Source organism: Nocardia sp. JCM 38205 (genome assembly GCF_058222935.1).
The window spans coordinates 1,325,592-1,440,934 of sequence record NZ_JBYHFL010000001.1 but is presented as its reverse complement, the minus strand read 5'-3'; the positions used below and the strand labels follow the sequence as shown (position 1 = coordinate 1,440,934).

Annotated in this window: 93 protein-coding genes and 1 pseudogene (2 of these 94 cut by a window edge); 55 read left to right on the top strand and 39 right to left on the bottom strand. The window is 69.1% G+C overall.

All coding sequences use genetic code 11. The features are described from left to right. The 5 genes from AC4HOU_RS06660 to AC4HOU_RS06640 all read right to left on the bottom strand — a co-directional run. Positions 1-937, bottom strand: partial view of an ATP-binding cassette domain-containing protein gene (locus tag AC4HOU_RS06660; RefSeq protein WP_163816189.1) — the 5' portion only. The gene continues 65 nt to the left of window position 1, outside the view; 937 of the gene's 1,002 nt are visible here — the first part of the coding sequence; it begins with the start codon at positions 935-937; its stop codon lies beyond the left edge, outside the window. Further along, positions 934-14,085, bottom strand: a complete 13,152-nt coding sequence (locus AC4HOU_RS06655) for an amino acid adenylation domain-containing protein (RefSeq protein ID WP_490724234.1) — start codon at positions 14,083-14,085, stop codon at positions 934-936. Before AC4HOU_RS06655 ends, AC4HOU_RS06660 begins: the two co-directional genes overlap by 4 nt. A 204-nt stretch (positions 14,086-14,289) precedes the next feature. Then, a complete protein-coding gene (locus AC4HOU_RS06650; protein WP_195019785.1) occupies positions 14,290-14,748 on the bottom strand; it encodes an AMP-binding protein in 459 nt (152 codons plus the stop codon). A 144-nt stretch (positions 14,749-14,892) separates the two neighbouring features. Then, positions 14,893-15,954, bottom strand: coding sequence for an ABC transporter substrate-binding protein (locus AC4HOU_RS06645; protein WP_228815127.1), 1,062 nt, complete (start codon positions 15,952-15,954; stop codon positions 14,893-14,895). Between the two features lie 54 nt (positions 15,955-16,008). Further along, a complete protein-coding gene (locus AC4HOU_RS06640) occupies positions 16,009-16,812 on the bottom strand; it encodes a VOC family protein (RefSeq protein WP_490724233.1) in 804 nt (267 codons plus the stop codon). Between the two features lie 298 nt (positions 16,813-17,110). Here AC4HOU_RS06640 and ctaD point away from each other — a divergent pair, with 298 nt between their 5' ends. From ctaD to AC4HOU_RS06600, 8 genes are all read left to right on the top strand, one after another. Then, the gene (ctaD, locus tag AC4HOU_RS06635) at positions 17,111-18,850 is read left to right on the top strand and encodes an aa3-type cytochrome oxidase subunit I (protein WP_138447082.1); all 1,740 of its coding nucleotides are present in this window, start codon (positions 17,111-17,113) and stop codon (positions 18,848-18,850) included. Between the two features lie 149 nt (positions 18,851-18,999). Next, positions 19,000-20,217: a phosphoserine phosphatase SerB gene (gene serB / locus AC4HOU_RS06630; RefSeq protein ID WP_163816181.1), complete on the top strand. Its 1,218-nt coding sequence runs from the start codon at positions 19,000-19,002 to the stop codon at positions 20,215-20,217. 4 nt (positions 20,218-20,221) lie between these two features. Beyond that, positions 20,222-21,031: a peptidyl-tRNA hydrolase gene (locus AC4HOU_RS06625; RefSeq protein ID WP_490724232.1), complete on the top strand. Its 810-nt coding sequence runs from the start codon at positions 20,222-20,224 to the stop codon at positions 21,029-21,031. 66 nt (positions 21,032-21,097) lie between these two features. Next, positions 21,098-21,931, top strand: coding sequence for an ABC transporter ATP-binding protein (locus tag AC4HOU_RS06620; protein ID WP_490724231.1), 834 nt, complete (start codon positions 21,098-21,100; stop codon positions 21,929-21,931). Positions 21,932-21,990: 59 nt separating this feature from the next. Beyond that, positions 21,991-22,800 (top strand): NUDIX hydrolase, encoded by an 810-nt coding sequence (locus AC4HOU_RS06615; protein WP_490724230.1) that lies wholly within the window; start codon positions 21,991-21,993, stop codon positions 22,798-22,800. A 33-nt stretch (positions 22,801-22,833) separates the two neighbouring features. Further along, positions 22,834-23,610 (top strand): enoyl-CoA hydratase-related protein, encoded by a 777-nt coding sequence (locus AC4HOU_RS06610; RefSeq protein WP_163816175.1) that lies wholly within the window; start codon positions 22,834-22,836, stop codon positions 23,608-23,610. Positions 23,611-23,681: 71 nt separating this feature from the next. Next, positions 23,682-24,659 (top strand): class I SAM-dependent methyltransferase, encoded by a 978-nt coding sequence (locus tag AC4HOU_RS06605; protein WP_014352264.1) that lies wholly within the window; start codon positions 23,682-23,684, stop codon positions 24,657-24,659. After that, positions 24,659-26,029 carry a class I SAM-dependent methyltransferase gene (locus tag AC4HOU_RS06600; protein WP_194989305.1) on the top strand — a complete coding sequence of 457 codons (1,371 nt, stop codon included), beginning with the start codon at positions 24,659-24,661 and terminating at the stop codon, positions 26,027-26,029. The genes AC4HOU_RS06605 and AC4HOU_RS06600 overlap by 1 nt, the downstream gene beginning before the upstream one ends. Before the next feature lie 107 nt (positions 26,030-26,136). On the opposite strand, the gene AC4HOU_RS06595 is transcribed toward AC4HOU_RS06600, so the two are convergent. Continuing rightward, the gene (locus tag AC4HOU_RS06595) at positions 26,137-26,685 is read right to left on the bottom strand and encodes a DUF1697 domain-containing protein (protein ID WP_163816171.1); all 549 of its coding nucleotides are present in this window, start codon (positions 26,683-26,685) and stop codon (positions 26,137-26,139) included. Between the two features lie 82 nt (positions 26,686-26,767). Beyond that, the gene (locus tag AC4HOU_RS06590) at positions 26,768-27,517 is read right to left on the bottom strand and encodes an acyltransferase (protein WP_163816169.1); all 750 of its coding nucleotides are present in this window, start codon (positions 27,515-27,517) and stop codon (positions 26,768-26,770) included. Between the two features lie 152 nt (positions 27,518-27,669). Here AC4HOU_RS06590 and AC4HOU_RS06585 point away from each other — a divergent pair, with 152 nt between their 5' ends. After that, positions 27,670-29,004 carry an outer membrane protein assembly factor BamB family protein gene (locus AC4HOU_RS06585; RefSeq protein WP_490724229.1) on the top strand — a complete coding sequence of 445 codons (1,335 nt, stop codon included), beginning with the start codon at positions 27,670-27,672 and terminating at the stop codon, positions 29,002-29,004. A gap of 9 nt (positions 29,005-29,013) precedes the next feature. Here AC4HOU_RS06585 and AC4HOU_RS06580 read toward each other — a convergent pair whose 3' ends face one another. From AC4HOU_RS06580 to AC4HOU_RS06570, 3 genes are read right to left on the bottom strand one after another with little or no spacing between them, the layout of a single operon-like run. Further along, positions 29,014-30,276, bottom strand: a complete 1,263-nt coding sequence (locus AC4HOU_RS06580; protein WP_163816167.1) for a glycosyltransferase family 4 protein — start codon at positions 30,274-30,276, stop codon at positions 29,014-29,016. Further along, entirely contained in the window at positions 30,273-31,811 is a 1,539-nt protein-coding gene (locus tag AC4HOU_RS06575; protein WP_490724228.1) for a 1,4-alpha-glucan branching protein domain-containing protein, read from the bottom strand. Before AC4HOU_RS06575 ends, AC4HOU_RS06580 begins: the two co-directional genes overlap by 4 nt. Continuing rightward, positions 31,808-32,572, bottom strand: coding sequence for a class I SAM-dependent methyltransferase (locus tag AC4HOU_RS06570; protein WP_163816202.1), 765 nt, complete (start codon positions 32,570-32,572; stop codon positions 31,808-31,810). Before AC4HOU_RS06570 ends, AC4HOU_RS06575 begins: the two co-directional genes overlap by 4 nt. Positions 32,573-32,817: 245 nt before the next feature. Here AC4HOU_RS06570 and AC4HOU_RS06565 point away from each other — a divergent pair, with 245 nt between their 5' ends. From AC4HOU_RS06565 to AC4HOU_RS06545, 5 genes are all read left to right on the top strand, one after another. Next, the gene (locus AC4HOU_RS06565) at positions 32,818-33,603 is read left to right on the top strand and encodes an electron transfer flavoprotein subunit beta/FixA family protein (RefSeq protein WP_163816163.1); all 786 of its coding nucleotides are present in this window, start codon (positions 32,818-32,820) and stop codon (positions 33,601-33,603) included. A 99-nt stretch (positions 33,604-33,702) separates the two neighbouring features. Next, complete coding sequence (locus tag AC4HOU_RS06560; RefSeq protein ID WP_163816161.1) at positions 33,703-34,659, top strand: electron transfer flavoprotein subunit alpha/FixB family protein; 957 nt, start codon at positions 33,703-33,705, stop codon at positions 34,657-34,659. A gap of 95 nt (positions 34,660-34,754) precedes the next feature. Beyond that, entirely contained in the window at positions 34,755-35,414 is a 660-nt protein-coding gene (locus tag AC4HOU_RS06555) for a Uma2 family endonuclease (protein ID WP_228815125.1), read from the top strand. Between the two features lie 77 nt (positions 35,415-35,491). Next, positions 35,492-36,958 (top strand): serine/threonine protein kinase, encoded by a 1,467-nt coding sequence (locus tag AC4HOU_RS06550; RefSeq protein WP_195019778.1) that lies wholly within the window; start codon positions 35,492-35,494, stop codon positions 36,956-36,958. A 123-nt stretch (positions 36,959-37,081) separates the two neighbouring features. Beyond that, entirely contained in the window at positions 37,082-38,011 is a 930-nt protein-coding gene (locus AC4HOU_RS06545) for an aminoglycoside phosphotransferase family protein (protein WP_194989302.1), read from the top strand. A gap of 12 nt (positions 38,012-38,023) precedes the next feature. Here the strand turns inward: AC4HOU_RS06545 and AC4HOU_RS06540 are convergent, their stop codons facing one another. Then, positions 38,024-38,881 (bottom strand): LysR family transcriptional regulator, encoded by an 858-nt coding sequence (locus tag AC4HOU_RS06540; protein WP_280211802.1) that lies wholly within the window; start codon positions 38,879-38,881, stop codon positions 38,024-38,026. Between the two features lie 133 nt (positions 38,882-39,014). On the opposite strand from AC4HOU_RS06540, the gene AC4HOU_RS06535 reads away from it, so the two are divergent. The 3 genes from AC4HOU_RS06535 to AC4HOU_RS06525 all read left to right on the top strand — a co-directional run bounded on the left by AC4HOU_RS06535 (position 39,015) and on the right by AC4HOU_RS06525 (position 42,304). Beyond that, complete coding sequence (locus AC4HOU_RS06535) at positions 39,015-40,319, top strand: NAD(P)/FAD-dependent oxidoreductase (protein WP_195019777.1); 1,305 nt, start codon at positions 39,015-39,017, stop codon at positions 40,317-40,319. A 198-nt stretch (positions 40,320-40,517) separates the two neighbouring features. Then, the gene (locus AC4HOU_RS06530) at positions 40,518-41,345 is read left to right on the top strand and encodes a GNAT family N-acetyltransferase (RefSeq protein ID WP_194989300.1); all 828 of its coding nucleotides are present in this window, start codon (positions 40,518-40,520) and stop codon (positions 41,343-41,345) included. A gap of 5 nt (positions 41,346-41,350) precedes the next feature. Then, positions 41,351-42,304, top strand: coding sequence for a lysophospholipid acyltransferase family protein (locus AC4HOU_RS06525; protein ID WP_228815124.1), 954 nt, complete (start codon positions 41,351-41,353; stop codon positions 42,302-42,304). A 160-nt stretch (positions 42,305-42,464) separates the two neighbouring features. On the opposite strand, the gene AC4HOU_RS06520 is transcribed toward AC4HOU_RS06525, so the two are convergent. From AC4HOU_RS06520 to AC4HOU_RS06510, 3 genes are all read right to left on the bottom strand, one after another. After that, positions 42,465-43,646, bottom strand: coding sequence for an NADH:flavin oxidoreductase (locus tag AC4HOU_RS06520; RefSeq protein WP_490724227.1), 1,182 nt, complete (start codon positions 43,644-43,646; stop codon positions 42,465-42,467). Next, complete coding sequence (locus AC4HOU_RS06515; RefSeq protein WP_195019774.1) at positions 43,646-44,227, bottom strand: TetR/AcrR family transcriptional regulator; 582 nt, start codon at positions 44,225-44,227, stop codon at positions 43,646-43,648. Before AC4HOU_RS06515 ends, AC4HOU_RS06520 begins: the two co-directional genes overlap by 1 nt. A gap of 87 nt (positions 44,228-44,314) precedes the next feature. Continuing rightward, entirely contained in the window at positions 44,315-44,674 is a 360-nt protein-coding gene (locus tag AC4HOU_RS06510; protein ID WP_195019773.1) for a hypothetical protein, read from the bottom strand. A 229-nt stretch (positions 44,675-44,903) separates the two neighbouring features. Between AC4HOU_RS06510 and AC4HOU_RS06505 the strand changes: the two genes are divergently transcribed. The 5 genes from AC4HOU_RS06505 to AC4HOU_RS06485 all read left to right on the top strand — a co-directional run bounded on the left by AC4HOU_RS06505 (position 44,904) and on the right by AC4HOU_RS06485 (position 51,903). Beyond that, positions 44,904-46,130: a cysteine desulfurase family protein gene (locus AC4HOU_RS06505; RefSeq protein ID WP_195019772.1), complete on the top strand. Its 1,227-nt coding sequence runs from the start codon at positions 44,904-44,906 to the stop codon at positions 46,128-46,130. Beyond that, positions 46,130-47,230, top strand: coding sequence for a tRNA 2-thiouridine(34) synthase MnmA (mnmA, locus tag AC4HOU_RS06500; protein ID WP_163817193.1), 1,101 nt, complete (start codon positions 46,130-46,132; stop codon positions 47,228-47,230). Before AC4HOU_RS06505 ends, mnmA begins: the two co-directional genes overlap by 1 nt. A 70-nt stretch (positions 47,231-47,300) precedes the next feature. Continuing rightward, positions 47,301-48,344 (top strand): methionine synthase, encoded by a 1,044-nt coding sequence (locus AC4HOU_RS06495; protein WP_490724226.1) that lies wholly within the window; start codon positions 47,301-47,303, stop codon positions 48,342-48,344. Between the two features lie 173 nt (positions 48,345-48,517). Then, positions 48,518-50,629, top strand: a complete 2,112-nt coding sequence (gene ligA / locus AC4HOU_RS06490) for an NAD-dependent DNA ligase LigA (protein WP_490724262.1) — start codon at positions 48,518-48,520, stop codon at positions 50,627-50,629. A 38-nt stretch (positions 50,630-50,667) separates the two neighbouring features. Further along, positions 50,668-51,903 carry an MFS transporter gene (locus tag AC4HOU_RS06485; RefSeq protein WP_490724225.1) on the top strand — a complete coding sequence of 412 codons (1,236 nt, stop codon included), beginning with the start codon at positions 50,668-50,670 and terminating at the stop codon, positions 51,901-51,903. A 3-nt stretch (positions 51,904-51,906) separates the two neighbouring features. On the opposite strand, the gene AC4HOU_RS06480 is transcribed toward AC4HOU_RS06485, so the two are convergent. Continuing rightward, positions 51,907-52,467 carry a peptide deformylase gene (locus tag AC4HOU_RS06480; protein WP_195019769.1) on the bottom strand — a complete coding sequence of 187 codons (561 nt, stop codon included), beginning with the start codon at positions 52,465-52,467 and terminating at the stop codon, positions 51,907-51,909. A gap of 46 nt (positions 52,468-52,513) precedes the next feature. Between AC4HOU_RS06480 and AC4HOU_RS06475 the strand changes: the two genes are divergently transcribed. The 5 genes from AC4HOU_RS06475 (at position 52,514) to AC4HOU_RS06455 (ending at position 56,942) form a co-directional block, all read left to right on the top strand. Beyond that, complete coding sequence (locus AC4HOU_RS06475; RefSeq protein ID WP_163817201.1) at positions 52,514-53,059, top strand: PadR family transcriptional regulator; 546 nt, start codon at positions 52,514-52,516, stop codon at positions 53,057-53,059. 171 nt (positions 53,060-53,230) lie between these two features. Then, the gene (locus tag AC4HOU_RS06470; protein WP_490724224.1) at positions 53,231-54,709 is read left to right on the top strand and encodes an FAD-dependent oxidoreductase; all 1,479 of its coding nucleotides are present in this window, start codon (positions 53,231-53,233) and stop codon (positions 54,707-54,709) included. 58 nt (positions 54,710-54,767) lie between these two features. Further along, the gene (locus AC4HOU_RS06465; protein WP_195019767.1) at positions 54,768-56,012 is read left to right on the top strand and encodes an AAA family ATPase; all 1,245 of its coding nucleotides are present in this window, start codon (positions 54,768-54,770) and stop codon (positions 56,010-56,012) included. 37 nt (positions 56,013-56,049) lie between these two features. Then, entirely contained in the window at positions 56,050-56,385 is a 336-nt protein-coding gene (locus AC4HOU_RS06460) for a hypothetical protein (protein ID WP_163817207.1), read from the top strand. A gap of 50 nt (positions 56,386-56,435) precedes the next feature. Next, on the top strand, positions 56,436-56,942 hold the full coding sequence (locus AC4HOU_RS06455) for a GNAT family N-acetyltransferase (protein WP_490724223.1): 507 nt from the start codon (positions 56,436-56,438) through the stop codon (positions 56,940-56,942). Positions 56,943-56,975: 33 nt separating this feature from the next. Here AC4HOU_RS06455 and AC4HOU_RS06450 read toward each other — a convergent pair whose 3' ends face one another. Beyond that, positions 56,976-57,626 carry an ACT domain-containing protein gene (locus AC4HOU_RS06450; protein ID WP_036538548.1) on the bottom strand — a complete coding sequence of 217 codons (651 nt, stop codon included), beginning with the start codon at positions 57,624-57,626 and terminating at the stop codon, positions 56,976-56,978. 434 nt (positions 57,627-58,060) lie between these two features. Between AC4HOU_RS06450 and gatC the strand changes: the two genes are divergently transcribed. Further along, positions 58,061-58,360 (top strand): Asp-tRNA(Asn)/Glu-tRNA(Gln) amidotransferase subunit GatC, encoded by a 300-nt coding sequence (gene gatC, locus AC4HOU_RS06445; protein ID WP_163817211.1) that lies wholly within the window; start codon positions 58,061-58,063, stop codon positions 58,358-58,360. After that, on the top strand, positions 58,357-59,883 hold the full coding sequence (gene gatA / locus AC4HOU_RS06440) for an Asp-tRNA(Asn)/Glu-tRNA(Gln) amidotransferase subunit GatA (RefSeq protein WP_490724222.1): 1,527 nt from the start codon (positions 58,357-58,359) through the stop codon (positions 59,881-59,883). The genes gatC and gatA overlap by 4 nt, the downstream gene beginning before the upstream one ends. 47 nt (positions 59,884-59,930) lie before the next feature. Here gatA and AC4HOU_RS06435 read toward each other — a convergent pair whose 3' ends face one another. From AC4HOU_RS06435 to AC4HOU_RS06425, 3 genes are all read right to left on the bottom strand, one after another. After that, a complete protein-coding gene (locus AC4HOU_RS06435; RefSeq protein ID WP_324197329.1) occupies positions 59,931-60,365 on the bottom strand; it encodes an SRPBCC domain-containing protein in 435 nt (144 codons plus the stop codon). 52 nt (positions 60,366-60,417) lie between these two features. Further along, positions 60,418-62,025: an alpha/beta-hydrolase family protein gene (locus AC4HOU_RS06430; RefSeq protein WP_490724221.1), complete on the bottom strand. Its 1,608-nt coding sequence runs from the start codon at positions 62,023-62,025 to the stop codon at positions 60,418-60,420. Between the two features lie 85 nt (positions 62,026-62,110). After that, on the bottom strand, positions 62,111-62,899 hold the full coding sequence (locus AC4HOU_RS06425) for a hypothetical protein (protein ID WP_490724220.1): 789 nt from the start codon (positions 62,897-62,899) through the stop codon (positions 62,111-62,113). A gap of 167 nt (positions 62,900-63,066) precedes the next feature. Between AC4HOU_RS06425 and AC4HOU_RS06420 the strand changes: the two genes are divergently transcribed. The 3 genes from AC4HOU_RS06420 (at position 63,067) to AC4HOU_RS06410 (ending at position 67,605) form a co-directional block, all read left to right on the top strand. Then, complete coding sequence (locus AC4HOU_RS06420) at positions 63,067-64,323, top strand: sensor histidine kinase (protein WP_163817218.1); 1,257 nt, start codon at positions 63,067-63,069, stop codon at positions 64,321-64,323. 111 nt (positions 64,324-64,434) lie between these two features. Next, the gene (locus AC4HOU_RS06415; protein WP_036538541.1) at positions 64,435-65,100 is read left to right on the top strand and encodes a response regulator; all 666 of its coding nucleotides are present in this window, start codon (positions 64,435-64,437) and stop codon (positions 65,098-65,100) included. Between the two features lie 69 nt (positions 65,101-65,169). Further along, positions 65,170-67,605: a serine/threonine-protein kinase gene (locus AC4HOU_RS06410; protein WP_195007008.1), complete on the top strand. Its 2,436-nt coding sequence runs from the start codon at positions 65,170-65,172 to the stop codon at positions 67,603-67,605. Positions 67,606-67,684: 79 nt separating this feature from the next. Here the strand turns inward: AC4HOU_RS06410 and AC4HOU_RS06405 are convergent, their stop codons facing one another. From AC4HOU_RS06405 to AC4HOU_RS06395, 3 genes are all read right to left on the bottom strand, one after another. Continuing rightward, entirely contained in the window at positions 67,685-70,177 is a 2,493-nt protein-coding gene (locus AC4HOU_RS06405; RefSeq protein ID WP_490724219.1) for an FtsX-like permease family protein, read from the bottom strand. Next, positions 70,174-70,881 carry an ABC transporter ATP-binding protein gene (locus AC4HOU_RS06400; RefSeq protein ID WP_163817224.1) on the bottom strand — a complete coding sequence of 236 codons (708 nt, stop codon included), beginning with the start codon at positions 70,879-70,881 and terminating at the stop codon, positions 70,174-70,176. The genes AC4HOU_RS06405 and AC4HOU_RS06400 overlap by 4 nt, the downstream gene beginning before the upstream one ends. Positions 70,882-70,964: 83 nt before the next feature. Further along, the gene (locus AC4HOU_RS06395; RefSeq protein ID WP_163817226.1) at positions 70,965-71,285 is read right to left on the bottom strand and encodes a hypothetical protein; all 321 of its coding nucleotides are present in this window, start codon (positions 71,283-71,285) and stop codon (positions 70,965-70,967) included. A gap of 195 nt (positions 71,286-71,480) precedes the next feature. Between AC4HOU_RS06395 and AC4HOU_RS06390 the strand changes: the two genes are divergently transcribed. The 7 genes from AC4HOU_RS06390 to gatB all read left to right on the top strand — a co-directional run bounded on the left by AC4HOU_RS06390 (position 71,481) and on the right by gatB (position 81,048). Beyond that, a complete protein-coding gene (locus AC4HOU_RS06390; protein WP_490724218.1) occupies positions 71,481-72,869 on the top strand; it encodes a sensor histidine kinase in 1,389 nt (462 codons plus the stop codon). Further along, positions 72,866-73,549 carry a response regulator gene (locus tag AC4HOU_RS06385; RefSeq protein ID WP_163817230.1) on the top strand — a complete coding sequence of 228 codons (684 nt, stop codon included), beginning with the start codon at positions 72,866-72,868 and terminating at the stop codon, positions 73,547-73,549. The genes AC4HOU_RS06390 and AC4HOU_RS06385 overlap by 4 nt, the downstream gene beginning before the upstream one ends. A gap of 78 nt (positions 73,550-73,627) precedes the next feature. After that, entirely contained in the window at positions 73,628-75,778 is a 2,151-nt protein-coding gene (locus AC4HOU_RS06380; RefSeq protein ID WP_490724261.1) for a serine/threonine-protein kinase, read from the top strand. 212 nt (positions 75,779-75,990) lie between these two features. Beyond that, a complete protein-coding gene (locus AC4HOU_RS06375; RefSeq protein WP_178128404.1) occupies positions 75,991-76,893 on the top strand; it encodes a serine hydrolase in 903 nt (300 codons plus the stop codon). A 76-nt stretch (positions 76,894-76,969) separates the two neighbouring features. Next, a complete protein-coding gene (locus tag AC4HOU_RS06370) occupies positions 76,970-78,004 on the top strand; it encodes an ATP-dependent 6-phosphofructokinase (protein WP_104359124.1) in 1,035 nt (344 codons plus the stop codon). 72 nt (positions 78,005-78,076) lie between these two features. Next, positions 78,077-79,474 carry an alpha/beta hydrolase family protein gene (locus AC4HOU_RS06365; protein ID WP_490724217.1) on the top strand — a complete coding sequence of 466 codons (1,398 nt, stop codon included), beginning with the start codon at positions 78,077-78,079 and terminating at the stop codon, positions 79,472-79,474. Between the two features lie 65 nt (positions 79,475-79,539). Beyond that, a complete protein-coding gene (gene gatB / locus AC4HOU_RS06360) occupies positions 79,540-81,048 on the top strand; it encodes an Asp-tRNA(Asn)/Glu-tRNA(Gln) amidotransferase subunit GatB (protein ID WP_195011648.1) in 1,509 nt (502 codons plus the stop codon). Positions 81,049-81,171: 123 nt separating this feature from the next. Here the strand turns inward: gatB and AC4HOU_RS06355 are convergent, their stop codons facing one another. Beyond that, entirely contained in the window at positions 81,172-82,284 is a 1,113-nt protein-coding gene (locus AC4HOU_RS06355; protein WP_490724216.1) for a PQQ-dependent sugar dehydrogenase, read from the bottom strand. 133 nt (positions 82,285-82,417) lie between these two features. On the opposite strand from AC4HOU_RS06355, the gene AC4HOU_RS06350 reads away from it, so the two are divergent. Beyond that, on the top strand, positions 82,418-83,302 hold the full coding sequence (locus AC4HOU_RS06350; RefSeq protein WP_490724215.1) for a DoxX family protein: 885 nt from the start codon (positions 82,418-82,420) through the stop codon (positions 83,300-83,302). A 199-nt stretch (positions 83,303-83,501) separates the two neighbouring features. Here AC4HOU_RS06350 and ilvD read toward each other — a convergent pair whose 3' ends face one another. Together ilvD and AC4HOU_RS06340 are read right to left on the bottom strand one after the other, a co-directional pair. Next, positions 83,502-85,343, bottom strand: coding sequence for a dihydroxy-acid dehydratase (gene ilvD / locus AC4HOU_RS06345; RefSeq protein ID WP_163817393.1), 1,842 nt, complete (start codon positions 85,341-85,343; stop codon positions 83,502-83,504). 161 nt (positions 85,344-85,504) lie between these two features. Then, positions 85,505-86,119, bottom strand: a complete 615-nt coding sequence (locus tag AC4HOU_RS06340; RefSeq protein WP_194991970.1) for a PH domain-containing protein — start codon at positions 86,117-86,119, stop codon at positions 85,505-85,507. A gap of 332 nt (positions 86,120-86,451) precedes the next feature. Between AC4HOU_RS06340 and AC4HOU_RS06335 the strand changes: the two genes are divergently transcribed. The 3 genes from AC4HOU_RS06335 (at position 86,452) to ilvC (ending at position 89,985) form a co-directional block, all read left to right on the top strand. After that, entirely contained in the window at positions 86,452-88,419 is a 1,968-nt protein-coding gene (locus tag AC4HOU_RS06335) for an acetolactate synthase large subunit (protein ID WP_194991969.1), read from the top strand. Continuing rightward, a complete protein-coding gene (gene ilvN / locus AC4HOU_RS06330) occupies positions 88,416-88,919 on the top strand; it encodes an acetolactate synthase small subunit (RefSeq protein WP_014352179.1) in 504 nt (167 codons plus the stop codon). The genes AC4HOU_RS06335 and ilvN overlap by 4 nt, the downstream gene beginning before the upstream one ends. Before the next feature lie 64 nt (positions 88,920-88,983). After that, positions 88,984-89,985: a ketol-acid reductoisomerase gene (gene ilvC / locus AC4HOU_RS06325; protein ID WP_174343942.1), complete on the top strand. Its 1,002-nt coding sequence runs from the start codon at positions 88,984-88,986 to the stop codon at positions 89,983-89,985. Positions 89,986-90,048: 63 nt separating this feature from the next. On the opposite strand, the gene AC4HOU_RS06320 is transcribed toward ilvC, so the two are convergent. Beyond that, positions 90,049-90,471 carry a PPOX class F420-dependent oxidoreductase gene (locus AC4HOU_RS06320; RefSeq protein ID WP_163817397.1) on the bottom strand — a complete coding sequence of 141 codons (423 nt, stop codon included), beginning with the start codon at positions 90,469-90,471 and terminating at the stop codon, positions 90,049-90,051. Between the two features lie 95 nt (positions 90,472-90,566). Further along, positions 90,567-90,887 carry a hypothetical protein gene (locus AC4HOU_RS06315; RefSeq protein ID WP_163817399.1) on the bottom strand — a complete coding sequence of 107 codons (321 nt, stop codon included), beginning with the start codon at positions 90,885-90,887 and terminating at the stop codon, positions 90,567-90,569. A gap of 384 nt (positions 90,888-91,271) precedes the next feature. On the opposite strand from AC4HOU_RS06315, the gene AC4HOU_RS06310 reads away from it, so the two are divergent. Beyond that, the gene (locus AC4HOU_RS06310) at positions 91,272-92,633 is read left to right on the top strand and encodes a DUF2252 domain-containing protein (protein WP_194992690.1); all 1,362 of its coding nucleotides are present in this window, start codon (positions 91,272-91,274) and stop codon (positions 92,631-92,633) included. Here AC4HOU_RS06310 and AC4HOU_RS06305 read toward each other — a convergent pair. Together AC4HOU_RS06305 and AC4HOU_RS06300 are read right to left on the bottom strand one after the other, a co-directional pair. Continuing rightward, a complete protein-coding gene (locus AC4HOU_RS06305; protein WP_280211074.1) occupies positions 92,563-93,315 on the bottom strand; it encodes a hypothetical protein in 753 nt (250 codons plus the stop codon). The genes AC4HOU_RS06310 and AC4HOU_RS06305 overlap by 71 nt on opposite strands. Continuing rightward, positions 93,315-93,746 (bottom strand): VOC family protein, encoded by a 432-nt coding sequence (locus tag AC4HOU_RS06300; protein WP_163817405.1) that lies wholly within the window; start codon positions 93,744-93,746, stop codon positions 93,315-93,317. Before AC4HOU_RS06300 ends, AC4HOU_RS06305 begins: the two co-directional genes overlap by 1 nt. Positions 93,747-93,904: 158 nt before the next feature. Here AC4HOU_RS06300 and AC4HOU_RS06295 point away from each other — a divergent pair, with 158 nt between their 5' ends. From AC4HOU_RS06295 to AC4HOU_RS06275, 5 genes are all read left to right on the top strand, one after another. Further along, positions 93,905-94,879, top strand: a complete 975-nt coding sequence (locus tag AC4HOU_RS06295) for a GlxA family transcriptional regulator (RefSeq protein ID WP_163817407.1) — start codon at positions 93,905-93,907, stop codon at positions 94,877-94,879. Positions 94,880-94,918: 39 nt separating this feature from the next. Then, a complete protein-coding gene (locus tag AC4HOU_RS06290) occupies positions 94,919-95,812 on the top strand; it encodes an AAA family ATPase (protein WP_163817409.1) in 894 nt (297 codons plus the stop codon). 214 nt (positions 95,813-96,026) lie between these two features. Further along, positions 96,027-97,397 (top strand): vWA domain-containing protein, encoded by a 1,371-nt coding sequence (locus tag AC4HOU_RS06285; protein ID WP_195007012.1) that lies wholly within the window; start codon positions 96,027-96,029, stop codon positions 97,395-97,397. Positions 97,398-97,498: 101 nt separating this feature from the next. Further along, entirely contained in the window at positions 97,499-99,046 is a 1,548-nt protein-coding gene (locus AC4HOU_RS06280) for an ATP-binding protein (protein ID WP_490724214.1), read from the top strand. Beyond that, on the top strand, positions 99,043-102,003 hold the full coding sequence (locus tag AC4HOU_RS06275; RefSeq protein ID WP_490724213.1) for a Z1 domain-containing protein: 2,961 nt from the start codon (positions 99,043-99,045) through the stop codon (positions 102,001-102,003). The genes AC4HOU_RS06280 and AC4HOU_RS06275 overlap by 4 nt, the downstream gene beginning before the upstream one ends. 46 nt (positions 102,004-102,049) lie before the next feature. Here AC4HOU_RS06275 and AC4HOU_RS06270 read toward each other — a convergent pair whose 3' ends face one another. Then, positions 102,050-103,054: an HNH endonuclease gene (locus AC4HOU_RS06270; RefSeq protein ID WP_163817849.1), complete on the bottom strand. Its 1,005-nt coding sequence runs from the start codon at positions 103,052-103,054 to the stop codon at positions 102,050-102,052. Between the two features lie 117 nt (positions 103,055-103,171). Between AC4HOU_RS06270 and AC4HOU_RS06265 the strand changes: the two are divergent. The 3 genes and pseudogenes from AC4HOU_RS06265 to AC4HOU_RS06255 form a co-directional block, all read left to right on the top strand. Then, positions 103,172-103,363 (top strand): annotated as a pseudogene (locus AC4HOU_RS06265) (helix-turn-helix domain-containing protein); the annotation flags it as partial. 105 nt (positions 103,364-103,468) lie between these two features. Then, complete coding sequence (locus AC4HOU_RS06260) at positions 103,469-104,320, top strand: hypothetical protein (protein ID WP_490724265.1); 852 nt, start codon at positions 103,469-103,471, stop codon at positions 104,318-104,320. Positions 104,321-104,479: 159 nt separating this feature from the next. Then, complete coding sequence (locus AC4HOU_RS06255) at positions 104,480-104,776, top strand: hypothetical protein (RefSeq protein WP_490724212.1); 297 nt, start codon at positions 104,480-104,482, stop codon at positions 104,774-104,776. Between the two features lie 151 nt (positions 104,777-104,927). Here the strand turns inward: AC4HOU_RS06255 and AC4HOU_RS06250 are convergent, their stop codons facing one another. Both AC4HOU_RS06250 and AC4HOU_RS06245 read right to left on the bottom strand, forming a co-directional pair. Beyond that, positions 104,928-105,731: an LLM class flavin-dependent oxidoreductase gene (locus AC4HOU_RS06250; protein ID WP_490724211.1), complete on the bottom strand. Its 804-nt coding sequence runs from the start codon at positions 105,729-105,731 to the stop codon at positions 104,928-104,930. Positions 105,732-105,787: 56 nt separating this feature from the next. Next, entirely contained in the window at positions 105,788-106,465 is a 678-nt protein-coding gene (locus AC4HOU_RS06245) for an SDR family NAD(P)-dependent oxidoreductase (RefSeq protein ID WP_490724210.1), read from the bottom strand. Between the two features lie 60 nt (positions 106,466-106,525). Here AC4HOU_RS06245 and AC4HOU_RS06240 point away from each other — a divergent pair, with 60 nt between their 5' ends. Beyond that, the gene (locus tag AC4HOU_RS06240; protein WP_490724209.1) at positions 106,526-107,125 is read left to right on the top strand and encodes a TetR/AcrR family transcriptional regulator; all 600 of its coding nucleotides are present in this window, start codon (positions 106,526-106,528) and stop codon (positions 107,123-107,125) included. Positions 107,126-107,319: 194 nt separating this feature from the next. Beyond that, positions 107,320-107,523 carry a cold-shock protein gene (locus AC4HOU_RS06235; RefSeq protein ID WP_030521844.1) on the top strand — a complete coding sequence of 68 codons (204 nt, stop codon included), beginning with the start codon at positions 107,320-107,322 and terminating at the stop codon, positions 107,521-107,523. Positions 107,524-107,589: 66 nt separating this feature from the next. Here the strand turns inward: AC4HOU_RS06235 and casI are convergent, their stop codons facing one another. The 6 genes from casI to AC4HOU_RS06205 all read right to left on the bottom strand — a co-directional run bounded on the left by casI (position 107,590) and on the right by AC4HOU_RS06205 (position 113,622). Further along, the gene (casI, locus tag AC4HOU_RS06230; protein WP_195019748.1) at positions 107,590-109,245 is read right to left on the bottom strand and encodes a steroid-22-oyl-CoA synthetase; all 1,656 of its coding nucleotides are present in this window, start codon (positions 109,243-109,245) and stop codon (positions 107,590-107,592) included. A gap of 30 nt (positions 109,246-109,275) precedes the next feature. Further along, positions 109,276-109,827 (bottom strand): nuclear transport factor 2 family protein, encoded by a 552-nt coding sequence (locus tag AC4HOU_RS06225; RefSeq protein ID WP_490724208.1) that lies wholly within the window; start codon positions 109,825-109,827, stop codon positions 109,276-109,278. 30 nt (positions 109,828-109,857) lie between these two features. After that, a complete protein-coding gene (locus AC4HOU_RS06220) occupies positions 109,858-110,901 on the bottom strand; it encodes an alcohol dehydrogenase catalytic domain-containing protein (RefSeq protein ID WP_490724207.1) in 1,044 nt (347 codons plus the stop codon). 3 nt (positions 110,902-110,904) lie between these two features. After that, positions 110,905-112,086, bottom strand: coding sequence for an LLM class flavin-dependent oxidoreductase (locus AC4HOU_RS06215; protein ID WP_490724206.1), 1,182 nt, complete (start codon positions 112,084-112,086; stop codon positions 110,905-110,907). 147 nt (positions 112,087-112,233) lie between these two features. Continuing rightward, positions 112,234-112,872 (bottom strand): TetR/AcrR family transcriptional regulator, encoded by a 639-nt coding sequence (locus AC4HOU_RS06210; protein ID WP_194989344.1) that lies wholly within the window; start codon positions 112,870-112,872, stop codon positions 112,234-112,236. Between the two features lie 78 nt (positions 112,873-112,950). Next, entirely contained in the window at positions 112,951-113,622 is a 672-nt protein-coding gene (locus AC4HOU_RS06205) for a dihydrofolate reductase family protein (protein ID WP_490724205.1), read from the bottom strand. Positions 113,623-113,730: 108 nt separating this feature from the next. On the opposite strand from AC4HOU_RS06205, the gene AC4HOU_RS06200 reads away from it, so the two are divergent. Then, the gene (locus AC4HOU_RS06200; RefSeq protein WP_194989346.1) at positions 113,731-114,228 is read left to right on the top strand and encodes a winged helix-turn-helix transcriptional regulator; all 498 of its coding nucleotides are present in this window, start codon (positions 113,731-113,733) and stop codon (positions 114,226-114,228) included. Between the two features lie 163 nt (positions 114,229-114,391). Here the strand turns inward: AC4HOU_RS06200 and AC4HOU_RS06195 are convergent, their stop codons facing one another. Beyond that, on the bottom strand, positions 114,392-115,343 hold the 3' portion of the coding sequence (locus AC4HOU_RS06195) for an APC family permease (protein ID WP_490724204.1). The gene runs 323 nt beyond the window's last position; only the last 952 of its 1,275 coding nucleotides appear in the window; the start codon falls outside the window, past its right edge — the gene reads right to left on this strand; it ends in the stop codon at positions 114,392-114,394.

The window sequence follows — 115,343 nt, the reverse complement described above, 5'->3', positions numbered from 1 at the left end:
CGGTGAGCTGGAGGAAGACGTCGTCGAGCGACGGGCGGCGCAGTGCGATATCGACCAGTTCGACCCCGGCCGCGTCCAGTCGCCGCAGCGCCTCCGCCAGCGTTTTCGCGCCATCGGGGGCGGGGATCGCGATGCGGTCGGATTCGGTGGTGAACATCGCCCGATTGCCCTGCGGCAGCAGCGAACCGAGCGCGTCGGCGATGGCCGGCAGATCGCCGAGATCCAGCGGCACGACCTCGCAATAGCTGCCACCGGTGCGGGCCTTCAGTTCGTCGGCGGTGCCCGCGGCGATCACCACGCCGTGATCGATGACGATGATCCGGTCGCTGAGCGCGTCGGCCTCTTCCAGGTACTGGGTGGTGAGCAGGGTGGTGATGCCCGCCTGCTGGAAGCCGCCGACCAGATCCCAGACGCCCTGTCTGCTGCGTGGATCGAGGCCGGTGGTCGGCTCGTCCAGGAACACCACCTCCGGGCGCACGACCAGCCCGCAGGCGATATCGATGCGGCGCCGCATACCGCCGGAATAGGTGCCGACCCGCCGTCCCGCCGCGGCGACCAGGTCGAAGGCGGCGATCAGCTCGTCGGCGCGGGCGCGGGCGGCGCGTTTGCGCAAACCCATCAGCCTGCCGAACATCACCAGGTTCTCGTAGCCGCTGAGCATGTCGTCGAGGGCGGCGTACTGGCCGGTCAGCATGATGGATCGGCGCACCGCGGCCGGGTCGGCGACCACATCGTGGCCGGCCACCACCGCGCGCCCGCGATCGGGCGGGATCAGCGTGGACAGGATGTTCACCGTCGTGGTCTTGCCCGCGCCGTTGGGGCCGAGGATGCCGAGCACCTCGCCGGGGGCGGCGTGGAAGTCGACGCCGCGCAGCGCGTGGACGGCGCCGAAGGATTTCTCGATGCCTTCGACGAGGACGCCGTGATCGGGACTCATTGCGGGCCTCCCAGATGGGTATCGAGCTCCTGCGCGATGATCGAGAGCGCGTAGGGGGTGGTCATTTCGTCGTGGGTGACGTCGACGTCGTGGTCGGTGATCGTCCCGCTCACATAGGGCCGCCAGCCCTCGGGCCCGAAGATGTCGGAGCTGTCGACGGTGGCGCTGAAATACACCAGGTCGCCGTCGTAGCGCGGCCGCTGGTAGCCGGTGCGGGTGCGGGCGGAGGCGTTGTAGGAGGCCGCCATGCGTTCGATGGTGTCGGCGTCGATGATCGAGACGCCGCCGAAGCGTTCCCGGATCAGTTCGGCCGCTTCCCGCGCGGTGGCCTCGGCGGGCACGTTGTCGATGCCGAACACGGCGCCGAAACTGTTGACGAAACCGCCGGGGGTGAGCCGCTCGATGCTGTCGCCGTCGATATCGGCGGTGTCGGCGTCCAGCAGCGCCACCACGCCCACCGTCGCGCCCTGCGCGCGCAGTTTCGCCGCCATGTTGTGGGCGATGAGTCCGCCGAAGGACCAGCCGAGCAGGTGGTAGGGCCCGTCGGGCTGAAGGGCACGGATTTCGCGGATATAGCGGTCGGCGAACTCGTCGATGGAGCGGGCCGAGGGTTCGCGACCGGACAGGTCGGGCGCTTGCAGGCCGTAGATCGGGCGGCCCGGCCGCAGCCGTTCGGCCAACCCGAGGTAACTCCAGGCCATGCCCGAGGAGGGGTGGACGCAGAACAGTGCCGGTTCGCTGCCGTCGGGGCGGATCGGCAGCAGCACGTCGAGGCCGAGTCCGGTTGCCGGGGCGGGTGTCTGCGGCGCGGCTTCGGTGCGCTGGGCCTCCGGTGACGCGGCGTAGGTGGCGAGGGCGGCGAGCGCTTCGATCCACAGGTCCGCCAATTCGGTGACGTCGGCGCCGTCCAGCAGGGTGCGCGGATAGCCGAATGTCGCGTGCAGCCGGTCGCCGATGACCACCGAATCCACCGCGAGCGCGGACATCAACGGGACATCGGGATGTTCGGGGGCGGGCAGTTCGCCGAGATCGTCGGTCGGTAGCCAGCCAAGACCCTCCAGGCCCGCCGGGATGTCGGCGGTGGAGTACCGGCCGAGATAGTTGAACGCGATCTGCCCTGGCAGTGCGCGCGGAAGCCGCTGCGCGGTCTCGGGATTCAGGTAGCGCAGCAGGCCGAATCCGATGCCCTTGTCCGGCACCGCGCGCAGCGTGCGTTCGACCGCGCGCACCGCGGCGCCCATCGCGTGGCCGCCGGTGAAGGCGTCGTCGACGTCGATGTCGGTGAGCGCCAAGCGCACCGGGTAGAGGCTGGTGAACCAGCCGACCGTCCGCGACAGGTCGGCCCCTGGCACGACCTCCTCCTGCCGGCCGTGGCCTTCGAGCCGGATCAGCGCGGTGGATTCGGTGGTGCCGCGCCGGGCGCGCCAGCGCATCAGGGCCAGCGCGAGCGCGGCGAGCAGGCCGTCGTTGACGCCGCCGCCGGACAACCGTGGCAGGTTGCCGAGCAGGGCCGCGGTGACGTCGGCGGTGACCGTCACCTCGACCGTGCGCAGCGTGTCGGACAGGTCGATCGCCGGATCCAGTGCGCGAGGGCCGAGCAGCGGGTCGGGTCCGGCCACGACCGCGCGCCAGTAGTCGAGTTCGGCGATGCGGTGCTCGGTGTGGGCCTGCTCGGTCAGTGCGCGCGACCAGCGGCGCATGGAGGTGCCGGTCTCGGCGAGCACCGGCGCTGTCGCGGTGCTGACCTGCGCCCAGGCCGCGATCAGATCGGGCACCAGGATGCGCCAGGACACCGCGTCGACGGCGAGATGATGCAGCACCACGATCAACCGGCCCGATGCGGTCCTGGTGCCGGCCGCGCCGACCGGATCCAGCCACAGGAACTGCGCCAGGACCCCCTCGGCCGGGTCGAGCCGGTGCAGCGCCGAATCCAGTTCGGTGACCGCGAATTCGTGCAGCTCGACGGTATCGGCCACGACGTCGAAGGTGATCCGGTGCAGGAGAGCCCCGACGTCGACCGCGCCAGGGGCCGCGACACTCCACCGCCAGTCCGTACCGTCGTGGCGCAGCCGCGAGCGCAGCATGTCGTGCCGGTCGACCACGGCGGTGAGGGTCGCGACCAGCTGCTCGCGGTCGATGCCCAAAGGCAGCTCGAGTACCGCCGTCTGGGCGAACCGGCCGAAATCACCGCCGCGCTCGATCATGTAGCGCACGATCGGGGTGAGCGGCAGTTCGCCGACACCGCCGCCGGGCAGCTCCTCCAGCATGACGGCGGGGCCTGCCGCGTCGGCGGCCGCGGCCAGCGCCGCGACGGTGCGATGTTCGAAGACCTGTAGTGGCGTGCAGGCGATGCCGCGCAGTTTCGCCCGCGACACCAGCTGGATGGCCAGGATGCTGTCGCCGCCGAGGGCGAAGAAGGAATCGTCGGCGCCGACCCGTGGCCGGCCGAGCAGTTCGGCGAAGATCTCGGCGAGGGCCTGCTCGGTCGGGGTGCTCGGCGGCCGGTAGGCGGTCTGCTCGGTGGCGAAGACCGGGGCGGGCAGCGCCTCGCGGTCCAGTTTGCCGACGGCGGTGCGCGGTATCTCCTCCAGCACGACGAACGCCGCGGGCACCATGTACGACGGCAGGATGTCGGCGGCGAACGTCTGCACCGCGGTCAGGTCGATCTCCGCGCCAGGTGCGCGCACCAGATAGGCCGCCAGTGCCGTGGATCCGGTGGGGCCGGGGACACCGAGGGTGACGGCGAAGTCGACGCCCTCGGCGCGTCCAAGCACCGCATCGATCTCGCCGAGCTCGACGCGCTGCCCGCGCACCTTGATCTGGAAGTCGGTGCGCCCCAGATATTCCAGCTCCACCGTGCCCGTGCTCGTGCGCACCCAGCGGGCGAGGTCACCGCTGCGATACAGGCGAGTGCCTGGCGCGCCGAACGGGTCGGCGACGAAGCGCGCGGCGGTGAGGCCGGGCCGGTTGTGGTAGCCGCGCGCCAACGCGGGGCCGGTCAGATACAGCTCGCCCGCGACGCCCACCGGGACCGGGCGCAGGTGATCGTCGAGCACCAGCACCGCCGCTCCGCGAATCGGTGCGCCGATGGTGACGGGCGAGTTCGGCAGCAGCGGCCGCGATGCCGTCGCCCAAATGGTGAATTCGGCGGGACCGTACAGGTTCAGCATGCGGCGATGGGGGCCGCTGCACCAGCGCTCGACCAGCTCGGCGCCCACCGCCTCGCCCGCCACCGCCAGCATCCGCACGCTCGACACCGCGTCGGCGTCGACGGTGGCCAGCGCCGACGGCGTGATGACCAGATGGCTGATTTGCTCGGCCTCGATCAGCTCGGCCAGCGGGCTGCCACCGTAGACCTCCGGCGGTGCGACGACCGCTGCCGCACCCGATCCGAACGCCATCAGCGCCTCGAAGATCGAGGCGTCGAAGCTCGGTGACGCTACCTGAAGGACACGGGCCTGCTCGTCGAGCCCCAGCAGCTCACCTTGTGCGGCAACGAGATCGGCCAGCCCACGGTGGGTGACGGTGACCCCCTTCGGGGTGCCGGTCGAGCCGGAGGTGTAGATCAGCCAGGCGGGCTGATCCGGGTGCGGCTCGGGGACCGGACGCGGTGACGAAGCCACCGCGGGGTCGCCGTCCAGGACTACCCAGTGCGTGCTGTCGGGCAGTGCGGGCCGATGGGCGGCGACCGTGACACCGAGCCGGGCACGGGAATCGCCCAGCATGTGCTCGATCCGGTCCACCGGATGCTTCGGATCGACCGGCAGGAACGCCGCGCCGGTCTTCGCGGTGGCCCACAGCGCGATGAGCAGCTGCGCTGATCGTGGCATGCCGAGGGCGACAACGGTTTCCGGTCCGGCGCCGGCCTCGATCAGTCGCGCGGCGAGCCGGTCGGAGTCGGTATCGAGGTCGCGATAGGTCCGCGTCCGCCCGTCGGCGATGATCGCGGGACGATCCGGATACCGCTGAGCCGAGCGGGCCAGGAGCTGCGCCAGCGTCGTGGTCCCCGCGCTGCCGGGCCCGCGCACCGGAACCAGCTCGGCGCGCTCGGCGTCGTCGAGGAGATCGATCTCGGCCAGCGGCGCCCCGGGATCGGCGACGACGGCGGCGAGCAGCCGCACCCAGCGCCGGGCCAGCGTCGCGGCGGTGTCGGGTTCGAACAGGTCGGTGGCGTAGGTCAGCAGGCCCTGCACACCCTCCGGCCCGCCGGGGCCGAAGCGTTCGCGGAGGTCGAGGATGAGATCGAATTGCGCGCTGTCACGCTGGAAGTCCTGCACCTGCACCCGCAGACCGGGCAGTTCGAGCATCGGTTCGACGAAGTTCTGCAACGACAGCGAGACCTGGAAGATCGGATGATGCGCGGTCGAGCGCGGCGGGTCCAGGACCTGCACCAGCCGTTCGAACGGCACATCGGCCGCGGCGAACGCGTCCAGATCGCGTCCACGCACCGAGGCGAGGAATTCGGCGAAACTCAGCCGTTGATCTACTGGGGTGCGCAGGGCGAGCGTGTTGACGAACATGCCGACCAGCCGGTCCAGCGCTGCATCGCCGCGACCGGCCACGGGCGTGCCGATCACGATGTCGTCGGTGCTGCCGAGCCGGGCGAGCACGGCCGCCAGCGTCGCGTGCAACACCATGAACACGCTGGTCTCGGTGGTCGCGGCCAGTTCGGTGAGCCGGCGATGCAGCGCGGGATCGATGGTGAGCGGCACATCCGCACTGCGCATCGACTGCACCGCCGGACGCGGCCGGTCGGCGGGCAGATCGAGCACGTCGGGCGCGCCTGCCAGGGTTTCGGTCCAATACCGGATCTGCTGCGCGGCCAGGGATTCCGGATCGGATTCGTCGCCGAGTAGCTCACGGTGCCACAGCGCGAAGTCCGCGTACTGGACGGGCAGCGGCGCCTGCTCGGATTCGGTGACGGTCGTCGACGGCCCATCCACCGCCACGGAACGATGCCTGGCGTAGGCGGCCATCAGGTCGGTGGCCAGCGGCGCCATGGAGAACCCGTCGGCGCTGATGTGATGGACCACCAGGACCAGCACATGCTCCGGTTCGGCCGTGCCGATGAGGCGGAAGAGGCCGAGCCGCAACGGGGGCTGCTCGGTGATGTCGAAACCGGCACCGGTCAGCTCCGCGATGCGGACCCGGAGTGCGGCACCGTCATCGGTATTGGTGATCTCGAGTGCCGGCGTGGCGACCTCGGCGCCGATCACCACCTGACGCGGCCCCTCGGCATCGGCGGGGTAGATCGTGCGCAGGCTCTCGTGGCGGCCCACCACATCGCCGAGTGCCCGGCGCAGCGCGGCGAGATCGAGGTCGCCGGTCAGGCGCAGCGCGACGGCGATGTTGTAGGCCGCCGACGCCGGGTCCATCCGGTTCAGCACCCACATGCGCTGCTGGGCGGGCGAGAGCGGCACCCGGTCCGGGCGCACCCGGGGCGCGAGCACGAACCGGCCCCGCGCGCCGTCGGTGGCGGGCACGATCCGGGCCGAGAGCTGGGCGACGGTCGGTGCGTCGAACAGGTCGCGCAGCGCGATGGTCGAGCCCAATGCCGCGTTGACCCGCGCCACCACCCTGGTCGCGCTGAGGGAATTGCCGCCCAGTTCGAAGAACGACTCGTCCGCACCGACCCGTTCGCTGCCGAGCACGTCGGCGAAGACCTCGGCGACGGCCTGCTCCACCGGTCCGCGCGGCGCGAGGTAGGGCCGCCGAGCCGCGGCGAAGTCCGGCACCGGCAGCGCGGCCCGATCCAGCTTGCCGACCGGCGTCAACGGGATCTCGTCCAGCACCACCAGATAGGCGGGCACCATGTATCCGGGAAGTTCAGCGGCGACGCGGGCGCGTAGCTGTTCCGGGTCGAGCGTCGCACCGGCGACGGGCAGCACATACGACACCAGCACCGTCGCCCCCGCCGGCCCGGCCCGGCCGATGGTGACGGCGTATTCGACGTCATCGACCGCCGACAGCACCGCGTCGATCTCACCGAGTTCGATGCGCAGACCACGGATCTTCACCTGGAAATCGCTGCGCCCCAGATACTCCAGCGCCAACGCGGAGTCGCCGTCGCGCACCCACCGCACCATGTCCCCGGTGCGGTACATCCGCTCGCCCGCGTTACCCGAGGGGTAGGCGACGAATCGCCCCGCCGTCAAGGCGGGCCGGTTGAAGTAGCCGCGGGCCAGCGCCGGGCCCGCCAGATACAGCTCGCCCGCGACACCGACCGGCACCGGACGCAACCAGGTATCGAGCACCAGCGCCGACGCGCCACGAATCGGGCCGCCGATGGTGATCGGCGCACCCGCGGTGAGTTCGGCCGGACCGGTGGCCCACACACTGAACTCGGTGGGGCCGTACACGTTCACCATGCGCCTGCCCGGTGCCCAGCGCGCGATCAGCTCGGGGGTCGCGGCCTCACCGGCGACGGCGAGTACCCGCAGTTCCGACAGGTCCGTCGGTTCCATGGTGGCCAGCGCCGAGGGCGTGATCACGGCATGGGTGACCCGCCGAGTGCGCAGCAAACGCTGGAGTTCGCTGCCGCCGTACACCTCCGGCGGCGCGACCACCAGCCGCGCGCCCGCGCTGTGCGCCATCACCAACTCCGACACCGACGCGTCGAAACTCGGTGAGGCCACCTGCAATACCGCGGCGGAGGCATCGATGCCAAGGGTTTCGCGTTTGCCCGCGGCGAGATTGGCGATGCCGCGATGGCTCACCAGCACGGCCTTGGGTTTGCCGGTGGAGCCGGAGGTGTAGATCAGATACGCGGTCTGGTCCAGATCGATCGGGCCGCCGCGCTCGGCGTCGGTGATCGGGTCCGCCGAGACGGTCATGGCGCGGCGCATGGTGGGCAGGTCGTCGAGCAGCAGCCAGTCGATGGTGCCGGGCAAGCTCTCGCCGATCTCGGTGACCGTCACGCCGATGGGGGCCTTCGAATCGGTGAGCATGTGCTCGATCCGTTCCACCGGATGACTCGGATCCAGCGGCACGAACGCCGCGCCCGTCTTGGCCAGCGCCCACACCGCCACCACCGATTCCAGCGAGCGGGTCAGGGCCAGCACCACGAACACCTCGCGGCCGACGCCGCGCCGCAGCAGCACCCGGGCGAACCGGTTCGACCAGGCATCGAGATCGCCGTAGGTCATGGTGAGTTCGCCGGCGTCCACCGCGAGGGCGGCGCGGTCGAGGCGGGCGCCGTCGGCGAGGATGTCGGGCAGCGGTCGCTGCGGCGCCGACGGCGGCCCCTGCACCGGCGCGAGTGCGGCGAGTTCGACGTCGTCGCAGTACCGCAGCCGGGCCACCGGGCGCCCGGGATCGTCGGCGAGCTGCACCAGCAGCCGGACGAAACGATCCAGCAGCGGGCCCGCCTGGCTCGCGTCGAAGTGGTCGGCGAGGTATTTCAGCGTGATCCGCAGCGAATCGCGGCCGTCGAGCCCGCGCAGTGGAATCACCATGAGATTCAGCGGATACGGCGTGGCATCGGTGCCCGCCACATCGAGCACCCGCATCCCGGCGATGTCGAGAGCCTGCGACAGCGCTTCCCGATCGATCGGATACGACTCGAACACCGCGAGCGTGTCGAACAGTTCCGGCAGTCCGACGGCCTGATGGATGGCGGCGAGCCCGACATGCTGATGATCGAGCAACCGCGCCTGCTCGGCCTGCACCCGCGCGAGCAGGTCCGCCACCGATTCGCCCGGCGCGAACCGCACCCGCACCGGCAGGGTGTTGATGAACAGCCCGACCATGTCCTCGACGCCGGCCAGTTCGGGCGGCCTGCCCGACACCGTGCCGCCGAACACCACGTCGGTGCGGCCGGTGAGCATGGCGAGCAGCATGGCCCACGCCGCCTGCACCATCGTGTTGACCGTCGCCCCGCAGTCGCGGGCCGCCGATTCGAGCCGGGCGAGGGTCGTCGCGGTGAGCTCGGCGGAGACCTCGGCGGTCTGCGGGGATTCGATATCGGCCAGCGATGCGACCGCCCGGGTGGGTGTGTCGACACCCGCGAGATACCGCGACCACGCCTGGACCGAGGCGTCCTGATCCTGTTCGGCCAGCCAGGCCAGGAATTCCCGGTAGGACCGGGCGGGCGCGAACGCGGTGGTGTCACCCGAGGTGACGTAGAGGGTGAGCAGTTCGCGCACCAGCAGCGGCGTGGACCAGCCGTCCAGCACCAGATGATGGTTGGTCATGATCAGCCGGTAGGTGTCCGGTCGGAGGTGGATGAGGGTGAACCGCAGCAGCGGCGGACGGGTGAGATCGAAGCGGGTGTTCGCGTCCAGGGCGATCAGCCGGTGCAGTTCCCGATCACGTTCGGCCTCGCCGGTCGCGGTGAGATCGATCTCCTGCCAGCCGACCTCGGCTGCCCCGAGCACCAATTGACGTGGGCCGTCCTCGGTTTCGGTGAACGCCACCCGTAGGTTCTCGTGCCGGTCGACCAGCGCCTGCGCGGCGCTGCGCAGCCGGTCCGCGTCGACGGCGCCGGCGAGGGTGAGCAGCGACTGCACCGTGTAGCCGTCGGCGGTGTCGGAGTCGTAGCGGGCGTGGAAGAGCAGGCCGTACTGCAAGGGCGAGAGCGGCCACACGTCCACCAGGTCGGGGTAGCGCTGCTCCCAGTCGTCGATCTGGGCCTGGGTGAGCGGGACGAGGTCGAAGTCCGACGGCGACCGTCCACCGGCGCCCGCGTGGCCCGCATGCGTGACCAGCGCTCGCAGGGCCGCGCTCCACAGCTCGGCGAGCTCGGCCACGTCGTCGGCGTCGAGCAGGTGGCCCGCATAGTCCCAGGTCACCTCCAGCCCGCCGTCGGTAAGCACGGCATTGATATCGATCACGGCGGGCAGCGGTGCGCCATCGTCCTGGGTGGCGGCGAAGCGGCGCGGCAGCCACGCGCCGGAGGTGGCGGTGCCCGCCCGGCCGAGGTAGTTGAATCCGAGCTGCGGCTGCGGTGCCTCGGCCAGGGCCGCGGCGGTTTCGGCGTCGAGGTGACGCAGCATGCCGTAGCCGACGCCCTTGTCCGGGACCGCGCGCAACTGTTCCTTGGTCGCTTTCACCGCGGCGCCCGCGGCGGCGCCACCGGCGAACGCGTCGTCGAGGTCGATGCCGGCCAGGTCGATCGCGACCGGGTACACGCTGGTGAACCAGCCGACGGTGCGCGCCACATCGGCGCCGGGCAGGATCTCCTCGGCCCGGCCGTGCCCTTCGAGGGTGATCAGCGCGCCGGTGCGGGTTCGCCAGCGGCACAGCGCCATCGTCAGTGCGGCGAGCAACACATCGTCGGCGCCGCAGTGGAATCGATCGGGCACGGTGGTCACCGCGGTATCGGCGATCTCGGCCGGGATCACCGTCTGATGGCGGCCCATGGTGGCGACCACGTCGACCGCGGGATCGAGGGCGCGGCGGCCGAATGGGGGATCCTCGGTCGACAGGATGCGTTGCCACACCGGCAGTTCGGCCGCGCGGGTCGCGACCTGCTCGGTCTGTGCCCGCGCCCAGCGCCGGAACGACGTGCCTACCGGCGCGAGCTCGCCGCCCGCGGCCGCGACGGCCAGATCGGGCAGCAGGATGCGCCACGAGATTCCGTCGGTGACCAGATGATGCAGCACCAGCCAGCACAGCGGTTCGGCGTCGCCGTGCTCGATGATGACGAAGCGGGCCACCACTCCGGCTTCGGGATCGAGCCGGTCGGCGGCGTCCTGGAGTGCGCGCTCACAGGTGGTTTCGGGGTCGGGCCCAGCCTCGATGACGTCGATCAGCGCGTCGACCTCGACCGAACCCGGCCCGGCAACAACCCATTCCCACGCCTCGCCGACCGGTCGTAACGTCGATCGCAGCACATCGTGGTGGTCGATGACGGTCCGCAGCGCGGCACGCAACCGGTCCCGGGTGAACCCGTCCGGCAGCCCGATCAGCACGGCTTGCGCGAACCGATGCCATGGGCGCCCGTGCTCCACCATCGCCCACACGATCGGCGTGAGGTCCACCGGACCCACCCCACCGCCGGGCAACTCGCGCACCTGCTCCGCCGACACCTCGGTAGCGACAGCGGCCAACGCGGCCACCGTCTTTCGCTCGAACACATCGCGCGCGCTGAACCCCAATCCGGCCGCCTTGGCCCGCGACACCAGCTGGATCGAGACGATGCTGTCGCCGCCGAGCGCGAAGAAACTGTCGTCGACGCCCACCGCGTCCAGGCCGAGGACCTCGGCGAACAGGGCGGCGAGCGTGTGCTCGGCTGGAGTGGACGGCGCCCGCCCGGTGGTCGGCGCCGGAGCGAAATCCGGTGCGGGCAGTGCCTTACGGTCCACCTTGCCCAGCGGGGTGAGCGGCACCTGGTCGAGCATCATGATCGCCGAGGGCACCATGTAGGCGGGCAGGCTCCGGCCCAGCGCCGCACGCAGAGCCTCCGGATGGACGTCGCCGGCGGCCAGCACATACGACACCAGAGCTGTTGACCCCGCAGGGGTCTCGGTCCCGAGGGTCAACGCGAACTCCACCCCCGGTTGCCGCTGCAGCGCATCGTCGATCTCGCCGAGCTCGATCCGGAAGCCGCGGATCTTGACCTGGAAGTCGCTGCGGCCCTGGTATTCCAGCTCGTGCCGCCCGTGCGCGGCGATCCAGCGCACCAGATCGCCGGTGCGATACATCCGCGCGCCGGGGGAGTACGGGTCGGCGACGAACCTGCTCGCCGTCAGCCCGGTACGCCGGTGGTAGCCGCGCGCCACCCCTGGACCCGCGAGATACAGCTCGCCGACGGCGCCGGGCGCCACCGGGCGCAACCACGCATCCAGCACCACCGCACGGACCGCACGGGCCGGGCCACCGATGGTCACCGGGGCGCCGGGCGTCATCGGCGCGGTGAGGGTGGCGGTGACGGTGGTCTCGGTCGGTCCGTAGCCATTGATGAGCGCGCGGCCCGCCCAGGTGGTCACCAGTTCCGGCGGGCAGGCGTCACCGCCGACGACCACCGTCCGCAGCCGCGGCAGCGACGCCGGATCCAGCGATCCCACCACCGTCGGCGTCACATTGAGATGGGTGACCTCGAAGGTGCGCAGCACCTCGGCCAGCTCCTCGCCCGCGAACGCGGCGGGCGGCACCACCACCAGCGTGGCCCCCGCGGTGTAAGCGATGAGGATCTCCTCGACCGAGATGTCGAAGCTGGGCGAGACGGCATGTGCGACAACAGCGTCGGCGTCGACACCGAAGCCCGCGCCGGAGCCGGCCGCCAGATCGGCGAGACCACGATGGGTGACCAGCACGCCTTTGGGCAGACCGGTGGAACCGGAGGTGTAGATGATGTAGGCGACCTGATCCAGACGCACGGGCGCGCGTCGGTCGGCGTCGTGAACCGGCCCCGGATCCCGCGCGGCCACCGATTCGGCGGTGGCGAGATCGTCGAGCACCAGCCACTCCACGTGCTCCGGCAAGGTCTCGCGCGCGTCGGCCACCGTGACGCCCGCGACCACACCGCTGTCGTCGAGCATGTGCTCGATACGGTCCAGCGGATACGTGGGATCGATCGGCACGAACGCCGCGCCGGTCTTCGCGATCGCGAACATCGCCAGCACCGATTCCACCGAACGCGGGATGGCCGTGGCGACACCGCGTTCGGGCCCGGCCCCGGCCGTGATCAGCACCCGGGCCAGCCGGTTGGTGTACTCGTCGACCTCGCGGTAGGTCAGCCGCGCCGCGCCGCCCACCAGCGCGACGGCCTCCGGGTCGCGCACCGCGGCGAGCAGTTCGGGCAGCGTCCGCTCGGCGCCACCCGCAGGGCCGTGCGCAGGCACCAGCTCACCCCGCTCGGCGTGGGTCAGCGCCACGATGCCTGCCAGCGGGGCGTCGACCCCCGCGGCCAGGAATCGGTGCAGGAACAGCAGGAACCGTTCGTGGTGGGCTGCCAGTTCGGGATCGCTGTAGAGGTTGGCGTTGGCCTGGAAATCGATGTGGGTGCTCTCCCCGCCGACGCCCGGATACAGGTTGACGAACAGATCGTCGATCAGCCCGGAGGTGAGCACATGCAGCCGGCCGACGACCGAGCCGAGCGTGATCCTGGTGTCGGCCATCATCAGATTCACCGTCGGACCGAAGGAGGCGGCCTCGTCCATGGACCAGCCAAGATCGCGGACGATGTCCTCCTGCCGGTAGCGCTGTCGCCGCAGCGCACCGGTCAGCTCGCCCTGCGCGGCCAGGATCGTCGCACCCACCGTCATCGTCGGCGACAGCGTCAGCCGCAGCGGGACCACATTGGCGATCATCCCGCCCGAACGCCGCAGCGTCGCGGTGATCCGCGCCGACACCGGCAGGCTCAGCACCACCTCGCCGGCGCCGGTCATCGTCGACAGGTAGGCGGCGAACGCGGCCACCACCGTCGGCGCCATCCCGGAACCGGCCGCCTCGGCCACCTCGTCCAATAGGGCCGCGGTCTCGGCGGGCAGCGCGCCCGCGACGCGGGCCGGATGCGCCTCGACCTCGGCGGTGCGCCCGGCCAGATTCACCGGATCGGCCATCCCGGCCAGATGGTCACGCCAGTACTCACGATCGGCGGCGAACCGGTCGGAGCTGCGATAGGCCAGATCGGCGTCGACGATGCGGCGCAGATCCTCGGCCTTGCACGGCGGCGCCTGCCTGCCCTCGGCGGCCGCGTTGTACAGCTCGGCGGTGCGCTGCACCATGGCCAGCGCGCCCATGCCGTCGAGCACGATGTGGTGGATGCGCGAATACCAGAACCAGCGCTCATCGCTCAGCCGCAGCATCGCCATCCGCACCAGCCGATCCCGGGTCAGCTCCAGGGGCGCGGAATATTCGGCGCGCATCCAGGCGTGTGCCGCGGCCTCCGGGTCCGGCTCCGCGCGCAGGTCCAATTCGCGGATGCTGTCGTCCAGCGTGGGATCGACGACCTGGAACGGATGGCCGTCGACCTCGATCAGTCGCAGATACCCGGTGCCGAACTCGCGCCCGGCCTGCCGGGCGGCCGCCGCCAGGGCTTGCGCGTCGATCGGCCCGGCCAGCTCGATGTACTGGGCGATCGAGATCGGAGTGTCGCCCGCGACGTGCTGGGCGAACCAGATACCGCGCTGGGCGGCAGAGAGCGGGAACGCGCCCGCCGGGAGAGCGGGTGCGGAGTCGGTGGGTGCGGAGGATAGCTGTGTCATGGAAGTCCTACGTTCCGACCGCGCTGTAGCCGACCGAGGCATTCGCCCCCGAGCTACCCCGGTGGTGGTAGTACTCGCCGCGCAGCAACAACACGGCAAGTCCAGTGTGAACCGGCGCGCGCCGCGCCGTGGGCGTATCGGCCACACTGCGCGCCCGCGATTTTCCGGGCCGGGCCGCGCCGCGCGACGAGCAGAAAACGCCGATCAGGCCGAGCGTGCGGTGACCGCGAAATCCGCCTCGGTCAGCGGGCCGTCCGAGCCGGCCAGGTAGCGCCGCAACGTCGACCGGTCATCGAGCACCAGCCAGCTGATCCGATCGTCGAGCTGCGGACGTTCCTGCTTGGTGGTGACACCGATACCGGTGCCGAAGGCGGTGGATTCGCCCTCGTGCATCGTCATCGGGATCGCGCCGATCTTGACGACGGCGCGTTCGGCGACCACGGCCTCCACCGGCTCGTCGACGGCGATCGCCACGCGGATCCCCGGGCCCGCGCCGATCTCGAGCAGCAGCCTGGCCAGTCGGTTCGACCAGCTGTCCAGCTCGGCATAGGACAGCGAGACATCCGCGGCGTCCAGCACGACCGCCTGCGGGTCGACGGCGGCGGGCCGGGCCGTCGGCAGCACGGTGACGTTGCCGGTGTGCGATTCGACTGGAGTGTGCATGGTGTCCCCTCGGAGGAATGGAAGGCGCTGTTGGTTGTCTTCCACTCTCGCCGTCACGGGGCCGCGGCCCCAGCACCCCAAGGCGCGGGCTCACACCCTCTCAGGGTGGTGGTTTGCCCACCCAGGGTGGCCCCGGCCGGGGAATCAGTCGTTGACGTAGGCGTTGAGGGTGTTGCGCAGATCGGTGAGCACGGCGCGGGCCGCGGTCAGGCCCTTGGTGTGCCAGATGGTGTCGTCCACCGCGAACACCCGCCGGTCGGTGGCGGCGCCGAGCGCCTTCCACTCATCCGAACGCAGCACCGTCTCGCCGTGTTCGCGGCCTTCGGGGCCGGCGAACATGACGTAGATCAGATCGCCTTCCACCGGCGTCAGCTCGGATTCGTCGACGTCGAACGAGCCCGCGCGCTGGGCGGTCGGACGATGGGCGCCGAGGGCCGCTAGCACCTGCGCGGGCATGGTCTCGTTGCCGAGCACCCTGGTGCCGTCGCCGGTGAAGCGGACGAGGGAGGCCTGAGTGAGGTTGGCGGCCACGGCGTTTCCGGCGTCTGCCGCCTCGGTGCGGAAGTTCGCCAGCGCCGTCTCCGCCGCCGCGGACCGTCCCATTGCCGCGGCGAGGGTGGTGAACTGGTGCTGCCAGTCGCCCGTGTCACCGATCAGCACCGTCGGCGCGATCCCCGACAGCGCACCGAAATCGGCGCCGGCCGCGGGCAGGTCACCGATGATGAGATCGGGGTGCAGGGCCGCGATCAGGGCGGGGTCCGGCGCGGCGACGGTGCCGACGCCGGGGATCTCGGAGATGCCGGTGCCCAGGTAGCTCGGCTGCGGGCGCGGGCCATCGACGGTGGCGGCGCCGACCACCCGCTCCCACAGGCCCACCGCACACACCGCGTCCAGCGCCGCGGTGCTGAGCACCACGATGCGCTGCGGGTCGGCGGGCACCTCGGTGACGCCGAACGGGTGGGTGACGGTGCGGGTGGCGCCGGCGGCCGGATCGGGCGCGGTGGGCAGGCTGCACGCGTGCGCGGTATCGCGCTCGAGCCCCACCACTCCCGCACCGGCGATATTGGTGGTGGTGCGGATGATCGAGGCCGAATCATCGGCGGGCGTCGCGCAACCCGCGCCGAGCATCGCGGCGCAGCCGACGACGACGGCACCCATGATCGTGCGGATTCGGGTGCGTGCATGACCCATCGCGCTCACCGGCATGCCGGTGAGGGTACATGCGCGCACCCTCGATCCGCAGGTGAGGTCGGCCGGTGCTCAGCCCTTGTCGCCGCCGAGGCTGAATCGCGCACCGTTCGGGTCGACGAGGGTGGCCAGCCGCCCGTACGGGGTGTCCTCGGCGGGCGCGGTCACCGTCGCACCCAGGCGCACCGCCTTCGCGACGGTGGCGTCGACGTCGTCGGCGCCGAAATACACCGACCATCCGCCCGGTGACCCCTCCGGCGGGAAACTCGAACCGTCCATCACGCCACCGAGCATGGGGCTGGTGGAATGCAGCGTGCTGTAGCGGAACTCCGGGGTGTCGGAGATCGGGAACAGGTCGTCCCAGCCGAAGACGGTCCGATAGAACTCGACCGAGCCGGCGAAATCGCGGGTGGTGAGTTCGAACCAGGACGGGGCGCCGTGATGATCGCTCCACTGCCCGCCCTCGACCAGCCCGGCGGTCTCGAAACCGCCGAAGGTGCCCGCCTGCCAGATGCCGACCCCCGCGCCGCTGGAATCGCCGAGAATCGCCATCGAGCCGAGATCGCCGACCGCCATCGGCGCCACCACGATCTGCCCGCCGTGCGCGACGGCGGCCTTCGCGGTCGCCTCGGCGTCCTCGACGGCCAGGTAGACCGTCCACTGATCCGGGCTGTCGGGATCATCGGGCATCCGGCCCATCCCGCCGCCGACGGCCTTACCGTCGGTGCGGAAGGTGAGATAGCCGCCGAAATCGTCATCGCGTTCGGCGGTCCAGCCGAACAGTTCCCCGTAGAAGGCGATCGTGCGATCGGGGTCGGAGCTGTAGACATCGACCCAGCAGGGATCGCCGGGCCGGTGCGCTGCGTTCTGTGCCATCTGCGCTCTCCTCGGTGTTCGCACCGCCGCCGGGATCAGCGGCGATGTCCATCGATAGAGACGACGCGGTCGAGCCGGACTCATCGGTCCGCGCCGCGCCGACACACCGGGCCAGGGCAGCGGAAACGGGTGTCGAGGGGCCGCGAATACGACACAGAGTAGGACCCGCTCGGTCGCCTGCGGCAGCACGGTTTACGATTCGAAGAGCGCAAGCTAACCGTCGTGTGCCCGGGCGCCACCGGACACATGCTGACAGTGGAGCCTGCGGAGCGACCTAAAGGCACCTTCAGGAGGATCAGTGACTGCCGTAGAGCCCCAGCCAGTCCCTCAATTAGAAGCGACTAGGCCTTTTCCGGCGCGGACCGGTCCCAAGGGGTCGTTCATCTACAAGATGGTCACCACGACCGACCCGAAGGTCCTCGGCGTCATGTACCTGACGACCTCGATGGTCTTCTTCCTCATCGGCGGCCTGATGGCGCTGATGATGCGTGGCGAGCTGGCGCGCCCGGGTCTGCAGTTCCTCTCGCCCGAGCAGTTCAACCAGCTGTTCACCATGCACGGCACGATCATGCTGCTGTTCTATGCGACCGCGATCGTGTTCGGCTTCGCCAACATCATCCTGCCGCTGCAGATCGGCGCCCCCGACGTCGCCTTCCCGCGACTGAACGCCTTCAGCTACTGGCTGTACGCGTTCGGCGCCACCATGGCGACCGCGGGCTTCATCACCCCTGGCGGCGCGGCCGACTTCGGCTGGACGGCCTACGTCCCGCTGACCGACATCCTGCACTCCCCGGGCGTCGGCACCGACCTGTGGATCCTGGGCCTCGCGGTCTCGGGTCTCGGCACCATCCTCGGTGGTGTCAACATGCTCACCACCGTGGTCTGCCTGCGTGCACCCGGTATGACCATGTTCCGGATGCCGATCTTCACCTGGAACATCGCCGTCACCAGCGTCCTGGTCCTGCTCGCCTTCCCGCTGCTGACCGCCGCCCTGTTCGGCCTGGCCTACGACCGCCACCTGGGTGGCCACATCTACGACCCGGCCACCGGCGGCATCCTGCTCTACCAGCACCTGTTCTGGTTCTTCGGCCACCCCGAGGTGTACATCATCGCGCTGCCGTTCTTCGGCATCGTCTCCGAGATCTTCCCGGTCTTCAGCCGTAAGCCGATCTTCGGTTACACCACCCTGGTCTACGCCACCCTCGGCATCGCCGCCCTGTCCATCGCGGTGTGGGCGCACCACATGTACGCCACCGGCGCGGTGCTGCTGCCGTACTTCTCGTTCATGACCTTCCTGATCGCGGTCCCGACCGGTGTGAAGTTCTTCAACTGGATCGGCACCATGTGGAAGGGGCAGCTGACCTTCGAATCGCCGATGCTGTTCTCCATCGGCTTCATCGTCACCTTCCTCTTCGGTGGTCTGTCCGGTGTCATCCTGGCCAGCCCGCCGCTGGACTTCCACGTCACCGACTCCTACTTCGTGGTCGCGCACTTCCACTACGTGCTCTTCGGCACCATCGTGTTCGCCACCTACGCCGGCATCTACTTCTGGTTCCCCAAGATGACCGGCCGCATGATGGACGAGCGGCTGGCCAAGTGGCACTTCTGGACCACCTTCATCGGCTTCCACACCACCTTCCTGGTGCAGCACTGGCTGGGTGCGGAGGGTATGCCGCGCCGTTACGCCGACTACCTGCCCAGCGACGGCTTCACCACGCTGAACACGGTCTCCACCATCGGCGCGTTCGTGCTGGGCGCCTCGATGCTGCCGTTCCTGTGGAACGTCTTCAAGAGCTACCGTTACGGCGAGGTCGTCACCGTGGACGATCCGTGGGGCTACGGCAACTCGCTGGAGTGGGCCACCACCTGCCCGCCGCCGCGGCACAACTTCTACGAGCTGCCGCGGATCCGGTCCGAGCGTCCGGCCTTCGAGCTGCACTACCCGCACATGGTCGAGCGGATGCGGGCCGAGGCCCACGTCGGCTGGGGTTCGGGCAAGCATGCCACCGAGGTGCATGAAGGCGCCCTGACCAAGTAGCGGAAGACAGCATTCGACGATGAGTGTGCACTCGCCGGGGTGACCAGCGGGTGCATGCGCAGCAGACAATTCGTAGTTGCGGCGTCGGCGGCCCCCCGGGTATCCGTTGTACGCCGCTTCTGCGTTTCACACAGACTGGAGCGCAGGTTTTGGCAGACACCACAGTTCTCGTCACCGTCACCGGTCCCGACCGGCCGGGCGTGACGTCGGTGCTACTCACGGCGATGTCGCGCCATCAGGTCAGCCTGCTGGATGTGGAGCAGGTCGTCATCCGGGGCCGTCTGACCCTCGGGGTGCTGGTGACCTGCCCGAACGACCCCGAAGAACTGCAGGACGAGCTCGAAGAGGCGATGAACACCGTCGGCATGCACGTCGACGTCGACATCGATGCCGAGCCGGCCCGCGCGCCGGTGCCCACCCACGCTGTGGTGATCCTCGGTGCGCCCGTCACCGCCCGTGCCTTCAGCGCCGTCTCCCGTCAGCTCGCCGCGCTCGGCGCCAATATCGATGCCATCCGCGGTGTCGCCGACTACCCGGTGACCGGTATGGAGCTGATGGTCAGCGCCACCGACCCCGGCGAGGACACCGATTCCCGGCTGCGCACCGCACTGGCCGACGTCGCGGTGGCCGAGCAGGTCGACGTGGCGGTGGAGCGGGCCGGACTGGCGCGCCGGGCCAAGCGGCTCATCGTCTTCGACGTCGACTCCACGCTGATCCAGGGCGAGGTGATCGAGATGCTGGCCGCGCACGCCGGCGTCGAGGACGAGGTCCGCCGGGTCACCGAATCGGCCATGCGCGGCGAGATCGATTTCGGTGAATCGCTGCGCCAGCGGGTGGCGACCCTCGAGGGGCTGGACGAGTCGGTGATCGAGGAGGTCGCCGAACGGATCGAGCTCACCCCCGGCGCCCGCACCACCATCCGCACCCTGCGCAGGCTCGGCTTCCGCTGCGGGGTGGTCTCCGGCGGTTTCCGCCAGGTGATCGAACCGCTGGCGCACGATCTGGAATTGGATTTCGTGCAGGCCAACACGCTCGAGATCGTCGACGGCAAGCTCACCGGACGGGTGGTCGGCGATATCGTCGACCGGGCCGCCAAGGCCACCGCCCTGCGCAAATTCGCCGCCGAGGCCGGGGTGCCGATGGAGCAGACCGTCGCGGTGGGCGACGGCGCCAACGACATCGACATGCTCAACGCCGCCGGACTCGGTGTCGCCTTCAACGCCAAGCCGGCGTTGCGCGAGATCGCCGACGCCGCGCTGTCGCACCCCTACCTGGATGCGGTGCTGTTCATCCTCGGCGTCACCAGGGACGAGGTGGAGGCGGCCGACGCCATGGACGGACTGCTGCGCCGGGTACCGCTGGGCTGAGCCGATGACCGATACGCCGCAGCAGGCCGCCCCGGTCGAGGAGATCGAGGACACCGCGCCCGCCGAACCACGCCCGACCGACGGTGATTTCGCCGCAAGGCACGCCGAGCTCGCCGCGGGCTACGGCGGTGCGGGCGACCCCGACGATCCGGCGCTGGTGCAGGCCATGCAGATGGTCCTGTACCTGCCCAAAGCCGACCCGCCCGCCCGCAGCGCGCTGCTGGCGGCCGCGGCGGCGTCCGGGGTGGCGCTGTGCCTGGATCCGCGCGTCGGCCCCGGCGGGGAATGGGCCGACCGATACCTGGCGTGGAAACGGTCCCGGATCCGCAAGGTCGCCCGGCGTGCGCGCGGGGCGCAGTGGGCCGCGGCGAACGAGGTCGACGGCGTCACCGTGGAGCTCGGTGGCGCACAGGCCCGCGCGCTCGTCCCCGGCCCGGTCGGCGCGATCGACCCGCGGATCAGGAAGCTGCAGATCGGCGGCACCGACCTCGACCACGACGACCCGGGCCCGCCGGATCCCGAACTGCCCGTGCTGTGGGTGAATTCGGCCCTCGGCATGACCCTCGGCAAGGCCGCGGCACAGGTGGGGCACGCGAGCATGCTGCTCGCCGGTGCGCTGCCCGAGCGTGCCGCGCTGGCCTGGGCCGAGCGTGAGTTCGCCTGCGCGGTGCGCGAATCGGATCCCGAGCACTGGGCCGAGCTGAGCCGCGCGGTGCAAACGGGCACGGCCGTCGCGGTGCGCGATGCCGGATTCACCGAAGTGGCACCGGGTTCGATGACGGTCATCGCGACACCCGGCCTGCTCACTCGCTGAATCGCCCGGTATCTGTCACCGCCGGTACGCGGCCCGGTCGTACGCGCGCGTGGCTTTTGAGCCAAGATGGAGCGCGTGCCGCAACCGGATCCCGATCTGCTCATCGATTTCACCGACGTCACCATCCGCCGCTCGGGCCATACCCTCGTCGGCCCGGTCACCTGGCAGGTGGAGCTCGACGAACGCTGGGTCGTGCTCGGCCCCAACGGCGCGGGCAAGACCTCGCTGCTGCGGATGGCCGCCGCTGAGGTGCATCCCACCTCGGGCATCGCGCATCTGCTCGGCGAGGTGCTCGGCAAGGTCGACGTCAGCGAACTGCGCCCGCGCATCGGTCTGTCCTCGGCCGCGGTAGCGGGCCGGGTGCCGCGCGAGGAGAAGGTCAGCGATCTGGTGGTCTCGGCCGGCTACGCGGTGCTCGGCCGCTGGCGCGAACGCTACGACGACGTCGACGCCGACCGCGCCATCGACATGCTGGAAAGCCTCGGCGCCGAGCACCTGGCCGACCGCACCTACGGCACCCTCTCCGAGGGCGAACGCAAACGCGTGCTGATCGCCCGTGCGCTGATGACCGACCCGGAACTGCTGCTGCTCGACGAACCCGCCGCCGGCCTGGATCTCGGCGGCCGCGAGGAACTGGTCGAGCGCCTGGGCGACCTGGCCGCCGATCCGGACGCACCGGCCATCGTGCTGGTCACCCACCACGTGGAGGAGATCCCACCGGGGTTCACCCACGGGCTGCTGCTCAACGAGGGCTCCGTCGTCGCCCAGGGGCTGCTGACGGATGTGCTGACGGCGGAGAACCTCAGCGAGGCCTTCAGTCAGTCCATCGCGCTCGATCGGGTCGACGGACGATACTTCGCGCGCCGGGCGCGCCGCTTCGGCAAACACCGTTCTCGCTGAGTGGTCGGAACCCCACGCCGTCGGCGTGCCCGTTCCCAAGCGAGCGTTAGGGTGCAGGAATGAGTGATGTGGTGCTGCCCAAGGATGCTTCGACGGTGATGCTGGTGCGCGACGGGGCCACCGGCCCCGAGGTGTTCCTCCAGCGCCGGGTCGGAGCCATGGCCTTCGCCGCGGGCATGACCGTCTTCCCCGGCGGCGGCGTCGACGCCTCCGACGCGACCGCCGACATCGCCTGGGCCGGGCCGGAACCGGCCTGGTGGGCCGAGCGTTTCCGCACCACCGAACCGCGTGCCCAGGCCCTGGTCTGTGCCGCAGTGCGGGAAACCTTCGAAGAGTGCGGGGTGCTGCTGGCCGGCCCGGCCGCCGACCAGGTGGTCGCCGATACCACCGGCTATCGCGAGGCCAGGGGCAAGCTGGAGCGGCGTGAGCTGTCGCTGGCGCAGTTCCTGGTCGAGGAGAAGCTGGTGCTGCGCGCCGATCTGCTGCGCCCGTGGGCCAACTGGATCACCCCCGAGGTCGAGAAGCGTCGCTACGACACCCGATTCTTCGTCGCCGTGCTGCCCGAAGGCCAGCGCGCCGACGGCGCGACCTCCGAAGCCGACGAGGTCCAGTGGCGTACCCCCGCGGCAGCGCTGGACCGCTGGCGGGCCGGGGCCGACATCCTGCTGCCGCCCACCTGGGCTCAGCTGGACGCGCTGTCCGGCTACGCCTCCACCGCCGAGATCCTGGCCGCCGAGCGCGCCATCGACCCGATCGAACCGGTGTTCAGTGCCGCCGAGGGCAGGAAGGCGCTCAGCTTCCCGGACTGCGCCCGGTACTTCGACGACCTTCCCGATCAGCGCAAGCTGCAGGGCTCCACGCGCGAATGAAAGATCCGGCGCGCACCCGGTAGGTTGCCAGCCATGGCCGAATTCGTGACCGTGGACGAGCTGGACGGCGAGACCGAACGCCGGGTGGCGGTACTGCGTATCGCCCGTGCGCCGATGAACCTGCTGAACATCCAGGTGGTGCGGGAGCTGGCCGCCGCGGCGCATGCGGTCGGCGTGGATCCGCGCATCGGCGCGGTGGTGGTCTACGGCGACGAACGCGTCTTCTGCGCCGGCGACGATCTCGCCGAACTGGCCGCGCTCTCCGCTGAGCAGGCCGGCGCCGTGGCCGCCGATCTGCAGCACGCGCTCGGCTGCCTGGCCCGGCTTCCGCAGCCGACGGTGGCCGCGATCAGCGGCTACGCGCTCGGTTCCGGCCTGGAACTCGCCCTCGGCGCCGACCGCCGCGTCATCGGCGACAACGTCAAGCTCGGGCTGCCGCAGATCAAGGCGGGCCTGATCCCGCTGGCAGGCATCCGCAGGCTCACCGCACTCATCGGGCCGGGCGCCGCCAAGGATCTGGTGTACACCGGCCGCTTCGTGGAACCGGACGAGGCACGCGCTCTCGGACTGGTCGACGAGGTCGTGGCACCCGATGACGTCTACACCGCGGCAGTGGGTTGGGCGCGTGGTTTCCTCGACGGTCCGGCCCGCGCATTGGCGGCGGCGAAAGCGGTCTTCGAGGCGGGCCCGCACGGCCACGATCGGGCCCGAATCGCGTGGTCGGAGCTGTTCGGCACGGAAGATCGCCTGATAGGAACACGTTCTTATTTGGCCGACGGGCCCGGCTCGGCGGAGTTCGTCGGACGCTGATCCGCCGCCGCGCGCGCGATCCCACCCACTGGTATGAGACGACCTACAGCGAGGGTTTAGGCTAGGCCACCATGACGGTACGCCACGACGACCCCGCGCCGAACCCGCATGCCACCGAGGCCGAGGTCGAAGCCGCGCTCAAGGACACCAAACTCGCCCAGGTCCTCTACCACGACTGGGAAGCCGAGACCTACGACGACAAGTGGTCGATCTCCTATGACGAACGGTGTATCGAGTACGCGCGCGGCCGCTTCGACGCCGCCGTCGGGCCGGTGGCGCTGCCCTACGGCCGGGCGCTGGAACTCGGTTGCGGCACCGGCTTCTTCCTGCTGAACCTGATGCAGGCCGGGGTGGCCAAGAGCGGTTCGGTGACCGACCTGTCGCCGGGCATGGTGAAGGTCGCGCTGCGCAACGCGCAGAACCTCGGCCTGGACGTGGACGGCCGCGTCGCCGACGCCGAAACCATCCCCTACGAGGACAACACCTTCGACCTGGTGGTCGGCCACGCCGTGCTGCACCACATCCCGGATGTCGAACTCGCGCTGAAGGAATGCCTGCGCGTGCTCAAGCCGGGCGGGCGCCTGGTCTTCGCCGGCGAGCCCACCACCGCCGGCAATTTCTACGCGCGCTGGCTCGGGCGGATCACCTGGGGCGCCACCACCAACCTCACCAAGCTGCCCGGTCTGGCGAGCTGGCGCCGTCCGCAGGAGGAGCTGGACGAGTCCTCGCGCGCCGCCGCCCTCGAGGCCGTCGTCGACCTGCACACCTTCACCCCCGACCAGCTCGAGGCGATGGCCCGCTCGGCCGGCGCGGTCGAGGTCGCCGCGCACACCGAGGAGTTCGCCGCGGCGCTGTGGGGTTGGCCGGTGCGCACCTTCGAGGCCGCCGTGCCCGCCGAAAAGCTCACCTGGCGCTACCGGATGGCGATGTACAAGGCGTGGCTGGGCCTGAGCTGGGTCGACGAGAACGTCATGCGCCGGGTGGTGCCGCGCCAGTTCTTCTACAACGCCATGATCACCGGTGTGAAGCCGGGCGCCCCGGGCCAGTAGTGGGCTACGGCTTCAGCCACGAGGACGTCGTCTTCCTGGCCGGTGCGGCGGGCGCCGCCGCACTGGCCGACGTGGACCGGCTGGAGCTGACCCCGTCGACGCACCTGCGCGATCTGGAGCGGGTGCGCCGCGACCACGGCGACCGGGCGGCGGCACTGATCGAGACGGTGCGGCTACGCCGCCGGGCCGCCGCCAAACTCGCCGACGCGGGGGAGTGGCTGTTCACCGACGACGCGCTCCAGCAGGCCACGCCAACAGTGGTGGCGCGGCACCGGGCGGCCCGGCTCGCCGGTCGCGCCGTCCACGATGTGACCTGCTCGATCGGCGCGGAACTGGCCGAGCTGGCGCGGGTGTGCCCGGCCGTGATCGGCAGCGACCTGGACGACGTTCGCCTCGCGATGGCGCGGCACAATCTAGGCCGATCGGCGCTGTCGCTGGCGCGGCGGCCGGCCCGAACGATTGGCATTATCGGCACGACGGCTGCTGTCGACGAACCGGCCGACTATGCATCGACCGGTTCGGTGTCGTCCGACAACGCGTCCGCCGGGGTTGTCGTGCCGGAGCGAATCGCACCTGCTCGGCGGCCCGGCGACGACGCGGTAACCGCCCGAAATGTGCTGCTGGTCAAGGCGGATGCGTTGGTCCCGTGTACACGGGACATTGTGATCATCGCTGATCCAGCGCGCCGAGCCGACGGCAGGCGAACGCACGATCCGGCGAAACTCCAACCACCGCTGCCGAATCTCCTCGCCGCCTATCCCGGTCGTGATCTGGCCGTGAAATGCGCCCCCGGACTGGATTTCGATAGCCTCGACTGGACCGGAGAGATCGAGGTCGTGTCCCTCGACGGTTCGGTCCGGGAAGCCTGCCTGTGGTCGCCCGGACTGACCGACTCCGGCGTCACCCGCCGTGCGACGGTGCTGTCGTCGACTGGCCGGGCCACCATCCTCACCGACGCCGAGCCCGACGACATCCCCGAGCGCGCCCCCGGCGAATGGATCATCGACCCGGACGGCGCCATCGTCCGCGCCGGCCTGGTCCGCCAGTACGCGGCGAGACACGGTCTCTGGCAGCTGGACCCGCGTATCGCCTACCTCACCGGCGACCGGGTGCCCGAGGGCGTGCGCGGCTTCCGGGTGCTCGACCAGCTGGATTTCCGCGAGAAGTCGTTGCGCTCCGAGCTGCGCCGACGGGACTGCGGCGCGCTGGAGATCCTGGTGCGCGGCGTCGACGTCGACCCGGACCAGCTGCGCCGCCGCCTGAAACCGACCGGCTCCCAGCCCTTCACGCTCGTGATCACGCGCATCGGCCGCCACGCCACCGTGTTCCTGTGTGAGGCCGTAGCTGCCGCTCGGCCCGACTCCGGATAGCTCTGCCCGACCGCCGCCGAGGACGCCAGGCACATGATCGATCTCGGGCGCGACCCGGAAGCCTGCCGCGCTACGCCTCGCTGCGTGATCGCGCGCAGCCCGGGTGCTCAGGTGATCGCTTCCATCTTCTTCACCACCCGCTGCACCGTCAGCCAGGTGCGCGTGGTGATGTCCTTGCCGTAGGTGCGCTCCAGCCAGGCCATGAAATCGGGAGTCCTCGGCGTGCTGTTGTCGACGACGAACAGGAAGACCCGGGCGGCGGGGTCGTAGCCGACCACGCGGGTGAGTGGATCGGGATCGTCGGGCAGCTCGATCGGCTCGTTGCTGGTGCTCTTCAGGAAGGTGGCGGTCAGGTAGGTGCCGCGCCCATGGGTCAGTCCCTCGAACGGGTCGGAGTCCAGCAGCGTGCGCAGCTCGTCGTAGTCGCGGATGATGGTGCCGCCCGGGATGCCCAGTTCCCGGTTGAGTGCCCGCTGGATCCGGTCCTCCAGCTCGGCCGGATCGGCCTCGCCGGTGCGGAAGACGATATTGCCGCTCGACAGCACCGAGGCGACCGCCTCGAAGCCGAGCCCGGTGAACACGCCTCGGAGCTTGTCGTTGGTCATGTTCGGGTTCATCGGGGCGATCCCGCGCAACAGCGCCGCGTACCTCGTCATGGGGCAGACCGTAATGGATCGCGCCGACAACCGGGCGTTACCGCAGCCGTGATCGGGCCCGCGCGGGCGGCGGGCCCGCCGCTCAGGCCTGAGCCGGGGCGCCGTTCTTCTTCCGTTCGATGTCCTCGAGCGCCGCCAGATAGGCCGCGCGCTGTTCGGCACCGGACTCCCAGGCCGCCTTGCGGTTCTTGACCACCTTGGCCGGTGCGCCGACGGCAATGGAGTAGTCGGGGATCTCGCCCTTGACCACGGCGTGCGCGCCGAGCACGCAGCCTCGGCCGACGCGGGTCTCGCGCAGCACCGTCACCTTGGCCGCGATCCAGGTGTCGGGGCCGATGCGGACCGGGCTCTTCACGATGCCCTGATCCTTGATCGGCATGGTGATGTCGTCCATCTTGTGGTCGAAGTCGCAGATGTAGCACCAGTCCGCGACCAGCGTCGACTCACCGATCTCGATATCGAGGTAGGTGTTGACGACGTTGTCCTTGCCGAAGACCACCTTGTCGCCGATGCGCAGCGAACCCTCGTGGCAGCGGATGGCATTGCCGTCGCCGATGTGCACCCAGCGGCCGATCTCCATCCGGCCCAGCTCCGGGGTCGCGTGGATCTCCACCCGCCGGCCGAGGAACACCATGCCGCGCAACACGATATGCGGGTTGGTCAGCCGGAACTTGAACAGCCGGTAGTAGCGCACCAGGTACCACGGCGTGTAGGCACGGTTGGCGATCACCCAGCGCAGCGACGCCATGGTGAGAAAGCGTGCCTGCTGCGGATCGCGGCGCCGCGATCCCCGCCACCGTGAACGCAACGGTGCGCCCCACATGCTCGTCACGAACTGTTCTCCCGTCGTGTGTCCGCCTATCGCGCACACAGCCTACTGACGTGCTGCCCCGAGCGGATCGATACCCGTCGGCTAACCTCACTGGCACGCGCGGGCGCGCGGGGAGATGATCACGGCAGATCGCGTGTGAAGGAGAGCAGCAGGTGCGAATCGGCAGCGTACGAGCTGTATCCGGGCGGCAACGGCTGCGGGTGAATACGGCGGCGGCGCTACTGGCAGTGGGCGCGGTGGTGCTCACCGGCTGCGGCACCGATGTCGATGACATCACCGTCGGCCCCGGCCTCGGCTGGCCCGGCGCCCATCACGACGCCCGCAACAGCGGTACCAGCCCGGTCACCGGCGCGCACGCGGTGGAGTTGAAGTGGTCGCGCCCGGTGGGCGGGCCGATCGCGACTCCGGTCGGGGTGGCGGCCGAGGGCCAGATGTTCGTCACCACCCGCACACCGTCGGGCTGCAATATCTTCTCCTTCCAGATGCCCACCGGCCGCAAACGGTTCTGTAACCCGATGGGGCCGAACGCGATCTCCTCGCCGACGCTGATCGATGGCCTCGCCAACGTCTACGTCGGCGACGACAGCGGCGTGACGTCGATGAACTACCTCGGCCAGCCGCGCTGGCGCACCGCGGTGGCGGGCGTGCCCGTCTCGTTGCAGTTCACCGGCGACAGCAACCTGCTCACCATCACCCAGGCCGGCCAGATCGATGTGCTGTCACGGCAGACCGGTCAGCGGCTGGTGCCCACCATGCAGTTGCTCGGCCAGCCCGATCATCTCGAACTTCCCGCTCTCAGCTGGCCGCCGTCCGGTGACGGCCTCGACGACTGCCCCACCGGCGGCCCGCAGTGCGCGGTGGCCAATGTCTCGCCCATCGACACCGACTCCGGGCGCTTCTACGCCACCGTGTGGCGTCCGGGCGACGCCAGGGCCTCGCTGGTGGCGTTGCGCTACATCGACGGCGAGATCGAGCGGTTGTGGAGCGCCGAGATGCTGGAGGGCGGCAGCGCCACCAGCCCGGCCCTGTCGGCCGACGGCAGCACCGTCTACGTGGGCGACAACAGCGACCGGCTGATCGCCGTCGACGCCATGGAGGGCAGCACCAAATGGGTGCATCCGCTGGAGTGGACTCCGCGCCGCGGCATCTCCGTCTCCGCCGACGGGCTGATCATCCCGGCCGGCGACGACGGCTACCTGCTGGCCCTGCGCGACAACGGCGACAGCGTCGAACAGGTCTGGGAGCGTAAGGATCTCGGCCACCGGGGCACGCCCGCCCAGACCGCGGGGCACACCGGCTACACGGTGGCGGCCATCGGTGACGGCCTCAACCTGATCACCTTCGATACCGAGAGCGGCCAGACCCTCGACTCGGACGTGCTGCCCGGTGCGAGCGGCACCACCACCGGAACCTCGGTCAGCGCCGACGGCGAGGTGGTCGTGGCCACCCGGATCGGCGAGATCTTCGTCTTCGCCCCGCAGGAATGAGCCGGCCGGTCAGACCGGCTGGTTGGGATCGCGTTCCGGCAGTGGGCGCATGGTGATCACCGGACGCCCGAGCGGGGTCCGCACCCGCCGCTTGGCGGACTGATACACCTGCGCGGTCTCGGCGGCCACCACATCCCAGGAGAAATCGGCGGTCAGGCGTTCGCGGGCGGCGTAGGCGCGTTCCTGGGCGGCGGCCGGATCGTCGAGCACCGCGCGCACCGCCTGCACGAGTCCGTCCACGTCGGCCGGTTCGAAGGACGCACCGGTCACGCCGTCGATCACGGCCTCACCGAGCCCACCGGCCGTGGAGGTGACCAGGGGGGTTCCCGCCGCGGCCGCCTCCAGCGCGACGATCCCGAAGGGTTCGTAGCGACTCGGCAGCACGATGGCGTCGGCGCCGTGCAGCCAGCCGAGCAGTTCGGTGTGGTCGAGCTGGCCGGCGAAGGTGACCGCCCGCGCCACCCGGTGCACCCTGGCCCGCTCGCGCAGCCATTCGAACTGGGTGCCGACCCCGGCGATGGTGAGCGTGGTGCCGGGGTGGGCGCGCCGGATCCGCGGCAGCGCCGCGATCGCGTCCTGCACGCCCTTCTCGTATTCGAGCCTGCCCACATACAGCAGCCGCGGCGGTCCGGTGCGCGGCGGCCGCGGCCGGAAGGTCCAGGCGCCGACATCGATGCCGTTGCGGATGACGGTCAGCGGGATGCGGTCGGGGCTGTAGAGCCGCTCCACCTCGTCCTGCATGGAGGCCGAACAAGTGATGAGCGCGTCGGATTCATTGGCCAGCCACCACTCCACCGAATGCACTTGGCGATTGACCCGGCCGGAGACCCAGCCGCTGTGCCGGCCGGCCTCGGTGGCGTGAATGGTCGAGACCAGCGGCACGTCGTAGTACTCGGCCAGCGCGATGGCCGGATGGGCCACCAACCAGTCGTGGGCGTGCACCACATCGGGGGTCCAGCCCTCGCCGATGCCGGGCTTGTTCAGTGCGACGCCGGCGCGCACCATCGCATGGCCCATCGCCAGCGTCCACGCGAGCATGTCCTCGCCGAAATCGAAGAACGGCGGGTCCTCGGCGACCGCGACCACCAGGACGCCGTCGGCGATGTAGGAATGCGTGGGGTGGGTCGACGGGTCGGTGCCGGTGGGGCGGCGCGCCAGCACGACCACCTCGTGGCCCGCGGCGGCGAGCTCGGTGGCCAGGTGATGGACGTGTCTGCCCAGCCCGCCGACGACGACCGGCGGGTATTCCCACGACACCATCAAGATCTTCATGTATGTCCTTCTGAGGTGGCAGCGCGCAGCCGACGCGCGTCCAGGGCCGGGAAGAATCCGTCGGCCGCCCCCCATCCTGCCGCCAACTGCCGTGCTTTGGCGAGCTGACCGGCCCCGACGGCCGCGGCGATCTCACGCACCGCGTGCGCGTGCTGGTGTGCGCGTTCGCGGGCGTACCCGGCCGCGGAGTCCTTGCTGACCATGAACGCCCAGTCGCTGGACACGGTCAGGATGGCCTCGCGCAGCAGCTGATCGGCCACCCGGTCGCGGCCGGTCGCCGAGGAATCCGCACGCATCTTGTCGACGGTGTCCAGCGCGAGGGCGACGATATCGTCGTTGAGCTCCACCAGATCGCGCACCTGATCGCCGGCCCAGACCCGCCAGTCCTTACCCGAGCCCCACGACGAATCGGTCAACTGCACCGGCTCGCCGACATAGCCGTTCGCCCGCGCGTCGGCCAGGGTGCCGACGGTGACGCCCGCCTCGGGCAGCGCGCGCAGCACCTGCGCCAGCCACTGCGGACCCTCGTGCCACCAGTGCCCGAACAGCTCGGTGTCGAAGGCCGCAACCACCAGCGCGGGCCTGCCGATCCGCGCGGACTCGCCGATCAGCCGTTCGCGCACGGTGGCGACGAAATCGTCGACGTCGGCGCGCACCGCGGCGGCTGCCAGCTCGGGGTCGTAGGGCGCCTTGTCCGGCCCGGCGACCGATTTGCCGGTGACCCGGGCCGGTTTGAGACCGGTGGCGTGGTCGTAGTGATGGAAATCGCGGTAGGCACTGTGGCCCGGATAGCCGGACTTCGGCGACCAGACCCGGTAGCTGACCTGGAGATCGCGGCCGAAGGCCACCACATCGGATTCGCGAACCGGCCGTCCGAGGCTGGAATCGCCGCGCAGCGCCGGCCCGTCGACCATGAAATGCGTCACACCCGCGGCGGCGTAGCCGACCTCCATCCCGGGGGTGTAGCCGCATTCGGGCGCCCAGATCCCGGACGGGGTGTGGCCCCAGCGCAGCCGGGCGTCGGCGAGCCCTTCGGTGAGCTGGAATTCGCGCAGTCGGGGATCGAGCAGCGGCTGGAACGGATGGGCCAGCGGGCCGCCGAGCAGTTCGATCGCCTCGGCATCGATCAGCTGCCGCCACACGGGGGCGGCGCCGTGACGCCAATGCTGTTCGAACTCCGCCAATGCGGCCGCGGCCAGCCGGTGCTCATGCCTGCCGAGCGCGATGTTGCCGGCCATCGCGGCCTCGTCGGCGCGCAACTGCCAATTGCCGAGCCAGTGATGCATACCGGCCAGGCAGTGCGGATCGTCGAGCTGGGCGGCGAGCACCGGGGTGATGCCGAGCGTCAGCAGATGCGAACGGCCTTCGGCGGCAAGGGTTCTCAGAACGTCGACGACCGGAAGGTAGGACGCGGCCCAGGACTGATAGAGCCATTCCTCACCCACCGGCCAGCGGCCGTGATGGGCCAGCCACGGCAGATGCGAATGCAGGACCAGGGTGAACTGGCCGGGCACGGGTTGTGCGTTATCGGTCAAGGCTTCACCGCGATGGCCACCAGATCCAGGCTGGCATCGATGTCGTCGGTAGTCAGGGCGAAATCGTCGACGGTCACCGCGGCGACGTCGGCGGTGAGTTCGGCAGGCCAGGGTTCACCGGCCAGCGCGCGCTCGATCTGCGCGTCGATGAACGAGCCACCGTGCTTGGCGTCCAGCGCTTTCAGCGTCTCGCCGTGGTGCACGCCGGTCATCACCGACACCTCGAAACCGGCCTCCACCAGCAGTTCGGTGAGTTCGGCGGCATTGAGTTCCCTGGTGTGGAACGGGTTGAGCGGAGTGTCGCGGCCGGGGGAGAAGGTGATCCGGTTCGGCGTGCTGATGAGCAGCTCGCCGCCCGGTCGCAGCACCCGCAGGCATTCCCGCAGGAACTGCGCCTGATCCCAAAGATGTTCGATCACTTGGAAATTCACCACCACGTCGACCGAGGCGTCGTCCAGCGGCAGATCGGCGAGATTGCCCTGGATCATCTCCACGCGCGGGTAGCGCGCGCGCACGTGCTCGACCGCGCTCGCGTCATAGTCCAGTCCGATCACCCGGGTGGCGACGCCGGCGATCATGTCGGCGCCGTAGCCCTCGCCCGAACCCGCCTCGAGCACCACCTTGCCCGCGCAGCGCTCCAGCAGTCGCGCGTAGACGATCTCGTGCCTGCGGAACCAGTAGTTCTCCTCGGCGATTCCAGGCACGGTGCGCTCGCCGGTCAGCGGCAGCGGGTCGAGTGCGCCCGGCGTCGCGGCGGTCATGGGTGCCGGTTCGCCTACTGCGGCAGGAATCACAGCCTCACTCATCGTTCTGACGTTACTGGTACGGGCCGGTGAACTTGTTCCCGGTCTGGTGTTCAGGACCCTCGCGGAGTAAGTTACCCACGAGTAACTTAACGTAGGGTAGTGTCACGCCCTGAGCGACTCACATGGACGTACGGCCCGCCGGATCGTGCGACCGACCGCCCATACCCCGTGTACCCAGAACAGGAGGTCGACGAAGACCGATGCCGAACATCGTCGTACTCATCAAGCAGGTTCCCGACACCTGGTCCGAGCGCAAGCTCTCCGATGGTGATTTCACCCTCGACCGCGAGGCCGCCGACGCGGTGCTCGACGAGATCAACGAGCGCGCCGTCGAGGAAGCGCTGCTGATCAAGGAGGCGCAGGGCGGCGAGGTCACCGTGCTGTCGGCCGGACCCGACCGCGCCACCGAGGCCATCCGCAAGGCGCTGTCCATGGGCGCCGACAAGGCCATCCACATCAACGACCCGGCGATCCACGGCTCCGACGCCGTGCAGACCGCGTGGGTGCTGGCCGGCGCGCTCGGCCAGGTGGAAGGCGTGGAACTGGTCATCGCCGGTAACGAGGCCACCGACGGCCGCGCCGGCGCCGTGCCCGCGATCATCGCCGAATACCTCGGCATCCCGCAGCTCACCCACCTGCGCAAGCTGACCGTCGACGGCGACAAGATCACCGGCGAGCGCGAGACCGACGAGGGCGTGTTCAAGCTCGAGGCCAACCTCCCGGCCATCGTCTCGGTCACCGAGAAGATCAACGAGCCGCGCTTCCCCTCCTTCAAGGGCATCATGGCCGCCAAGAAGAAGGAAGTGCAGACCTTCACCCTGGCCGACCTCGGTATCGACCCCTCCACCGTGGGCGTGGCCAACGCCGGCACCGCGGTCACCGCGTCGACCCCGAAGCCCCCGCGTACCGCAGGCGAGAAGATCGCCGACGAGGGCGACGGCGGCACCAAGATCGCCCAGTACCTCATCGGTCAGAAGATCATCTGATCCCGCCCGTACCAGACTGCTTCGCGATGTGAATCCGATGCCCGCCCCGGTACCGCGCAGGGCATCGCGAACACCGCAATCAGACACAGGAGAACACAAATGGCAGAAGTACTTGTGCTCGTCGAGCACGCCGACGGTGCGGTCAAGAAGGTCAGCACCGAACTGATCACCGCCGCCCGTACCCTCGGCTCGCCGTCCGCCGTGGTGCTCGGCGCCGCGGGCACCGGTGAGAAGCTGGCCGACGCGCTCGCCGCGGCCGGCGCCGAGAAGATCTACATCGCCGAGTCCGACGATGTGGACAACTACCTGGTGACCCCGAAGGTCGACGTGCTGGCCGGTCTGGTCGAGGCCGCCTCGCCCGCCGCCGTCATCGTCGCCGCCTCCGCCGAGGGCAAGGAGGTGTCGGGCCGCCTCGCCGCGCGCATCGGCTCCGGCCTGCTCGTCGACGTCATCGGCGTCAACGCCGACGGCTCGGCCGTGCACTCCATCTTCGGTGGCGCCTTCACCGTCGACGCCAAGGCCACCGGCGACGTGCCGGTGATCTCGGTGCGCCCGGGTGCCATCGAGGCCGCCCCGCAGGCCGGTGCCGGCGAGAAGGTGACCGTCGAGGTTCCGGCGCAGGAAGAGGGCGTGGTCAAGGTGACCTCGCGCGAGCCCGTCGTCGCCGGTGACCGTCCGGAGCTCACCGAGGCTGGCATCGTCGTCTCCGGTGGCCGTGGTGTCGGCTCGGCCGACAACTTCTCGGTCGTCGAGGCGCTGGCCGACTCGCTGGGTGCCGCCGTCGGTGCCTCGCGTGCCGCCGTCGACTCCGGCTACTACCCGGGCCAGTTCCAGGTCGGCCAGACCGGTAAGACGGTCTCCCCGCAGCTCTACATCGCCCTCGGCATCTCCGGCGCCATCCAGCACCGCGCCGGTATGCAGACCTCGAAGACCATCGTCGCGGTCAACAAGGACGAAGAGGCCCCGATCTTCGAGATCGCGGACTACGGCATCGTCGGCGACCTGTTCAACGTCGCGCCGCAGCTGACCGAAGCGGTCAAGTCGCACAAGGGCTAGTCCGCCGCGCAGCGACGTGTGGCCCCGGCCGGAATTTCCGGCCGGGGCCACATGCGTTGGACGGCTGTATCGGTGCTGGTGGGTACCATGAGCGCATGACCGTGCCGAGTGCCTCGCGCACCGACCGTCCCGATCTTCCCGAGTACATGACCTGGGAAGAGCTGGAGAAGCTGCCCGAGGAGATCGCCGATCAGATCGAGCTGTGGGATCGGCGCGTGGTGTGGCTACGGCGTGGGCCGGGGGAACATCAGTTGGCCACATTGTTGCTGGCGCAGGAGATCAGGAGTTGCGCCGGCGACGACAGGGCCTCTCATCCTGAGCGGTGCTGGCGCGGGAATCTCGAAACCAATGTGTTCTTTGGAACGACCGGTAAATCCGACTTCGTCACGCCCGATTTCCTCGTCCACCGTTGCCTCCCGCCGGGCGCCGATGTCCGCGCCACCGACACGGTATTGGTCGGTGAGGTGTTGTCACCATCGAATACACCAGGCGATGTCGAGGCGAAGAAGGCCCGGTACGCCGGCGCCGGCATCCCGTCGTACTGGGAAGTCGACCTGAAACCCGACCTCACCGGTATCGGAGCGATCCGCGTCTACATCCTCGAGATCGGCCATGCCGAACTGCCTTCCGGCGTACGCCCGCTCCGCTCGTCGAACTACCTGCTGGCCGGTGAATGGACACCAGATTCGGCGGACGGGGTGTCGTTCCCGTACCCCTTCCCGATCGAGATTTCCTGGTCCGCGCTGGCTTTCTGATCCGCACACCACGGCCGTTTCCCGGCACCCCGATGCGGTAGCGTCGCGGTGTTCGACCGCGATCGGAAGGAGCAGGCGTGCTGGGGGTGGGTACGACCTTCGCCGGGTATCAGCTCGAGGGTGTGCTGGGGCAGGGCGGGATGGGGACGGTGTATCTGGCCAAGCATCCGCGGCTGCCGCGCAGTGTGGCGTTGAAGCTGTTGAACAAAGCGGTGTCCGATGATCCCGAGCTCACGCGGCGGTTCGAGCTGGAGGCCGATGTGGTTGCGCGACTGGATCATCCGGGGATCGTTGGGGTGTTCGATCGCGGAGCCGACGAGGGTCATCTGTGGATCGCGATGCAATATGTGCGCGGCACGGATGCCGGTTCCTGGAATGCAGGCACGCACCCGGCGTCGACGGCGGCGCGGCTGATCGGTGACACCGCCGGCGCGCTCGATTACGCGCACGGCCAGGGCGTACTGCACCGCGACGTGAAGCCCGCCAACATCCTCATCGCCGATGCCGACGCGGGCCGCGAATCACACGCGGTGCTCACCGATTTCGGTATCGCCAGGCTCACCGAGGCCAACACCACACTCACCGCCACCGGAACCTTCACCGCCACCATCGCTTTCGGCTCACCGGAACAGCTCTCCGGTGAGGTCGTCGACGCGCGCAGCGATCAGTATTCGCTGGCCTGCACGCTGTTCGCGATCCTCGCTGGTCGCTCGCCGTACGCCTCGACCAATCCGGGCCAGGTAGTGATGGGGCACATCTCCCAGCCGGTGCCCCGGCTCACCGATATCCGCAAGGATCTGCCCCCGAGCGTCGACGCGGTGCTCGGCCGCGCCATGGCCAAACGGCGCGATGAGCGGTTCGGCAGTTGCACCGAATTCGCCACCGCGATGCGTGATGCGCTGGAGGGCAGGCATGTGGCTGTGCCGGTGCATCCGTCGTCGCCGACCATCCGGCAGGCGGGGCCGATCGGTCCGGCCGGTGGCGCGAGTGTCTCCGCGCCGCCCGCCGCGTGGGCGCCGCACGGTGGCGTCCCGATGCCCGGTTCCGGGGCACGGTTCGCCGTGCCCGGCTACGGCCCGGCGCCATCGAATCCGGCGTACGGCCCGAAACCCTCGATGAAGACCGTGCTGACCGCCGGAATCATCACGCAGCTGTTCGGATTGCTCTTCGCCGGCATCTTCATCCTCGGCGTGACCGATACCGTCAAGGCGATCGGCGAAGGAAACGACAAGCTGGTGCAGCAGAACATTCCGCTACTCGGGGTGGTAGCGGCGGTCGCGCTGCTGTGGAATTCCGCAGGCCTTCTACTGCTGACCGGCAGACCTTCCGGACGGATACTGACGATCATCTGCTCGGTACTGGCCACTCTGCTGTGTCTCATCGCGTGCGTCGCGATCGGCGTCACCGGCGAATGGCTCGCGCTGATCGCCTATGTCCCGCTCCTGGTCATCGTGGGCACCGCGCTGGTCTGCGCCACCTCCCCGTCCACCAAACGATGGATCGCCTACCGGGTGGCGCTGCGCGGTGCGCATCGTTGGGGCTGAGCGGCACATCGTCGGCATCACAGGAGCGCCACCGGACCGGGCACCCGCCGGAAACGCAGACCCGCCGGACACGCAGCAAGAATTCGCTTGCCCGTGGCCGGCCCCGAGCCGCAGGCTGACCGGGTGACCATCGCACTGCCGCCGGACGTGGCCGCATCGATCCGCGATTTCTTCGGCGACGAGGGCGAGCACTGGGTGGCGGCTCTACCGGAACTCGTGGCAGCCCGGTGCCGCGACTGGGGGCTCGAACTGATCGGCGAACCATTCCGTGGCGGCACCCATTCGTTCGTGGCGCCTGTGCGGTGCGGCGACGGTTCGGTCGCGGTGCTGAAGGTTCCCTTCGTCGACGAGGAGAACGTCGGGGAGCCCACCGGGTTGCACTGCTACGCCGGTGACGGCGCCGTGCGGCTGTTCGACTTCGATCCCGGTAGCGGTGCGATGCTGCTGGAATGGGCGCGACCGGGTGTTCCCTTGCTGGGACAGCCGACGCCGCCGCTGGAGGGTGCGCCCGAAAACGCAGGCAAAGTGCTGATCGCGGCCGAGTTGTACCGGCGCCTGCGGCGCGAACCCGGCGAGCTACCTCCCGGATATCCGGCACCGCCGTCGGCCGTGGAAGCAGTGGCCGAATGGGCGCAGTGGTCCGACGATCCGGAGATCGTCGCGGCGCTCCCCGCGCTGCTGCTCGATCGGGCTCGCCGCTGGTGCGCCGAGCTCGCCGAACCCGACGGCCCGCTGCTGATCGTCAACCGTGACACCCACCTGGGCAATATCGTTGCCGCCGAACGCGAGCCGTGGTTGTTGATCGACCCGAAGCCGTACCTGGGTGAGGCGGCCTACGACGCCGGGTTCCTGATTCTCAAACAGGTGCAGAGCGAGCCGAACCCGGCCGACGCGCCCCGGATGGTTGCCGTGACCGCCGACGCGCTCGGAGTAGATCGGGAACGTGCCCGCGGCTGGGCGTTCATGCGTGCGGTGGAGCAGGTCGTCTGGTCGATCGAGGACGAGGGCTCGCAACTGGAGCGGGATCTCGCGGTGGCGTGGGCCCTGGCCTGATCCGACCACCGCTCATGCGCAGTGCAACGCCGCCAGCAACGTCGTCAGAATGGGCGATCGGCGCGCACCCGTGCGCAGGACCGCCGAGACCGGCACGCGCAACGGGTGACCGGCCAACTCCAGCGTCGCGATGCCTTCGGTGGGGCTGTTGGCGTACAGGATCGTCCACGCGTCCGGGTGGTTGATCAGCTCCATGGTCGCCGTGTGATCCGGCGGGATGGGTGGACCGAAGGTGGGGCCGGAGGGCTGGTCGGCGAAGGCCGCGCGCACCACATTGTGCAGCAGCACCTGCTCGGATTCCGGCGGTAGCAGCAGGGGATAGGCGCTGAGTTCGGTCAGCGTCACGTCGGTGCGTCCGGCCAGCGGATGCGCGGGCGCGGTGGCGATCATCAGGTCCTCCACCCACAGCTGCTCCACCGTCAGCCCCGGCTGGTCCACGCTGCCGCGGATCAGCGCGAGGTCACAGTCGCCGTCCGCGACGGCGGCGATACGCTGGCGGAAGGGCTTGATGACGAACTCGATCTCGGCGCCGGGGTGGGCATCACGGGCGCCCGCGATCGCCGAGAGCGAGCGCGTCGCGAACGACATGTTCGCCGCCAGCCGGATGCGCGGGCGCGAGGTGCGCACCGCGGCCCGGATGGCAGACTCCAGGCTGAGCATCTGCTTGGCCAGCGGAAGGAGCCTGGTACTCGCGTCGGTGGGAACGACCGATCGGGTGGATCGCTCGAAGAGCTGGACGCCGAGGTCGTGTTCGAGCCGGGCGATCTGATGACTGATCGCCGACTGCGAGATGAAGCAGCGGGTCGCGGCCCTGCTGAAGCTGAGCTCCTCGCACACCGCGACGAAGTAGGTGAGCTGGCGCAGCTCCACCGTTACCTCCATTAATTAGTGATTCAGATAAGAGTCATCTGAATTATGCGCCCTGACGGGTGAAATATCTCGACTCCTGATAACGGTTCTTCATGATGAACAGGCTGTCATGATCAACAGGGGTGTTGTGAGGATGCGTAATACGGAAGCCGTACGGGCTGCGGAAACGGAGTTCGTCGAAGTCGTCATCGTCGGATCGGGCTTCGGCGGCCTCGCCGCGGCCAAGCAGTTGGCCAAATCGGATGTGCCCTACGTGCTGATCTCGAGCACGCCGGAACATTTGTTCCAGCCGCTGCTGTACCAGGTCGCCACCGGCGTGCTGGCCGCCGACGAGATCGCACCGCCCATCGCCTCGATCCTGCGCAGGCACGAGAAGGCCGATGTCCGGCTGGGCAAGGTCACCGCGATCGATCCCGATGCCGCCGAACTCGTCTACGAGACCGCCGATGGGCCGCGCCGTATCCGCTACGGCTCGCTGATCGCCGCCACCGGCGCCAACCAGTCGTATTTCGGCCGCGACGATTTCGCCGAGAAGACCTTCTCGCTCAAGACCATCGACGACGCCAAGCGGCTGCGCGCCCAGATCGACCACGTCTTCACCGAGGCGAAGCGCGCCGACAAGGAGACCCGCGAGCGGCTGCTCAGCTTCGTCGTCGTCGGAGCCGGTGCCACGGGTGTCGAGGTGGCAGGCCAGCTGGCCGAACTCGCCAAGCGCTACTACCACCAGGACGTGTCGGTCACCCTGGTCGAGGGCGCCGGTGAGGTGCTGCCGCCGTTCGGTGGCGGACTGTCGGAGTACGCGAAGCAATCGCTCACCAAGGGCGGGGTCGAGGTGCTGCTCGGCACCTTCGTCACCGATATCGAACCCGGCAAGGTGACCGTCAAGGACAAGCAGGGCGTCGAGCACCGGATCGCCGCGGAGACCGTCGTCTGGTCGGCGGGTGTGCAGGCCAGCGGCTTCACCGAGATCCTGGCCGAAGCCACCGGCGCCGAGACCGACCGCGCCGGGCGGCTGCTGATCAACCCGGACCTGACCGTCGGTGGCTACGCCGACATGTACGCCATCGGCGATATGACCTCGCTGAAGGGCTACCCGGGCCAGTCGCCGGTCGCGATGCAGGAAGGCAGGCACGCCGCCGACATCATCCGGCGCAAGAAGCTGCCCGGCACCGAGTTCGAGTACTGGGACAAGGGCAGCATGGCGGTGATCCGCCGGCGCAGCGCCATCGCCAAGGTGAGCGACAAGATCAAGTTCAAGGGCCTGATCGCCTGGTACATGTGGCTGGCGGTGCACCTGTTCTATCTGGTCGGCTTCCGTAACCGGTTCATGGCGGTGATGGGCTGGCTGGTCGCCTTCACCGGCAACGGCCGCCCCGGTTTCGCCGAGATCGACAAGGACCGCCCCGCCGTCGAGCAACAACCACCTATAGCTGCCTGACCAGGCTCGATACCTGCCGCGATCGCGTTGTCCCGCACCGGGACGGCGCGATCGGTTGTGCGTGGCCGACGCCGCAGGGAACGCGCGTCGACGTCGCGGTGAACACCGGGTGTGACGGCCGTCTCGTTCACCGAACGGGCATACACGCGACACTCGGCGGACGCTCCGGCGCAGTCTGCGGCTGGCCTCATAACGGATATGACTATTACGTCCGTGTTGACAGCCCCGGCTCGACCGACGGACACCGGGGTGGAACGGTCTCGGTATTCACTGGTCGTCTCCTCCGATACCGAGCACCGCACGGCAGCACAGCGCCTGCGCTACGACGTCTTCGCCGCCGAACCCGGCTTCGAAATCCCCGATGACGGCACCGGCCTCGACGCCGACCGCTTCGATGAGCACTGCGATCACCTGCTGGTTCGCGACGAGCTGACCGAGCAGTTCGTCGGCTGCTACCGGATGCTGCCGCCGGACAAGGTCGCCGCCGCGGGCGGCTATTACACCGCCACCGAATTCGACCTCACCCGCCTCGATCCCACCGGCCACCGCATCGTCGAGATGGGCCGCGCCTGTGTGGTGCCCGATCACCGCAACGGTTCGGTGCTGACCCTCATGTGGGCGGGCATCCTGCACTACATCCAGCTCACCGGATACGAGTGGGTGATGGGATGCGTGTCGGTGCCGATGCGCGACACTCCGGAGGATCCGGCCGGCGTCAACGTGCGCGGCGTACGCGACCTGCTGCTCGGCCGCCACGCCTGCGACCCCGAACGCCGGGTTGACCCGTATCGCCCGGTCGTGGTGGACGGCAAAACGCTCGACGAGCTCACCCCGCCCGCACGCCCCAAGCTGCCGCCGCTGCTGCGCGGCTACCTGCGCCTCGGTGCGGAGATCTGCGGTGAACCGGCTCACGACCCCGACTTCGCGGTCGCCGACTTCGTCGCCCTGCTCGGCCTCGACACCATCAACACCCGGTACCTGGAGCGGTTGCAGGGCGCCGCCGCCGGATTCGACAGCGGGCGGTGAGCGTCATGGTGTTCGACGCCCCGCCCGCGACCGCGGTGCATTCGTGGATGCCGGTCAGTCCCTGCGGGCCCGGCTGCGTTCAGGCCACCGATGCCGCGGGTTCGGCTCGGGTGGCCGGCCGTGCGGTCCGCCTGGCCGGACTGCTGGCCAGCTACCCGGCGGCCCATATCCTCACTCCCGCGCGCCGGCGCGAACAGCTGCAACGCGAGTACGCCCGCGCGGTGCTGCGCAGCTGCGGTATCACGCTGCGCGTGATCGACAATCGCGGATCGGGCGGTGGGCTCGGCGGGGATGCGCAGGGCCCGAGGGCGCAGTATGCCTCGCCCGGCACCGGTGTACTGGTGGTCGCCGGACATATCAGCTGGTCGGATGTGGTCGTGCTGGCCGCGGTGCAGCCGCTGAGCTTTGTCGCGCGCGCCGATCTGATCGACTGGCCGATGCTCGGCGGGCTGGCCAAGCTGATGCGGATCATTCCCATCGAGCGCGAGCGGTTGCGGACGCTGCCCGGGGTGGTCGCGCAGATCGCCGAACGCCTGAGCGCCGGGGAGCGGGTGGCGGCGTTCCCGGAGGGCACCACCTGGTGTGGGCGGGCCTTCGGCAAGCTGCGGCCCGCGCTGTTCCAGGCCGCGATCGACACCGGCACGCCGGTCCAGCCGATCCGGTTGCGCTACCTGGACGCGCACGGAGAGCCCTGCACCGCACCGGGTTTCGTGGGTGACGACACCTTCGCCACCTCGGCCCGGCGCATTCTGCGCTCGCGCGGCATCGTCGCCGAGATCGTGCTGGAGCCGATCCAGCAGCCCGGCTCCGACCGGCGTGAGCTGGCTCGGCGGTGTGAGGAACTGATGCGCACACCGCAGCTCTCCGATGGCGCGCGTTCGGCCCTCGCGGCGGCGAACTCCCACCTGGCAGATGCGGTCGCGCGGACGGAGCGGGCGCACACTGTCGCAGGGGTCTAGCGGGCGCACGTTCGCGAAAGGGAGGTAGGCGTCCGTCGTCGCCGCCCAGCGGCCACCCGCGCGGCAGGCCCACGCTGTCGGCGGAATCGCCGAGTCGAGTGCCGCCCAGCGCAGGGCAGCCGAGTGTGTGGTCAGCAGTTGTCCACCGACGACGGCGGATTCACCGCGGCACCGGCTGGTCCGGGCCTGCGAGCACGCAGGTGGTGCGGCTGAAGATCGACGGCATGCACTTGTTGCAGTGCGTGCACAGTGATGGCGTGTTCGCGTTCTGCTGGATCCGCAGCAGCAGATCCGGTTGCCGCAGCAGTGCCCGCGCCATCGCCACGAACTCGAATCCCTCGTCCATCGCCCGCTGCATGGTCTCGGCGGTGGTGATGCCGCCGAGCAGGACCAGCGGCATCTTCAGCTCGTAGCGGAACTGGCGGGCCAGGTCGAGCATGTAGGCCTCGCGGTACGGGTATTCGCGCAGGAAGAACCGTCCGCCCAGCCGCATGCCCCAGCCCATCGCCCCGGGGAAGGCCTTGGCGAATTCCTTGCGCGGGGCATCGCCGTGGAACAGGTACATCGGGTTGAGCAGCGAACTTCCGATGGTCAGCTCCAGGGCATCGAGGGTGCCGTCGGCTTCGAGCCAGCGCCCGATCTGCAAGCTCTCCTCCAGCCGCAGCCCGCCGACCACACCGTCGTCCATGTTCAGTTTCGCCAGCACCGCGAGGCGTCCACCGACCGCCTCGCGCACCGCCTCGGCGACCTCACGCGCCAGCCGTGCGCGGTTGACGAGGCTGCCGCCGTAGGCATCGCGCCGGTGGTTGAGCAGCGGGCTGAAGAACGAGCTGATCAGGTAGTTGTGCCCGAAATGCAGTTCGACAGCGTCGAACCCGGATTCCTCGGCGGTGCGGGCGGCGTCGGCGAAGGCGCGCACCACGCGCCGCAATTCGGCCGCGTCGGGGCGCACGGTCCGAGCCATGCTCAGCGGACTGAACATCCGGCCCGGTGCGAGCGCGGGCACACGGTTGGACGCGGCATTGGCGACCGGCCCGGCGTGCCCGATCTGTGCGCTGGCGGCCGCGCCTTCGGCATGGATGGCGTCGGTGAGCCTGCGCAGGCCGGGCACCGCCTCCGGGCGCATCCAGATCTGATGCCGGTCGGTGCGGCCCTCGGGGGAGACGGCGCAGTAGGCGACCGTCGACATCGCGACTCCGCCGGCCGCGGGCGCGCGGTGGTACTCGATCAGATCGTCGGTGACGAGCGCGTCGGGTGTGCGGCCCTCGAAGGTCGCCGCCTTGATCACCCGATTACGCAAGGTGATCGGACCGAGCGGGGCAGGGGCGAAGACCGTGCTCATCATGCCTCCACCGGTGCGCACAGGCCCGCGGTCACGAACGCGCGCAGCGTCGCGACCGCCTTCGGCGACAGATCACGATCCTCGGCCAGCGGCGAACCGAACTGGCCCAGAATGAGATCGAAGGCGAGCATCCAGCGCGACCGCGCCTCATGCGCGGACAGCGCCGGATACTGCTGCCGCAGCAAGTCGGCGAACGGGTCGAGGGTGAACCAGCGCGCGGTCCAGCCGATGTCCTGACGACCGAGCACCAGCCGCGCGAGCAGCCGGATATGCAACCGGCCGATCGGATCGTCGGCCAGCCGGGCCAGCGGGTCGAGCACCGCGTCCACGCATTCGGCCACCGTGGCCGCCCGCTCGGCGAGATCGTCCAGCGACGCCTCCCACAGCGGTCCGAGCCTGCTCTGCAACAACGCGGCGACCAGCGCCTGCTTGGACCCGAAGTGGTAGTGCACCGCGGCCGGGTTGACCTCGGCCGCGGCGCACACCGCGCGAATGGATACCCGCTCATAGCCCGATTCGAGCAGTAGGCGCTCGGCGGCCGCCAGCAGCCGCTCCCGGGTATCGGTGTCGACTCGACTCATGACACCGAGTAGAACACGTTTCAATCAGTGATTCAAGCAGTGATCGGAAGGCGGTCCTGCGCCCGCCGTGTTCGGCGTTGCGCCAGGTCAGAAAGCGCTACCGGTGGATGGCAGCGGGAAATGCCCACGGCCGTGGTGGCCTCGATCCCAGTCGTGGCGACCGTGGCGGCCCCGGTTCCAGTCGTGATCGTGGTCGTGGCCGCGATTCCAGCTGCCGTGCCCGCCGTGGCCGTGGCCGTGGCCGTGGCCGCGACCATGCCCGTGGCCATGACGCCCGTGACCGGGCCGTTCGGCGGCGTCGAGACCGTCCGCAGGTTCCAGCGCGACGGGCGCCGCGAAGGCGGGGACCGCGAGTGCGGTGATCGGTGCGAGAGCGAGTGTGGAGGCCACCGCGATCCTGGCCAGAGTGCGCCGGGTGCGGTTGTGCGGGTGATTGTTTCGGCTCATCGGAATTACCTCGTTCGATACGGTCGCCGAGCCGGAACGGCCCGGCCGTGGTGATCGCGGGCCCGTTCGGCCGAGCCGCAACCATCTATCGACGAGTAATGTACCGCTGAATAACGGCACGATCAATAGGTATATGATCCGGATGTTGGCCGGTGGCCCGGCTCACCGTTGACGAGGGGCGACCGGCCGGGAATAACCGGATGCCGGTGACGGCTATCCTTTACTGGTCATGAAGTCGGGTTTCCCGGGTCCGGTCAACGCTGCGCCCAAGACGGTCTACCTCGATCATGCGGCGACCACACCCATGGTGCCCGCCGCCATCGAGGCGATGACGGCTGCGCTGGGACTGGTCGGGAACGCCTCGTCGCTGCACGGATCGGGACGGGCGGCGCGGCGGCGGGTGGAAGAGGCGCGCGAATCCATCGCCGCCGATCTGGGCGCGCGGCCGTCGGAGGTCATCTTCACCGCGGGCGGCACCGAAAGCGACAATCTCGCGGTCAAGGGCATCTACTGGGCCCGCCGCGATGACGATCCGCGCCACACCCGCATCATCGCCAGCGCGATCGAGCATCATGCCGTGGTCGATACGGTCGAATGGCTGGAACAGCACGAGGGTGCCAGCGTGACGTGGTTGCCCGTCGACGCCGACGGTGTGGTGTCGGTGACCGCCCTGCGCGCGGAGCTGATGGCGCACGCCGATGAGGTCGCGCTGGTGAGCGTCATGTGGGCGAACAACGAGATCGGCACCATCCAGCCGATCGCCGAACTCGCCGCGGTGGCAGCCGAATTCGGCGTGCCCATGCACAGCGACGCGGTGCAGGCGGCGGGGCAGGTGCCGATCGACTTCGGCGCCAGCGGACTGTCGGCGGCGAGTTTCGCCGGGCACAAGGTCGGCGGTCCGCACGGGATCGGCGTGCTGTTGCTCGGCAGGCAGGTGCCGTGCGTGCCGCTGCTGCACGGTGGCGGGCACGAGCGCGATCTGCGGTCGGGCACGGTCGATGTGGCCGCTGCGGTCGGTCTCGCGGCCGCCCTGCACGAGGCGGTGAGCGAATTGCCCGCACGCACCGTCGAATTGACGCGGCTGCGCGACGAACTGATCGCCGGCGTGCGGGAGCTGATCCCCGACGCCGTGCTCAACGGCCCGCACGACGAGCGCAGGCTCGCAGGCAACGCGCACTTCACCTTCGCAGGCTGCGAGGGCGATTCGCTGCTGATGCTGCTCGATGCCGCCGGTATCGAATGCTCCACCGGCTCGGCCTGCAATGCCGGGGTCGCCTCGCCCAGCCATGTATTGATCGCGATGGGCGTCGAGCCGTGGCAGGCGCGCGGATCATTGCGTTTTTCGCTGGGGCACACCAGTACCGGCGCGGATGTGCAGGCGCTGCTTGAGGTGCTGCCGCAAGTCGTCGAACGAGCCAGGGCCGCGGGCCTGGCCGGTGCGAAGGGAGGCCTCTGATGCGAGTACTCGCCGCGATGAGCGGTGGTGTGGATTCGGCGGTGGCCGCCGCGCGCGCCGTCGACGCGGGCCACGAGGTGGTCGGCGTCCATCTGGCGCTGTCGGCCACACCGGGCACGTTGCGCACCGGTTCCAGGGGCTGCTGCTCCAAGGAAGATGCCGGTGACGCCCGCAGGGCGGCCGATGTGCTCGGGATCCCGTTCTATGTCTGGGATTTCGCCGACCGCTTCAAGGAAGACGTGATCGACGATTTCGTGGCGGCCTACGCGGCGGGGGAGACCCCGAACCCGTGCCTGCGCTGCAACGAGAAGATCAAGTTCTCCGCCTTGGCCGATCGCGCGATCGCCCTCGGTTTCGACGCCGTCGTCACCGGCCACTACGCCCGCCTGTCCGATGGCGTGCTGCGCCGCGCGGTGGACGCCGACAAGGACCAGTCCTATGTGCTGGCCGTGCTGACCGCCGAGCAGCTCTCGCGGGCCATGTTCCCGGTCGGCGACACCCCGAAGCCGCAGATCCGCGCGGAGGCCGCCGAGCGCGGACTCGCGGTCGCGAACAAGCCGGACAGCCACGACATCTGCTTCATCCCCTCCGGTGATACCCGCGCGTTCCTCGGCGCCAAGATCGGCATCCGGCCCGGTGCCGTCGTCGATTCCGACGGCACCGAACTGGCCACCCACGACGGCGTGCACGGCTTCACCATCGGCCAGCGCAAGGGCCTCGGTCTGCCGGGCCCGGCCGCCGACGGCAAGCCGCGCTACGTCACCGAGATCGACCCCGACTCGGGCACCGTGAAGGTCGGTTCGGCCGAGGAGCTGCAGGTGTGGACGATCGAGGCCGATCGTGCGATCTGGACTTCGGGTTCGGCGCCGGATGGTCCGATCGAATGCGTGGTGCAGGTGCGCGCGCACGGCGGCACCGCCCCGGCGGTCGCCGAGGCCACCGGTTCCGGCTTGACGGTGCAGCTGCGTGAGCCGCTCACCGGTGTCGCCCGCGGCCAGGCCGTGGTGCTGTACCAGCCCGACGCCGACGGCGATCGGGTGATCGGCAGCGGCACCATCGCGGCGACCGCGCGCACGGCCGCGTCCGGCGCGCATCGGTGACCGACACCGTCGTCGCCCGGTGGCCGGGCCTGCCTGGTGCGAGCTGCGACATCGCGGGCGAAGGTGAACTGTGAGCACGGAAACACGAGCGGGCCTGCCCGCAGGCGTCGCGACCGCCATCGGCTCATGGCCCGGCACCGATCCGCGCGAGGCGGCCGCCATCTCGGTGGGTGAACTGCCGGGTCTGCCGCATCTGGTCGAGCTGCCCGACCGTGGGGTCGGCGCCGACATGATCGGCCGGGCCTCGGCGCTGCTGGTCGACCTGCGGTTCGACACCACACCGCGCGGCTACCGGCTCGCGGACCGCCCGGGCGCGACCTCGCGCCGCGCGTCGGATCTGCTGCGCACCGATCTCGACGCGCTGGACGAGGCGTGGGAGACGGCGGGCCTTCGCGGCTCCGGCCGAACGGTCAAAGTGCAGGCCGTCGGCCCGCTGACGCTGGCCGCCGAGGTCGAATTGCGCTCCGGGCACCGGGCGCTCACCGATCCGGGCGCGCTGCGCGATCTGTCCGCATCACTGGCCGAGGGCCTGGCCCAGCACGTGGCCGACGTGGGCAAACGCCTCGACGCCGAGGTCGTGCTGCAATTGGACGAACCCGGCCTGACCGCTGTACTCAATGGATCGCTGCGCGGCGCCAGCGTGCTCAACACCGTGCGCGCACTGCCGGAACCCGAGGCGCTCGCGTTGCTTGATGCCGTCATCGCCGCACAGAACGTTCCCGTCCTTGTCCACACCTGCGCCGCCCCGCCCGCCCTGCCATTGCTGCGGCGTTGCGCCGCGACGGCCGTCGGCTTCGATCTGGCCACCATCGGCACCGCCGAACTCGACGCCATCGGCGAGCTCCTCGATGGCGGCACACAGCTGGTCCTCGGCCTGGTGCCGACCACCGCACCGGCCACGCCGCTCGGCTGGCGCGAGATCGCCGAGCCCGGAGTGCGTTTGATCGACCGGCTCGGCTTCCCCCGCCGCACCCTCGCCGACCAGATCCTGGTGTCGCCGGCCTGTGGTCTGGCGACGGCGCCGCTCGACTGGGCTCGGCGTGCGCTTGCCCTCGCCAGGGACGTCGCGACCGCATACTCCGATGAACCGGAGTCGCTGTCGTTCGACGGTTAGACCGGCGGCGCGCCGAAGGGCCTCGCGCCGGCGTATCAGCCCGATACGCGGTTGCGGCAGCGCGTGGACGTGCGTGAACGTGGCGGGAATTGTCGGTGGGCTCGGCTAATGTTCGACTCGTGAGTGACACCGGAAGCCCCGCCACCTCAGCGCCCGAGGAGACCGTGCCTGCCATGGATGCCGCCGCGCCGGCTGCCGAGTCCGCGAGCTCGCAGCAGCGTCAGCAATGGCAGCAACTGGCCGACGAGGTGCGCGAGCATCAGTTCCGCTACTACGTGCGTGACGCTCCGATCATCTCCGACGGCGAGTTCGACGCGCTGTTCCAGCGGCTGCTGGCCATGGAGGAGGCGCATCCGGATCTGCGCACGCCCGATTCGCCGACCCAGCTGGTCGGCGGCGGTTTCGCCACCGATTTCACCGCCGTCGACCATCTCGAACGCATGCTGTCGCTCGACAACGCCTTCGATTTCGACGAGCTGCGCTCCTGGGCCGCGCGCGTGGAGGCCGAAACCGGGCCGGGCCTGCACTATCTGTGCGAGGTGAAGATCGACGGTGTCGCGCTGAATCTGGTGTACGAGAAGGGCAAGCTGGTGCGCGGCGCCACCCGCGGCGACGGACGCACCGGTGAGGACGTCACCCTCAATGCCCGCACCATCGACGACATTCCCGGCGAGCTCACCGCCCACCCCGATCACCCGATTCCGGATCTGCTGGAAGTCCGCGGCGAGGTGTACTTCCGGCTCGAGGACTTCGAGACGCTGAACGCCGCCATCGTCGCCGAAGGCAAGCCGCCCTACGCCAATCCGCGCAATACCGCCGCGGGTTCGCTACGCCAGAAGGACCCGTCGGTCACCGCGCGGCGGCGGTTGCGGATGATCTGCCACGGCTTCGGCCGCATCGAGGGATACACGCCGAGTTCGCAGCACGAGGCCTACAACGCGCTGGCCGCGTGGGGGCTCCCGGTGTCCACGCACACCAAGCTGGTGCAGGGCGTCGACGCGGTGCTGGAACGGGTGGCCTACTGGGGCGAGCATCGCCACGATATCGAGCACGAGATCGACGGCCTGGTCGTCAAGGTCGACGAAATGGCGCTGCAGCGCCGACTCGGCTCCACCTCGCGGGCCCCGCGCTGGGCCATCGCGTACAAATATCCGCCCGAGGAAGCCACCACCAAGCTGCTCGATATCCAGGTCAATGTCGGCCGCACCGGCCGGGTCACCCCGTTCGCGGTGATGGCGCCGGTGAGCATCGCCGGGTCCACCGTCGCGATGGCCACCCTGCACAACGCCTCGGAGGTGCAGCGCAAGGGTGTGCTCATCGGCGACACGGTCACCATCCGTAAAGCCGGCGACGTGATCCCCGAGGTGCTCGGGCCCGTGGTCGACGCCCGCACGGGCGAGGAACGCGCCTTCGTGATGCCGACCCACTGCCCCGAATGTGGCACCGAACTCGCCCCGGAGAAGGAAGGCGACGCCGATATCCGCTGCCCCAACCAGCGGTTCTGCCCCGCCCAGCTGCGTGAACGGGTCTTCCACATGGCCGGGCGCGGCGCCTTCGACATCGAGGCGCTCGGCTATGAAGCAGCCGTCGACCTGCTCAAATCCGGGGCCATCACCGACGAGGGCGATCTGTTCGACCTCACCGATGAGCGCCTGCTCACCACCTCGCTGTTCGTCAACAAGAACGGCACACTCTCCACCAACGGGCGCCGGTTGCTCGACAATCTCGCCGCGGCCAAGAACCGCCCGCTGTGGCGGGTGCTGGTAGGGCTGTCCATCCGCCACGTCGGCCCCACCGCCGCCCGCGCGCTCGCCGCCGAATTCGGCAGCCTGGAGCGCATCAGCGAGGCCTCGGTCGAGGAGCTGTCGGCCACCGACGGCGTCGGCCCCACCATCGCCGTCGCGGTCGCGCAATGGTTCACCGTCGACTGGCATCGCGCCATTGTCGACAAATGGCGGGCCGCCGGGGTGCGGATGGAGGACGAACGCGACGAGTCCATCGAACGCAACCTCGAAGGCCTGTCGATCGTCGTCACCGGTTCGCTGGAAGGCTTCTCCCGCGACGGCGCCAAGGAAGCGATCATGGTGCGCGGCGGTAAGGCCGCCGGCTCGGTATCGAAGAAGACGGCCTTCGTCGTGGTCGGCGATTCCCCCGGATCCAAGGCCGCCAAGGCCGAGGAACTCGGCGTCCCCATCCTTGACGAAGACGGTTTCCGCACCCTGCTGGAATCGGGCCCGGACGCGGTGCGGCCCGCGTCGAGTGAGATCGAGACGCCCGCCGAGTAGCGCGCGGGATGGGGGGACGACTCGACGAGCGCGGCCGCGTGACCGGCGCTGTCCTAGCACCGGCCCAGCGGCTCGCCCCGGATTTCTACCGGCTATGGGGCGCCTACACGGTGAGCCAGATCGGTACCGCGCTCGGCGCCGGCGCGCTACCGATGGTGGCGATCCTCGTGCTCGACGCCTCGAACCTGCAGGTGTCGTTACTGGCGGCCATGGCAGGCGTGGCGAGCGCGGCCATCGCCCTGCCGATGGGTTCGTTCATCGATTTCCGCCGCAAACGCCCGATCATGGTGTGGGCGGACCTGCTCGTCTTCGCGGCGTTGGCCAGTGTGCCCGCGGCCGCATGGCTCGGTGTGCTCACCTACGCGCAGCTGTGCGTGGTCGTCACGGTGCAGACGGTGTGTGCGATCGTCTTCAACGCCGCCAACAGCGCGTACCTGAAATCGCTTGTGCCGCAGGAGCAGCGAATCGGCGCCAACAGCCGGATGGAGACGACGTTCTGGACCGCCTCCACCCTTGGCGCGCCGTTCGGCGGCGCGCTCATCGCGACCTTCGGTCTCACGCTCACCGTCCTCATCGACGCCGTCAGCTATCTGCTCGCGGCGCTCGGAATCCGCAGCATCCGCACCCCCGAGCCGAACCCGCCGGACCGACGCCCGCACCGTCATCGGCTCGCCGAGCTCCGCACCGGCTGGGCCGTTATCTTCGGCCATCCGGCGCTGCATCGGCTGTTCTGGAACGCGATGGTCTTCGGCGGGTCCATCCTGATGACCACACCGCTGATGGCGCTGCTCATGCTGCGTGAACTGGGTTTCGCGCCTTGGCAATACGGGCTCTCGCTCGGCCTGCCATGCGTGGGAGGGTTGATCGGGTCGATCTGTGCACCCGGACTGGTCCGCGCCTTCGGCGAACGGACCGTGCTGCTCGGATTCGGCGCCCTGCGCACCTGCTGGCTCGCGCCGCTGCTGCTCGCCGGCCCGAACCCGCTCGGCCTGGTCATCATTATCGCCACCGAGACGCTGCTGCTGTTCTGCGCGGGTGTGTTCAACCCGGTGTTCACCACGTTCCGGATGAACAACACCGCCGACGGGCAGATGGCTCGGGTCGGCACCGCGTGGTCGATCAGCTCCAAATGCGCGCAGCCGCTGTTCATCGCCGCCGGTGGTTTGCTCGCGGCCACGGTCGGGCTGCGGTTCGCCATCGCCGTCGCCGCGATCGTCGTCATCGCGAGTTCGGTGCTGCTTCCCTGGCGCCACATGTCACCGGCACAGCAGTGACGTTCAGCGGGCCGGTTCGGACGGCAGCCAGGAACGGCCGGGCTCGGTCCAGTTGTTGGCCTTGATCATCCGGCGCGCGGCGCGCTGGTTGCGGCCGATCAGGCGATCCAGGTAGAGGTGGCCGGCCAGATGGTCGGTTTCGTGCTGGAAACAGCGGGCCAGATAGGCGGTGGTGGCTTCGACGGTGACCGGGCTTCCGGTGACGTCGACGCCGGTGATCTTCGCGTACCCGGCGCGCCCGGTGGGGAACCATTCGCCGGGCACCGACAGGCAGCCTTCGAGGTCGTCATCGGGGTCGGGCATGGTCTCGGGCAGCGCTGAGGTCTCCAGGACCGGGTTGATCACGTGTCCGCGGTGGTGGACGCCCTCGTCGACCAGGTCGTAGACGAATGCCGCGCGGGGATCGCCGACCTGGTTCGCGGCGAGTCCGGCGCCATTGGCCGCGGTGTTGGTCTCGAAGAGGTCGTCGATGAACGCGCGCAGTTCGTCGTCGAACACGGTGACCGGGGTGGCCGGTGTGGTCAGCCGGGGATCGCCCGCGATGAGGATGGGTCGCACAGTCATGCAATGCAGAGTACTCAAATCCGAGTACTCGTGGCAGACTGGCACGGTGAACGAGACTCGGCTGTTCGTCCTGGCCGCACTGGCCAAACGCGGCCCTATGCACGGCCATCAGCTGCGCCGCGATGCCCGGCTCGACCGCGCCGACCTATGGTCGCGGGTCAAACCCGGTTCGCTCTACAGCGCTCTGCACCGGATGGCCGACGAAGGCCTCATCCGCGCGCTGCGCACCGAGCAGCCCGGCGCGCTACCGGCTCGCACCGTCTACGAGGTCACCGACGAAGGCTTGCGGGAATTGCGCGCACTGCGCGATGAAGCCTTCACCGAGATCGACATCCGGCCCGACCCTGTCGATCTCGCCCTCGCCGTCAGCGCCGATCTCGACCGGGAACTGTTGCGCGGCTACCTCGACGACCGGATCGCCGCCCTGCGGGCCCGTGCCTCGCACATCGAACACCTCCTCGATCGGCGCTGGCCGGATCAGAGCGCGGCCGACGACCTCATCGCCGAGCACGCCCGCATGCGCATCCGCAGTGAAATCGACTGGCACGAAAAGGTCCTGGCAGATCTGGACAAGCTCGATCAGCCGCACTGATCCGGCGACGCGGCCCCCTCGCCGCACCGGTCTGTGGTCGAGCCGGGTGACGGCGGGTGGCGCCGCGCCCGTCTCCCACTGACTGGACACACCGCTGCCTCCGCCGATCCGCCGACCCTACTGTGACCCGCACCACGCCGATGACGTAGTTGCCGAGCACAGGAGAACCGGATGAGCGCCCGCGTCCCCGTCACCCCGATCGCCGCCGCCGATATCGCGGCCTACGACCACGAAACAGACGTCCTCGTGGTCGGTTACGGCTGCGCGGGAGCCGCCGCCGCACTCGACGCCGATGCCGCCGGGGCCGAGGTGATCCTGCTGGAACGGCAGAGCGGCGGTGGCGGTTCGTCGGCGCTGTCCGGCGGTGAGATGTATCTCGGCGGCGGCACACCCATCCAGCAGGCCTGCGGATTCGACGACACCGCAGCGGATATGGAGAAGTTCCTGCTCGCCGCGCTCGGACCCGACGCGGACCAGGAGAAGGTGGGGCTCTACAGCCGCGAGAGCGTCGCGCATTACCAGTGGCTGACCGGACACGGCGTACCGTTCAAGCCTTCGCTGTGGGATTCGCCGACCTGGGTGCCGCCCACCGACGACGGTCTGATGTGGATGGGGGAGAACGCCTATCCGTTCAACGAGATCGCCACGCCTGCCCCGCGCGGGCACCGCGTCACCTCCGACGGCTTCGGCGGCAAGGTGCTGATGGCGGTGCTGAGCGAGGCCGTGGACCGCACCGATATCACGGTGCACACCGATACCGCCGCGCTGCGGTTGATCGTCGACGGCACTCGCGTCGTCGGCGTGGCGGCGCGGCATTTCGGTGCCACGGTGACCTACCGGGCGCGCCGCGGTGTCGTCCTCACCACCGGCGGGTTCGCCGACAACGCGGAGATGCTCGCCCAGCACGCGCCGCAGCTGGTGGGGCTCGGCGTCAACAGCGACGGCGGCGACGACGGACGCGGCATCGTCATCGCGCAGGCCGTCGGCGCGGCGGTGAAGCACATGTCCGCCGGACAGGTCGGCATCTCGCTGGTGCCGGGGATGATGGTGCGCGGCATGATCGTCAACGATGTGGGCCAGCGGTTCATCAACGAGGACGTCTACCCCGGTCTGGTCGGCCAGGCCGCCCTGTTCAAGCACAACCTGCGGGTGTGGGTGATCCTCGACGAGCAGGCCTACGAAGAGGTGCCGGTCGACGAACGCTGGGGCGTGCAGCCACATTTCGTCGCCGAGACCCTTGCCGAACTCGAGCAGGAGATCGGCATGCCCGAGGGCGCGTTGCAGCGCACCGTCGGCGAATACAACAGGTACGCCGAGCGCGGTGAGGACCCGTACTTCCACAAGTCGGCGCGCTGGCTGCGGCCGCTGCGCTCACCGTTCGCCGCGATCGACGTGCGCCGTGGCATGGCCCCGCCCGAATACGGTGACGGCGGGACCGCGGGCGGTGGCGCCGAGGTGTTCACCATCGGCGGGCTGCGCACCACCGTCGACGGGCACGTCCTCGATCTCGACGGCGAGCCGATCCCCGGCCTGTTCGCCGCGGGCCGGGCCACCTCCGGCCTGCACTCGTGGGGCTATATCAGCGGAACCTCGCTCGGCGACGGTACCTTCTTCGGCCGCCGCGCGGGCCGGGCCGCCGCGGCGCAGTAGCCGCGCCTGCCGCGAGCCGATGTCGCGATAACTGCGCGGAGCGGGAAGGATGGCCCGCATGCTGCGCAGTTTTCAGGTGACCAATCACAAATCGCTGGCCGACCGGCAGGAGTTGCGGTTGAGTCGCGGATCCGGCCCGGTCGCGGTGCCGGTGACGGCGGTCCACGGCGCCGCGGGTGCGGGCAAGTCCAGCCTGATCGACGCGCTCGGCCAGATGCGTGACGCGGTGCTGCATTCGGTCACCGGCTGGGATCCGTATGCGGGGCCGGTGCGTTCGCCGCATCTCGGGTTCGCCGATCGCCCGACCGAGTTCGTGGCCTCGTTCGTGGCCGAGGGCTGCCCGTACACCTACGGCTTCGCACTCGACAATGCCGACGTCATCGCGGAATGGCTGTACGCGCACCCGCGTTCGCGTAAGCGGATCGTGTTCGAGCGCACGGGCGAGCAGATCAAGATCGGTCCGATGTTCGAGGCGGCGCGCTACGGGATCAGCGCGCTGGCGCCGCTGGTGCGGCCGAACTCGCTGCTGCTGAGCCTGGCGGGGCAGATGTATGCCGAGGCGCTGGTGCCTGCCTACCGCTGGTTCGAATCGATGCTCGAGGTGCAGCGCGGGCCGGTCGAACCGGAACGGGTCGAACACCTGGTGGGCAGCCACATCTCCCGGTCCGCGGAGAACGCCGCCCGGCTGCTGACCCTGCTGCGCACCGTCGACCTCGGCATCACCGATCTGCTGATCGCCGAGAACGATCCGCTCTACGCCGATTACCTGCGCGAACTCGACGTCGATATCGCCGGGCTCACCGAGCAGGCCGAGCGGGCGGTGTCCTCGCCCGCCTACGCCGAGTCGCTGCTCAGTGACAACGGCGTCACCCCCGTGCTGCTGGAACGCGAGCTGACCAATCTGAAGAACGCGCGCGACGCCCTCTACGAGCGGATGGTGGACCGTCGCGGTGTCGGGCTGCGGCTGGTGCACGAGGGCATCGACGTCCCGTTCCACATCGGCGACGAATCCACCGCCACGCTCACCTTGCTGCGGCTGCTGCCGACCATGCTCGACGCGCTCGACTCGGGCAAGGTGCTGGCCGTCGACGACATCGGCGGGCAGCTAGCCGCCGAGGAGACCGACCGGCTGATCCAGCTGTTCCAGAACCCCGAAACCAATGCCCGTGGCGCCCAATTGATCTTCACCACCAACAACCGCACTCTGATCGACCGGGGCAACGGCCGGTCGAGCCGGACCCGATCCTCGGTCTGGCAGTTGCGCCGCACCGAGCACGGCACCAGCGAACTCACCCAGCGCTGAGCGCCGTCGCCGGCCGGGTCGGCACTAGGCTGTGCTCATGCTGGAATTCGCGATGCTGGTGATCATGGTCGGCGCTCTGGCCGGGATGATCGCGCTGGTCCTGCGCGGCCGTCGCGGCGTCCGGCTGTCCGAGCCGGAGGTCGGCACGCTCTACGTCACCGGGGTGAGTCCGCGCCCCGACGACCTCACCGGGGAGCAGTACGTGACCATCACCGGCAACCTGACCGGTCCGATGGTCGAGGGCGCGGTCGTCTACGGCCGCTTCGCCTGGGACGTGAACAACTGGCCGTCCATCGGCGACACCTTCACCGTCGCCTACCCGCCGGGCAAACCGGACAAATGGCAGCTGTACAGCCCCGGCGCCGCGGGGTAGCCCGGCGCCCGCCCCGGAGCCGGGCGCGCTCGCGATGGCAGGATGCTGGCATGGGTGTGAATGCCGAGCCGATCGTCCGGGACGCACTGCCGGGGGAGTACGCGACAGTGTCGGAGCTGACCGTCGAGGTGTACGTCGGCGAGGGCTATGTCCCCGCAGGCAACCCTTACGTGCACGAACTCGCCGATGTCGAGCATCGGGCGGCGTCGGCGCAGGTGCTGGTGGCGGTGCACGAGGATCGAGTGGTCGGCTCGTTGACCGTGGCCCGCCCGGGGACGCCGTATGCGGAGATCGCGCGGCCCGGCGAATTGGAGTTCCGGATGCTCGCCGTCGACAAACGTGCCCGCGGTCTCGGGGTCGGGACGACGCTGGTGCGGACGGTGATCGAGATGGCTGCGGCGCAGGGGTTCGACGCGGTGGTGCTGACCACGATGGCGCCGATGGTCGACGCCAGGCGCATCTACGACCAATTCGGTTTCGTCCCGGTGCCCGAACGGAATTGGCACACCGAGGACGGCCAGCCGCTCACGGTGCTGCGCTTGCCCCTGGCCGGCTGAGCGGAGGGTTCGGCCGTCGCGTCGAGCCGCGGATCAGCCGAGGACAGTGGCCACGATGCCGGCCAGATAGCCGAGCCGCGCGACCTCCGAGGGCCGGAAGTCGGGTCCGCCGGGGCGTCCGAGCAGCAGCACCTTGCTGGAATCGCCCAGCGGGGCGGCCGCGAGTTTGGTGTCCATATCGCGCCAGATCTCAGGCACCCAGTCGGCCTCGGGATCGAGCACGGTCGGCTTGTTCAGTGGCATCCACGGCGCCGAGGAGGCTTGGGTTTCCGGGGCACTCTGGCTGCCGACGACGCGGTAGGCGCCCTGCGGGCCGAGGTCGAGAATGGTGCTCCAGCCGACGCGCAGCACCCGGGGCGCGCCGTCGACGAGCACCTGTAATCGGTCGTCGCGGGCGCTGGCGACCTGGTCGATCAACTCGAGCTCGCGGTGGGTGTCCAGCACTCCGGAGTACGGCCGGATGGAATCGACGCGCACATCGCTGATCGATTCCGCGGCGGTGATCAAGGTGTCGGGCAATGCCCCCGGCGACACTTCGACGACCAGATCGTCGACCGCGAAGCCTGCCCCGCGTTCCACGACATCCAGGGAGAGGATGTCGGCGCCCACGGAGCCGAGTGCGAGTGCGAGTGCACCGAGGCTTCCCGGACGATCCGGAAGTTGCACGCGGAGCAGGTAAGACACGTGCTGTCCTTTCCTTGGCGGCCGAGCCTGGCGAACGTATACCCGGTCTGGCAATCCTTACACCCTCGAGCGCCGGTTATCGAGTCGAAAGTTTCCGTGATCCACTCGGTTTGCCGATGCTTCCGGTGATTTCAGCATGTCGGTCGGATGTCTCGTAGATGTATCGAACATGAACCAGTCGTGAACGAAGCGGTGTCGATCCATGGCGTGCCGCCGGCGCGATGACGGCTGCGGTGGGCGATGTGCCGACCGGATACCTGTCTCGGCGCGGGACCGGCGCCGGCGTCGGCGCGACCGAGGGAGCGACGCGCTGGGCGCGGGAAGGGCGCGGCGGGCCGGTCGCTAGGCTATGCGTGGCTGTCGCGTACGCAGCGGTATCAGACGCTGTACGCAACGCACGTCCGTCCACGCGCAACTTTCGAAAGGGGTCCGCGGTGCCCGCCATCTCCCGCGACGAGGTCGCCCACCTCGCCCGGCTGTCCAGGCTCGCCCTGACCGACGACGAACTGGATCAGTTCGCCGGTCAGCTGGATTCGATCCTCAGCCACGTGCGGACCATCTCCGAGGTCGCCGCCGCCGACGTCCCCGCCACCGCCTCGCCGAACCCGGCGACCAATGTCACCCGCCCGGACGTGGTGGTGCCCGGCCTGACCCCGAACGAGGCCCTCTCGGGTGCGCCCGCGGTCGAAGAGCAGCGGTTCATGGTGCCGCAGATCCTCGGGGAGGAAGAATGAGTTCAGCATCGCAGAGCGATTCCGTGAGGGGCGGTGGCCGGGCGACGGGTGGGCGCGGCTTGACGCAGCTGTCGGCGGCGGAGCTGGCCGGCAGGATCCACTCCCGCGAGGTCACCTCGACGCAGGTCACCCAGGCGCATCTGGACCGCATCGCCGAGGTCGACGGCGAATACAACGCCTTCCTGCACGTCGCCGGTGAGCAGGCGCTCGAGGCCGCCGCGGCGGTGGACGCCGCGCTGGACGCGGGGCAGGCGCCGGCCTCCCCGCTGGCCGGAGTTCCGTTGGCGCTCAAGGACGTGTTCACCACGACCGATATGCCGACCACCTGCGCGTCGAAGATCCTGGAAGGCTGGGTGTCGCCGTACGACGCCACGCTGACCACCCGGCTGCGCGAGGCGGGAATCCCGATCCTCGGCAAGACCAATATGGACGAGTTCGCCATGGGTTCGTCCACCGAGAACTCCGCCTACGGGCCGACCAAGAACCCGTGGGACACCACCCGCATCCCGGGCGGATCCGGCGGCGGTTCGGCCGCGGCGCTGGCCTCGTATCAGGCGCCGTTGGCGATCGGCACCGATACCGGTGGCTCGATCCGGCAGCCCGCCGCGGTCACCGCGACCGTCGGCACCAAGCCCACCTACGGCACCGTCTCGCGTTTCGGCCTGGTCGCCTGCGCGTCCTCGCTGGATCAGGGCGGCCCGTGCGGGCGCACGGTGCTCGACACCGCGCTGCTGCACGAGGTGATCGCGGGCCACGATCCACGTGATTCCACCTCGCGCGATGTGCCCGTCCCCGCGGTGGTCGCCGCGGCGCGCGCCGGCGCGAGTGGTGATCTGCGCGGGGTGAAGGTCGGTGTGGTCAAGGAACTGCATTCCGACAGCTATCAGCCCGGTGTGCTCGAATCCTTCGATGCCGCCGTCGCGGTGCTGAAGGAGCTCGGGGCCGAGGTGATCGAGGTGTCGTGCCCGCACTTCGAATACGCGCTGTCCTCGTACTACCTGGTCATGCCGAGCGAGGTGTCGTCGAACCTGGCCCGCTTCGATGCCATGCGCTACGGCCTGCGCGTCGACGACGACGGCGCGCACAGTGCCGAACAGGTGATGGCCGCGACCCGCGCCGCCGGTTTCGGTCCCGAGGTCAAGCGCCGCATCATGATCGGCACCTACGCGCTGTCGGCCGGCTACTACGACGAGTACTACGGCCAGGCGCTCAAGGTCCGCACCCTGATCGCCCGCGATTTCGACGCCGCCTACGAGCAGGTCGACGTCCTGGTATCGCCGACCAGCCCGTTCACCCCCTGGAAGCTGGGTGAGAAGGTCGACGACCCGCTGGCGATGTATCTGTCGGACCTGTGCACCCTGCCCACCAACCTGGCCGGTCATCCGGCGATGTCGGTGCCGTCGGGGCTGAGCAAGGACGACGGCATGCCCGTCGGCCTGCAGATCATGGCGCCGGCGCTGGCCGACGACCGGCTGTACCGGGTGGGTGCGGCCTATGAGGCGGCCAGGGGCCCGATCGCCTGAGTTCGCGATGATCCCGCACCGCGTTCCTCCGGTGCGGGATCGTCCGGTCAGGAGGCGTGCAGGCGCTCGGCTTGTCGCGCAACGCCTTCGGTCATGCCGGTGAACCCGCGCCGCAGCGCCTTGCCGAGCGCGAGTTCCACGACCGGCTTCAACCAGCCGCCCAGTTCGAAATGCGAGTCGTAGCGGGTGCGGTCCGGGCCGAGCGCGGTGACGGTGTGGGTGCGCCTGCTGTGCAGCGCCCCGAACGGCACCGGCTTCATCGAATAGCTGAACTCCTCGCCGGGAGTGTGGCTGGTGATGAACTCACGCTGGCGTCGCGGCTTCGAGCCGGTGAGGTGGACGACCATGTCGATCGGCGCGCCGACCTCGAGGGTGGAGCGGCATTCGCTGACGAAGGGGTTCCACTCGCCATACCGCTCGAATCCGGTGATCACACCCCACACGACATCGGCGGGTGCGGCTATCTCGACTGTTCCGTCCACGACAAACACACCCAAAACTAGAACCTGTTTCACAGTGCGGTCAACCCCTGCCTCAGCAGTCGGGCAGTGCGGTGCCCTGGTCCGCGCCGTAGCGGTGACCGTGCCCGGGTGGGGCGTCCAGGGCGGCGAGCAGGTCGGCGGTGGTCTGCAGGAAGCTCACCACCGGCAGCCAGCCCGGTACCGGCGCGTCCACGCGCGCGCCGCTCAGATCCGGGGCACGCCACAGCAGCGACGGCGACCAATGCACCACCGGGTCGGAGGAGTTGGCCAGCACGGTGGCGCCGGTGCGGTGCACTGACCCGACGGGCGGCCCGGCCCACAGCACCGAGCAGGTGCGGCGGTCCTGCTCGGCGGCGTCGGCGAAGATCGCGCTCCCGCCCAGCGCGCCGAGGCTCTGGCCGTAGACGTGCAGGTGCGGCTTCACCGCGAGGCCGGCGATGCGTTGCTCTACCGCTGTGAACAGGGCCCTCGCGGATTCGGCGGCGGCGTCACGGCCGAACAGGAACGTCGCCCAGCTCGGCGCGTAGGAGTACTGCAGGCCGACCAGCGCGACGTCGCCGTGGAAGCGTTCGTCGAGGCCCTTGATCGCATTGGCATCGATCCATCCCGACCCGGTGGGGACCGCGATCACCACATGCGAGCGCGTCAGCCCGCCCGCCCGTTCCAACTCTCGAACCGCCAGCGCGACACGGGAATCCAGGTCTGGCGCCGATTGTACGCCCACGTACACCCGCACCGGCCCGAGCGGCTCCCCGGAGACGAACCGCCTGCCCTCCGCGCCCAGTGACGGCCAGCTGACCGCGGAATCGGCGCTGCCCGAACGCGTCGCCGAGACCGGGCGCGGCACCTCGGGATCGATCGCGGCATTGGCGCTTGCGTACGCGCCGCGCCGCCAGTCGACGATCGAGGGCACACCGAGCAGACCGAGCACCGCGGCCACCACCACGCCGACGGCGATCGTGCGAGTGCGGCCGAGAGTGCGTACCACCCAGGCGGTTCCGCGAGCCAGGCCGTAGAGCGCGCCGGCGATCGCCGTCGCCCCGAGCGCGCACCACAGCCAGTATTCCGGTCCGATCGCCGGGGTTCCCATCGCCGCGCGCAGCCGGTTCTGCCAATGCCCCGCGTGTGCCGTCGCGGCGGCGATCAGCATCGCCGTCGCGCCGAGCACCGGCATCCGCCACCGGGACAGGTCCCCGGCCACACCACACCTGCGCAGGATGAAACGCCCGACGCCCGCGACCCCGAGCACGAGCGCCACCAGCAGGCCCGTCAGCACCGCCTGAGCCATCGGTGTCCGCGGCAGCAGACCGGGCGCGAGGGACATCAGCGTGCTGGCGCCGACGGCCAGTGTGGTGCCGATGCGCGGTGCCCGGAGGGCCTGCCCGCGGCGCCCGCGCGGGACCGGTCTCTCGCGGCCACGGCGATGACGCGGGGGCGCGGCCGTCCGGGCGCGACGGAGCCGAGGTGCCGCGACGCTAGCCTCCGGCGAATTCTGGAGGCCGACAAGGGTCTTGGGTGCGGCGGGGGACTGTTCGCGGGTGGCCGCGGCATGCGCCCGCCTGCTCGAACCATCCGGCGGCCGGGTGGCCGGTTGTGGTCGGCGGTGGGTCGGCCGCTCGGACGCGCGAACGCGGGCGGTCAGGGTCGTGGAATCGCTCATCGGGCAACCTCTGCTGTGCTGAAAGGAATGTCGACGGTGCCGGCGGAAGGGTGGACGGGTCAGCTGATGGTGGTTTCGGTGCCGCTCAGATCGCCGGGACAGGTGCGGCGCCCCACGACGCCGGGCCGGCCGGCCGCGTGCGCGCGATCGCGCGACGTCCACGGCCGAGCACGATGACGCCGGTGAGCGCGGTGGCGGTGAGCGCGGCGCCTCCGAACAGCCAGGGCCGGGCGGACGTACTCGCGCCGGCCCCGCCGAGGAAGGATTCGGTGACCGGGACGCCATAGCCCTGCCGACGCGAATTCAGGTCGACAAAGGTGTCGGCGACCGCGGCCATGGTGTGGCAGCGGCCCCGGGCGAAGGGTGCGGTCCGGGTATCGCAGGCCAGGCTCATCCGCTCACCCAGCCTGCGGTCGATTGCCTGTCGCGCCCACGGGCCCAGCGGTGCGCCCTGCCGATCGGCATACCGCAGCAGGTCGTAACCGAGGTCGTGTGCCTTGCAGGCGGTGTCGAACTCGGCGGGCAACGGCACCGGTGACGAGCAGTCACCGTGCGGGGCGACCAGCAGCCCGTCGACCAGCGCGGGGCGGTAGCCCATCACCTCGGCGAAATCGGCGGGGACGGCGGCGGCCGAACCGGGGCCGCCGGAGGTGAGGTCGGTGACAGCGGCGGTGGCCGAGGGGTCCTGCGGGACGGGCGCGATGGTCGCGGCCTGCGCGGCGGGGGCCAGCATGACGGTGGCCGCCATGGTCGTCAGCGCGGCGGCGGTCAGGGCGGCGACCCGGCCGCGGCGCACTCGGCTGGCGCAAGGGCGGGCGGGGTCGGCCGGCGTCGACGGGCGGAAACCGCGACGGGCGCTGGTCGGTGTGCTCATGATCATCGACGCTAGGAACGCGCGGTCTACCGGGGCGTCCCGCCGCGGAGCGGTTCGCGGGCCGTGCCTGCGGGGGAGCGGTCACCCGGGGTAGGACCTGGGTAGGGGGTCGGAATTCATCCGCCGGTATGAGGCCCACCCGGGCCGGAGTTCCTAGGGTCGTAGCTATGACGGACCCGACTGTCGCGACTACCGACCTCAGCACCCCCGCCGCCCGGCGCCGCGCCCGGCTGCGGCAGCTGAACGCCAGGATGTGGTTCGACCTGTTCACCGTGCTCGCCGCGGTGGTGCTGTTCACCGTGGCCTGGCCGACGCTGCACCTCACCCACGACGTGCCCGCCGCAGTGCAACCGTTCCTCGCCGCGCTCGCGGCCTTCCCGGTCCTGCTCGTCCGGCTCAACCCGTCGCTGGGCTGGGCCATCTCGGCGGGCTCTGCGCTGGTGATCGCCCTGGCGATCCCGCACACACCGGGCAACGACATCCCGTTCCAGGTCGTGCACATCATCACCTTGCACGTGCTGCTGTTCGCGGTGGCGCTGCGGGCGCCGGTGCCGATGATCGTGGTGGTGTGGGGCGCGACCTCGCTGCTGCTCGGCACCACCATGGCCGGTGACAGCGCGTTCTCCGAGTCGGTGTGGGCGTGGCCGGTGTCCTTCGGCGCCATCGTGCTGTTCGCGCTGCTGATCCGGTGGCTGGTGCAGTCGCGCCAGCTGCTCACCCAGCAGGAGGAGGCCAACGAGCTGGAACGGGCCCGGCGCGCCATTCTGGAGGAGAAGGCGCGCATCGCCCGCGATCTGCATGATGTGGTGGCCCACCACATGTCGCTGGTGGTGGTGCAGGCCCAGACCGCGCCCTACCGGGTGGAGGGCGTCACCCCGGCCGCGCGCGCCGAATTCGAATCCATCGGGTCCACCGCCCGCGAAGCGCTCAACGAGATCCGCGGCATGCTCGGCGTGCTGCGCAGCGACGGACAGCTGCCCGAACACGCGCCGCAACCCACCGCCGCCGACGTCGAGACGCTGTTCCTCGGTGCGAGCCGCGCCGGCGTCGCGATCGACTGGAACGTGGATGGGCCGCTGTCGGCGGTGTCGGATACGACCGGCCTCGCGCTGTACCGGATCGTGCAGGAATCGCTGTCGAACGCCTCCCGGCACGCGCCGGGCGCCGCCGTCCACGTCCGGATCACCGTGTCCGCCGATGTGGAGATCGTGGTAAGCAACGATCCAGGGGCCACCGCCGCCCGCCCGGTCGGCAACGGCGGCCACGGCATCACCGGTATGCGGGCCAGGGCGCTGGCCGCGGGCGGTGAGCTGACCGCGAGTCCGCGCGCGGACGGCGGCTTCGAGGTGCACGCCCGGCTGCCGATCGGCCCCGCCCCGGCACTCGGGGTGCCGTCCTCGACGAGCGTCGAATCGGTGGGCTGAGACCGGATCATCGCCGGGTGGGCGAAGGATGCTGCCCGTGCGCGTCATCGGTCCCGGCACGGGACGTGGCGCAGGGCGCTCGCTTCCGCCGACGGCAATTAGGGTGGGCGCGTGGCTATAACGGTTCTGATCGCCGACGACCAGGCGATGGTGCGCCAAGGCTTCGGCGCCCTGCTCGCCGCGCAACCCGATATCAGTGTGATCGGTGACGCGCCCGACGGGAAGGTCGCGGTGGCGGAGGCCAAACGGCTGCGACCCGACGTGGTGCTGATGGATGTGCGCATGCCCGAGATGAACGGTCTCGACGCCGCCCGCGCCATCCTCGCGGCCGGCTTCGATCCGCCGGTGCGGGTGCTCATGCTCACCACGTTCGACATCGACGACTACGTCTACGAGGCGCTGAGCATCGGTGCCAGCGGGTTCCTGCTCAAAGACGCACCTGCCGAGGAACTGGTGCGCGCGGTGCGGGTGGTCGCCGACGGTCAGGCCCTGCTCGCGCCGACCGTCACCCGCCGCCTCATCGCCGACGTCACCAGCCGCCGCGCCGCCGCCCGCGCCAAACCGGCTCCCGCCCTTGCCGCCCTGACCCCACGTGAACGGGAAGTGCTCGAGCTGATCGCCAAGGGCATGTCCAATACCGAGATCGCCGAGGCACTGTTCGTCGCCGAGCAGACCGTGAAGACCCACGTGTCGAAAGTGTTCGCCAAGCTGGACCTGCGCGACCGTGCCCAGGCGGTGGTACTCGCCTACGAATCCGGGCTCGTCACCCCTGGTTGATGCGTTGACCGCAAACGCGTCGCGGCCCGGTAGGCTCACGGGGCCGTCTGTCACCGGAAGGGGGTCGCGTTGCTCAACAGCGGTGACGTTTTCGCCGGGTTCACCATCGAGCGACTGCTCGGCCAAGGGGGCATGGGATCGGTGTACCTGGCCCGTCATCCCCGGCTGGACAAGCAAACCGCGCTCAAGCTGCTGAACCGGGATCTGTTCGCCGACGCCTCGGTACGCGCGCGTTTCGAACGCGAGGCCGACCTGGCCGCCCAGCTCGACCATCCGAGCATCGTCGCGGTCTACGACCGTGGCACCGAAGCCGATCAGCAGTGGATCAGCATGCAGTACATCGATGGCGCCGACGCGTCGTCGGTGACCGCGCTGACCCTGCCGCCCGAACGTGCGGTGCAGATCATCGAAGGGGTCGCCGACGCCCTCGATTACGCGCACGGCATCGGCGTGCTACATCGGGATGTGAAGCCGGGCAACATCTTGCTGGCCCGTTCCAGCGCGGGCCACGGCGAACGGGTGTTCCTCACCGACTTCGGCCTGGCCCGCTTGCGGGCGCAGACCACCCAGCTCACCCAGCAGGGCATGTTCACCGCCACCCTGGCCTTCGCCTCGCCGGAGCAGATGACCGGCTCCGAACTCGACGGCCGTTCCGACCAGTACTCGCTGGCGTGCACGCTGTATTGGCTGCTCACCGGGATGGCCCCGTTCGATTCGCCGAACCCGGCCGACATCATCCACGGCAATCTGCAACTGGCCGCGCCGCCGCTGGCGGTGAAACGGCGCGGGCTGCCGCAGTCTCTGGATGCGGTGCTCGCGGTCGCGATGGCCAAGCATCCGAGCCACCGTTTCGGCACGTGTGTGGAATTCGCCGCGGCCGCCCGGCACGCCCTGAGCAACCCGGGGTATCAGCCGGTGCCCGCGCGCGGCGCACCGCCGGCGGCCTACCCGCCGCCCGTCGCGGGGTATCCGGCCGTGCCGCCGATGGCCCAGGCCCCGGCTGCCGCGCCGATGCCCCCGGCCCCGGCTGCCGCGCCGATGCCGCAGCATCCGCCGGCGGCGCCGATGACCCCGGCCGCGCCGCCGTATCCGGCCCAGCACGGTATGCCCGACCAGACCGCCAGCGCGGGCTCGGCGGCCCCGCAGGCTCCTCCGGCTCCGCCGGCCGGGCAGCCCTCCTATGCGGTACAGCAGAGTGCGCCCGCCGATCAGGCACCTCAGCCGGGTGGTCCGGCGGCCCAGGGCGTCGCTTCATCCGCCGGACAGCCGGGCGGCGGTTCCTTCGCGCCGTCGCCGGCGCGGGGGCAGCCCGGCGCCATGCCGCTACCTGTGGAAAGCGTTATCCCACAAGCGGTTCCCTCGACCGCGTCCGGTTCGGACTCGCGCGGGCAGGCCGATCCCGCAGTAGGATCCGAGGCACAGCAGTCCGGGCCGAACGGGCACGAGACACCCGCTGGGTCGAGTGCCGGGACCGATTCCGGGAACTCGGGAGCCGGCGGTGCGGTCGTGAGCGACTCGGCCAGCGGCACCGGTCATCCGGGGGAGTCCGCCGGTACCGGCGACGCCGCTGACACCGGCGGCAACGACAACAGCAACCATCCGACCACGGTGACCGCCTATCCCGGATCTCAGGCCGCGTCGTCGCTTCGGCTCAAAGGCGAACCCGCACAACCGGCTTCACCGGACGCCGGTAACGGGTCGTCCGGCGCGCCCGCAACCGCCGCCCCGCAGGGTCATCGGCAACCCGCGCACAACGGCGGCCCGGGATTCGGCGCCGCACCTCCGTACGCTCCGAATCCGCATCCGGGGCAACAAGCTCCGGTCAAACGCGGCAGCAGTCCGGCATTGATAGCGGTGTTCACCATCGTCGGCTTCCTCGTGGTACTGCTGGTGCTCGCGGTCGTGGTGCTCGTGGTCGGCGGCGACGACAGCGACGAGGCCGCTGCCTCGGCAGGGTCCACGTCGACGTTCACACCGGCGAAAGACATCACCCCGCAGGAGGATCCGGTCGAGCGCAGCCGCCGCATCTTCCCGAGCCTGCTACCGCAGGGAACAGCTGACACCGGCCAGGGGTATCAGGGTGCCGTGTGCACCGCCTACGAGCCCGATGATCCGGTACGCATCGAAGACCGCGCACTGTCGTCACGCCCGTGGACAACGGTGTGGGAGTGCCGTCGCCGCGTCGAATCCGATACGCACATGAGCTACACCATCGTGGTGTACGAGGACGCCGACGATGCGCGGGCTGTGCTCGGCGAACTTCCGCCCAATTCCCGCAGCACCGGGGCCAAGAGCGGGGCGGCGTACACCTCCTACCACTGGATCGAGCCGGAACCGGACGGGCCGCTGACCACCACCCATCTGGTGGTGGGTTTCGGCGGTGCCGATCCGATCCGCGCGAATGCCTTGATCTCGGTGCGGCACTCCGGTCCGATCGCCGACGAATTCGGCCGGCTGTCCTCGGAGAACGCCGTCATGCAGTGGTGGGCGGACGCGCCGCTGTAAACCACCGACGGCCGGCGTTGCCGATAGCGAACGGCCCGGTGCGCGGCAGATCGCGTACCGGGCCGTTCGTCGTCACCCGTCAGTCGACGGCCAGCGCCTCCACGATCGGCATCCGCGCCGCGCGCACGGCGGGCGGGATCGAGCCGAGCAGCGCCAGCAGCAGCGCGAGCGTGCCGTAGACCAGCAGCAGCGGGCTCGGTTCCCACACGACGTCGATGGTCATCGCATGGCCGATCGCGATGGTGGACAGATACTGCACCACCACGCCCACCACCAGACCGATGGCCGCGCCGGTGATGCCGATGCCGGCCGCCTCGGCCAGCACCGAGCGCAGCAGGAACTTGCGGCCGGTGCCCATGGCCCGCAGCACACCGAGTTCGCGGCGCCGATCCAGCACCGACAGCATCAAGGTGTTCAGCAGCGCCACCGTCGCCACCAGCACCACGATCCACAGGATGGCGTTGCTCATCGACGTGCCCTGCCGCAAGCTCGCCGAAATCGCGTCCACCGCTTCGCTTCCGGACTGGATACTCAACTGCGGCCCGGCCAGCTCGCGGATCGCGGCCTTCGCCGCCGCGACGTCGACGCCCGGTTTCAGGTCGATGCCGATGATGGTCTCACCGGGCCGCTGATACCACTCGTGTAGTCGCGAAATATCCATCACCACGATGCCGGAGATCACCGAGAAGTACGGGATCACCTGCACCACCCGCACCGTGTGGTCGCCGGTCGGGGTCGGCAGCGTCAACTCGTCGCCCACCTCGGCGCCGAGCGAGCGCGAGACATCGCGGGAGAGCACCACACCCGTGCCGGTGCCCATCTGCTCGGCGCTGGCCGGCGTGATCGCGCCCTGCACCTGGGTGACGACGTCGGAGGGGTACCCCTGCAACATCACCCGTCCGGTACCGAGGGTCGCGAATGCCATCTGTCCCGCGCGTGCCTGCTCCACCTCGGGGAGCGCGGCGATCTTGTCCACCAGGCCCTCCGGTAGCAGCGGCCCGGTGGGGAACTGCTCCATCGACACCGGGCTCACGTACAGATCGGTATCGCCGAGATCCTCGAACGAGGTCGTCGCCGAGTCGACCAAATTGCTCGACGCCCCACCCGTCGACACGGTCGCCGCGACGCCGATCATCACCGTCATCATCGTCGCCCATACCCGGCGCGGCGCGCGTTCGAGTGTGGTCGCGCCCAACGCTCCCGGTGCGCCGAACCAGCGCGCCACCACGGCCGAGGCGTGCACGATCGGCCCGGTCGCCGCGAAGCACAGCGCCACCGCCGCGCCGAACGACAGTGAGATCGCGGCCAGCGAGAAGCGCCCGAGGTCGGTGCGCGCGATGACGACCGCCGCAACGGCCAGCGCGATACCGAGAACGGCTGCGGCCCAGCGCAGCATCGGACTCGTGGCATCGCTGCGCCCAACCCCGATCGGCACCAGCGCCTCGATCGGCTGCACCTTGTACACCTGACGTGCGGCGATACCCGCAGCGGCGACACTGGCCAGCACACACGCCGCGATCGCCAGCGGCACCGCGTACCCGGGAACCATGTACTCGGTGCGGGCCTCGACCGATTGCACGATCGCCGCGGGCAACTGCGCGATCGAGACCCGGCCCATGAAGATGCCGACCACCGCGCCCACCGCACCGCCGAACAAGCCGAGCAGGGCGGCCTCGACCAGCAGATCGCGCACCATCGGCCCGCGCTTGCCGCCGATCGCGCGCAGCAGCGACAGGGTGGGCCTGCGCTGGGCCACCGCCATGCTCATCGCGTTGTAGATGAGGAACGCGGACACGATCAGCGCGGCCGCCGCGGCCATCAGCGTCGAGTACCGCACGATCATGATCGCGCCGCCGGCCTGCGCGGTGCGCAAACCGGGATCGGCGACCACAGCCCGTCCATCGACCGCGTCGGTCAGCGCGGCGCGTAGCGCCTCGATATCGGTGCCGGGTGCGGCGAGGATCTGCACCGAATCCAGCCGCCCGGCCCGATCGGTGATCTTCTGCGCCAGCGGCAACGGCGCGGCCACGATATGGCCGGAGTTGAGTTTGCCGGAGGTCTCGGGATCGAGCACCCCGGCGACGGTGACGGTGGCCGACCCCAGCGGGAACTGCTCACCTTCGGCACGGCCGACCGCGTCACCGACCAGCACCCCGTTGGGCACCGAGAGCAGCTTCGCGGCCATGGCGCTCATCGGCCCGGCCAGTTCGCTGCCGAGGGCGGCGACGGAGGCGTCGGCACCGATCAGGAGCGTGCGATCCGCACCGGTGCCCACCTGGGCACGCAACATCGGCACCGCACGCTCCACGCCAGGAGTGGTGGCGATCGGCGCGAGCAACGCCTGTTCGAAACCGGCATCGGTGATGCCGGTGATCTCGAGGACCGCATCGCCGCCGAGTCCGCGGGTGAGCCGGTCGACCGATCCGGTGACCGAGCCCGCGATGCTGAGGACCGAAACCAGCAGGCCGGCCGAGACACCCATGACGGTCAGCGACATCATGGTGCGCCCGCGGTGGGCGAGGAGTTCGCCGATATTGAACAGCCGTAGCCGATCCCATGCGGCGCGGATCATGCGTTGACCGTCCGCTCGGCACGCTCGTCGGAGCCGATCTTGCCGTCGCGCAGGGTGATCACCCGGTCGCAGTAGCGAACCGCACCCATATCGTGGGTCACCATCACCACCGAATTGCCCGATCCGGCCACCTCACCGAGCAGTTCGAGAATCGAGGCGCCGGTCTTGGAATCGAGGTTGCCAGTGGGCTCGTCGGCCAGGATCAGCGGCGGGTCCATGATCAGCGACCGTGCCACCGCCACCCGCTGCATCTGACCGCCGGACATTTCCGCGGGCCGGTGTTCGGCCCGCTCGGCCAAGCCGACCCGGTCCAGCAGCTCCAGCGCGCGCGGCTTGGCCTTGCGTAGTCCGGTGCCGTCGAGCAACTTCGGGATGGCGACGTTTTCCCAGGCCGACAGCGTCGGGAGCAGATTGAAGAACTGGAACACGAAACCGACCCGGTGCCTGCGGAATTCGGATTGACGCTCCTCATCGAGGCTGCCGATCTCCTCACCCTGGAATCGGATCGAACCCGAGTCGGGGCTGTCGAGCGCGCCGAGCAGATGCAGCAGCGTGCTCTTGCCCGAGCCGGACGGTCCGATGATCGAGGTGAATTCGCCCGCCGCGATGTCCAGGCTGATCCCGTCGAGGGCGCGTACCACCTGGTCGCCGACCAGATACTCCTTGTTGACGTTCGACAGTTCCAGCACGGCTGGTTGCGTCATCGCGTTCCCCGCCCTCTCTCTAGCGTGTATTTCGTTGGGTAGGCGCGTGTTCGACGACGCCTCCGGGATCGGCCGGTGCGACGCTACCGTGCCATCGCCTCGGCCGCGCTCGGGTGGCGTCGATTCGGGCCGTCCAGCAGCGCATGGAGTTCGGGCTGTTCGGCGCACAGTTCGAGGTAGGCCTCCAGCTGCGGCCTGCCCTGTTCGTGGGCTTCCTCCAGCTTGGCCTCCAAGTGGACGTTCCACCGGTTGCGCAGCGCCAGCAGCAGCCCCTGCCGCCCACCGAAGAGGCGGTCGAGATCGGGCAGGCCGTCGAAGAGATCGGGGCGGTGCGGATCGATGGCAGCGCGAGCGAGCACGGTGTGCATGATGTCGATGCGGGTGTGCTGATCTTCCCAGGTCATGGCTTCTGGCCTTTCGTGAGCTGGGTCTTCGGGTTTGCGGGAGCCACGCCACTCGAGAGCGTCGATTCACGCTACAAACGCGGCCGCGGCGTTGTCGTCGTGCCAGGGACGCGAATTCTTCTCCTACCGTGGGTGGAGAGGCAGCCCGATCACCGGACGATGTGCCGGAGCCGGCCGGGCGAATATCCTGGCAGGATGAGTGCGAGCAGCGCCACACCTGAGCCGGGGTTCGTCGGCCCGGTGGCGCCGTTCCGGGAGAGCGGGCGCCTCCGCGATCGGATCGTGGCCTTCGTACGCAGCCCCTGGGCGGTGTTCCGGCGCAATCTCGACGAATTGCCGTTCGACTATCCGCCCGGCGTGGTCATCATCGCCGACCTGGCGTTCTTGCTCACCGGTATCGCCGCCACCGTTCAGCGGCACGAGTACTTCCCGTCGGCGCTGCCGCTGCTGGCACTGGCGCTGTTGTTCGCCTCGCTGCCGCTGTTCGCCTTTCTCGGTGTGGTACCCACCCCGGCCCAGCTGATGGTCACCTCGCTGGGCGCCACCGTGATGTATCTCGCGCAGCCCGTCGCGACCGATTTCGCGCCCTTCGTGCTGGTCGTCGCGGCGGGCGAGGTCGCGGCGATCTCCTCGAAACGGGTCAGCGTGCCCTTTGTGGTGGTCTCGATCGGCCTGCTGGTGGTGTTCGACAGCTTCGGCAAACTGCCCTGGCTCGAGGATTCGGTGCCCCTCGAGGGCATGCCGATGTACGCACTGGGCATCGTGCTCGGCTGGATGGTCGGCGTCATGCTGCAATCACAGCGGCGGTTCCTCTACCAGGAACGCGAATACCAGGGCATCCGCGCGGCCCAGGCGGCCGCCGAGGAACGCAGGCGGATCGCCCGTGAGGTGCACGACGTCATCGCGCATTCGCTCAGCGTCACCCTGTTGCATCTCACGGCCGCACGGCACTCGCTACAGACCGACCGCGATGTCGACGAGGCCGTCGACGCGCTGACCGACGCCGAACGTCTCGGCCGCCAGGCCATGGCCGATATCCGCCGCACCGTGGGGCTGCTGGACGGGCCGTCCAAGAATCTGGCCGAACCGAGCGCCGAGGACATCGCCGCCCTGCTCGAGGATTTCGCGCGGGCCGGGCTGTCCATCGACGCGAAGATCACCGGCGACCTCGACTCGGTCTCCGCCGCCGTCGGTCTCGCGCTCTACCGCATCGGCCAGGAGTCGCTGGCCAATGTCGCCAAGCACGCGCCGGGCGCCGATGTGTGTTTCCGGCTGACGGTCGATCCGCTGACCGTCACCCTGGCCGTCGCGAACACCTTGCCCGCCGGCTCGCTCACGATCGGGACAGGAATGGGACTGACGGGGATGCGCCATCGGGCCGAACTGCTCGGCGGCCGGATGACCGCGGGACCGGATGGCGACGGCTGGTCGGTCGAGGCGCGATTTCCGCACGCTCCGCCACGGACGAGCGTGCTCTGCGGGTGGTTGACCGGCGGACTGCCGGTGACCCTGGGACCGAGGGGACGGCGCGACCACGATGTGGCCTTCGGGCCGAGTGGTCCGATAAGACAGGAGAACGCGTGACCACTGCGGCAACGGAGACCACGATCGCGGTACTGGTGGTCGACGACCAGGAGTTGGTCCGCGGCGGACTGCGCCGGATCCTGCGCCGCCGCGACGGTTTCGTCGTCACCGAATGTGCCGACGGTGACGAGGTCGTTTCCGCCATTTCGGCCGAACCGCCCGACGTCATCCTGATGGATCTACGGATGAAACGGGTCGGCGGCATCGAGGCGACCCGGCTGGTCCGGATGCGCCCGGATGCACCGCCGGTGCTGGTGCTGACGACCTTCGACGACGATCAACTGCTCTCCGGGGCGCTGCGCGCCGGCGCGGCCGGATTCCTGCTCAAGGATTCCCCGGCCGAGGATCTCATCCGCGCCGTGCGCACCGTGGCAGGCGGTGGCGCCTGGCTCGACCCAGCGGTGACCGGCCGGGTGCTGTCGGCGTATCGCACGGTGCGCCCGGCGACACCGACGGATGCCAGGCTGGCCGAGCTGACAGCCCGCGAGTACGAAGTCCTCGAGCTCATCGGCCGCGGCCGGGTCAACTCCGAAATCGCTCGTGAGCTCGGCATCTCAGAGGTCACCGTGAAAAGCCATGTCGGACACATATTCGGCAAGCTGGATTTGCGCGATCGGGCCGCCGCGATCGTGTTCGCGTTTGACCACGGGGTGGTCTCACCAGGACAATCCACTGTTTGACGGGCAGGTTCCGGTCCCGGACCGCACGGTCGCAGACGACCGCGACCAGCGCCCGGGAGTGGAGGATTGACACCGGTGGTGGCACCTGGGTCCGACGTGGGAAAACGGTTCGGGCCGTACGAGTTGCGGTCGTTGCTGGGCAAGGGGGGCATGGGTGAGGTCTACGAGGCCTACGACACGGTCAAGGACCGGGTAGTCGCGCTCAAACTGCTCTCCGACGAGCTGGCCCAGGATCCGGAGTATCAGGTCCGGTTCCGGCGCGAATCGCAGGCCGCGGCGCGGCTGGCCGAACCACACATCATCCCCATCCACGACTGGGGCGTGATCGACGGCAGGCTGTTCATCGACATGCGGCTGGTTCCCGGCTCGGATCTGCGCACCATCCTGCAGACCAGTGGCGCGCTGAGCCCGCATCGCGCGGTGTCGATCATCGAGCAGATAGCCGCGGCCCTCGACGCCGCCCATGCCGACGGACTCGTGCACCGCGACGTCAAACCCGCCAACATCCTGGTCACCGAGGCGGGCTTCGCCTACCTCGCCGATTTCGGTATCGCTCACACCGAAGGCGACAGCGCCATCACCATGGTCGGCGTCGCCATCGGCTCCTACACCTATATGGCGCCGGAGCGCTTCGACATCGGCCCGGTCACCAGCCGCGCCGACATCTATTCGCTGGCCTGCGTACTGCACGAATGCCTCACCGGCGCCTCGCCGTTCCCCGCGGCCAGCATGAGCGTGCTGATCCGATCGCATCTGGCCGAACCGCCGCCGCGTCCGAGCGTGCAACGCCCCGGCGTGCCCGCCGCGCTGGACGCGGTGATCGCGCGCGGCATGGCCAAGGATCCGAACGACAGGTTCCCCACCGCGGCCGAACTCGCCCGCGCCGCCCGGGCCGCGCTGCCTGCCGCCGCGGGTGCGCCCGCGGCCGGGTCGGCGCCCGCGACCGGTGGTTTCGCGCGTTTGGTGGTGCGGCCGCCGGATCCGTCGCGGACCGGCGAGCTGAGTGCGGTGGCGCCGGAGTCGACCGGCGAGGTGTCGTTGCCCGTCATCCGTCCGAGCGGACCGACCGAGGTGAGCCCGACCGAAACCCAGTTCACGCTGCCGACCCAGGAGATCGGGGTGGCGCCGGGAACCGGCCCGGTGCCGCAAGTGCGCCCGTTCCCCGACGCGCACCTGTACGAGGGTGCGCAGCTGCACCCCGCGGTCGATCCCGCCGCGCGACCCGATCTGCCCGACTATGCGGGCCCGGCCGCGCCGACCCTGCTGGGCGGGATCGCCGCAGCGGCGTCCACCGGCTCCGGTGGCGAGTCCGGCACCGCACCGCGCGGCCACGACGGAGGTGACGCACCGTACCCGCCCAGCGAGACGACCCGCGTCTACGGCGCCGCCGAATCTGCGCCCACCGCCCGCCATCCCGGCGCCGGGGGGTACCGCGACGACGAAGACCGCGGCGGCTACCCGGCCGATCAGGAAACCCGGATCTACGGCGCGCCGGTGGAATCGGCTCCCGGCCACGCACCCGCCTATGGCTCGTCACCGGGATATCCCCAGCCGGCCGGTTACGGCGCACCCCCGCCCCCGCCCTACGGCGAACCCGCCGGTTACGGCGCCCCCGACCCGCGGGCCGGCGGATACGGCGAGGAGTACGGCGCCGATCGCGGTGGCTATCCGCCCGGCGGGCACCCACCCGCCGGATACCAGCCCGATCCATATGCGCACGACCCTTATGCGCCACAGGGCCGTCGCCGTTCGGTGGTGCTGCCCATCGTGATCGGTGTGCTGGTGGTCGCCGTCATCGCCATCGGCGCCGTGGTCGGCTTGCAGATGTTCGGCTCCGATGACGCCGAGTCGACCACCGCACAGACCACCGCCGCCGCGCCCACCTCGGCCGCCGCCCGCACCGGCAGCACCACGGGTTCGGCCAGGACCTCGACCACATCGGCCCGGCCGACGCCGATCGCGTTGCCACCGGGTGCCCGCCCGTGCGGTCCACCGGCGACGGTCGCCTTCGCCAACGCCGCGGTCGGTACTCAGGTGACCAGCTGCGAGTTCGCCGAGGAGGTCCGCAAGGCCTACGCCGCGGCGGCCGGCGGTGGGCGCGGTAGCGCGCCCGCTTCGGTTGTCGCCGCCAGCCCCATCACCGGCCGGACCTACACCATGAGCTGTTCCGAGCAGGATCGGCTCGTCACTTGCACCGGCGGGGACAACGCCGTGGTGTACGTGTACTGAGGTCAGGCGAATCCGGTCGATTGTCCAGTAGGTGAGTCGTCGAGATCGGTTGTGCGTAACCGGGTTCGGTCGCGAGCGATCGGGTATTCTCGGCGCCCCGGGCCGTTGCCGCAGCACCGCAACAGGCGGTCCGGGCGCCGAACAAGTACGGTTTCCGGATGCTGCACCGACACCGAGACCGGGGGGAGATCGCAACCAGAATGTGTCGAAACATGCCAACTGAACACGCGGGACGCTTCCCTGAGATCCGACGGCGGGCGGCCGTGGTCGTCGCCGTGCTGACGGCGCTAGTGGTGGTGTCGTGCGGCAGCGAGGCCGAGCCCGCGACACCGGCGATGCCGAGTGTCACCGAGGCGGCGGCCAAGGCCGAGCACGAGGGCCTCTCGATCGTCGTCCCCGGGACGCTGGCCGCCGATATCGCCGAGCTGAGCAAGAGCCAGCAGGGGCGGCTCGGCCTGGCGATCATGCCGGTCGGCGGGGAAAAGCTGGTGACCTTCGGTGATTGGACCACCGGCCCGGCCTGGTCGACGATGAAGGTGCCCTTGGCCATTGCCGCGCTGCGCAAGAGTCAGGGCAGCCCGTCGTATTCGACGACCGCGGCCATCACCGCTTCCGACAACTCCGCCGCCGACGCGCTGTGGCAGTCGCTCGGTACCCCGCAGGAGGCGGCGCAGGCGGTGCAATCGGTGTTGCGCGAGGGCGGTGACGCGGTGACCACCGTTCCCGCCACCAAGGCCAGGTCGGAATTCTCGGCTTTCGGCCAGGCCGAATGGGCGCTGGCCGATCAGGTGCGTTTTGCTTCGCGGCTGCCGTGCCTGCCGGACTCGGCCGAGGTCGTCGCCTTGATGGGGCAGATCATTCCGAATCACCAGTGGGGGCTGGGTTCGGTGTTCGCGGCCGCCGACTTCAAGGGCGGCTGGGGACCCGATTCCGAAGGTGCCTATCTGGTGCGCCAATTCGGCCTCGTCCCGGCGGCGGGCGGGCAGATCGCGGTCGCGTTCGCCGCCCAGCCCGCGTCGGGCAACTTCTCCGACGGGATGACCATGCTCAACAAGATGGCGACGTTGATTTCGCAGCATCTGCGCGAACTCAGCGGCGGGAAGTGCCCCTCCTGAGTCCCGCGGTCACTGTTACTCATCGTTCACGGGGGCGGGGCTCCATCGGAGCCCGATGCGAGGCAAGATAGCGGCCATGCGCATCGGAGTCTTGACCGGAGGCGGAGACTGCCCAGGGCTGAATGCTGTGATCCGCGCCGTCGTACGCACCGCGAACGGGCGTTACGGTGACGCGATCGTCGGTTTCCAGGACGGCTGGCGCGGCCTACTCGAGGATCGCAAGATCCAGATCTTGAACGACGACCGAACCGACCGGCTGCTCAACAAGGGCGGCACCATGCTCGGCACCGCACGCACCAATCCCGACGTGCTGCGCGACGGGCTCGGCCGGATCCAGCAGACCCTCGACGACAACGGCATCGAGGCCCTCATCCCGATCGGCGGTGAAGGCACCCTCACCGCGGCCAGCTGGCTGTCCGATGAAGGTGTGCCGGTCGTCGGCGTGCCCAAAACCATCGACAACGACATCGACTGCACCGACGTCACATTCGGCCACGACACCGCGCTGGCCATCGCCACCGAGGCGATCGACCGGTTGCACACCACCGCTGAATCGCATCAGCGGGTCATGCTGGTCGAGGTCATGGGCAGGCACGCGGGCTGGATCGCGATCCACGCGGGCATGGCGGCGGGCGCTCACCTCACCCTGGTGCCCGAGGTTCCCTTCGATGTCCAGCAGGTGTGCGCGATGATCAAGCGCCGTTTCCAGCGTGGTGACAAGCATTTCATCTGTGTGGTGGCCGAAGGATCGCATCCCGCGCCCGATTCCGGATTCACCCTGCGCGAGGGCGGTGTCGACGAATTCGGGCACGAGCGGTTCACCGGCGTCGCCCAGCAGCTCGGCGTGGAGATCGAGCGCCGGATCGGCAAAGAGGTGCGCACCACGGTGCTCGGGCACGTGCAGCGCGGCGGCAGCCCGACCCCGTACGACAGGGTGCTGGCCACCCGTTTCGGACTGCATGCCGCCGAGGCCGTGCATGCCGGGCATTTCGGGCAGATGGTCGCGTTGCGGGGCACCGAGATCGGCCTGGTGCCATTGTCGGAGGCGACCAAACAGCTCAAACGGGTCCCGGCCGAGCGGTATCGGGAAGCCGAGGCGTTCTTCGGCTGAGCGGTCCGCCTCGGTGCGGCATCGCTGTGCGGCTTCCGCGGAAACGCGTGCCCGATCAGTACTGTGAAGATCATGCGTGCGCGACGAGTGGCGGTCCTGGTGCTGTCGATGGTGGCCGCGATGGTGCTGGCCGGGTGCTCCGACGACGGGTCCGATTCCGGATCGGCGACGGAGAACCCGGTACGCGGTGCCTGGCACGGCAAGATCGACGTCCCCGGCCAGCCCCTCGAGATCGGGGTGGACTTCCTGTCCGCCGACAGTGCCACCATCGACATTCCGTCGCAGGGCGTAGCGGATGTGTCGCTCGACGATGTCGTCGCGGAACCGGATCGGGTGGAGTTCACCATTCCCGACATACCGGGCGATCCCGCCTTCCATGGCCGCCTCGACACCGGCGCCGGGCAGATCACCGGCGATTTCACCCAGTCCGGGCAGACATTCCCGCTGGTCATGCGGCCCGGCGCGCTGACGCCCGCGGCTCGCCCGCAGGAACCGAAACCGCCGTTCCCGTACGAATCCGAGGACGTCAGCTACCCGAGCGGCGACATCACCATCGCCGGCACGCTGACCAAACCCGAAGGTGACGGCCCGTTCCCGGCCGTGCTGATGCTGACCGGCAGTGGCCCGCAGGATCGCAATGAAGAACTGTTCGGGCACAAGCCGTTTCTGCTGCTCGCCGATACGCTCACCCGCGCCGGGTACGCGGTACTGCGCACCGATGACCGCGGCGTCGGCGGCACCAGCGGCGATCTCGATCAGGCCACCTACGACGATCTGGCGGGCGATGCCGCGGCCGGGGTGGATTACCTGCGCACCCGCGACGATATCGACCCGGCGCGCATCGGCCTGTTCGGGCACAGCGAGGGCGGCTACCTGGCCCCGCTGGTCGCATCGAAACCCGACAGCGGGGTGGCGTTCGCGATCCTGATGGCCGGGCCCGCCGTCCCGGGCGGGGATGTGCTGATCGAACAGAACCGCGCGCTGTTCGCCGCCGGCGGCGCGTCCCCGGAGGAGACCGCCGCGCAGGTCGGCTACATCACCGCGCTGGCCGACGCGATGCGGGCAGGCGATCTCGACAAGGCCCGGCAGGTGGCGCGCGAGCACAACCAGACGTTGCCGGAAGGCCAGCGGATGACCGACGAACAGATCGACGCCCTGCTCACCCCGTCGATGACCTCGTTCATGAGCTACGACCCGGCCCCCGCGCTGTCGGCGCTGCGGGTGCCGGTGCTCGCCTTCTTCGGCGAGAAGGATCTGCAGGTCCTGCCGAGCCAGAACGAACAGCCGATGCGCGATCTGCTCGCAGGCGACCCGGATGCCACCGTGCACACCTTCCCCGGGCTCAACCACCTGATGCAGCCCGCCGGAACTGGATTGCCCAGCGAGTATTCGACCATCGAGACCACCATCGCGCCCGAGGTGCTCGACAACGTGAAGGACTGGCTCACCCAGCGGGTGCCGGCGAATTAGCCGCGCGCCGAGTATGCGCGGACCGTCGGCACGCCCGCCGGTAGCCCTTACATAGACTGTTCGCCATGAGCGCACCTACCGTCGAACTGATGGATTACGCCGATGTCGTGACCCGGTACGAGCCGGTGCTCGGCATGGAGGTTCACGTCGAGCTGTCCACCGCGACCAAGATGTTCTGCGGGTGCCCCACCGAGTTCGGCGCCGAACCGAATACCCAGGTGTGCCCGGTGTGCCTCGGCCTGCCCGGATCGCTGCCGGTGGTGAACGAGAAGGCCGTCGAATCGGCCATCCGCATCGGCCTGGCGCTCAACTGTTCGATCACCCCGTGGGGCCGGTTCGCGCGCAAGAACTACTTCTACCCGGATCAGCCGAAGAACTACCAGATCAGCCAGTACGACGAGCCCATCGCCACCGAAGGGCACCTGGATGTGGTGCTCGACGATGGCAGCACCTTCCGCGTCGACATCGAGCGCGCGCACATGGAAGAAGACACCGGCAAGTCGGTGCACATCGGCGGCGCCACCGGCCGCATCCACGGCGCCAGCCATTCGCTGCTCGATTACAACCGTGCCGGTGTGCCGCTGATCGAGATCGTCACCAAGCCGATCACCGGCGCGGGGGAGCGGGCGCCGGAGGTGGCGCGCGCGTACGTGACGGCGCTGCGCGATCTGCTGAAGTCGCTGCACGTGTCCGACGTCAAGATGGAGCAGGGTTCGCTGCGCTGCGACGCCAACGTCTCGCTGATGCCGGTCGGCGCCACCGAATTCGGCACCCGCACCGAGACCAAGAATGTCAACTCGCTGCGCAGCGTGGAGGTGGCCGTCCGCTACGAGATGCGCCGTCAGGCGGCGGTGCTGGCCTCCGGCGGTTCGATCGTGCAGGAGACCAGGCATTTCCACGAGGCCGACGGCTCCACCTCGCCCGGGCGCCGCAAGGAGACCGCCGAGGACTACCGCTACTTCCCCGAACCGGACCTGCGCCCGGTCGCCCCGGACGCCGAGTGGATCGAGCAGTTGCGCACCACGATTCCGGAATACCCGTGGCTGCGCCGGGCCCGCATCCAGTCCGATTGGGGACTGTCGGACGAGGTGATGCGCGATCTGGTGAACGCGGGCGCTCTCGATCTGATCATCGCCACCGTCGATGCGGGCGCACCGGCCAACGAGGCGCGCTCCTGGTGGGTGGCCTATCTGACCGAGAAGGCCAAGGAGCGCGAGGTCGCGCTGGAGGATCTGCCGATCACTCCCGCCCAGGTGGCCGAGGTGATCAAGCTGGTCGAGGCCAAGACGGTGAACAACAAGGTCGCCAAGCAGGTCGTCGACTTCGTGCTGGCCGGTGAGGGCGATCCGGCGCAGATCGTTGAGGCCAAGGGCCTCGGCATGGTCAGCGATGAGGGCGCCCTGCAAGCCGAGGTCGACAAGGCGTTGGCCGCCAACCCCGATATCGCCGACAAGATCCGCTCCGGCAAGGTGCAGGCCGCGGGCAAGATCGTCGGCGACGTCATGAAGGCCACCCGCGGTCAGGCCGACGCGGCCCGCGTCCGCGAACTGGTGCTGGCCGCCTGCGGCGCCTGAGCCGCCGGACAGCGAACTCCCGCCCGCGCTGATGCGTGGGCGGGAGTTCATGTTTCGGCTCCGGCGGCTGCGCGGCATCCGGTCACGACGCGGGCGCGCCGTGACCGGATTGTCGGCCCGGGATCAGTCCGGCCCACCTCCGCCGGCGGCGGGCGGCGGAATCCGTACCACCCGATCGTCGAACGGTCCCGGCGTGCCGCCCTCGTTCTTGTTGACCGTGGACACCCAGATGGTGCCGTCGCCGCCGGAGGCCGCACCGCTGAGCTGGCCGTACTTGTCCTGCGCCACCAGGGTGGGTGCCGCGGTCACCGCGTGGGTGTCCGGATCGGTGACGGCCAGCGCCAGCGCCTTCGCCCCGGTCAGTGCGATCGCCACGCCGTCGGCGGCCGCCGCGCAGCCCGCGACGCCGGGACGATCCGGCCAGGTCCAGGCCGTGCTGACGGCACCGTCGGGTGCCAGTCGCTGCAACCGGTCCTCGGTCGCGGTGCGGTCGGTGATCCAGACGCCCTGGGTGCTGTCGAGGCAGATATCGCCGGCGGTGCCGATCCCGGAGATCACCACCTCCGGCGACGCCGAACCGTTGGGGCTCGGTGAATTCACCCGCAGCAGCTTGCCCGCCAGCGACGACTGCGCCGCGGCCGCGCCGGGATTGCCCGCGTCGCCGGTGAGTACCAGTAGCCGATCCGGTCCGGTGAATTCGATGGCGCCGTGATTACCGGTGGCGCCCTTCGGGATTCCGGTCAGCACCGGCTTCGGCGGGCCGCCGCCCTGGGCGATCCGCACCACCCGGTTATCGCTCGGGGTGGTGATGTAGGCGTAGAGCAGGCCGTCCTCGCCGTAGGTGGGCGAGAGCGCGAGATCGGTGAGTCCGCCGTCACCGGAACCGTCGACGTCGACGCGCGCGATCTCCACCGGCGGCTGCTCGGGCACCACCTTCATGATCCGTCCGGTGCGCCGTTCGGTGACCAGCGCGGACCCGCCGAGCGAGACCAGGCCGCCGGTGGTGTCCAGGCAGGTCGCCACCACCGCCGGATCGGGGTCGATGCACGGCCCGCTCGGGCGGGTGGTCGAGGTCGGCGGCTGATCGGGCTTCTTCGGCTCGATATTCGCGCCGTGCAGCGTCGGCTCGGGCGTGAACGGACTGGACGCGGAATCATCGAACCGCGCGCAGCCGCCCAGCAGCATCGAGCCGAGCACTGCCCCCACCACCAAGCGCCTCGCGCCAACCGACTTCATACCCCAAACGTAACGGAAACCTCGGACCGCGCGCCTGTCGCGGGTGCCCACCCGGTGTGGCCGAAACAGGTCACCGGACACGCCGTCGTCCAAGAGGGTTAACCGCCGGGCCCTCGCGGCTTAGGCTGAACGGGTGAGCGACAAGTCGAAAGACGAGCCCGAATCCGCTGCGAGCACGGCGGAGCAGCGGGCGGTGTCATCGTCGGAGGGCGGCGTCGGCAGCCCCTACGATTCACCGACCGGCGAGTTCCCCGCGGTGGGCGACGAGCGTCCGAAGATGACCAAGCAGATCCCGCGCACCGAAGAGGAACTGGGGCTCGACCCGGAGGTCGACGCCGCCGGCGCGGGCGCTCCGGCCGGAAAGGACTCCGCCGCGGCCGCGAAGAGCGCCGATCCGGACGCCACCTACGCCTACGCGAGTATCCCGCCCGCCGCCGCGCCGCCCACCGGTGCCACGGCCAACCGGGTGCGCCGCCGCAACGGCGACAACCGGCGCGGCACCCTCGATCTCGGCCTGTTCCTGCTGCGGTTGGTCGTCGGTAGCACCTTCCTTTACCACGGCATGCAGAAGCTCGCGGGCTGGTTCGACGGCCCAGGCATCGACGGCACCCGCCAGATGATGGAGAAGGGCGGCTGGGACCATCCGTCGCTTTCGGCCGCGATGCTCATCGCCGGTGAGGTCGGCGGCGGCATCCTGCTCATCCTCGGCCTGGCCACTCCACTGGCCGCGGGCGCGGTGCTGGCCGTCATCCTCGACGCCTGGGCCTGGAAGCAGGGCATGCACCCCGACTTCCAGTACACGCAGGGCACCGGAGCCGTCGAGCTGGAGACGATCCTCGCCGGCACCGCCGCGGTCATCATCCTCACCGGTCCCGGCCGCTGGGCGCTGGACCGCAGCCGCGGCTGGGCCACCCGCCCGGCCTGGGGCTCGTTCGTGGTGCTGCTGCTCGCGATCGCCGCGGCCGCGGGTGCCTGGTGGTACCTGCACGGCGGCAACCCCTTGGTCGGCATCGTCTGATCTGATCCGCCTCCGATCCGCCTCTCCGCGATTCTTGCCGGTCGTGAGTGCCGTTCGGCGTGCCGTTGCGGGCCGGCGGTTGTGTGGTCGGCTGAATTCTGGGCGTACCCGGCGAGTTACCCGGACCGTGCGAAATCAGTTGTCACGTTCGAAAACCAGTAGGCGCTCCTCGCCTGGGAGGAGCGCCTACTTTCGTGTCCTACTTCACGTGCCGCACGGCACCTTTGTCGGCCGAGGTCGCCATGGCCGCGTATGCGCGCAGCGCCGTCGTCACCGGACGGTCGCGGTTCACCGGCTGCCACGGCCGTTCCCGCGCCTCCATCTTGGCGCGCCGTTCGGCCAGCACGGCGTCGTCGACCAGCACCTCGAGGGTGCGGCTGGCGACGTCGATGCGGATCTGATCGCCGTCCTCCACCAGACCGATGACGCCACCACTGGCCGCCTCGGGGGAGATGTGGCCGATCGACAGGCCCGAGGTGCCGCCGGAGAACCGGCCGTCGGTGATCAGCGCGCACTCCTTGCCGAGCCCGGAGCCCTTGAGGAAGGCGGTGGGGTGCAGCATCTCCTGCATGCCTGGACCGCCGGCCGGGCCCTCGTAGCGCACCACGATCACATCGCCGGGCTTGATCTTCTTGGCCAGGATCACCGACACGGCCTCCTCCTGGGATTCGACCACCACGGCCGGGCCCTGGAAGGTGAACAGCTCCTCGTCGATGCCGGCGGTCTTGAGGATCGCGCCGTCGGGGGCGATATTGCCGCGCAGCACGACCAGTCCGCCCTCGGCGGTGTAGGCGTGCTCGAGGTCGCGGATGCAGCCGTTGGCGGCATCGGTGTCGAGCGAGGACCAGCGGTTGTCGGTGGAGAACGGCTCGGTGGTGCGGACCCCGCCCGGTGCGGCGTGGAACAGTTCGATGGCCTCCTCGGAAGCCTTGCCGGAGCGGATGTCCCAGGTGTCGAGCCATTCGTCGAAGCTCGCGGTGTGCACCGTGGTGACATCGGTTTCCAGCAGGTTCGCCCGCCGCAGCTCGCCGAGCAGCGCCGGGATGCCGCCCGCGCGGTGCACGTCTTCCATGTGGTAATCGGAGTTCGGCGCCACCTTCGACAGGGTCGGCACCTTGCGGCTGATCTCCTCGATCGTGTTCAGGTCGAAGTCGATCTCACCCTCCTGCGCGGCGGCAAGGGTGTGCAGCACCGTGTTGGTGGAACCACCCATCGCGACGTCGAGGGCCATCGCATTGCGGAAGGCCTTGGCATTGGCCACATTGCGCGGCAGCACCGAGGCATCGTCGTCGCGGTACCAGCGGGTGGCGATGTCGATGATCACCTTGCCCGCCTTCTCGAACAGCGCGCGGCGCGCGGCATGGGTGGCCAGGGTCGACCCGTTGCCCGGCAGCGCGAGTCCGAGCGCTTCGGTGAGGCAGTTCATCGAGTTCGCGGTGAACATGCCAGAGCACGAACCACAAGTCGGGCAGGCGCTGCGCTCGACCTCGTCGAGCCCTTCGTCGCTGACCGCCGAGTTCGCGCTGGCCGAGATCGCGGTGACCAGGTCGGTCGGCGCCTGCGCGACACCGCCGACCACGACGGCCTTACCGGCCTCCATCGGGCCGCCGGAGACGAACACCGCGGGGATGTTGAGCCGCATGGCCGCGTTGAGCATGCCGGGGGTGATCTTGTCGCAGTTGGAGATGCACACCAGCGCGTCGGCGGTGTGTGCGTTCACCATGTATTCCACCGAGTCGGCGATGATCTCGCGGCTGGGCAGCGAGTACAGCATGCCGCCGTGTCCCATCGCGATGCCGTCGTCGACGGCGATGGTGTGGAACTCGCGCGGCACACCACCCGCGGCGCGCACCGCGTCGGCGACGATCTCGCCGACGTCCTTGAGGTGCACGTGCCCTGGCACGAACTGGGTGTAGGAGTTGGCGATGGCGACGATCGGCTTGCCGAAATCGGAGTCGGTCATACCGGTGGCCCGCCACAGGGCGCGGGCGCCGGCGGCATTGCGGCCGATGGTGGTGGTTCGTGAACGAAGCGGTGGCATGGATGTCCTCGGTCGGGTCGCGGGGGCTGATGTGCGACGACGCTGAGCGGCTCGGCGGTCCGGCCGGGGGTGCCCGGCGGTCCGGCCGGCGCACTGCTCGGCGTTTCCTCGACGTTACTCCCGCACCCGGCACGGGCTGTGTGCCGGTGGGGGAGCGGGGATCAGCTACCCGGGGCGGTATCGGTGTCGCGTGCGGCCGCGGTATCGGCCTCGCTGGGGGTCGGTGTGTCGCCGCCCGTGGTCGGGTCGGCGCCCGAAGGGGGCTCGGTGGTGCCGGTGGTGTCGGCGTCCGCCGATGCGATCGGTTCCGCGGGTCCGGCGAACGGGTCGGGGATTCGTCCACCCGAAGCGTCCACCAGTTCGCGCAATCGGTCGTAGCTTACCGCCGGTAGTTTTACCTCGCTGTCGTCGTCGAGGTGGACCCGGACATAGCCACGCTTGGGAATGCGGATGCCGCGCACCTGCGCCCAGTCGATGTGGCGGGATCCGAAGACCGTGCGCAGATCAAGTCCCGCCCCGGAGACGGTGGTCTGGGTGCGCAGAATCCACACCGACACCGCGATCGGCAGCGCGAACAGCCACCACAGCGCGGCGGGCCAGCCGACGAACGGGAAGAACACGCACAGCACCAGCACCAATACGCCGATGAAGTTCAGTCGTGTGATGCGGATGACACGGGCCGGTGTGCCCTCGCTCGCCTGACCACCCGTATCCGGCGCCGCGTCGGACGTGTGGGACGATTTAGCCGGTGGCACGGACTGATGCGGTGATGACACACCACCATCCTCGCATCATGGTGGACGGACTCGAGCACCCACTGTCGTCCCACATAATGGGACGGCGTAGGCAAGCAGTTTGACTCTTCACCTCACGCACAAATACCGTCATGCGCGTGAATCGAAACGAGTTGCTCGTAATCGGCCGGCGCGTCCAGCGTTGAGCCCGACTACCTGATACGTCAGCTCGCACTGCGACGCGCCACCCTCGAACAGCCATGGGCTGTCGGGGGCTTTTTTGTGTTCGGACCATGACCGCTGTCCGGACGGGCAGGCACCGCCACTCGCGGCTCGCCCGGGGTCATAACGACAAGAGGTAAGGAACCAAGACGGTGAGCGCACCAACCGCCCGGCCCGGGCCCTCGGCCCGCAGGCCAGCGCCTTCGGCGAACCAGCCGGCAGCTGCCGGTACTCCCGCGACGACCACGGCCAACCGCCGCCAGCTCCCGCCCGAGCGGGTCACCGGCGCGCAGTCGGTCGTCCGCTCGCTCGAGGAGCTCGGCGTCGACACCGTATTCGGCATTCCCGGCGGCGCCATCCTGCCCGTCTACGACCCGCTGTTCGATTCCACCCGGGTGCGGCACGTCCTGGTGCGCCACGAGCAGGGTGCCGGTCACGCCGCCACCGGGTACGCCCAGGCCACCGGCAAGGTCGGTGTCTGCATGGCGACCTCGGGTCCCGGCGCCACCAACCTGGTCACCCCGATCGCCGACGCCCAGATGGACTCGGTGCCGATCGTCGCGATCACCGGTCAGGTCGGCCGCGGACTCATCGGTACCGATGCCTTCCAGGAAGCCGACATCTCCGGCATCACCATGCCGATCACCAAGCACAACTTCCTGATCACCGACGGCGCCGACATCCCGCGCATGATCGCCGAGGCGTTCTACCTGGCCTCGAGCGGCCGTCCGGGCGCGGTGCTGGTCGACATCCCGAAGGACGTGCTGCAGGCGCAGACCACCTTCAGCTGGCCGCCGGAGATGCGGCTGCCCGGCTACCGCCCGGTCACCAAGCCGCACGGCAAGCAGGTGCGTGAGGCCGCCCGGCTGATCGCCGAGGCCAAGGCGCCGGTGCTCTACGTCGGCGGCGGCGTGATCAAGGCCGACGCCTCGGCCGAGCTGCTGGAGCTGGCCGAACTGACCGGCATTCCGGTGGTGACCACGCTGATGGCGCGCGGCGCGTTCCCCGACAGCCACCGCCTGCACTGCGGCATGCCCGGCATGCACGGTTCGGTGGCCGCGGTGGCGGCGCTGCAGAAGTCGGACCTGCTGATCACCCTCGGTGCCCGGTTCGACGACCGCGTCACCGGTCAGCTGGACTCCTTCGCGCCCGGCGCCAAGGTCATCCACGCCGATATCGACCCCGCCGAGATCGGGAAGAACCGGCACGCCGATGTCCCGATCGTCGGTGATTGCCGCGAGGTGATCATCGAGCTGATCGAGACCCTGAAGTCCGATCCGGCCCAGACCATGCCGTTCGAGCTGACCGAATGGTGGACCTACCTCGACGGCATCCGCGACGCCTACCCGCTCGGCTGGACCGCGCCGAGCGACGGCTCGTTGTCGCCGGAGTTCGTCATCGACGCGCTCGGCCGCCTGGCCGGACCGGATGCGATCTACTGCGCGGGCGTCGGCCAGCACCAGATGTGGGCCGCCCAGTTCGTCAAGTACGAGAAGCCGCGCACCTGGCTCAACTCCGGCGGTCTCGGCACCATGGGCTACGCCGTCCCGGCCGCCATGGGCGCCAAGATGGGCGCGCCGGAGAAGGAGGTCTGGGCGGTCGACGGTGACGGCTGCTTCCAGATGACCAATCAGGAGCTGGCCACCTGCGCGGTGGAGGGCGTGCCGATCAAGGTCGCGCTGATCAACAACGGCAACCTCGGCATGGTCCGCCAGTGGCAGACCCTGTTCTACGAGGAGCGCTACTCCAACACCGATCTCGGCACGCACACCCTGCGCATCCCCGATTTCGTCAAGCTGGCCGAAGCGCTCGGCTGCCACGGCATCCGGGTGGAGAAGGAAGAAGACGTCGAGGCCGCGATCCGGGAGGCGCAGTCGATCAACGACCGCCCGGTCGTCATCGACTTCATCGTCGGCAAGGACGCCCAGGTGTGGCCGATGGTCGCCGCGGGCACCAGCAACGACGAGATCATGGCCGCGCGCGGCATCCGTCCGCTGTTCGACGAGGACGAGACCGCCGCCGAGCCCGCCGTCATCCACGAGGCGCTGTCGCATGACCGGACGCAGGCCGGCCGTCCCGCCGACACCACCGCACAGACCAGCGAGGGGAACCAAGAATGAGCAGCACCCACACCCTCAGCGTCCTCGTCGAGGACAAGCCGGGCGTGCTGGCGCGAGTGGCGAGCCTGTTCTCTCGCCGCGGCTTCAATATCGAATCGCTGGCGGTCGGCGGCACCGAGGTTCCCGACATCTCCCGGATGACGATCGTCGTCACCGTCGAGGATCTGCCGCTCGAGCAGGTGACCAAGCAGCTCAACAAGCTGGTCAACGTCATCAAGATCGTCGAGCAGGACGCCGAGGCCTCGGTGGCCCGCGAGCTGATCCTGGTGAAGGTGCGCGCCGACGCCAGCGTGCGCACCCAGGTGATCGAGGCCGTTACGCTCTTCCGGGCGAAGGTCATCGACGTGTCACCGGACGCGCTCACCGTCGAGGCGACCGGAACCCGGTCCAAGCTCGACGCGCTGCTGCGGATGCTGGAACCGTACGGCATCCGTGAGATCGTGCAGTCCGGTGTGGTGGCGGTCGGCCGCGGGCCGAAGTCGATCACCGCGACCCGCTGAGCAGCCGAATCAGTCTTTTCTAACTCCTAGAAATCGAGAAGGGAACCCAATAGTGGCAGTCGAGATGTTCTACGACGACGATGCCGATCTGTCGATCATCCAGGGCCGCAAGGTCGCGGTGATCGGTTACGGCAGCCAGGGCCACGCGCACTCGCTGAGCCTGCGCGACTCGGGTGTCGAGGTCCGCGTCGGCCTCGCCGAGGGCTCGAAGTCGCGGCCGAAGGCCGAGGAGGCCGGGCTGACCGTCGGCACCCCCGCCGAGGTTTCCGCGTGGGCCGACGTGATCATGGTGCTGGCCCCCGACACCGCGCAGGCGTCGATCTTCACCAATGACATCGAGCCGAACCTGAAGGATGGCGATGCGCTGTTCTTCGGCCACGGCCTCAACATCCACTTCGGCCTGATCAAGCCGCCGGCCAACGTCACCATCGGCATGGTGGCGCCGAAGGGCCCGGGCCACCTGGTGCGTCGTCAGTTCGTCGACGGCAAGGGCGTTCCGGCGCTGATCGCGGTCGATCAGGACCCGAAGGGTGAGGGCCAGGCCCTGGCGCTGTCCTACGCCAAGGCCATCGGCGGCACCCGCGCGGGCGTCATCAAGACCACCTTCAAGGAAGAGACCGAGACCGACCTGTTCGGTGAGCAGGCCGTGCTCTGCGGTGGCACCGAGGAACTGGTCAAGACCGGTTTCGAGGTCATGGTCGAGGCCGGTTACGCGCCGGAGATGGCCTACTTCGAGGTGCTGCACGAGCTCAAGCTGATCGTCGACCTGATGTACGAGGGCGGCATCGCCCGGATGAACTACTCGGTCTCCGACACCGCCGAGTTCGGTGGCTACCTGTCGGGCCCGCGGGTCATCGACGCCGACACCAAGAAGCGGATGCAGGACATCCTCAAGGACATCCAGGACGGCACCTTCGTCAAGCGTCTGGTCGCCAATGTCGAGGGCGGCAACAAGGAGCTCGAGGCGCTGCGCAAGCAGAACGCCGAGCACCCGATCGAGGTCACCGGCGCCAAGCTGCGTGGTCTGATGAGCTGGGTCGATCGCCCGATCACCGAAACCGCGTAAGTTTCCGTACGCGAGAAAAGGGCCCGTTCGCCGGTGGCGGACGGGCCCTTTCGCGTGTACGCCTCAGGCGACGGTGCGGGCGCGGCCGCTCGGATCGGCCGGGTCGATATGCCAGCTGTGCACCCGGCGCGGGTGGATGCGGATGACGTCATGGGAGAACCACTCCGGCACCACCGGCGGTACCTCCACGGTGAGCGTTTCGGCGATACCGCGGATTTCGACGCCGCGGCCCTTGCCAGGGACGAGTTCGCCGGGCCGATCGGGAGTGAGGTCGTCGAACAGCACGCTCACCTTCGGGTTGACGAGCACATTGCGGTAGCGCCGGGTGTTCGCATGGTTCGGTCCGCCGATATCGATGGTGTCGTCGTCGTTGAGGCGGAAGCCGAGCGGAACCGTCATCGGCTGGCCGTCCGGGCTGACGGTGGACAGCCGGCACAGCCGCACGGTGTGCAGATACGCGCGTTCGACGTCGGTGAGAATTGCCATGACATCGAACGTAGGACCTCGACGAAGGTTGAGGTCAAGGAGTGATGCGGGCGGAACCCCGACCGGTCGTGCTCGCCTTTCCCGCCCGCGGTCGCTCAGAAGCTGCCGAATCCGCGCGGAATGATATGGCGCAGCAGCCACCAGAGCGGGTCGTGCCCGTGACCACGATCCCAGTTGCGGTCCCAGTCACGGTCCCACTTCTTGTCGTGATCCCATTTCTTGTTCTTGTCGTGGTCCCACCGGTCCCAATCGCCATGGCCTGGGCGATCGACCTGAGTGATACCGGGCGGTGCCGACGCCGGATCGGCAGCGGCCGGAACCGCGACGGCCGTCAGCGGAAACACTGTTATCGCACCGGCGACGGCGACGCGCGCCGCCGTCCGGCGAAACGCGGTTGATGTGGTTGTCGAGAACACCTTCTTATCCTTTCCAGCATGCTGCGGATCAGCCGATCGCAGCCCTCGCCGTGATTCGAGCGCTGGTCCGGACGTAGCGGTGGCCTCGCGGGCTGTGCGAGCGGTGCGGGAACACGCCTGCCGTGCCGGACGGGCACTCGGGCGACACCGGATCCCGGCCGGCCGACGTGGTCGGGGCGAATCGGTCGAGCAGCGGTGACACACCCCCTACTCTTCCGCAATTGGCGGCAAAGGTCACGGGTGCGGACAGGTTCGGACCGAGGATCATTCGAATGGATGAGACCCCACCCATGCGGGCACGCCGACCGGGTCGGGGGCAATAGGGGACACACCGGATTTCGCCGCGTCGTTGTACTGTTCTCGGCCGCGGGCAAGACTGTGTGGATGACGAATACGGTCGCCGACACTCCGGCGTCGGAGCGCGAGCACGCTGGTCGCGCGGTGCGCGCGCAGCTGCCACGTTCGGCGCTCGGCCAGTTGCGGCTCGCCCCGGAACGCGACCCGATCGCCATCCTGGAACGGCAGGCGGCCACCCGCGTTCCCGAGCTGGTGCCCATCCGCTACGCGCGGATGGCGGCCGGGCACTTCCCCTTCCTGCGCGGCGCTCCGGCGATCATGGCGGCCGACCTGGCGGCCACCCCGAACACCGGCCTGACGGTGCAACTGTGCGGCGACGCGCACCTGTCCAACTTCGGTGTCTTCGCCTCACCGGAACGGTCGCTGGTCTTCGACCTCAACGATTTCGACGAGACACTGCCCGGTCCCTTCGAATGGGATGTGAAACGTCTGGCGGCCAGCATCGCGGTCGCCGCACGAGCCAACGGCTGCACCGATGACGCGGCGGCCGCATCGGCGCGCACCGCGGCGGCGGCCTACCGCGACGGCATGCGACGGCTGGCCGGACGTGACTCCCTCGACGTCTGGTACGAGCAGGTCGACGCCGACACCCTGGTCGATCTGGTCCGTAAACCGAAGCGCCGCAAGAACGTCGAGAAGACCCTGGATGCCGCCCGCCGCCGCACCAGCCTGCAGGCGCTGCACAAACTCACCGAGCTCGGTCCCGACGGTCGCCTGCGCATCCGGCAGCAACCGCCACTGCTCACACCGGTCGCCGTCGCCGATGCCGACGCCGTCGAGGAGGTCTTCGCCGCCTATCGCCGCTCGCTGCCCGAGGAACGCCGGGTGCTGGTGAACCGGTACCGGATCGTGGATTTCGCGCGCAAGGTGGTGGGCGTCGGCAGCGTCGGCACCCGCTGTTTCGTGGTGCTGCTCATCGACCGCGACACCGGCGGCCCGCTGTTTCTGCAGGTGAAGGAGGCCGAGGAATCGGTGCTCGCGCCGCATCTGACGCCGAGCGTGTTCCGCAATCACGGCCACCGCGTGGTGCACGGGCAGCGATTGATGCAGTCCGCGAGCGATATCTTCCTCGGCTGGATCGCCGGACCGCAGGGCCGCCACTTCTACTGGCGGCAGTTGCGCGATATGAAGGGCTCCGCCGAGATCGACACCATGTCACCGGCCGGCCTGCGCCAGTACGCCGCGCTGTGCGGGCACACCCTCGCCAGGGCCCATGCCCGCTCGGGCGACCGCATCGCCATCGCCGGCTATCTCGGGTCCGGCGATTCGTTCGACCGGGCCATGGCCGAGTTCGCCCTCGCTTACGCCGATCAGACCGTCAGCGATCACCGAGCGCTGGTCGAGGCCATCGAATCCGGACGCGTCGAAGCTGCGGCGAACCCGTACTGAACCGTGGCGTGGCCGGACCGCGCAGGCACTGCGTGGCCGCGCGGGTAGCGGTCTGACGCGCGGTGAGTCCCGCCATCTCGAACTGATCCATGGCCGCGTCCAGATCGAACAAATCGTTGTCGCCGAACACATTCGCCACCGTGTCATGGCTCACCGCGCCGATCTCGGCGGCACAGATCAGGGTGATCGCGTGCGCGCGTTGTTCGTCGTTGGGGCGGCCGGTCGCCAGGCAGGTGATGAGCTCGGCGACCGAGTCGGTGGTCCACAGGCCGGGCAGTGCCGAGGCCGCCTGCGCCACCGAGGGGGAGTCGGCGCGATACCAGCGTCCGGCATCCCACCAGTAGCAGAACGCGGTGAGCCCGGTGTCGGCGTGCGGGTTCAGCATCGGGTCGACGGCCCAGTCCGGCGGCTCGGGATGCACCGGCGGTGGTGCGTCGTCGTCGAATCGCAGCGCGTCCGAGGTCCACACGCCGCCGGAGAGCACCGCGCGGCCGCCGGGCAGCGCGTACAGCGTCGAGCCGCTGTTGCCGGAGCTCTCGAACCATGCCAGCGACGGCAACATTCGCGGCCCCCACTGCGATCCGGCGGCGGCGAAGGCAGCCGACATCGCCGCCCATCTGGCCCAGAGCTGGGCAAACGGCGGTAGGTCGACCTCGGTACAGGTGCGGGTCCGTACGCCCATCAGATCCCCGCGGTCAGTTCGAGGTGGATACCGTCGGGATCGTTGAAGCCGAGGATCGCGATACCGAATTGATCCATCTCGACGATGTCGCCGTGTGCCACGCCCGCCTCGTCGAAGCGGGCGATGGCCTTCAGGAGATCGTCGCGGGAATCGACGGTGAAGCTGAGATGGTCGAGACCGACGCGTTCGGAATCGAAGCGATCGTCCGGGTCGGCCACCGGCCGCAGTCCGAGCAGCATCCCGCCGGGGGTCTGGAACACCACGCCGCCGTAGAGCTGGAACGGGTCGGCGCGCACGAGTGGATCGGCCGGGTTGCCGGGCGATTCGGCCGCCACTTCGAAGCCGAGCACGTCCTCGTAGAACTCACGCGAACGTTCGAGATCGGTGACCGTCAACCGGATGTGGTGGACGAGGCTGGTGGCAAGCGACATGCGGGACTCCGAGGGTGTCGATCGGCGGACGACGGCTGGGGGCTGCCGGGGTGAGGGGGCCGAAACTGTGCGGGCCGTCACTGGAACTGAACTGACACTATGCGGCCCGTCCGCCATTACCGAGTGTCGGAAACGACATGTTCAGTACTATTCCCGACATGGATGTCGGGGTGTTCGTGATGGATGGTGTGGCCGACTTCGGTTTGGCGGCACTGCAGGAGACCTTCAACACCGCCAACGCGGCCCGCGACCAGCTCGACACACCACCCGCGCCGTGGCGGGTGCGCACCATGTCCTTCGGCGAGAGCGTCACCTCCGGGCATGGGCACACCATCGCCACCACACCACTGGTCGACGGCACGCCCGAACCCGACATGATGATCGTGCCCGCGGTGCAGGTGCTCGATCCCGAGCCGTTGGTCGATCTGGTGACCTCGGCCCGCAGCAAGCCCGTGCTGGATCGGATCCGGCAGGTCCACGAGAACGGCACACATGTGGCCGGCGCCTGCTCGGGGACCTTCTTCCTGGCCGAGGCCGGTGTCCTCGACGGATCCGCGGCCACCACCAGCTGGTGGCTCGGCCCCACGTTCCGCCGCCGCTACCCGCAGATCGCGCTCGACGAGAGCCGGATCCTGTGTCGTGGCCCGCGGGTCAGCACGGCGGGCGCCGCGCTGTCGCACATGTATCTCGCGCTGTCGCTGGTGCAATCGGTGAGTCCGGCGCTGGCCGAACTCACCAGCCGATATCTGATCGCGGGCAACGGGCGCAGGCAAAGCGACTTCGTGCTTCCCGAAATCGTCGCCCGCGGCAATTCGGTGACCGCGGCCTTCGAACGCTGGGTGCGCGACCATCTGGCCGACCAGTTCCTGATCTCCACCGCCGCGCAGGCGATCGGCGTCACCGAGCGCAGCCTGCAGCGCGCCACCCAGGCCGAACTCGGCATGTCACCACGCGACTTCGTCAACGACATCCGTTTGGAGCGTGCCGCGCAGCTGCTGCGCACCACTGATCTGACGCTGGACGCCGTCGCGGCGCGGGTCGGCTATCTGAACGCGGGAACCCTGCGGGGATTGGTGAAACGCCGCCGCGGCGTGACGATCGCCGAGCTGCGGTCCTCGCCGCTCGCATGGTGAAGCGAGGCCGGCGACCGATGCGTTTTACACTGTCTACCGATGAGTAACTTCTTTGCCTCGGTGGACGAGGTGACCCGCAGGCTCACCGACGCCGGTTATCTGCCGTCCACCGATATCGCCACCGCCGTGTTCCTGGCGGGCCATCTGGGCAAACCGCTGCTCATCGAAGGCCCCGCCGGCGTCGGCAAGACCGAACTGGCGAAGGCCCTCGCCGTTACCGCCGCGGCCGAGCTGATCCGGTTGCAGTGCTACGAGGGCATCGACGAAGCGCGCGCCCTCTACGAGTGGAACCACGCCAAGCAGCTGCTGCGCATCACCGCCACCGAGGGCGAGGGCTGGGACAGTACCCGCGAGCACGTCTTCACCGAAGAGTTCCTGCTCTCGCGCCCACTGCTGGCCGCCATCCGCAACCCCGAGCCCACCGTGCTGCTCATCGACGAACTCGACAAGGCCGATGTCGAACTCGAAGGGCTGCTGCTCGAGGTGCTCGGCGACTATCAGGTCAGCATCCCCGAACTCGGCACCATCCGCGCCGTCCGGAAACCGTTCGTCATCCTGACCTCCAACGCCAACCGCGAGCTATCGGAGGCGTTGAAGCGACGCTGCCTGTACCTGCACATCGACTATCCGACCGCCGAGCTGGAACGCGCCATCGTCCGGCTGCGCGTGCCCGAACTCGATGCGGCCTTGGCCGAACCGATCGTGCGCACCGTCGGCGCGCTCCGTCAGCTCCCGCTGCGCAAGGCGCCGTCGGTCGCCGAAACCGTCGACTGGGCACGAACTCTCGTCGCGCTGGGGACTCGGCGACTCACGGGTGGAGTGGTGCGCTCCACGCTCGGTGTGCTGTTGAAACATCGGTCCGACCATCAGGTCGCGGTGGAGCGGCTCGAGCTGGATGGGGCAGACGCGGCAGCGGAGTCGGCGTGCGGCTGACTCGCAGGGCGCGAGGCGCGGCCCCGGGTCACGGCGCCGCCCGGTTCGGTGCACCGAGCGGGCGCCTATCGGACGCGCCTACGCGCCCTTCCCGGCCACGCCCTTACCGCCGAAACCGCACCGGGGGATCTCGGGTGTGGGCAGCCCCGGATGGGGGCGACAGGTGACGCCGTCCGGACCCGCTCACCTCGAGGCCGGATCGCGCCACGAATCGATGACCGACCGCCTCGTCGCGTTCGTCACGCTGCTGCGCGAACACGGCATCAACGCCGGCCCCAGCGAAACCATCGATGCCGCCGAAGCCATTGTCGCGCTCGGCACCGACAACACCGACCGCCTCCGCTCCGGACTCGCCGCCACCCTGCTGCGCCGCAACGGTCAGCGCGCGGTCTTCGATCAGCTCTTCGACCTCTACTTCCTCGGTCGCGGCGGGTACGGTCAAGTGCGCGAACCGAATCCCGACGCCATCGCGACCTTGCGCGACGAACTGGTCACCACTCTCGCCGACAACCCCGACGCCACACCCGAACTCGCTCGCCGCGCCCTCACCGAACTCGGCGGCTACGGCAGCGGGGGACAAGGCGCGGGCGCATCGGGCGTCGTCACCACCGCCTCCGGCGCGGGTTGGTCGTCGTACCTGACTCTGAAGGCACTGCAGCCCGATCTCGCCGAACGCATCGTCGCCCGGATGGGCGCCTCCACCAGCGAATTCGACACCGCCGTGCACACCATCGAAGCCGACCGCCGCCTGCGCGCCTTCCGCACCGCCCTGCAAACCGAGGCCCGCATCCGTTCCGCCGAACTGCGCGGCACCGACTACATCGCCCGCCGCGGCGTCGAATCCAGCAGCGACCGCATCGATTTCCTCGGCGCCCGCGAACAGGACCTCGCCGAGATGCGCCGCCTCGTCCACCCGCTGGCCCGCAAACTCGCCACCCGCCTGGCCGCCCGCCGCCGCAAAGCCGTCCGCGGCCAGATCGACCTGCGCCGCACCCTGCGCGCCTCCATGTCCACCGGCGGCGTCCCCGTCACCCCCGTCCTCCGCGCCCGCAAACACGGCCGCCCCGACCTCGTCGTCCTGGCCGACCTCTCCGGCTCCGTCACCGGTTTCGCCGAATTCACCCTCCTGCTGGTCGCCGCCCTGCAAGACCAATTCAGCCGCGTCCGCAGCTTCGGCTTCATCGACACCTGCGCCGAAATCACCCCCTGGTTCACCCCCGGCACCCCGCCCACCCCCGACCTCACCGCCCGCATCATCCGCGAATCCGGCGTCACCCGCTTCGGCAGCAGCAACTACGGCGAAGCCCTCTCCGGCTTCGTCACCAACCACCTCGACGCCCTCGGCCCCCGCGCCTCCCTCCTCATCCTCGGCGACGCCCGCACCAACCGCACCGACCCAGGTCTCGACGCCCTCTCCCTCATGCTCGACAAGGCCAAGCACGCCCACTGGTTGAACCCCGAACCCGCCCGCTCCTGGTCCACCGGCGATTCGGCCGCGCATGTGTATGCCGAGCACATCACGATGCACGAATGCCGGAACGTAGTGCAGTTGGCCGAGGTCGTCGGGCGGCTGCTGCCCGCGTGAGTGCTTGCTCTCGGTGAGCTGTAACACCTCACGGCCACCAGAAGATTTCACGCACGAGTTTCCTGGAAAAACAGTGGCGCGGGCGGAGTGAGGCGGGCAGGGTGGACAGTGCGCAGGAGTGGAGTTTCGACGTCCCCACAACGGGAACCAAGCATCTTCCGCCCGACCCGCGGTATATGGAGGCCCTGAGCAGCCAGGGCTACGGCTTCGAAGCCGCGATCGCCGACCTCGTCGACAACTCGATCGACGCAGGCGCCAAGGACGTTGTGATCCACTTCCTGCGCGATGGCGACAATCTGGTGAGCCTGCTGGTCATCGACGACGGACAAGGCATGTCCGAGGATGAGCTCGATATCGCCATGACGGTGGGCGGCCGTCGCGATTACCAGCCCGGTGCGCTCGGCATGTTCGGCACCGGTCTCAAGTCGGCCTCGCTGAGTCATGCCGGGGCGGTGACGGTCGTCAGCCGCACCAAAACGACGCGTCCCGTCGGACGACGCTGGGTGATGGAACACGCGTTGGCCGGTTTCCAATGCGATATCGTCGCGCCCGAGTACGCGATGTCGTTGATCGATCGCTACCACCAGTGTCCGATCCGATGGAACGGCACCGTTATCCGGTGGGATGGGGTGAAGAATTTCCCGACCCGCGGTGGGGGCGGCCAGACCGACCGCTATCTGCACCGGACCATCAACAAGCTGGGACTGCACCTCGGCCTGCAACTGCATCGATTTCTCGCGCGGCCCGATTTCAACATCACGATCGCCGTCGAGGACATCCGCACCGGCGCGATCTACATGAATTTCGGTGTGCAGCCGTTGGATCCATTCGGATATCCCGTCACCGGCCACGCCGACTATCCGCGCAAGTTCGTCGCCGAAGTCCCTTCGCTGGGCCCGGTGTTCCTGACCGCTCATATCTGGCCGCCCAAATCGAATGTCGACCAGTACCGGGCGGTTGGCAGCGTCATCGACCGTCAGGGCTTCTACTTCTACCGCCACGGCCGGGTCGTTCAAGCAGGCGGCTGGAACAATTTTCGCCAGCCCGAACAGCATCTGTCGCTCGCTCGCGTTGCCATCGACGTGCCCGATCAGCCGGGCGACGTGTTCCGGCTCAGTGTCAAAAAAGAGGGCGTGGAGTCTTCACCGGAATTCCTCACCGCGCTGGAAACCGCCGCCGACGCCAACGGCAATCTCTTCGCCGACTATCTCGCCGAGGCCCAACAGACCTACCGGGAGGCGCGGAAACGGGCGGGCGCGACGCGTAGAGCGGTCATTCCACCCGGCCGCGGGTTCGGGCCCGAAGTACGCGAGACGATCGAGGAGGAGTTGCCGCTCATCCCGGGCGAGGAGCCGATTTCGATCCTGTGGCAGAAGCTCGCGGGTGACGAATTCTTCGACATCGACCGCGAGAACCGGGTCATCGCGCTGAACCGCCGCTATCGCCCCGCGATCCTCGGCGGCAGAGCAGGCAGCTTGAACGACGCTCCGACTATGAAGGCCTTGCTGTACCTGCTGGTGCACGAGGTTTTCCAGAAGGAGTACAGCGGCCGACGGATCAAGGACAACCTGCAACTGTGGCAGACGGTGCTGGTCGCGGCCGCGCGGGCCGAGCTAGCGGATATGTCGGACGCGGGAGGACAGCAATGACCAGCGATCCCGCCCTCCGCATCGAGTTGCACACCGCCGTGCTGGCCGATATGGCCGGCAGCCGGCCGAAGCGACTGGCGCGTGCCATGGCGTACCAGGTCGAGGACCTCCCCGACGTTGCCGAGCCGTTCGCCGACGAGACCGACTTCCGTGAGACCCTGCTGAACGCGCAGTCCGGCGATCCGATCGTCGACATGTGGCGCAAACAGCTGACGCAGTGGGATTTCGCTGTGGCACCCGCGTGGTCGTCGGCCGCGGCACGAACCGATGAACGCCGCGCCGACATCTACCGACTGCTGGCCATCGACACCTCCACCGCCAAACTGCTGGAAGCGCTGATCCCTGTCTCGAAGGCCGAACTTCCAGTGGTGATCAGCAAGGAATTCGTACCCTGGTACGACTCCGTGGGCCAACGTGGTCGCCCGTGGTACTGGCCCGCCTACCGTCAGCTGCTCCGGACCAAGGGCTGGTCGGACGAAGCGATCGAAGACCTCAATGTCGCCACCGACAACGTCGTCGAACGGCTCGCTGATCCCGCGAGCGCCGTGGCGTATCAGTCCAAGGGTCTGGTCGTCGGCTACGTCCAGTCGGGTAAGACCGCCAACTTCACCGGCGTCATAGCCAAGGCCGTCGATGCGGGTTACCGCCTGATCATCGTGCTCGGCGGCACCTTGAACCTCTTACGGGCCCAGACGCAGCGCCGGCTGGACATGGAATTGGTGGGCCGGGAGAACATCCTGCGCGGAGCCAGTGAATTCGATTCCGATTACGCCGACGACCCGGATTGGGCACGCGGTCGTTTCGTGGAGTTCGGCGGCTTGCCGTCGGCACTCGGCGCCTTCGATATCGTGCGCATGACAACGCGGGACAACGACTACAACAGCCTGCTGCAAGGCATCGTGGCACTCGAGTTCGAGAAGCAAGAGCCGGCGCTTCCGCTTTACGACGAGCGCAACCTGTACCGTTCCTCGGCTCGACTTATGGTCGTCAAGAAGAACAAGACCGTGCTGTCCAAGCTCGTCAAGGACCTGAACAAGATCAAGACTCCGCTGTCGGAGATCCCGGTCCTGATCATCGACGACGAATCCGACGAGGCCTCGGTCAACACCTCCCGCCCCAAACCCGATGCCGAGCGCACCGCGATCAACCAGAAGATCTCCGAACTGCTCACCATGCTGCCCAGGGCGCAGTACGTCGGCTACACGGCAACCCCGTACGCGAACGTCTTCATCGATCCGAGCGATACCGCCGACATCTTCCCCAAGGACTTCATCATCTCGCTCCCGCGCCCCGCGGGCTATATGGGAGCCAGCGATTTCCACGACCTCGACTCTGATATCCCGGAGGACGAGCGCACTGTCGCCAACTCCAACGAACTCGCCCACGTGCGTGATGTCGTCGTCGCCGACGATGACGACATCGCCTGCCTACAACAGGCCATGGACATGTTCGTCCTGACCGCAGCGATGAAACTCTTCCGCACCGAGGTCGACGGGATGGGCGAGGAGAAATTCAAACATCACACCATGCTCATCCACGAGGCGAACTGGGTGGACAGCCACCGGGAACTGCTGGCCCGCGCCACCAAACTGTGGTGGAACGCAGGCTATCTCGGCGAAGCCGGCCACCGCCGTCTCCGCGCCCTGTTCGACACCGACCTGGCACCGGTCTCCGCCGCCCGCGCGGGCAACTACTCGGTGCCGCAGTCCTACGACGAGCTCATGCCCTATATCGGCCCCGCCGTCATGGAGATCGGCCAGGACAACAAGCCGATCATCGTCGTCAACGGCGACAAGGACATCGAAACCGGCGAAGCCGACTTCGACAAACGCCGCATCTGGAAAATCCTCATCGGCGGCCAGAAACTCTCCCGCGGCTTCACCGTCGAGGGCCTGACCATCTCCTACTTCCGCCGCCGCGCCGCCAACGTCTCCGCACTGATGCAGATGGGGCGCTGGTTCGGATTCCGCGAGGGTTACCGGGATCTGGTGCGGTTGTATATCGGGCGGGATGAGCAGGGGAGTGGGGCGAACGGCATCGATCTGTATCGAGCGTTCGAGGCGGTCTGTATGGACGAAGACGCCTTCCGTGCCGAGCTCGTGCAATACGCGAAGCCGGTCGATGGTTCGCCGCAACTCACGCCTGCCAAGGTGCCGCCGCTGGTTTCGCAGCACCTTCCGCTGCTCAGGCCGACGAGCCCTAACAAGATGTACAACGCCCAGTTGATCGAGATCCGGTCGCCGGGGCGATGGCGGGAACCGTTCGCCTATCCGACGTCATCGGCCGATCTGCGGCACAACACAGCACTCTGGGAGCCGGTGTTCGGGCGGCTTTCCGCCTCGACGACAGATTTCGCCTACCACTTCGCAGGCCGAGGCCGAGTGCATCGGCTTTCTGCCCTGACCGGCCTGCTTACCGCCGACGAGTTCTTGGCCATCGTCGAAAGCAATCGGTGGCGCGCGCCGGCACAATTCGCGCCGCATCTCGAGTACCTGCGCAGCATCTCGACCGGCCCGACGCGACAGGTCGACGAGTGGGTGGTGCTGGCACCGCAGCGTCCGCAGCGCGACAAGGAAATCCGGGTCGGTTCGCGCCTGTTCACGCGGTGGGAGCGGGTTCGTCGCCGCGACCCGCTCTTCGGCGCCATCAGTACGAACCGTCACCGGTCGATCGCGATCCGCATCGCGGGTGGCCTCCCATCGTGCGGCGATCCCGCGACCGAGGGACTGGTGCGACCACGACGGGGTGCGGTGATGGTGCACCCGGTCGTCGAACCACGGCACCGCGGCGATATCACGGCGGACCTGCAGATCGATCCCGGGAAGCTGGTGATGGCGTTCGGGTTCGTCGCACCTGCCTCGGCGACAGGTCGAGACGGGCATGTCATCCGGTTCACGGCCGTGGACTCCGGTGACGATTCGGCCATCGTGGAGGTCGGCGACGGAGCCGACGGCTAGAGCCGTGCTCGTCGGCGGGCCGCTTCGGCAGGGATGCGGCCGAGTATCAGCGGTCAGCCGCGAATTCCTTCTGCGTGATCATCGTTTTGGGCACCGTGATGTCTGCAGTGGAGCGCGGCAGGGCGATATCGATGTCCCGTCCGAGGGCGCCTCCCGCATTCTTGAACTCCTCGAAGCGCAGCTCCAACCCTTGTCTGGACGGACGGTAGTGCTCGGATATCGGGGGCTGGAGCTCGACCTGGTGAAGGTTCTGTAAGCCGTGCTCGAGAATCGGTCCTTCATTCGTGGCCGACAAGATCTCCGGACCGACATGAATTTTCATATCGGGGGACACGCCGATGAGGTTGTGATCGTAGGCAGCGTGGTGGATACGGCACAGGCTCAGACCGTTCGAGATATCTGCGGTTCCATGCTCATGCGCGTCCGGAATGATATGTGCGGCCTCCAGCAGCTGCGGTCTGCCGAGCCGGCACATCGCGCAGCGGTTCGCGTACGCGATCAACACCTGGCTACGGAACTGGGGTTGGTGCAGGCGCTTGTTGGTGACCTCTTGGGCGTACTCGCGTTCGACGGGTGTGAGATCTCGCGGGTTGCTGACCCCGCGCAGTGATTCGTCCAGGGCGATGGTGATCCGTCGGTTCACCGGGTCGTCGTGGATGGTGTAGACCGGAAACACCGGAACATATCGGATGATCTTTCCTACGTTGACCCAACGGAGCAGGATGAATGGAAGCTCGGTTTCCGCAGTCTTGCGTAGCTTGACGTTGTCGCCCTTGTCGATGTCGTCGGCCCGGTAGTCATAGCTGAACAGCGAGTTGCCGACCTCGGCATCGGCGTACGGGCTGTCAGGCTTGGACAGCACGGACAGGGTCGCCGCGAAATCCGCTGGATTGCGGATTCCCCGATTGCGATCGATCAGCGGGAGTCGGGCTCCTCTGATCGAAAACTCAGCCAAATCGGAACGCGAAACGAAGCCACCCCTTGCGTCGACCAGCTCCCTTAATGCCTCGAATATCTCCAGCCGCAGCGCGTGCTCCTGATCCAGCCTCACATGCACAGTGTGCCATGGGATTACGGCTCGAGGTCATACGCCAAACACATTCGAATGACATGAGAGTCGGCGTGATTTCGTATTGCGGGCACCGCCCGTGCCGCTAGCCTGGAACACATGGACCTCGGGGAGCGGCTCCAGCGTATCCGGAAGCGGTGTGGGCTCACCCAGCGTGAGCTGGCGGAATCCGCTGAGGTGTCGTTGTCGCTTGTCCGGAAGGTCGAGCAAGGGGAGCGCGACGATGTTCGGATCGATACGCTGCGTCGGCTGGCGGTTGCGCTCGGCTGCCCATTGACGGCGCTGCTCGGGACCGCTCCCGATAGCCCGGAGAGCGTCGGCGCCGATGCGCGGTGGGGACCGACGCGGGCAGCGCTGCGGTTACCGGCAGCGGATGTGGCCGTGTCGGTACCTGGGTTGGAGGCCGTGCTCGCGCATGCCACGCGTCTGTATCACGACAACGAGTACGAACAGCTCGCCCGCATCCTGCCGCGTTTGATACAGGATGGGGACGGTGCTCCACCGCTGCTGCGATCGCGAGTGCACCAACTCGCCGGGTCGGTTCTGGTCCAAACGCGCCAGCTGGAAACTGCGCGACTTGCCTTGGAGTCAGCGGTGACGGACGCGGAGTCCACCGGCAACGTGCTGGATGCGGCGTCGGCTGTCGTCACGCTGTGCTGGTTGCTGATCGTGGAACGGCGGTTCGATCAGGTGCGTCGACTCTCCACGGAGTGGGCGGACCGGATCGAGCCGCGGTTGTCGGCGGCCACGACGCGTGAAATATCCACTTGGGGCTGGCTGCTGTTGCGTGGTTCGGCGGCAGCTGTCCGCGACAATCGGCCGGACGAGGCCGAGGACATGATGCGGCTGGCTGCCGCGGGAGCGGTCGCGATCCGGCCCGAACGCAGCCCATACCACCAGTACTGGACTACCTTCGACCCAGCAACGGTGGCGATGAAGCGGGTCGAGAACGCCGTGATCGATGACCGGCCGGACTTCGCGCTGCGCCTCGCCCGCGATATACCCCGCGATCTGCGCCCGACCTCGGACAACCGCAACCGCCACCTGCTCGACATCGCCGCGGCACACGCGGATTTGCGCCGCTACGACCGGGCGGTCGACGTGCTGGCGAAGCTGTCGGATGAAGCACGGCCGTGGTTCGTCGAACAGCGGTTGGCGCGAGAAATCTTGAGCCGCATCATCGCCAAGCGGCGCACGCTCACCCCCCAGATGCGCGAACTCGCCGGAGTGATCAGGCTCGAATACTGACGTGGTATTTCTCGCGGTACGTGCTGAAAGTGCCATAGCCACGAGCACTTTCCCTCCACAAGGCTGTTGACCGGTCCCGCTGTCGGGACGCAGCCGGATACCCGGTCTCCTCGGCGGCAGGTGCATACCAATCGTCGACGGATGGGGTGGTGCGAAGTGATGCCGGTAGCGCTGGGGTGGATCGACTACGACCGCAGCAGGGCGCCCGGATGGGATGCCGCACAGATGCGTCGCTTGGCCAGGCGGCTGGGCTATCGGTTGGTGTGGCCGGGGCCGATGTCGGTGCTCCCGTTGGTCGATCAGGTGCGCGATGCTGGGGCAGATGCCGTACTTCTGCCCGCGCCCGATCATGTCGGCGTGCTCGAACTCGACGGTCTCATGCACGTCGTCGATGTGGAAACGGTATGCCCACGTTTGTCATTCGCACGCTGGTCGATCACCGGGACTCAGTCGTGAGCGGCTGGGTACTTCCCGCCGGGTACACCATCGTTGTGGGGCTTCCGATACTTGTGATAGTCGCTGCGATCTGGTGGCCGCACGACCGGAGTCGAGGTGACCCGGGCGCTACCGCAATCCCCGGCTCGGCAGGGGTATCCAGGCGTCCACGTTAGCGCTCACTCAACTCCGCAACGATCGGCGCGAACAGCTCGGCGAAGTCGGCGCCGATGACGAAATATGAGAACCCGATTTCGTCTCGGCGTCGCTGGATCTCATCTTTGGCCGCTACCGGATCGTTCGGTAGGACCGTCAGCGCGTCTGCTGCGCGCAGGGCTGCGGGGTCGGTGGATGGGTGGGCCATGTGGGGTGCGACGGTGTCGCCGATGACCGGGACGTGGAGGGCCAGCTCGATGTCCCGGGTGGTGCGGAAGTCCCGTGCTATGCGGGCGACTTCGCTGCGAGGCTGGTCGCCGAGTGTGAAGGTGACGATGTCGGCGACTTCGGCGGCGAGCGTCTGTGCCTTCGGGCCGTATACCGCCATCGCCACGGGGGTGTGATGGTCGCGTCCGTCGAGATCTCGCAGTGTGTCGACTGTTTTTCGGATTTCGCTCAGTCGCTCGGTGGGTGGCGTGGCGTGTACGCCTTTGTCGCGGAGTTCGTCCTCGATCCCGGGCCTGCCGGTGCCGATGCCCATCTCGAAGCGGCCGTCGGTCAGCAGGGTCAGTGAATGCGCTTCCCAGGCGGTCAGCCACGCGGGGCGCAGCGGGGACGCGTACACCCAGGTGCCGACGCGCAGGTCGGTCAGGGCGGCGGCGGTGGCGAGCATGGGGCCGGGCGCCGGTTGGGTCTGTGGGAAGTCGGGCACCAGTAGCGTCGAGTATCCGTAGTCGGCGATGCGGCGGACTCGATCTCGCCAGGTGGGCGGATCAGTTCTGAGCGGGGCGACGACTCCGAATCGAAACGGCCTTGCCATGCCTTGCTCCCATCTGTCGGCTCTTCACCGGTAGGGACGACTCACGCGCCCGAAACTCATCGGTGCAGACGACTCGCGGGAACGTTCTCAGGCCGGAGCTTCACTCTGCGCAACGGGAAACCGGTACCCACCAGCTCCTCGGAAATCTCCCAAATCCTCTGTGCCTGGTCCGCACTACGTAGCCGCGAGTACAGCTTCTGTTCCGCGGGTGCTCCGGAAAGGTGGCGGAATCCGTTGGGCCCGTAGAGGTGGGCGCCGCGAGCTTCGGGGGAGGTGGCGGCGTAGAGGGCGGGGAGTAGGGCTGTTTCGACTCGTCCGAAGACGATTCCGCGAGACGAGAGCGCGCGGATCAGGCGGACGAGGGTGGTGTCGCGGGTGCGGCCGAGTTCGGGGCGGGCGGCCAGGAGGTTGGTGGGGGTGGTGCCGAAATGGAGCTCGAACCCGTCGTGGGTGGTTTGGCGGGTGGGTGGGGTCATCACGCCGGCGTTGTTGACGAGGATGTGGATGGGGCGGGCTTCGTCGATGAGCTGGCCCGTGAGGGTGGCGACGGAGGACAGTGACGAGAGGTCCAGGCCGCGTAGTGAGAGTTCGGCGTGGGGGTGGTGCTCGCGGATCTGCGCGATCGCGGCCTCGCCTTTGGCCGGGTTGCGGACGGGCATGATCACCTCCGCGCCGGCGGCGGCGAGGCGGGTGGTGAGGCCGAGACCGACGCCGTCGCTGGCGCCGGTGACCACCGCGAGCTTGCCGGTGAGGGCGGGGACGGTGATGTCCGGTGTGGGACGGGCGCGCGGGCGGTGCCCGCGGAGCCGGAGATTCTGCGTCGTGGGATCGAGGCGTTCGCCGAGCTCGGCTACGACCGCACCTCGGCGCGGGAGCTGGCCAGGCGGCTCGGTGTCAGTCACAACTTCATCAACGACCGCTATGGCTCCAAGGCCGCGTTCTGGCGCGCGGTGGTGGACTCGGCGTTGCAGGAAGATCAGCACGAACGCCGGCAGCTGCTCGACTCCGGACTGGACGACGCCGACCTGGTCCGCGCGGTGATCACCCACTTCTATCAGGCCGCCGTGGAAACACCGCTGTTCGGACGGCTGCTCGCCGACGAATTCGCTTGTGAATCCGAGCGTTTGGACTACTTGTACGACAACTATGTGGCACCGACGCTCGGTCCGATGATCCCGGCCCTCGAAAGGCTGATGGGCGCGGATCGGATGCCGACGGTGTCGATGGACGTGTTGTTCTTCGCGGTGATCAGCCCGGTGGCCGGGCTGGTGCAACTGCCGCTGGCCTATCGGTTGGGGCGGGCTGCTCCGGTTACCCGGGAAAGTCAGGAACGCACCGCGCGCGAACTCGCGGAGCTGATCGTGGGCGGACTGCTCGGGCGCGCCGCGAGGTGAACGCGCGGCGTCTCGAACGTGACCCCGTTACCTGGGCAATCGTCCACACTCCATAGTGGAATGCGCGGAGGGATAGTTACCTCACAGTCACGTGCCCCAGAGGTGGAGGAATATCGCAAAGCATGGCATCGTTGTAGGCGAGACCGGGCTTGACATTTGCTCGGCTCATCTACAGGAAGTATGAAGTACAGAACATGGCTCAAGGCAGCGTGAAGTGGTTCAACAGCGAAAAGGGCTTCGGCTTTATCGCGCAAGACGGAGGCGGCCCTGACGTCTTCGTGCATTACTCGGCAGTTTCCGGGTCGGGTTTCCGGACCCTCGAAGAGGGTCAGCGTGTGGAGTTCGAGATCGGGCAGGGCCAGAAGGGTCCGCAGGCTCAGGACGTCCGCGCTATCTGAACAGCGTGACTTTCGCAAGCCCCGCGCCGTACGGTGCGGGGCTTGCCCCTTTTCCTGGGAGGGATGTCAGAGCAGTCGCTGCCGGTCGTGGCGGACGAACTCCTGCTCGAACGTCCTCTTATCGGAATCGGACATCAGCTGGTATGCGCCGCGGTCCCAACGGTAGACGGCATCGGTTGTCCGCCATTTCTGTTGTTGCAGTTCGCGTTTGACGACCTTCCCCGAGCCGGTCACCGGCAGCGCGGACGAGACCCGGAGCAGTCGCGGTGTCGCTTTGCGGCCGAGATCGGCTTGCCCGGCGAGGAAGGAAGCGAACTCGACCGGATCGAACACCTCGGGCTCGTGCACTTCGATCGCCGCCATCACCAGATCACCTGAACGCGGATCCGGTACCGCGTAGACACCGGTGGCCAGGACGCTGCGATGCCGGCGGACAACCTGTTCGATCAGCAGTGCCGAGGTGTTCTCGCCGTCGACCCGGATCCAATCACCGCGACGGCCGGCGAAGTAGAGGAACCCGGCTTCATCGATATAGCCTAGATCGCCGGTCCAGTACCAGCCGTTGCGGACGCGTTCGGCGTCCGCGGCCGGATTGTTGTAGTAGCCCTCGAACGCCGCCGCGCCGTCCTTGTTCACCATTTCGCCCACGGCTTCGTCGGGGTTGAGGACGCGGCCGTGCTCGTCCACCCGAGCTGGTGCGCAATCCCGCAGCGTCGAAGGATCGACGACGGCGATACCGGAGTGCGCCGGACGTCCCAGGGCGCCGACCGGGGCGGCCGGGTCCAGCCGCACCGAACCCGCGCCTTCGCTGGACCCGTAGGCCTCGAGCAGCGGTGCCCCGAACCGGCGGGCGAACTCGGCTTTGTCGGCCGGTGCGGCCTCGGTGCCGAAACCGCGTTCGAGCCTGTTGTCGCGGTCATGCGGGGTCTCGGGGGTGGCCATGAGATAGCCGAGGGCCTTGCCGACATAGGTGAAGAAGGTGGCGCCGAAGAACCGGATATCGGGCAGGAAGCCGGACGCGGAGAATTTCGGCGTAAGGCAGATCGTGGCGCCGCAGGCGAGTGCGGGTGCCCATAGGCCCATCAGCGCGTTGCCGTGGAACAGCGGCATGCAGCAGTAGTCGATGTCGTCGCGATGGTGGCCGTATTTGAAGTTCGCGTAGGCCAGCCGCGCCAACCTGCCTTGGCTGCATCGGACGGCCTTGGACCGGCCGGTGGTGCCGGAGGTGAACAGCAACAGGAACAACGAGTCCGCGCCGACACCGTCGGCAATGGTCGGGTCGATGCGGTGCGCGTTCAGCATGTCCGCGTAGCGGGGTTCGTCGATGACGAGAAACCGGTCCTCGGCCAGACCGAGATCCAGCTCCCGCAAGCGCGCCGCACCGGAGCGGTCGGTGACGATCAATTGGCAATCGACGAACCGGATCTCCTCGCGCAGTTCGGCGGCTCCGTGCGTGGGGTTGATTCCGGCGATGGTGGCGCCGGCGAGTGCCGCACCGCCGAGCCAGAACAGGAAGTCGGGCACATTGTCGAGCAGCACACCGATGTGGAACGGACCGTCGACCCGCAACGCCCGTGCGAGGGCCGCCCGCGCGGCCGATTCGCGGACCACGGCGTCCCAGGTCCAGTCGCGCTGCCTGGTGCGCAGTCCGAGATGGTCGTCGCCCACGCGCGCCATGAGCATGCGAGCGATGTCGGATTTGTGGTCGGCCGAGGTGGTCATCGCCGGCAACCTTTCATCGAAGACCTCCGCTCAGCTCGGCGAGCGCATGAGGTCGACGTACTGCTGCGGCAGTTCGTCCGGCCGCAGCAGGGTGATGTCGGCGGGTCCCGACTGATAGGAATCCTCGCCGACGATGCGTCCGTCCTCGTCGACCGGCCACAGGATCAGCTGGCGGTTGGTGACCAGATAGTGGGCGGATTCGTCATCGACCGGGAGACCGATCCTGGCCGCGTAGGAGCCGGGGTAGATCTGCTTGAGGAAGCCTTCGGTCACCACGCAATAGTCGTCCACGACGATGCGATCGATGTCGAACTCGAGGATATTGGTGCGCGTGGCCAGGAAGTCGGTGTAGTACCGGCGGACGCCGTCGATCCCCTTCGGCCCGCGGTCGATACCCGCGTTCCAGAAGTGATAGTCGGGCGTCTCCGACAGTGTCGCCATCAGGGCGTCGAGGTCGGGCTCGGCCTCGGCCTTCATATGGTCGATCACGGCGCTCAAGACGATGCGGTGCCTGCGATCGGAGGTGTCGGCGAGGCGTTGTTCGAGCGGTTCCCAGGTACGGGTGGGGTCGATGACGGGCATCGTGGAATTCCTTTCCGGAACAAGGGGGCATCACGCTTGTGGCAGGACGAGGATCTTCACGTGGCCGTCGGGGTCGCGCAGCGCCTGGAAGGCGTCGGCGACGCCGTCGAGTCCGACCCGGCCGGTGATGATGGCCTCGGCGTCGATCTCGCCGTCGGCCAGCCGTTGCAGCACGGTGTCGTAGGCGCGCTCGTAGCTGCCGTGGCCGAAGTTGATCGCGATCATCCGGAACTGACCCACCACCGGAACGATGGTCTCCTCGGCGAAACCGGCCGCCAGCACCTGGATACGCGATCCGAACGGCAGGGTGTGCAGCAGCGAGTCGAGAATGCCCGGGCGGCCGCTGCATTCGTAGGCGATGAGGATTCCCGAGCTCGGTGCGGCCTGCTCGTTCCACACGGCGACCGGATCCTGTTCGGCCGGGTCGACGACGATATCGGCCCCGAGTGCTCGGGCCAGGGCGCGGCGGGCCGGCGAAGGTTCGGACGCGATGACGGTCCGGGCGCCGTGCGCCTTCGCCGCAAGGATCGCGCCGAGTCCGATCGGGCCGCAGCCGATGACGAGTGCGGAATCCTCGGCGGTCAAACCCGATTGCTGCACATGCATCTCGCCCACATGCAGCGGTTCGGCCAGGGTGGCGTGCTCGAGCGAGAGACCGTCCGGAACATGACGTACCCAGAACGCGTCGACGACGATTAATTCGCCGAAGCCGCCGTGGTATTCGTTCGAGTAGCCGATGATCGTCGGTATGCCGGTGCCGGTCTCGGTGCTGACCCCGATCCCCGCGACGCGGTCACCGACGGCGAAATCGGTAATACCCGAGCCGGTTTCGACCACCGTGCCGGCATACTCGTGCCCAAGGACCACCGGCCGCCGTGGATCGAAGACGGCCAGCGGGTAGCCCGCTTTCTCGGCCACCTCGACGAAACGACACGGATCCTTCGACATGCTCAGATCGCTACCGCAGATCCCGCACGCGGCGACCGCGATACGCAGTTGGCCCGGACCGACGGCGGGCGGATCGGCGACCTCGGTCACGGTGAACTCGCCGTCGGCGAACTGTGCTGCACGCACGACTCACGCCCCCTTCTGCGCGACGCCGTAATAGTCGGTGTGGGCCTTGGTGATCGCGCTGACCAGACCGCCGATCAGGTACTCGCGGTTGTCCTCGGCGAATTGCAGGCTGGCTTCGCGACCGAGGTTGCGGCGCTTGAAATGCGGGATGACCTCGGCGGCGAACAGCTCGTAGCTGCGTAAGGTGTCCTCCCAGTTCGCCATGTCGACGTGCAGTACGAGCAGGGTGCCGAACCCACCGGTCTTCTCGATCAGCCGCTCGATCTGGGCGATCGCCTCATCGGGCGTGCCGATGATGGCTTGACCGAACTCGCCGAGGGTGTCGTTGCGCCACTGGTCGATGATTCCGCGCGGGGAGTCCGCCCACGCCGGACGGACACCGGTCTGCCGGTTGACGTAGGCGGCCATCGCGCCGATGCGGCGGCTCACCGCACGTTCGGCTTCGGCACGCGACTCCGCCAGGAACATCGGGTTCACCAACCGCCAGGTCGAGCGGTCGGCCACGTGCTCGTGCTCGGCGCACACCTTCTCGTAGACGCCCCAGTTGCGGTCGAGGGCCTCGAAGCCGGTGGGGGAGCCGGCCGCCAGCGACAACAGCGAAAGTCCGTGGGTGCCTGCCAGCACCGAACCATTGGGCGAGATCGTCGACGCGGCCGCCACCTCGATGCCGGCCGGATCGTAGGTGGGCAGCTGCGCGCGGGCGTCTCGCAACGTGAACCAGTCGGTGCTCATGTTCACGACCTCGCCGCGCAGCAGCGCCACTATCGCCTCCAAGGCTTCGCCCTGCCGTCGACGTTGGTCGGAGGGGTCGATGCCCATCATGTGCGCGTCCAGCGGGATCTTGCCCGGTCCGGTGCCGACGATCAGCCTGCCGCGGGTCTGCAGGTCGAGCTGGGTGATGCGGTCTGCGGTGATGAGCGGGTGGTGATACGGCAGCGACATGACGCCGGTGCCGAAGCGGATGCGCTGGGTGCGCTCGGCGGCGGCGGCGATGAACATGTCCGGGGCGGGGACGATTTCGGCTCCGGTGGAGTGATGCTCACCCATCCAGGCCTCGTCGAAGCCGAGGTGATCGAGGTGTTCCATGAGGTCGATATCGCGGCGCAGTTGCAGCGCTGGATCGGCGTCGAGCGGGTGATACGGGGCGAGGAAGGCGCCGAATCGCAGTGATCGGGAGGTCCACACGGGCGTCGTCTCCTGACGGGATCGGGACGAGATGAGTGAGTGGGGTCACATCCGCTCACGGGTTCGTGTGTACCAGAGAGTTGGATCATGTGATCCAGAAATATCCCGCTGAGTGGAACGCCACGCGGTCGGTGGGCGCCGCGCCGCTCAGGAGGGGAGGAGGCGTTCGACGCCGCCGATCACGAACGTGACGACGTCGTCGTAGAAGGTGGCCAGCTCCGCCGCCGAAAGCCGGGTGCCGTCGCGGCTCCACTCGTCGGCCTGGCTCAACGCCTGCACGAAACCCATCAGCGACACCGCCCAGCGCGCGGCCAGCCGCTGCGGATCGGCATCCGGAAAAGCCCGGCGGACCTGGGCGAAGAGCGCCTCTGGCAGCTGCTGGTCGGTCGCCGCGAGCACCGGATGGCCCTGCGGCGCGATCTGGGCGATGATCTTGATCCAGCGCATGCCGCGGGTCCGATGACGTTGCAGCAGTTCCAGATACGGTGTGGTCACGGCTCGGACCAGTGATTCGGCATCCGGCGGGCGCGGTGCGTCCGCGAGTAGGCCGACGTTGGCGCGAATGCGATCGCGCACCGGTGCGCCGAGGTCGACCAGGACGGCGGCCAGCAGCTCATCCTTGCTGCCGAAGTGGTAGTGGACCGAGGCGGCGCCGAGCCCCGCCGCGGCGTTGATCGCCCGCACCGAGACCGCGTCGACGCCGTGGGTGGCGAAGAGTCGCTCGGCCGTCTTGATCAGACGCAGCCTGGTCGCGTCGCCTTGGCGGTTGCGGGCGGGGGGAGTCATGGGCCCAGCCTTGCACAGCCTCGAGCGGGTGCACGTGCGCCGGGAATGCGAGCAATCGATCGAATCAGGTGGTTCCGGTCATCCACCGGCTGTGTCCCGGTGCTGGTCCGATATTTGCCGGGTGATGCGCATGTGGGATTTGGCGGGCGAGCCGGCGAGCACCTCGACTCGGTAGCCGGGCAGGGTTCCGAGGTCGTCGAAGAGTCGTTCGCCGGAGCCGAGCAGGACCGGGACCACCGACAGGATCAACTCATCGATCAAGCCGCTCCGCAAGAACTGGCGCAGGGTCGCCGCGCCGCCGGCGATGCGGACATCCTGTCCATCGGCGGCGGAGAAGGCCTGCCGCAGCGCCTCTTCCGGAGCAGCTGCGATGAAATGGAAGGTGGTTCCGCCCGTCATCGGCACCGAGGGGCGCAGGTGGTGGGTGAGCACGAAGACGTCGTGGTGGAACGGCGGATTCTCGCCCCACCAGCCGGTCCAGTCGTGGTCGGGCCACGCGCCGCGCACCGGCCCGAACATATTGCGGCCCATGATCGCCGCGCCGATGCCCTCATTGTGGGTGGCGACGATGTCGTTGTCGATGCCGGTCCCGCCGCCCTCTTCGCCGAGCATCGCCCGCCCCGCGCGGGTGGCGAACATCCAGTCGTGCAGCCGTTCGCCGTTCTCGCCGAGTGGATTCTCGACGCTCTGATTCGGGCCCGCGACGAAGCCGTCGAGCGAGCAGGAGATGGTGGCGCGCACCTTGGGCATGACGTCCTCCTCGGAAAGAGGTGATTGCATTTCGCAATCGCTCGAGTGGAACCGTAACCCCTAGTGGTTGTATATTGCAAGCGGTAGGTCGAATAGGAGGAGGGCGGCATGCGCGAAGACGGTCGTTCGGGTTGCCCGATCAACGCGACCATCGAGGTGATCGGCGACCGGTGGACGCTGCTGGTGTTGCGTGACGTGATGTTCGGCAACCGCAGGCACTTCCGCGAGCTCTTGGCCGGCTCCGAGGAGGGCATCGCCTCCAATATCCTGTCCGACCGGCTCAAGCGGCTGGTGGCGGCCGGGCTGCTGAGCCGCGAAGATGCCGGGCCCGGCCGCAAAGCCGAATACCGGCTGACCGAGCCCGCCATCCAGCTGGTGCCGATCATGGCGCAGCTGGGGTCCTGGGGGCTGCGTCACCGCGAGACCACCCATCGCCTGCGGGTCCGGGCACAACTGCTGGAGGAGGGCGGCCCGCAGCTGTGGGAGGAGTTCATGGACGAGCTGCGGGAGTTGCACCTCGGGACGCCTCGCCCCGATCCGTCGGCGCCCCGTGCGAGTGAACGATTGGCGCAGGCCTACGCCGCGGCTGCGGGCGTGGACGGCTGAACTCCGCTCAACCCTGCCCCGCACCGCGGGACTACAGCCGATTCCGGTCCGCGGTTGCTTCTCGGCGGAAGAACGTCGCGGTCAGGTCCCTCGTCGCGGCCATATCGCGACCCTGCGTCTTCGGGACCCGGCGTTGTGCGTAGCGGACCTGCTCGACCGGCGGTCACGTGCCGTGGCGTCCCGCCCCCCGCCGGGCGAGGTACACCACTGCACCCAGGGCGGCGACGGCCGCGCCGGCGAGAACCGATTCCGCCGGCAAGGTGAACGCGAGGACAAGGCAGCCGCTCAGACCGATTGCCGGGACGGCGCGGGGTGGGCGGCCTTCGTTTCGGGGCAACGTCCAGGCGGAGGCGTTGGCGATGGCGTAGTAGAGCAGCACACCGAAGGAGGAGAAGCCGATGGCCGCGCGGAGGTCGGCGGTGGCGGCGGCGAGGGCGACCACAGCGCCGACGGCGATTTCGGCGTGGTGCGGGACGCCGGTGCGCGGATGAACTGCCGCGAGGGCGTGGGGCAGGTGATGATCGCGGGCCATGGCGAGGGTGGTGCGCGAGACACCGAGGATCAAGGCCAGCAACGATCCGAGCGCGGCGACCGCGGCGCCGCCGCGGACGATGGGCGACAGCCAGTCGGCGCCCGCGGCATGGACTGCACTCGACAGCGGCGCGCTGGATTCGGCCAGCCGCTGCGGCCCGAGGGCTAGCAGAGCGGCGACCGCCACGGCCACGTAGACCATGAGGGCGATGCCGAGTGCGATCGGGATGGCGCGCGGGATGGTGCGGGCTGGGTCGCGCACCTCCTCGCCGAGGGTCGCGATGCGGGCGTAGCCGGCGAACGCGAAGAACAGCAGGCCCGCCGCTTGCAATACCCCGAGCGGCGCGATGTCGGATCCGAACGCCAGGTGGTGCGGATCTGCCTCGGACGAGGTGCTCGCGGCGACGACCACCGCGGCGAGCACCGCGAGAACGACGGCGACGATCACCCTGGTCAGTAGCGCCGACTTCTGGACGCCGAGATAGTTCACCGTCGTCAAGGCGATCACCGCCGCGACCGCCACCGCGTGCGCATGTCCCGGCCAGACATACACCCCGACCGTCAACGCCATGGCCGCACACGAG

Excerpts from the sequence above, each read along its gene's own strand:
- ilvC (WP_174343942.1), top strand. The coding sequence starts at position 88,984 with ATGTTCTACGACGACGATGCCGATCTGTCGATCATCCAGGGCCGCAAG.
- AC4HOU_RS06295 (WP_163817407.1), top strand. The coding sequence starts at position 93,905 with ATGGATGTCGGGGTGTTCGTGATGGATGGTGTGGCCGACTTCGGTTTG.
- AC4HOU_RS06200 (WP_194989346.1), top strand. The coding sequence starts at position 113,731 with ATGCGCGAAGACGGTCGTTCGGGTTGCCCGATCAACGCGACCATCGAG.
- AC4HOU_RS06650 (WP_195019785.1), bottom strand. The coding sequence starts at position 14,748 with ATGCACACTCCAGTCGAATCGCACACCGGCAACGTCACCGTGCTGCCG.
- AC4HOU_RS06530 (WP_194989300.1), top strand. The coding sequence starts at position 40,518 with ATGACTATTACGTCCGTGTTGACAGCCCCGGCTCGACCGACGGACACC.
- AC4HOU_RS06425 (WP_490724220.1), bottom strand. The coding sequence starts at position 62,899 with ATGAGCACACCGACCAGCGCCCGTCGCGGTTTCCGCCCGTCGACGCCG.
- AC4HOU_RS06285 (WP_195007012.1), top strand. The coding sequence starts at position 96,027 with ATGACCGACCGCCTCGTCGCGTTCGTCACGCTGCTGCGCGAACACGGC.
- AC4HOU_RS06595 (WP_163816171.1), bottom strand. The coding sequence starts at position 26,685 with ATGACGAGGTACGCGGCGCTGTTGCGCGGGATCGCCCCGATGAACCCG.
- AC4HOU_RS06470 (WP_490724224.1), top strand. The coding sequence starts at position 53,231 with ATGAGCGCCCGCGTCCCCGTCACCCCGATCGCCGCCGCCGATATCGCG.
- AC4HOU_RS06235 (WP_030521844.1), top strand. The coding sequence starts at position 107,320 with ATGGCTCAAGGCAGCGTGAAGTGGTTCAACAGCGAAAAGGGCTTCGGC.
- AC4HOU_RS06620 (WP_490724231.1), top strand. The coding sequence starts at position 21,098 with ATGGAGCGCGTGCCGCAACCGGATCCCGATCTGCTCATCGATTTCACC.
- AC4HOU_RS06275 (WP_490724213.1), top strand. The coding sequence starts at position 99,043 with ATGACCAGCGATCCCGCCCTCCGCATCGAGTTGCACACCGCCGTGCTG.
- AC4HOU_RS06570 (WP_163816202.1), bottom strand. The coding sequence starts at position 32,572 with ATGACCGCCGCGACGCCGGGCGCACTCGACCCGCTGCCGCTGACCGGC.
- AC4HOU_RS06610 (WP_163816175.1), top strand. The coding sequence starts at position 22,834 with ATGGCCGAATTCGTGACCGTGGACGAGCTGGACGGCGAGACCGAACGC.
- ilvD (WP_163817393.1), bottom strand. The coding sequence starts at position 85,343 with ATGCCACCGCTTCGTTCACGAACCACCACCATCGGCCGCAATGCCGCC.
- AC4HOU_RS06515 (WP_195019774.1), bottom strand. The coding sequence starts at position 44,227 with ATGAGTCGAGTCGACACCGATACCCGGGAGCGGCTGCTGGCGGCCGCC.
- AC4HOU_RS06655 (WP_490724234.1), bottom strand. The coding sequence starts at position 14,085 with ATGACACAGCTATCCTCCGCACCCACCGACTCCGCACCCGCTCTCCCG.
- AC4HOU_RS06310 (WP_194992690.1), top strand. The coding sequence starts at position 91,272 with ATGACGAATACGGTCGCCGACACTCCGGCGTCGGAGCGCGAGCACGCT.
- AC4HOU_RS06420 (WP_163817218.1), top strand. The coding sequence starts at position 63,067 with ATGACGGACCCGACTGTCGCGACTACCGACCTCAGCACCCCCGCCGCC.
- ilvN (WP_014352179.1), top strand. The coding sequence starts at position 88,416 with ATGAGCAGCACCCACACCCTCAGCGTCCTCGTCGAGGACAAGCCGGGC.
- AC4HOU_RS06370 (WP_104359124.1), top strand. The coding sequence starts at position 76,970 with ATGCGCATCGGAGTCTTGACCGGAGGCGGAGACTGCCCAGGGCTGAAT.
- AC4HOU_RS06290 (WP_163817409.1), top strand. The coding sequence starts at position 94,919 with ATGAGTAACTTCTTTGCCTCGGTGGACGAGGTGACCCGCAGGCTCACC.
- AC4HOU_RS06535 (WP_195019777.1), top strand. The coding sequence starts at position 39,015 with ATGCGTAATACGGAAGCCGTACGGGCTGCGGAAACGGAGTTCGTCGAA.
- AC4HOU_RS06430 (WP_490724221.1), bottom strand. The coding sequence starts at position 62,025 with ATGAGCGATTCCACGACCCTGACCGCCCGCGTTCGCGCGTCCGAGCGG.
- AC4HOU_RS06390 (WP_490724218.1), top strand. The coding sequence starts at position 71,481 with ATGAGTGCGAGCAGCGCCACACCTGAGCCGGGGTTCGTCGGCCCGGTG.
- AC4HOU_RS06320 (WP_163817397.1), bottom strand. The coding sequence starts at position 90,471 with ATGGCAATTCTCACCGACGTCGAACGCGCGTATCTGCACACCGTGCGG.
- AC4HOU_RS06365 (WP_490724217.1), top strand. The coding sequence starts at position 78,077 with ATGCGTGCGCGACGAGTGGCGGTCCTGGTGCTGTCGATGGTGGCCGCG.
- AC4HOU_RS06460 (WP_163817207.1), top strand. The coding sequence starts at position 56,050 with ATGCTGGAATTCGCGATGCTGGTGATCATGGTCGGCGCTCTGGCCGGG.
- AC4HOU_RS06375 (WP_178128404.1), top strand. The coding sequence starts at position 75,991 with ATGCCAACTGAACACGCGGGACGCTTCCCTGAGATCCGACGGCGGGCG.
- casI (WP_195019748.1), bottom strand. The coding sequence starts at position 109,245 with ATGACCACCTCGGCCGACCACAAATCCGACATCGCTCGCATGCTCATG.
- AC4HOU_RS06355 (WP_490724216.1), bottom strand. The coding sequence starts at position 82,284 with ATGAAGTCGGTTGGCGCGAGGCGCTTGGTGGTGGGGGCAGTGCTCGGC.
- AC4HOU_RS06300 (WP_163817405.1), bottom strand. The coding sequence starts at position 93,746 with ATGTCGCTTGCCACCAGCCTCGTCCACCACATCCGGTTGACGGTCACC.
- AC4HOU_RS06480 (WP_195019769.1), bottom strand. The coding sequence starts at position 52,467 with ATGACTGTGCGACCCATCCTCATCGCGGGCGATCCCCGGCTGACCACA.
- AC4HOU_RS06395 (WP_163817226.1), bottom strand. The coding sequence starts at position 71,285 with ATGACCTGGGAAGATCAGCACACCCGCATCGACATCATGCACACCGTG.
- AC4HOU_RS06405 (WP_490724219.1), bottom strand. The coding sequence starts at position 70,177 with ATGATCCGCGCCGCATGGGATCGGCTACGGCTGTTCAATATCGGCGAA.
- AC4HOU_RS06640 (WP_490724233.1), bottom strand. The coding sequence starts at position 16,812 with ATGGCACAGAACGCAGCGCACCGGCCCGGCGATCCCTGCTGGGTCGAT.
- AC4HOU_RS06205 (WP_490724205.1), bottom strand. The coding sequence starts at position 113,622 with ATGCCCAAGGTGCGCGCCACCATCTCCTGCTCGCTCGACGGCTTCGTC.
- AC4HOU_RS06510 (WP_195019773.1), bottom strand. The coding sequence starts at position 44,674 with ATGAGCCGAAACAATCACCCGCACAACCGCACCCGGCGCACTCTGGCC.
- AC4HOU_RS06225 (WP_490724208.1), bottom strand. The coding sequence starts at position 109,827 with ATGCCCGTCATCGACCCCACCCGTACCTGGGAACCGCTCGAACAACGC.
- AC4HOU_RS06525 (WP_228815124.1), top strand. The coding sequence starts at position 41,351 with ATGGTGTTCGACGCCCCGCCCGCGACCGCGGTGCATTCGTGGATGCCG.
- AC4HOU_RS06555 (WP_228815125.1), top strand. The coding sequence starts at position 34,755 with ATGACCGTGCCGAGTGCCTCGCGCACCGACCGTCCCGATCTTCCCGAG.
- AC4HOU_RS06625 (WP_490724232.1), top strand. The coding sequence starts at position 20,222 with ATGACCGATACGCCGCAGCAGGCCGCCCCGGTCGAGGAGATCGAGGAC.
- AC4HOU_RS06255 (WP_490724212.1), top strand. The coding sequence starts at position 104,480 with ATGCCGGTAGCGCTGGGGTGGATCGACTACGACCGCAGCAGGGCGCCC.
- AC4HOU_RS06580 (WP_163816167.1), bottom strand. The coding sequence starts at position 30,276 with ATGAAGATCTTGATGGTGTCGTGGGAATACCCGCCGGTCGTCGTCGGC.
- AC4HOU_RS06210 (WP_194989344.1), bottom strand. The coding sequence starts at position 112,872 with ATGACTCCCCCCGCCCGCAACCGCCAAGGCGACGCGACCAGGCTGCGT.
- AC4HOU_RS06520 (WP_490724227.1), bottom strand. The coding sequence starts at position 43,646 with ATGAGCACGGTCTTCGCCCCTGCCCCGCTCGGTCCGATCACCTTGCGT.
- AC4HOU_RS06505 (WP_195019772.1), top strand. The coding sequence starts at position 44,904 with ATGAAGTCGGGTTTCCCGGGTCCGGTCAACGCTGCGCCCAAGACGGTC.
- gatB (WP_195011648.1), top strand. The coding sequence starts at position 79,540 with ATGAGCGCACCTACCGTCGAACTGATGGATTACGCCGATGTCGTGACC.
- AC4HOU_RS06560 (WP_163816161.1), top strand. The coding sequence starts at position 33,703 with ATGGCAGAAGTACTTGTGCTCGTCGAGCACGCCGACGGTGCGGTCAAG.
- AC4HOU_RS06465 (WP_195019767.1), top strand. The coding sequence starts at position 54,768 with ATGCTGCGCAGTTTTCAGGTGACCAATCACAAATCGCTGGCCGACCGG.
- AC4HOU_RS06455 (WP_490724223.1), top strand. The coding sequence starts at position 56,436 with ATGGGTGTGAATGCCGAGCCGATCGTCCGGGACGCACTGCCGGGGGAG.
- mnmA (WP_163817193.1), top strand. The coding sequence starts at position 46,130 with ATGCGAGTACTCGCCGCGATGAGCGGTGGTGTGGATTCGGCGGTGGCC.
- ligA (WP_490724262.1), top strand. The coding sequence starts at position 48,518 with ATGGATGCCGCCGCGCCGGCTGCCGAGTCCGCGAGCTCGCAGCAGCGT.
- AC4HOU_RS06565 (WP_163816163.1), top strand. The coding sequence starts at position 32,818 with ATGCCGAACATCGTCGTACTCATCAAGCAGGTTCCCGACACCTGGTCC.
- gatA (WP_490724222.1), top strand. The coding sequence starts at position 58,357 with ATGAGTTCAGCATCGCAGAGCGATTCCGTGAGGGGCGGTGGCCGGGCG.
- AC4HOU_RS06305 (WP_280211074.1), bottom strand. The coding sequence starts at position 93,315 with ATGGGCGTACGGACCCGCACCTGTACCGAGGTCGACCTACCGCCGTTT.
- AC4HOU_RS06615 (WP_490724230.1), top strand. The coding sequence starts at position 21,991 with ATGAGTGATGTGGTGCTGCCCAAGGATGCTTCGACGGTGATGCTGGTG.
- AC4HOU_RS06605 (WP_014352264.1), top strand. The coding sequence starts at position 23,682 with ATGACGGTACGCCACGACGACCCCGCGCCGAACCCGCATGCCACCGAG.
- AC4HOU_RS06645 (WP_228815127.1), bottom strand. The coding sequence starts at position 15,954 with ATGCCGGTGAGCGCGATGGGTCATGCACGCACCCGAATCCGCACGATC.
- AC4HOU_RS06250 (WP_490724211.1), bottom strand. The coding sequence starts at position 105,731 with ATGGCAAGGCCGTTTCGATTCGGAGTCGTCGCCCCGCTCAGAACTGAT.
- AC4HOU_RS06400 (WP_163817224.1), bottom strand. The coding sequence starts at position 70,881 with ATGACGCAACCAGCCGTGCTGGAACTGTCGAACGTCAACAAGGAGTAT.